Genomic DNA, 98,960 nt, shown 5'->3' with positions numbered 1-98,960 from the left:
GCTTGTAATGAGCTATTGTCATTTCACTGCAGTACAGGTTAAAGAAATTATCGAAAATAGTGTAAGCAAGCCAACCGCAAAGTTGCTGTTCCTGGTGAAGACAGTGAGGCCATGATGTCGGACATATCAGTGTATGGAGGTATTGTGAATGCTTACAAAGCCGTTCAATTAGCTGATGAAAAAACAAATCGGCTCGCAAAAAAATCCGAAATCGAAATCCAAAAAAAGAAGTAGCATACTTGCTTTTCAAATAATTAAACTACCTTAATGGTAGCTTTTTTTTTTGTGGACCAGCTATGGTGCTACTATCAGCTTCGTTGCCACGCTCGGTTTATCGTGTCCCGATTATACATCAACAAAATAGTCGCCGCTAAATCATGAAAAATACAATTCACCATTAACCATTGACTATTGACCTACTCACACATCATATTCTTATTTTCGGTGCAGGAAGATCAGCCACAGTTTTAATAAGCCATCTTATCTCCCAATCAGCAAAAAATGATTGGTTAGTAACGGTAGTAGATGCAGATATACAATTAGCTCGATCAAAATAAAAAACCACCCCAATGCAAGAGCTCTTTCCTTTAATATCAATAATAATGAGGAAAGAAAACAAGCAATACAAAGTGCTGACATTATAATTTCTATGTTGCCACCAAATCTGCATCATTTAGTAGCGTATGATTGTGTGGCTTGTAAGAAAAAATTTACTGACGGCCTCTTACCTCGATGAAAAAGTAAAAGCACTTGATAATGATATTAAGCAAAACGGGCTTTTTTTTATGCGAAATGGGGCTCGATCCGGGAATAGATCATATGAGTGCCATGCTGCTGATCGATAATATTCATGCAGAAGGTGGAGCGATCACCAGTTTTAAGTCTCATTGGTGGAGGTTTAATAGCACCTGAAAATGATGATAATCCCTGGCATTATAAAAATAACATGGAACCCCGCCAATGTTGTAAATGCAGGAAAAACAGGTGCCTCTTTTAAGCAGAATGGGAATTTTAAAAACATTGTTTACCCCGACATATTTAAAAATTGCGACGAAGTGTTGGTTCCTGGTTTAGGCCAATATGCCTTTTATCCCAATCGTGATTCTTCTGCTTACGCAACATTGTATGGACTTGAAGAAGCAGATACATTTATCAGAACAACACTCAGGCATCCTGATTTTTGCAAAAGGATGGTACAATATTGCCAAAGCAGGATTGACAGACGTTTCAATATTGCCAGATTTTGAGAATATGCGGTCTGTAGATTGGCTTATCTATTCTTTAAAGCGTTTCGCACAAGTGAACAGTTTTTCAGGTTTTCTTGCCCAAAGTGTTGAGCCAGCTGACCAGGAACTCATTAAACAGCTGTTTTCATACTTAGGCATTGACGATGAAATAATAATTCCCAAGTCCGTATCCTCGTCTTCGGCAACAATTCTTCAACATCTTTTGGAAACAAAGCTGAAGTTGAATAAGCATGATAAAGACATGATCGTAATGCTGCACGAAATTGACTATAAATTGAATAATACAAAAAAATCAATAAAAAGCTGTATGATTGTGAAAGGTGATGAAGATCAAAATACAGCCATGGCCAAAACAGTAGGATTCCCATTAGCCATTGCTACCGAATTGATAATCAAAAACAAAATAAACATTACAGGCCTTCATATACCCATAATAAAGGAGGTATATGACCCGGTTTTAACGAAATTAAAAAAAACAGAATTCAGTTCGAAGAAATATAAACATGCCAGGTTTAAGCTAAAATTAATTAAACGAAAGCCTTCTTTTTGTTACATCGAAATAAACCATAACAATTTAATTGCTTCACTTATATTTGCAACCTTGCCAAAATAGACAGGATTTATAATTATATGCAACACATCATTTATCTGGTTCCCGTGATGGCCATCATTGGCTTACTGTACACGTATTTTTAAATTTAAGTGGGTTTCGAAGCAAGATGCCGGTACACCGAGAATGAAAGAGATCAGCAACTATATTAGTGTAGGTGCTATGGCTTTTCTAAAAGCAGAATGGAAAATATTGGCATATTTCGTAATAGTAGTTGGTATATTGCTGGCGGTATTAGCACAAACAAATCCACATTCACATTGGCTTATTTCTGTAGCGTTTGTGATAGGTGCAGTTCTAAGTGCACTGGCCGGTTATATAGGAATGCGTTCTGCCACCTTAGCAAATGTGCGTACAGCGCACGCAGCACGAAGCAGCTTAAAAAAAGCATTAAATGTTTCATTTGGCGGTGGTGCTGTTATGGGCGTTGGTGTTGCGGGCATGGCAGTTTAGGCCTGGGCGGGCTGTACATCATATTCCAAACATTATTTCGCTCGGGTGCATCTTTAAACTCTGCAGAAATGATCCAGACCATTGAGGTATTGACTGGGTTTTCTCTCGGAGCAGAATCAATTGCATTATTGCTCGTGTTGGTGGAATTATTTATACCAAGGCTGCTGATGTAGAGCGCTGATTTGGTAGGAAAAGTTGAAGCCGGTATACCGGAAGATGATCCTCGCAACCCCTGCAACTATTGCTGATAATGTGGGCGACAATGTAGGAGATGTAGCAGGAATGGGTGCTGATTTATTCGGTTCTTATGTCGCTACTGTTCTCGCAACAATTGTATTAGGGCAACAGATCAATATATTAAAGCGCAAACGATGCCTTAGAAGGGTTCTCTCTATTATATTACCCATGCTGATTGCTGGTGTTGGAATATTACTTTCTATAATTGGTACATTGTTCGTTAGGATCAAGTGAGACTGCAAGTATTACAACTCAAACCGTTCAGAAGGCTTTGAACATGGGCAATTGGGGATCAATGATACTTACAGGCTTTTAGCATCTGTATAGGTCTTGTACTTTGGCTATTACCGGATCAAAATGGAACTGCGAAGGTTTTGTCTTTACAAAATATGGTGTATTAGGCGCGATTGGCGTAGGTTTACTGGTTGGTGCGCTAATAGCATCATCACTGAATACTACACTGCGATGAGCCAAGCGCCCTGTAAACAGGATCATTAAAAAATCTTCAACCGGCCACGCAACTAATGTAATTGGAGGTTTGGCTCTCGGTATGGAGTCAACTTTCTTACCCATTCTTGTTTTGGCTGGTGGTATTTGGGGCTCGTTTGCCTGTGCCGGTTTTATATGGCGTTGCCATTGCGGCGCAACGATGATAAGCTACAACAGCTATGCAATTAGCGATTGACGCTTTTTGGACCAATAGCAGATAACGCTGGCGGTATTGCAGAAATGAGCGAACTGCCAAAAAGACGTACGTGAAAAAACAGACGTACTGGATGCAGTTGGAAACACTACGGCTGCTGGAAAAAGCTTCGCCATCGCTTCGGCAGCGTTAACTACACTTGCTTTATTTGCTGCCTTTGTTGGTGTTGCGGGTATTGATGGAATTGATATTTACAAAGCTAATGTACTGGCCTGCTTATTTGTTGGCGCTATGATTCCGTTCCTGTTTTCAGCTTTGGCCATTCGTGCTGTAGGTGAAGCCGCAATGGCGATGGTGGAAGAAGTGAAGCGGCAATTCCGAACTATTCCCGGAATTATGGAAGGTACCGGAAAACCCGAATATGATAAAGTAATGTTGAAATATCTACCGAAGCATCTATTAAAAGATGATCGTTCCAGGACTATAGCTATTATTTCTCCCTTTGGTAATGGGGTTTCTTTTGAGCCTCGGCGCTGAAGCGCTTGGAGGCTTCCTGGCTGGTGCCACTGTTAGTGGTGTATTATTGGGAATGTTTCAAAATAATGCCCTGCGGTGCGTGGGATAATGCGAAAAAATCTTTCGAAAAAGGTGTCGAAATTAATGGCGTCATGTATTACAAACTCTGAACCATATAAAGCATCAGTTACAGGTGACACAGTTGGTGATCCATTAAAAGATACATCAGGCCCGTCGATAATATCCTGATCAAACTAATGTCGATCGTTTCTTTAGTTATCGCGCCTACTTTAGCTCAATTAGCCGCTCCAGAAGCATCCGAAGTAACTGTAGGCCCAAAAACCTGTTGTTAAAAACGTGGTACAAACTACTGGTGATGATCAAAAAAAGCTTATTATTTAAAACAGTAACTATTTCAGGTAATCATAATATTGTTAAAGGCTGTCAATTATGGACAGCCTTTATTTTTACAATAAAAAAAATCTCCCGCTTTGCAACGGGAGATTAAATAAGTATTTATAAAAACGATAGATTACAACGTTAAAATGCCCCAACCATCCCTGTATTCTCTCTTCACAAATTGGTTGGGGCAACATCAAAGTTGGTAACCTTCATATTCTCGGCATCCCACAGTAATTTTTTTACGACCAGTAAATGGATCTTTACCCCATCCGGACAGTTGGATCCATATACATCGCACTTTTCTAATGGCCAGATTACCCACATTAAAAGGCTGCAGTGAACGGACCCGCATATTCAAACGGAGAGCTGGTTTCACCTTTTCCATAACTTCAACTATACAGGCGTTTACCCACCTGCAAATAATGCCCTTCGGGTACGCGCTTTAAAGTTGCCTTAGGCATTGTTGTTTCCTTCATCACCTTTGTTGGTAACAACCGTGGCTTAGCACCATAACAATCCATCAACAATTTGCCTTTTTGTTCCAACAAATAAGCAACCGCCATCCCAGTTGCCCAGTTCTTCGTCTGCTAATAACTCTTCTGGCCTTTGAGGCAATAAACCTCCATCATACCAGGATATCGTTTATTTTTCCTTTTTTATCTAATCTTGGATATACCAGGTGAATGATGAAGAGAAGTTGGACAACTAAAATTATTATTGGCAAGTTGGTTCATACCTGTCCACTGATTGGCGATACTACACTCTGCAGATTCGGGATATAAAATCGGTAGAATACGATATATCGGATCCATAATATGACAAGCCATATCGCCTAATGCACCTGTTCCATAAGCCCAGAAACCGCGCCAGTTAAAGGGTACATAAGCCGGTTGTAATCATCGGCTTTCGCAGTGCCTTGCCAAAGATTCCAGTCAAGTTCTTTCGGTATAGGATGGTTGCCTGTAGGCTTTGGAACACCCTGTGGCCATATCGGGCGATTAGTCCAGGCGTGCACTTCATAAACATCTCCAATTATACCTGCTTCGCAAATTTCTTTTGATTGTCTAACTCCATCTCCAGAAGCGCCCTGGTTACCCATTTGAGTAACTACTTTATATTTTTTAGCAGCTTGTGCCAAAATACGCGCCTCATAAATATCATGCGTTAAAGGTTTTGCGTGTACACATGTTTCCCTAATTGCATGGCAGCTAAAAGTGGCTACAGCATGAGTATGATCAGGCGTACTAATGGTACATGCATCAATATTGTTTTTTTCTTTTTGTAGCATTTCTCTGAAGTCCTTGTAATAATTTGCTTTGGGAAACTTCTTACGAGAATTAACAACCTGCCTGTCGTCTACATCACACAAGGCTACAATATTTACATGGGGGCTTTTTGCCATTTCGGCTATATCGCTTTCCCCTTTGCCGCCTGCGCCAATACCGGCTATGTTCAATTTATCGCTGGGTGCCACAAAGCCACGCCTTCCAAGCACACTTCTTGGCACAATGGTTACACCGGCTCCAACTACGGCTGCATTCCTGATAAAATTTCTACGAGAATTGAAAAGATTTTTTTCATACTGCGTGTAAAGTTGATAAATAAATAAAATTCGATTTTAAAAATACCACTATTAGTTGTTATTGTCGTTGTTCATCCACTACCCTGCTTTTAAGGTCACTTACAAATGTAACTTCCACATTAAAATTTAGAGGAGCGTAATAATCCTGTATTATTTTTCTTATTTTCTCTTTCGATTGTTGTTGATAACCCGTGTTGGCTTCAAGTTGAGCTTTTAGATTGCGTATACAGCTTCTGCATCAGTTTATTGTAAGCTTCCTCGTCGCTTGTTTCAAAAAAAAAAAAAAAAAAAACCTTTGCGGGATGCGGCACTTGATCTATTCAAAAGTTCATAGCTAAGCAGCTTGGGTTGGGTAAAACGATATATACTTGCTTATTCTTTTCTTCAATATTTATTTTCTGATTATTCAGATTGATACCATATTTTGCAACGTAAGGTACTGAAATATTAAAGGTTCTTTCCATAAACAATTTCTTAAAATTGTCAGAGACACTACCATCGTCTTTTATATTACTGCTTTTAATACTCGCATTGCCCTGAACTTCCAAAGCCGAAAGTTCAGCGATCTGCTTGATCAAAACATCGTTCATTACTACATTGTCGACTGTTTTCGAGGCACTCTCCTTCTTTCCAAGAAAATAAGCAAACAAAGCAATGATAATAATCAATAAGAACACAAAAAATAACGAAGACCTGCTTGCACATTAACTCCTGATTGTTCCCCAAAGTTTAATGATTATGATCATTTTGCCAAAATTTTAAAATAGATTTTGCATTTTTATTTCATCGTTGTATCATTGTATCTTTAATTCTCGAAAAAAATAACTTTGCTAAATGGCCGATTTACAAATTAAAAAAGCAACCAAAAGTACGACGTAGTGATAGTAGGATCTGGAGCTGGAGCGGAATGGCTGCTACGTACTTGCTAATGCAGGATTGAGTGTATGTATGTTGAAGCTGGTCCCATGTAATGATCCTCAAAAAGAAATTTTCCAGTTAAAAAATCCATGGATTCGCCCGTCGCGGACGCGCGCCACGCAAATACAGGCTATTCCGGAGATTTTGATGCCTGCTATGGTGGATGGGAATCGAAGGTGAGCCCTACGCGCTTCCTGAACGGAATGGGAATGGTTTAGAGCACGAATGCTTGGTGGCCGAACAAACCACTGGGGGCGCATTTCTCCTCCGATTTGGCCCCAAAAAGATTTTAAAGGTTACAGTAATGACGGTGTGGTGCAGACTGGCCTAAGCTTTTGTAAAAACCGTTCGTGAGTTTTATAAAAAAGATTATGATACCTCAGATATAAGAACAGGAATTGTAGCCGCGATTAGTGTTCGCGTGGTGGAACCTGTTTTTGAAAGTCAGACCAAAACAAAATTGGGTTCACAAAATGTAGACATCAATGGCCCAAGTATGCGACAGTTCGTGGGTGATTTTATTTCCCGCGAATTAGATAATTACCTGCATAAAAATCCAACAATTGCTGATGCGTTGAAGAAGCGTATTGAACAAAGCGAGCGTGAAAGAAAAGATCTTGCAGGTATAAAAAAGCTGGCCAACGAGCGTGCTAAAAAAGCCAATCTTCACAATAAAAAATTGCGCGATTGCCGTTATCATTTAAACGAAGAACCTCCTGCAAAGAATAAAGAAGAGATCATTGCAAAGCAAGCGGAAACAACCATTTTTATAACGGAAGGAGACAGTGCCAGCGGTTCTATCACCAAAGCAAGAAACGTTGAAACGCAGGCTGTATTTAGCTTGCGTGGTAAACCTTTAAACTGTTTCGGTCTTACCAAAAAAGTTGTGTATGAAAATGAAGAGTTTAATTTATTGCAACATGCACTAAATATTGAAGAAGGAATGGATGGTTTGCGTTTCAATAATATTGTAATTGCAACCGATGCCGATGTGGATGGGATGCACATTCGCCTGCTCATTATGACCTTCTTTTTGCAATTTTTCCCGGATTTGGTAAAGCAGGAAAAAGTGTATGTGTTAGATACGCCTTTGTTCCGCGTGCGCGATAAAAAAGAAACAATTTATTGCTACAGCGAAACAGAAAAAAAGACGGCTATGAAAAAATTATCGGGCAAGCCGGAAGTAACGCGCTTTAAAGGTTTGGGAGAAATTAGTCCCGATGAGTTTGCCCAGTTTATTGGAGCCGACATGCGCAAGCAATTGATGCGATTGGAACACGGCGATCATATTCAGCAATTGTTGGAATATTACATGGGTAAAAACACAATGGAGCGGCAGGAATTTATTATCAATAATCTGGTTGTTGAAATTGATAAGGAAGAAGATATTGCAGCTGCTGAATCGCAGGAGGTTGCTGAACAAGCTGTGGCATAGTTGACAAGTATGCTTGTCATGGTGAGCTTGCCGAACCATCTGTTAAATAAAAAATAAATCAATTTTCTTTGAATAAATTAGACCTGATACGAAAGTCAAAATCGCTTTTTATGAAATGGAACCTGCACCATATTGCAGGTTCGTTGGAAGGAGGTTTGTTGAATTTAGCTTACATGAGCAAGCTAAGCAAGTGGCGCAATGACAATGCAGTTACTGGCTACAACGACTGGTATCAGCAAAGCTGGGATTACAGCAGGCGGATCAATTTATATAAAAGCGTATTAGAAAAACAAGGCCTGGCACAGGTTCCGATCGATTACATAGAATTTGGTGTTTCTTCCGGCTCTTCCTTTCGTTGGTGGCTGCAACATCAACAGCACGAAGCTTCCAATTTTTTTGGGTTCGACACATTTGAAGGCTTACCCGAGGCATTTGGCCCATTTGGTAAAGGGGAAATGGCCGCATCACTTGAATCGATAGGGGTTACCGACCCACGCGCCACATTTTACAAAGGATTGTTTCAGGACACTTTGATCCCTTTTCTGGATCAGTACAAAAGCGAAAACCGAAAACTGATTCACATGGATGCGGATTTATTTTCTGCAACCATATTTGCTTTATCTCAGCTGTACAGATTTTTGAACGATGGTGATATTATTATGTTCGACGAGTTTGCCGTGCCAACGCATGAATTCCGTGCATTTCAAATATTTGCGGATAGTTTTTATATAAACTATGAAGTGATTGCGGCTGCTAATAATTATTTGTTTCTGGCGGTAAAAATCAGAAAGGATTAATTTGGTGACCAACTGACGAACAAATGGCGTCGGTCTTGTGTCACTCACTTCAACTGATGAATATAACTGAGCCTATTAATTCTCGGCAAATATTAGAAATTTAAAATTTAAGATTAGAAATTTAAGGATGATACATATTGTTTTTAACGAAGCAGAAATTGAATTAATGCAAAAAGTGCAGGAGCTGGATGAAAGCCTTGCCGGTAGCGTTATACAAATTAAAGATGATTATGCAGTAGGGCCTGTTGCCGGCATTTACGAAACAGAAGGCTACCAACAGCGCAGGGATTGGTGGAATCAGTTGCTGGAAAATTCGCCTTACAAAGAGCAGTCTGATTTGGTTGATGATAAACTGACGGTTCACAATCTGATTAAAGCACTTCAGGAAAATAAAGAAGAAGAAGCGTGGATATGGATGGGGCAAAATCAGCATGATGTGTGCGGATATTATTGGCTAATGCCACAACTGCGCGAATTTCAGGGAAGGGTGCATGTGTTATACATGAACAATCTTCCGTTCATCAATGAAAAAGGACAAATATTTTATCCTTCATGGTTGAGCGAAATTCAACCATCAGAATTTTTGAAAGCAAAAAAATTAGCAAGACCTATTACGTTGAGCGAGTACGAAGTTGACCCGGATGAATGGAACAAGCTGACTCAGGAAAATGCGATGGTAAGGATATTAGAAGGTGGCAAAAAAATCGTTAGTAAGGGTAACGATTTTTATGATGCAGAAATTCTAAAAAATATAACCGGTGAATGGCAGAAAGCATCGCGGGTATTACAAAACACGTTAAACCGCATGAAGGTTAAAACCGGCGATGTGTTTTTAATGTGGCGTATAAAAATCTTAATACAGAAAGGCGAAGTCATCACAGAAGGAGACATTAATAAAGACTGGAAATCTTTTGATATAAAACTGGCTGGTGCTTTGAAGCAGTCAGGAGCAAATACTGCTGAAGTGCAAACGGAACAATAATGTGGCAAGACTTCCGAGGTTTTTAAAACCTCGGAGGTCTTGAAAAGGCAACTATATAAATGAAGCTATTATTAAAATTAGAGGAATTGGCGATGCTTTTATTAAGCATCTTTCTTTTATGGAATAGCGATGCGCCATGGTTCTGGTATTTGTTGTTATTGTTAGGGCCAGACATAAGCATGCTCGGCTACCTGATTAATAACAAAGTTGGTGCATTTTTGTATAACTTTTTTCATCATAAGGGAATTGCGATCATTATTTTTTTGACTGGCATTTATTTGAGCAATGGACTGGCCCAGCAAATCGGCGTTGTATTATTCGGTCACGCGTCATTTGACAGGATAGCTGGGTATGGATTAAAGTATGAAAAAGGTTTTGGCTTTACGCATTTGGGAGAGATTGGCAAGGGGAAAGGCAAGTAGGTTAATGGCGAGTAACTGGTAGGCAAATAGCAATAATAAGCGATAGCTTGAAAAGTTAAAGATAGTTTAATGTGGTTGTAAAGAAAGACGAATAAGACTTGGGCGCAGCCCCGAAGGGGCTGAATGTTAATGGCCGGATGCGAAGCTTCTGGTTGCGAAGAATATGTAGGATGAGTAATGTACAACAGTACAAGAGTGCGACGCAAAATCGTTGAGTTATGTTGACTGATGATTCCACAATAATAAATATAAAAGGAAATAGTCGCCAAGAGGCGACAGCATATAAATGTGAAGCGAGGACGCTTCACGTAGCATAAAAATTGATTAATCATCATAATCAAATAAATCTTATAAATCAAGGTTCAGACAAATGAAAGAAGAAATTGTAGATAATATTGAACATAGTGATGGAAGTGGTTTGCAAGGCCAGTTTAAAACCTGGTTTCTGGATTATGCATCTTATGTAATATTGGAGCGTGCGGTACCGGCTATTGAAGATGGGCTGAAACCCGTGCAGCGCCGCATTCTGCATGCGATGAAGCAAATGGATGACGGGCGTTTGCATAAGGTTGCTAATATTGTGGGACAGACAATGTCATACCATCCGCATGGTGATATGAGCATAAGGGATGCGCTGGTGAATATGGGTCAAAAAGATTTGCTGATCGACACGCAGGGTAACTGGGGAAATGTGGAAACAGGCGATGATGCTGCAGCATCAAGGTATATTGAAGCGCGTTTGAGCAAGTTCGCGCTGGAAGTGGCTTTCAACGCTAAAACTACCGAGTGGGCATTAAGTTACGATGGCCGTAATAATGAGCCGGTTACACTTCCAATGAAGTTCCCGCTATTGTTAGCACACGGTGCGGAAGGTATTGCGGTAGGGCTTTCTACCAAAATATTACCACACAATTTTTGTGAGTTGATTGATGCGTCTATCAAATATTTAAAAGGTAAAAAGTTTGAGTTGTTCCCCGATTTTCAAACGGGTGGAATGATTGATGTAGCCGATTATAATCAGGGTAAACGTGGCGGTAAAGTAAAAGTGCGTGCCCACATTGAAGAAGCCGATAAGAAAACGCTGCTAATTAAAAGCGTGCCTTATGGCGTTACTACCGACCAAATGATCGAGTCGATAGTAAAAGCCAACGATCAGGGAAAGATAAAGATCAAAAAAGTTACAGATAACACGGCGGCAAATGTTGAAATACAAGTTGACCTTGCCGCAGGAATATCTTCTGACATTACCATTGATGCTTTGTACAAGTTCACAAATTGTGAGATTTCGATATCGCCTAATGCTTGTGTTATTGTAGAGCAGAAGCCGAGGTTTTTGACAGTTCAGGATTTACTAAAAATATCGGTTGATAATACTAAAGACTTGCTACAAAAAGAGCTGGAAATAAAACTGGCCGAGCTTAACGAAAAATGGCATTACACATCTTTAGAGAAAATATTTTTTGAAGAAAAGATATATAAAGAACTTGAAAAGAAGCATGATACATGGGATAAAGTAATAGCCGCAATTGACAAGGCTTTTGATCCCTTTAAAAAGAAATTAAAACGAGATGTAACTCGTGAGGATATTTTAAAATTAACTGAAAAGCCTGTTCGCCGTATCTACCGTTTGGACATTGATGAACTGAATGAACAGATCAAAGGATTGGAAAGTGAAATCAAAGGTGTTAAACACGATTTGGCGCACCTGGTAGAATATGCGATTACTTATTTTGAAAACCTGTTGAAGAAATTTGGCAAAGGCCGCGAACGTAAAACAGAGATTAAACAATTTGAGATTATTGAGGCGAAGCATGTAACGATTGCTAATACTAAATTGTACGCTGATCGCTCGGGAGGCTTTATTGGTACGGGTTTGAAGAAAGATGAATTGCTGTTTGAATGTTCTGACCTGGATGATATTATTGTGTTTACCAAGCGTGGCATTATGAAGGTGATTAAAATCTCAGATAAAACTTTTGTGGGTAAAGATATTATTCATGTTGCGGTGTTTCTAAAAGGTGATGAACGAACTACTTACAATATGATATATGCAGATGGTAAGACGGGCGTTAGTTATGCCAAAAGATTTAATGTTACAGGTATTACCAGAGACAAAGTATATGATCTTACAAAGGGAGATGAAAAAAGTAAGGTTCATTATTTTACAGTAAATCCAAACGGTGAGGCGGAAGTTGTGAAAATTATTTTGAGTCCTAATAGTTCGGCGCGTATTAAGGAGCTGGACTTTTATTTTGAAGAGTTGGCTATTAAAGGCCGCAGCAGCATGGGGAATCAGGTTTCTAAATATGCCATTAAATCGGTGAAGTTTAAAGAAGCAGGCCGCGCCACTTTAAGCGGTAAAAAGCTTTGGTTTGATGATAAGTTCGGACGTTTAAACACAGATGAGAAAGGCGGTTATTTAGGCATGTTTGAGCCGGCCGACCAGTTGCTGGTAATTTACAGCGACGGGCATTACGAAATAACTGATCAGGAAATGACGCAGAAATTCGATCCAGAAAAAGTATTATTGATAGAACGTTACGATTCTGAAAGAATCGTTACTGCGGTTTATGCAGATATGAAGCAACTGCAATTCAATGTAAAACGTTTTAAAATAGAAACAACCACACTTCGGAATAAATTTTTGTTTATTAAAGAGGGCGATGGTAATTATTTGGAATGTGTTACAACGTCGGCTGAGCCTGTATTGCAGGTGCAAAGTGGGCGTGGGGACCAAGTGCATAGTGCGAAGTTTAAACTGGCCAAAGTAACCGATGTAATGGGCTGGAAAGCAGTAGGGGCGAAGCTTACTGATTTTACCAAAAGCGTTGTAATGGAATGGGTTGAAACAAAAGATAGCGAGTCGCCACAGCAGGAATTATTTTAAGAATTTGACAGATGAGAGATGACAGTTGACAGTATCGATGGCTAATGGTCTATCGAACATGAACCATCAACCATGAACTATCATTCAAATAAAATATCTTTATACGATGTTTGAATATTGGGAAATAACGGATTTATATAAAGCTTTGATATCACTTGGAGCAGGTATCGTTTTGGGGCTTGAAAGAGAGTTGAAGGACAAGGCTGCAGGTCTGAAGACGATCACACTAATTTGTATTGGCTCCTGCCTGTTCTCGATTTTATCAATAAAAATTGGTAATGAATATACCGATGCGGCCCGTATTGCTTCGTATATTGTAAGTGGTATTGGCTTTTTGGGTGCAGGTGTTATTTTTAAGGATGGCATTACTGTTTCGGGGCTTACAACTGCCAGCGTTATATGGGTTGCTGCTGCTGTTGGTATGGCGGTTGGTTTTGGAGAAGTGTGGTTGGCTATAACATTTTTGTGTCTGGCTTTATTGATGACCTATTTTGGGAGTTGGTTCAATAAGATCTTTCCGAGTGCTAAATTAAGCAGGCTGTTAATGATCTGCATTGATAAAGACCTTGCATCTCACAGGGATGAGATAATTCAGGGTATTGGCCGCTTTGCCAGTAAGTTTGAAGAGCGTAAGTTTAAAGTGAAGGACGAAAAAGTGTATATATTTCTGGATGTAACGATCAGAACCAAAAAACTGTTGCAGTTGGAAGATTACCTCATTGGGAAAGAGGAAATTATAGAGTTTGAATTATAAGTCAATCTAAAAATATCTTTGATAACCTACACCATATGTAAGAATCAGGTTTTCTTTTTCCGTTCGGCTGTTCTTATTATATATCAACCTTGTATTTAAATTAAGTCCTTTCCATAGCTGGTATGTAAATTCCGAATCACTGGATATGGTATGATCACTGATATATTCTAAGGAAGGTTGAAAAAGGTTTCCGGTTTTGAAAGTGAAGCGATCCCCAAGCTTAAACATAAACTGTACGCGCAAAGAGTTTCTTATTGTTTGGTAGTTGATGGTGGTTGTATCGCCTTGTATAATCCTGCTTAATTCACCAATAAATCCGTTGCTTACATTCAACCATAAATCTGGTTTATTCAAAAAATTATACGCAACACCAATGCCTGCCTGACCCTGATGTTTAATGTTCAGCGAGTAGCTGGTTGTGTAATTTAATATTCCCCAATAATAAAATTCTGGAAAATGCCTGTACAGGTTTACGTTGCTTGAAAGAGTAAAGTCGTTATTGGTAAGCCTGTCCGGCGACATGCCGTAGATCCAGGTACCGGTAGAGTTTAATTGAGTTCGCTTCTTTTTAATACTGTATTGTACATTATTATTGAAAAGATAGTTTGCACCGTCTTTTGTTTTATTGATAGAACCTCCGGATGCTAATTTCAAAAATTTTGTTGTACTGTCTGTAAACTGCGCCTGAAGCGCTGCCGGAAATAAAAGTCCTGTAAGAATAATTGTTATTAAAAACTTCATTTTATGCTGTCAGTATTGCCAGACAAAGGAAGTTGAAGTTATGCGCAACGGTGTTACTTAAGAAAGCGTTTCATTTCGCGTTCTACATCTTTTTGTTTGATGCTTTCACGTTTGTCGTAAAGTTTTTTTCCTTTGCCGAGGCCTATTTCTATTTTGATAAAATTTCGGTCGTTCATGAAGATTTTAAGAGGCACCAATGTGTAGCCCTTTTCCTTCAATTTTGCCTGGATCTTTCTGATTTCTCTTTTTTGAAGTAATAGTTTTCTATCCCTGTCCGGGTCATGGTTATTGACCGTTCCGTGAGAATAAGGAGAAATATGAAGGCTTTTCAACCAAAGCTCTCCTTTATGTATGATGCAATAGCTATCATTGAAACTGCCGCGGCCTTCACGCAGCGACTTTACTTCGGTACCCAACAATACCATACCAGCCACATAAGTATCATCTATAAAATACTCATGAAAGGCGGAACGATTTTTTATGGAGATGGTGGGAGAAGCCAATGATTAATTATAAATGTAAAATATTAAAAGGTAAAAATGCTGACGCTGGTTTTGTCCGGATATATTCAACAGCACAAGAGTGCGACGCAATACCGACGCCATCTGCACTACAGCCGGGACAATAATTAATTTCTGAATAACCTGATTACTGTGCCGATTCGTTCTTTCAGATCTTTTCTGTTAACGATGAAATCAAGAAAGCCATGCTCCAGCAAAAATTCGCTTCGCTGAAAACCGTCAGGAAGATCTTTTTAATGGTTTCTTTGATAACGCGAGGACCGGCAAAGCCAATAAGAGCGCCGGGTTCAGCAATATTCAAATCGCCCAGCATAGCGAATGAGGCGGAAACACCGCCAAAAGTTGGATCGGTAAGCAATGATATATAAGGCAACTTAGCGTCGCTTAATTGAGACAGTTTGCCGCTGGTTTTAGCCATTTGCATTAACGAAAATGCGCTTTCCATCATACGTGCACCGCCACTTTTATTGATCATCATATAGGGTAGCTTATGCTTGATGCAATAGTCTACCGCCCGTGCAAATTTCTCTCCCATCACACTTCCTAAAGAGCCGCCGATAAACTCAAAATCCATAGCGGCGATCACGATCTTCTCACCATCTACTTTGCCAACAGCCACTCTAACGGAATCATTCAAACTAGTATTAGACCAAATGTCTTCCAACCTTTTTTTATAAGGTTTAAGATCTGTAAAGCCAAGCAGGTCTTTACTTTTAATATTAGTAAATAACTCTTCGTATTCGTTATTATCAAAAAGAACCTCGTAATATTGAAAACTGTTCAGCCGGTGGTGATACTCACATTTAGGGCATACATAAAGCTGCTCTTTCAACTCTGCAAAAGTGGATATATAGTTGCACTCCGGACATTTGGTCCAAAGTCCTTCCTGCGTTTCTTTCTTTTCCGATGTCTTTGTTAATATGCCTTTTTTGATCCTGCGGAACCAACCTGTTTTCTGATCTTTCCCTTGTTCCCCGGCCAAATCGGCGTCAAAATCTTCTATCTCCTCAGCCATAAGTAGATAAATATTTTTTTAGATAAGGTACAAATATAAGGATTGTTTAGGGAAAGTTGACAGATGGCAGATGATAGATGATAGTGTTGAAAAGCGAAATTATTTACATCTATTTAAAAGCGATTATTTTGGCAATTGGTATGTTAGAAAATCCCAATTTAAATATGGCAAACGTCGAATATTCTGTCATCTGTCAACCGTCATCTGTCAACTACCAACTTTCCTACAACTACTCATACCTCAGCGCTTCTATCGGATTCAGTTTTCCTGCTTTAACGGCGGGGTATAATCCTGCCAGCAACCCAACGGCGCTGCATATTAAAATTCCATATAAAACCCAATTCCAGGGAACTACAAACCCTGTCCCCAAAACGATGGCAAAACTGTTGCCAACAAGCACACCCAATATAATTCCGAATATGGCACCCAAAACGCTGATAATAACAGCTTCCAACAAAAACTGTTTTTTTACTACCGTGCTTTTCCCGCCGATGGCTTTAATAAGTCCCACTTCTTTAGTACGTTCTGCCACGCTTACCAGCATGATATTCATCAGACCTATTGCAGCTCCAAATAAAGTTACCAAACCAATAACCATAGCAGCTAATCGTAACCTACTGGTAACGTTCATTGCCTCTTCTACTCTGCTGTCGCTTTTGTCCAGCACAAAATTGCTTTCTTCCTTAATCCCGATTTTTCTAACCCCTCTAAATAATGCTTCGGCTTCACCCATTGCCTCATTCATTTTATTAATGTCATCAACTTTTATGGCCAACACATAAGATGCATTGCTTCCTGCAAAATTTTTAGCCATATTTCGGTAACCAATAATGGCCATATTATCCCGGCTAAAACCAAAAGTAGAACCCCGGCTATCCAAAACGCCTAACACAAGATAAGGAAGGTTGTTGATGCGGATACTTTTGCCAACAGCCTTATTGGGGGCCTCATCAAAAAATTTCTTTGCCACATCATAACCCAGTATGCAAACATTTTGTCCACTTCTAACTTCTTGTAAGGTTAAATTTCTCCCGCTTAAAATGGTATAGCCGTTCAGGTCAAGGTATTTTTCGTCGCCGCCAAACATCATCACATTGGGGCTTGTCTTTTTATCTGCAAAAGAAACCGTATTGCTGCGGTTGCCAAAAACAGAAACACCGGTAACTGCCCCGGGAAAATTATAATTGCTGATAAAATATTCGGCTTCGTCTTTAGTAATAAACCTGCCCAGGTTAGATTTCTTTTCTTTTTTCCTTTTTTAGAAACTTTAAGTTCATCGCCGCCGCCGCCAAAGCGGATGTTTCTTTCCTTAAACCGGATAGTAAAAGCATTAGCGCCCATGCTGGAAAAGCTTTCTGTAAACTTCTGGTTCATCGCTTTAATAGCAGTGATAATGCCAATCAGCGCCATGATGCCAAAAGCAATAATAGCCACTGTTAGCGCCGTACGCAAAGTGTTGCCTTTTACGGTACGAAAAGCAAGAAGAAAGGTGTCGCTGAATTTCATGCTAATTAAAACCTAAAGCATAAAGCTAAAGGCATAAAATAAGATACGCAAATTTTTATTGAGCCAGCAGAGGAATAGGTGGCGTCAGTGTTGCGTCGCACAGTTTATTTGTAGTGCTTATGGCAGCCTATAAATTCATCGCGAGTTGGCGAATCTAGATTTTTTGGATTAAGGGATTAACAGGATTATATTCTTTCTTTTAAGGCCTTACTTTTGATGTGTTATCATCTGAAACATGAGCATTATAAGTTTTTGAACCAGTCGGATTTAATTTTTACTTCTTCAACAAGTTCCACATTTACTCCCAAACGTAAATCTTTTAGTTTTTCAGCAAACTCATTACCGTCTATTAAGTCAATTTGTTTAGCACCGTCACGTTGAGCTTCTTTTTTAGCTTCTCTACTAAAACTTCCAGTTGTCATTATTAAACCTTTCTCTGCTCTTCCATCCATCGCGCCTCTAAAATCTCGAATGATAGAAGGCGATACAGTTCCTTGATATCTTTTAGCTTGAAAAACAACGTGAAAAGATAAGACTTCTCCTATTCGTATAATCCCTTTTCCGTCAATTCCTCCATCATTTGATTTTCCAGTTACTTCAACATTTACAAACCCAAGTTCTCTTAAAAGTCTTTGACAAAGTCTTTCAAATTGAGCAGGTTCAATGGTTCTGATTTTTTCTAACAGTTTGTCTTGCCAAGTAAATTCTTCAATTTCTTGTGGCTTGTCTTCAATTTTCGTATTCTCTATATCAGTTGACTTTACAACCCTTTCAAGTCTTTCTTCTTTATCTTTTTTTACTACAAATCTTTTTACTTCCTCTTTTTTTACTTCTGATATTTTTTGACCTTCTTCAGTTAAAGCCCAAACACCTCTTGATGAGTTTTCCAAAAGCCCGTATCGTTTTAAATAATTTCTTGCCCAAGCAAGTCTGTATGTGAGCTTTGTAGTACTTTCTCTATGAATTTCGTTAATTGCGTCTTCTGTTAAATTTAATACTTTGATTACTTCATCTTCAATTTCTGTAACAGAGCCAGAATCACCCAAATCTTTAAGGGCTTTTATTATCGGATTGAATAAATCGTCGTATTTATATTTGAAATATTTATCCATTTCTTTTCTCATGAGCCCGAAAACTTAGCTATTGGGCAATGTACTTAATTGTTCGGGTTTGATTCTTACAATTTTGTTGTCGCGCAAAACGACGAGTTCGCTATTTTTTGATTTCTTAAATTCTAATAGTTTTTCATAAACTTTTTCAAGTCCCAAAAGTATTTTATCACGAAGTTCTATTTGTTTTTCAACTGTGGTCATAATATTTATTTAGTTGGTTAAACTTCAATTCATCAATAATTGTTAGTTGGTTGTCAACAGTTTTTTGGGCAATTAATTCATGTTTCCCGTTTGAATTGTCGAACAAAAAAGCACCGTCAATAATTGGTAAATAAAGGTCGAACAGGTTTTTTATCCCTTTAAAATATCGTCTTTCAATGATGTCATCCGGAATATTATGTCCACCTTCCCAAACTCTTATTTTTACTCTTTCTTTCGCTAATGCTACACTTTGAAGCCAAAAGAACAGTAATGTTATCGTGTAACCATTTTGTCTTGCTTCAAGAATTTTAGTTTTATAACTTTTGGTTGCTAAAGTTGTTTCAAACGCAAAACTTTCATTGTTACTCAAAAGTTCATTAATCCTTTTTAGCATTATTCGCCCGGCTTCAAATGAAACCTTTTCAGGTTGAAATGGGGATAAGCCCTTCGCAATCTCGTCTGCATTGACAAACTCTTTACAATCCAAAATTTCGGGCAAAATAGTAAATGAAGCAGTAGTTTTTCCAGCTCCATTACAACCTGCGATTATGTAAAGCTTTTTGTCCCTCATAATCGCAAATTTACAGATTAATTGGGTTGGGATTTCACGCTATAAAAATGGGTCTGTAACATCTACATAAAGAAAAATTTATGCAACCACATCACTTACCCAATCCCGCAAATCTAATTAATCCAAAAATCCAGGTCAAAAATACAACCAATTCAAAAAGATATTTGGGAACACGCCCAATAAAACAATCAGTGCGCAAACAATCATTAGCGTATATTTCTCAAAGCTTGTGGCTTTAACCGATTGCATGGGTCCGTCTTTAAAGTACATGGCTTGTATAACGCGGAAATAATAGTAAACACTTACGGCTGCCATTATCACCGCAAAAATTACCAGCCATAAATGGTGGCCTGTAGCAATGGCCGCTTTTAGCATATAGAATTTGCCTAGAAAGCCTGCAGTTAGAGGAATGCCAGCTAAAGATAAAAGACAGATTGTTGTGGTAAATGCTAACACGGGTTGATGCTTAGCTAATCCGTTAAATCCTTCAAAGCTGTAATCAGTCATTTTGCTAAGTACTGCAAAAATGCCGATAGTTGCCAAACAGTAAGCGGCTGAATAAATGAGCAAACCTTCGCGGCCTGCATCGTTCATTGCATACACCGCAAAAAGAAGAAAGCCTGCCTGCGCAATACTTGAGTAGGAAAGCATGCGTTTAACACTTTGCTGAAACACTGCGGTGATATTGCCGACAAACAGCGTAGCAGCTATCATTACCGCCACCCATATCGACCAGGTTTCTTGCAGTTTTCCAAAAGCACCACCAAATAAACGAACAAAACCTACAAACACGGCAGCTTTAACAATGGTAGCCATGAAGGAAGTAAATACGGTTGGCGCTCCGTCATACACATCTGGTGTCCAAAAGTGGAAGGGAGCTACAGATGCTTTAAAGCTCATCGCAAACAGCAATAATAGCATACCTGCAATATGAAGGTTAGGCAGTTTAGTTTCCAAAGCAAAGTTCATCTTATCAATAGTAAAAGTTCCCTGCGATCCGTAGATGAGCGCAATGCCCATTAACATAATGCCTGTAGAAAATGATCCCATTAAAAAATACTTCAGCGCGGCTTCATTACTTTTCAGGTTCTTTTTATCAGAACCTGTAAGGATGTAAAGCGGAATAGAAATGATCTCGATTCCTAAAAAAGTATCAATAATGATTTAAAACTGGTAGTTAAAGTAATACCCGCTATAATGAAAAAGATCAATGCAAAATAGTCGGCAAGGTTGCGGCCTACTTTTTCTATCTCATTTGAAGTAAGTATTAAGTAAATCAGCGTAGCAAAAATGGCGATGGAATTAAAGAAAAGTGCGTAGCCATCAAAAACCATAAAAGCGGAAACATCAAACTTAAAAAGTTTAATGTTTTTCATTTCCATGCAATTAACAATTAACAGCAAAATCATTGCGATAATGCCTGTAGTTTTAATGGGCGCGTTTCTTTTAAACACTACGCCACTAAACATCATAACAACGCCAAAAATTGCAGAGAGTACTAATGCGTTCATACTTTATTGCTTAATGCTTCAGTTTTAATAAAGGAAGCACATCTGATTTATGTAAAATTGAATTCGTTATATCTTCGAAAGAATGTAATAAATGTTGCGGATAAACACCAGCCACAATGATAGTAACTACGATGATACCCAATATTGCTTTCTCATGAAAAGCGATATCAGTTCCTTGTTCTGTCAAACTGTTTGTTTCGCCTAAGAAAACTTTACGTGCCATTTTTAATGTGTAAACTGCACCAAGGATAACACCCGTTCCGGCGCTACTGTAAATGCAATGCCATAATGTGTTATTGGAGAACTTAAAATGCCATTAAACATCAGGAACTCGCCAACAAATGCGTTGGTCAGCGGTAATGCAATATTTGCGAAAGCGATCACGAAAAAGAATATGGTAAGTGCCGGCGCTTTTTTCGCGATACCTCCTAATTCGCTCATCTTTCTTGTACCAAATTTTCTTTCAATAATTTCTACGATGATCCACATGCCTAATATGTTGATACCGTGAGAAAACATTTGTAACATCGTTCCCTGTATGCTGCTTCTTGTTTCTGCAAATACAGCAATACACATCAGCCCGATATGCGCGATAGAAGAGTAGGCTACCAAACGCTTCATGTCATCTTGCTGAAAAGCAATCAGCGAAGCGTAAATAATTCCGATTACAGCCATTGTAGATACAGTGTCGCCCCAACTGTATGAAGCAATAGGCAAGACAGGCAATAGCCAACGCAATAAACCCAGCACACCCATTTTTACCATAACACCACTTAATACCATTGTAGCAGCAGTGGGTGATTGCTCGTAAGCATCAGGTTGCCAGGTATGCAAAGGAAATATAGGCATCTTAATAGCAAAAGCCACAAAGAATAGCCAGAATACCCACATTTGCTGTTTTGAATCTAGCGCTGAATTATAAAAAGCTTCAATTGCAAAAGAATTGGTTTTTGAATAGATGTACAAAATACCAATCAGCATTAAAAGCGAACCAACAAAAGTGTAAATGAAGAATTTGAAAGTTACTTTAATGCGTCTTTCGTTACCCCACTGCGAACAGATAAAGTAAACAGGAATCAAAGCCAGTTCCCAAAAGAAATAAAACAGTAAGGCGTCCATTGCCAAAAACACGCCCATCAATCCGGCCTGGGTTAATAGCATTAAACCTAAAAAGTTCTTAGCATTTTTATAAGCCGTAGTCCATGTTGAAATAAATATCAATGGAAAAGATACTGCCGTCAACATACAAAGCATAGCGCCCATGCCATCGGCCTTAATAGCAAAGCTGCTATTTAAAATGCCCATCCAGCTTGCGTTGTAGCTCAAGGCTTCTGCATTATTGCTGTAGCAGGTAAAAGCGAGTATAGCAACAATAAAAGTAGCGATGGCTGCCAGTAATGACCAGGTTCTTGCACCAGCTTCTTTCTTTATGAAAAAGTAAGAATGCCGCTAAGTAATGGAATTAATATTAACAACAATATGATCATAAATAATACAGCCCCTAATCCCCCAAAGGGGACTTTTGGAAATGGGTTTTAAATTTTAAAAATCATTTATTTCTGTAAGTTCTAACCCCTTCCCTTTGGGAAGGGTTGGGGATGGGCCTTATTTTCTCAAAAAGAACTGCAATGCAAATACAACCAATGCACCTAATACCATCATTAAAATATATGCACCTGTTTGTCCGCTTTGCAACCAACGTAACTGGCGTCCGCCATAATTCACCAAGCGTCCCACACCATTTACAATTCCATCTACTATTTTCGTTTCAAAAATATTATTGAAGAAAACTCCTAAAGCATTCAATGGTTTTACAATGATGCTGTTGTAAATTTCATCAACATACCATTTTTCCTGTAACAATTTACCAAAGCCTTTCGCTTCTTCCATATCAGGTTTCTTGCTGTACCTCGTCCAGGCCAAAATCACCATTGTAATAATTAATAAAGAAGAAACGCCCGTTAATATCCACTCTGTGCTATGCGATACTTCATGCTTTGGTAAGATCGCATAAGATTGTTCGAAAATCGGATGAAGGAAATCTTTCAACGAATGCGCACCATGCATAATAAATTCAGGAACACCAATATAACCGGCGATTACAGAAAGTATAGCAAGTATGATCAATGGTATTGTAATAGCAGCAGGACTTTCATGCAAATGATGTTCCTGTTCGTGCGAGCCACGGAAACTTCCTTTAAATGTTGTAGCATACAAACGGAACATATAAAAAGCCGTAAGCAAGGCACCAAATAATCCTAATGCATAAAGCACCGGCGATGTGGCAAATGCTCCAGCCAGTATTTCATCTTTTGAGAAGAAGCCCGAAAAGCCTGGAATACCTGCGATAGCTAAACATCCTAATAGAAAAGTAATGTTGGTTATTTTCATGTATTTGGACAAGCCGCCCATTTTGCGCATATCCTGCTCGCCGCCCATGGCGTGAATAACACTACCGCTTCCTAAGAACAATAATGCTTTAAAGAAAGCATGCGTCATTACATGAAAAACTGCGGCTACATAAGCACCTGTTCCCAATGCTAAAAACATATAACCCAACTGGCTTACGGTAGAGTAGGCCAATACTTTTTAATATCATTTTGTTTTAGGGCAATGCTTGCAGCTAACAGAGCCGTTGCAATACCAATGATGGCAATGCAATTTAAAGTGCCTGGTGCCATGGAATACATCAGGTTGCTACGGGCAATCATATAAATACCGGCGGTAACCATTGTTGCGGCGTGGATCAAAGCAGACACAGGCGTTGGGCCAGCCATCGCATCGGGTAACCAAGTATATAAAGGTATTTGTGCGCTTTTGCCTGTGGCGCCAACAAATAATAAAGTGGTGATAATTGTGATATCGAAGCTGGAAAGTTTTGCTAACGCTTCTGTAGTAAATATTTCGCTAAAAGTTACGGTGCCAAGTTTATTAATCAGCATAAACAAGGCGATTAGAAAAGCCAAATCGCCAATGCGATTCATGATAAAAGCCTTTGATGCCGCTTTGGTATAATCTTCTTTCTTAAACCAAAAACCTATGAGCAAATAAGAACACAAGCCAACGCCTTCCCAACCAATAAACATGATCACAAAGTTGGCGCCCTACCAGCAGCAGCATCGAAAAGACGAACAGATTGAGATAAGCAAAATACCGGGCAAAATGATATGGTTTTTCATCGTGCATATACGAAGTAGAATATACATGAATTAAAAATCCAACACCTGTAATGATTAATAAAAATATCGAAGTCAACTCATCCACCTGAAAGGCAAAAGGAATGTTTAACGAGCCTACATTAATGAAATCGAAATATTCAACAACAGCGATGTTGCCCGCGCGCACTTGCATAAACGCTATTACGCTTAGTATAAACGAACCCAATATGGTTCCGCTTCCAATAATTCCTGTAACTCCTTTAGACAAATAGTTTCTTAATAACCCATTTAGCAAAAAGCCAATAAGTGGTAATAATGGTATTAAGATCAGTTCAATTTTCATTCAAATAATTTATGACCTCACCCCCAACCCTCTCCAAAGGAGAGGGGAGAAGGAAATATATTTCATTAATGTTTCAACCTGTTTAAAAAATTAATATCCACCGAGTGAATATTACGATACATCATTACAATAATGGCAAGCCCTACACTCACTTCAGCCGCGGCTACTACCATTATAAAAAATACAAACAACTGCCCATCAGCTGCGGCCACCTGCACGGCATCTTGTGCTGCCTGCATTTTAGAAAACGCCACCAGCAAAAGGTTTACCGAGTTCAACATCAATTCTATACACATAAATACAATAATGGCATTACGGCGGGTAAGTACACCCACTATACCAATACTGAATAGTGATAAAGCCAAAACGATATAATAATTTATAGGCATAATGCGGCCTCCCCAACCCTCCGGAGGAGGGGCTTAATGTTTTAAAGTTTAGTATTTCTAAAGAATAACACAATTCAAATAAGTAAAGATTTTTTATATAATCAACCTCTTCGTAAGCCTCTCCTTTTGGGAGGTTTGCAGGGCTATTTCTTCCCAATTACCACAGCACCCACCATCGCACTTAAAAATAATATACTGCTTATTTCAAATGGCACTACAAAAGTGGTGAACAACTCACGACCTAAATTTTTGATCAAACCTGCATCACCTGTACTCACTTCCACAATATTTTTTGAAACTTCAGTATTTCTTAACGCCGCTACTAATACTAATAACAAGCAGCCGCCAGATAATATTCCAATAATTTGTAACCAGCGATTTTTAACAGGTTCTGTGCTTTTGTTCAGGTTCATCAGCATTATTACAAACAGAAATAAAACCATGATGGCGCCTGCATATACAATAATATTTACAATAGCCAGAAACTGTGCGTTCAATAAAATATAATGGCCTGATATGGCAAAAAATGTTGCTACCAGCCACAACACGCTATGCACGGGGTTTTTGCTGCTCACCACCATAATGGCGCTGAACAATGCCGCCACTGTAAGAATCCAGAAAAGTATTTGTGTAATTCCCATTGCCCTTAATTAGCTTCCGCTGTTTTAGTTTCTTTATTAATTGTTCCCAACGCTTTTTGATAAGCTTCCGGCTCGGTAACCGGATTAGGGATCAGCAAATCTTCTTTTTATAAATAAAACCTTTGCGGTCGTAATTAGATGGAGTAAATGTTTGAGAAAGATAAATGGCATCTTTCGGACAAGCTTCTTCGCAATAACCGCAGAAAATACAACGCAACATATTGATCTCATATTTTGCTGCGTATTTTTCTTCTCGATATAAACTTTCTTCACCTTCTTCTCTTTCCGCCGCTTCCATTGTAATAGCTTCTGCCGGGCAGGCAACTGCGCACAAGCCGCACGCAGTACATCTTTCACGGCCTTCCTCATCACGATTCAAAATGTGCAGGCCACGAAAAACTTTACTAAAAGGCCTTGTTTCTTCGGGATATTTTATCGTTGCCTTCTTCTTAAAAAAGTGTTTCAACGTTATTCCCATTCCCTTCAAAATATTCCAAAGGTACATCCGCTCCATAAAGGTCATCGGACTGCGATCTACCGGCTTGGCCCTATTTGTATATTGAATACCCATTAGTTTTCGAGCAATATTTTAAAATTTTCGCAAATATAAGTTTAGTTGGCAGATGACAGATGAAAGTTGACAGGTTTCCTGTTCTCTGTCGTCCGTCATCTTATTTATGTTCCCAGCTTTTGTGCAACTATCATCTTCCTTGCGTCGCACTCTTCAACTGTAGTACATATATCAACTATTTTCTTTTCTCCTGTCATCAGTCAACTAACAACTATCATCTATTCAAAAGCAGTACCACCAACGCCGTTATCAACATATTGACCAACGCCAGCGGCACCAGCCTTTTCCAACCCAAATGCATTAATTGGTCAAAGCGGAAACGTGGAATGGTCCAGCGGATCCACATAAACACAAATACAAAAAGAATGCTTTAGCCAGCAATACCGCAAAGCTGATAAATGCCAATAAGTTTTGAGAAATACCCCAGTTGGCTTCATTCACAAAAGGAATATCATAACCACCAAAATATAATGTCGCCATAATTACACCGCTGATGAACATATTGATATATTCAGCAAAAAGATAAAATCCCAATTTCATACTGGAATATTCCTGGTGGTAACCAAAGTTTAATTCATTTTCTGCTTCCGGTAAATCGAATGGTGTGCGGTTACATTCAGCCAGCGCACAAATAAAGAATATAATAAACCCTAAGGGTTGGTAAACAACATTCCATCCGTTATCCAACTGGTTTTGCACAATCGTGCTCATTTGCAAAGAACCGGTAAGCATTAAAACGGCGATCAATGAAAGGCCCATTGCCAGTTCGTAAGAAATCATTTGCGACGCGCCACGAATGGCAGCTAACAAAGAAAATTTATTATTAGAAGCCCAGCCTCCAATCATAATACCATACACACCCAAGCTTACTACACCAAACACATACAGAATACCGATATTAATATCTGCAATTTGCAAAGGCACTGTTCTTCCGGCTACTAAAGCAGGCGAACCCCAGGGAATAACTGCGCTGGTAAGCAAAGCTGTAACCATGGCCAGCACTGGCCCTAGTACAAATAAAAACTTCGACGAAGCCAATGGTATAATTTCTTCTTTAAAAAAAGTTTACCACCATCGGCAAGCGGCTGCAATAAACCAAATGGCCCCGCGCGGTTAGGCCCGATCCTGTCCTGCATAAAAGCGGCCACTTTTCTTTCGCCATAGGTGGCGTACATGGCAACGATCATGGAAAGAGTAACCACCAATGCTATTAAAATCAATTTTTCGATAATAAAAAACCAATCTATTGCGAGTAAGTACATAATTAATTATTAGTCTCTTTTTCTATCAAATTCTTTTTATTAAAAACCGCACCTGTTGCCGGGCCATCTATTTTACTTAAATCAACCGACGGATCATTTACGTCACTGATATTATGAATATCCAGCAACAATTTAGGTTGACGCCCACCCATTACTTCTGCTATAGTTTCTTTCGGTTTGTCCAGCACTTCGTAATGATTGGCACCGATAACAGAATGACGTGCTACTTTTGTCGGCCCTTCAATTATCCAGTCTTTCACCTCTTTTTTATCAAAACGACATTCGTTACATATCCATCCTGTTTTGCCGTCTTCGCTATCCATTATTTCACCCCATTGATCTTTACGGGCAGTTACACGCAATACTTCATCGCCACGTTTCCATAATGTAACTTTTCCGCAGCATTTATCGCAATCACGATGTGCATCTTCTGGTTTAGTAAACCATACCCGATTTTTGAAACGAAATGTTTTGTCAGTCAAAGCGCCCACCGGACAAACATCTATAACGTTTCCAATAAAATCATTGTCTAACGATTTCTCGATATAAGTAGCAATTTCGGCATGGTCGCCACGGTCTAAAACACCGTGTTGGCGCGTGTTTGTTAGCTGATCGGCCGTAAATACACAACGATAACACAAGATGCAACGCGTCATGTGTAGTTGAATGTATTTTCCGAGATTATGTTTTTTAAAAGTTCTTCTTTTAAATTCATATCGCGTTCCTTCGCGGCCATGCTCGTAGCTCAAATCCTGCAAATGACATTCGCCAGCCTGATCGCAAATAGGGCAATCCAGCGGATGATTTAATAATAAAAATTCGACAACACCTGCACGTGCATCCAACACACGCTGGCTGGTAATGCTTTTGACTTCCATGCCATCCATTACGCCAGTACGGCAACTTGCTACCAGCTTAGGCATGGGGCGTGGGTCTTTTTCAGAGCCTTTGCTTACTTCCACAAGACAAGTGCGGCATTTACCACCACTGCCTTTCAGTGGTGTATAAAAGCACATAGCCGGAGGCGTTACATCGCCGCCAACCATTCGCGCTGCCTGTAATATAGTTGTACCGGGTGCTACTTCTACGGTAACATTGTCAATGGTTACTTTAAAGTTTGCCGGTGGTTCTTGTTTTATTTCTTCAGCCATTTAAAAAATTTCACACAAAGAATACAACGAAAGACAACGAACACAACGATTATTCTAATACGTATTTATAATTCTTTTAATTCCATCTTTAAGGTAGACCACATTAAAGTTTATCAATAATCCTAATTTCAAATTAGCTAACTTTAAATAGGTCTGCACCTGCTTATAATGAACATCAGCAACGGTTTCTACTGACTTCAATTCTACTAACAACTTATTTTCTATAATTACATCTGCTCTAAACCCTGCGTCTAATTTTATTTCCTGATGAACAAGTGGAATAGCCTTTTGCTTTTCAAAAAAGACATTTTCCTTTTGTAGTTCATAACAAAATATTTCTTCATACACACTTTCAAAGAGACCCGGCCCATAAAGTTTATGAATTCGAAAACAGACATCCAAAGCAATTTTTGCCAACTCATTTTCACGTTGTATCAACCTGTTTTCATCCATCCGTTGTTTCTTTGTTTTCTTCGTCCCGTTGCGTGAAACTACGCCAAAACAGCTTCTCTCTCATCCGCATAATGCGCCAACCCAAAATTTCTTATTATAGCTTCTTCGGGATGTGTGATATGCCATTCAAACTCATCCCGGAAATGACGAATAGCTGCGGCAACAGGCCATGCAGCTGCATCGCCAAGCGGACAGATCGTATTGCCTTCAATCTTACTTTGTATATCCCACAGTAAATCAATATCGCTCATTTTTCCCTGTCCATTTTCTAAACGGAGTAACAATTTTTCCATCCAGCCCGTTCCTTCACGGCATGGAGAACATTGTCCGCAACTTTCATGGCGGTAAAATCTTGCTAAAGTATAAGTATGTTTTACTACACACTGATCTTCATCAAATACAATAAATCCACCACTTCCCATCATCGAACCGGTCTGAAATCCGCCATCAGAAAGGCTTTCGTAGTTCATTATTCTTTGTTCGCCCTTTGCAGTCTTTAATAAAAGATTGGTAGGCAGAATAGGAACAGATGATCCTCCGGGAATACAAGCTTTTAATCGTTTGCCGTTAGAAATACCGCCACACCATTCATCACTGTATATAAATTCTTCAACTGATATGGTCATATCTATTTCATAAACACCAGGTTTATTAATATTACCACATGCAGAAATAAGTTTTGTTCCTGTTGATTTGCCTACTCCAATTTTGGCGTATTCCTCAGCACCTTCATTGATGATCGGCACTACTGCAGCAATACTTTCAACATTGTTTACCACTGTTGGCCTGTCCCAAACTCCCTTAACAGCAGGAAAGGGCGGCTTGATGCGTGGATTGCCTCTTTTTCCTTCGAGCGATTCGAGCAATGCAGTTTCTTCTCCGCAGATGTAAGCGCCTGCACCACGCTGCACATGAACATCGCAATCGAAACCGCTGCCTAAAATATTTTTACCAAGGAAACCATTATTGCGTGCTTCCTGTATCGCCTGTTCTAAAATGTCAACAATCCACGCATATTCACCGCGGATATAAATAAAAGAAACATTGCTGCCAAGCGCGTAAGATGAAACAATAACTCCTTCTATTAAAAGATGTGGCAGAAATTCCATGAGGTAGCGATCCTTGAAAGTACCAGGTTCGCTTTCATCAGCATTTACAACCAGGTGGCGGGGTACGCCTTCGGGTTTGGCCAGAAAGCTCCATTTCATACCTGTTGGGAAACCGGCACCACCACGCCCACGAAGCCCTGATTTTTTACTTCTTCAGTAACATCATCTGGCGCCATTGTTTTCAATGCCTTCTCAACGCTACGGTAGCCCCTTCACGACGATAAGTATCAAAATATCTGATACCTTCTACATGCGCTTTTTCTAATAATAGTTTTCTACCCATTTTATATTTTCCTAAAAGAAGTTTTAATTATTCTTCGCTCTGCACTCATCAATAATCGCGTCCACTTTTTCTTTGGTCAGATGTTCTTTATAAAATTTACCCAGTTGCATCATTGGCGCATAACCACAAGCACCAAGGCACTCAACAGTTTTTAAAGTAAACATACCATCTTCGGTTGTTTGGCCTGGTTTGATATTTAATTTGGCTCCGATATATGCTATAATATCATCACTACCGTTCAACATACAGGGGCCAGTCTGACAAACCTCAAACATATATTTACCTACAGGCTTCAAATTGTACATGCTGTAGAAAGAAGCCACTTCGTAAACTTCGATAGGCTCAATACTTAACAGCGATGCAACGTAGTCCATTGTTTCCACACTTAGCCAGCCAAACTGCTCCTGCGCCACATGCAATACAGGCAATAATGCACTTTTCTGTCTTCCTTCCGGATAACGTGCTATTATTTTTTGAACCCTGTCAATATTCTCTTGTGAGAGTTGTACCATTTTTAATTCTTAATTCTAAACTTTAGTTTCTAAATTTCTTTATGCGTCCATTTCGCCTGCAATCAGGTTTAAGGATGACATTACCATGATGGCATCGCTAAGCATTCCGCCTTTAACCAACTCTTCATAAGCCTGGTAATATATAAAGCATGGACGCCTGAAATGCAGTCTGTACGGGCTTCTACCGCCATCGCTGATAAAATAATAACCTAACTCACCATTGCCTGCTTCAATGCCATGATATACTTCACCTTTCGGCATATCTATCTCGCCCATGATGATTTTAAAATGCCAGATCAATGCTTCCATTTTAGTATACACATCTTTCTTTTCAGGAAGATAGTATTCAGGAACATCTGCATGATAAATAGTTGCCTCTTCGCCTTTAAGATCATTCAGCTTTTGCATTGCTTGTTTAATAATGCGAAGGCTTTGCCACATTTCGCCATTACGTACCTGAAAACGATCGTAACAATCGCCTGTCGAACCGACAGGAATATCAAAATCAAATTCTTCGTAACGGCTGTAAGGCGCTACCACACGCACATCATAATCAACACCAGCCGCGCGGAGATTAGGTCCCGTGAAACCATAATTTAAAGCTCTTTCGGCAGAGATGGCACCCACACCCATACAACGATCCATAAAGATGCGGTTGCGTGTAAACAGGTTCTCAAACTCTTCCAGAACAGCTGGATATTCGTTTAAAAATTTTTCTATTTTTTCAAAAGCCGTATTATTAAAATCTCTTTCAAAACCGCCAATGCGTCCAATATTGGTGGTTAATCTTGATCCGCAAACTTCTTCATAAATTTCATAAATCAGCTCGCGGTATTGCATCACATACAAAAAGCCTGTGTAAGCTCCTGCATCCACGCCCATAATCGAGCTACAAATTAAATGATCGGCAATACGCGCCAGTTCCATTACAATAACGCGCAAATAATCCACACGTCTCGGCGTTTTTACACCCAACAATTTTTCACAGGTAAGATGCCAGCCCATATTGTTTAATGGAGCCGAGCAATAATTCAGCCTGTCGGTAAGTGGCGTAATTTGATACAGCGGCCTGCGTTCTGCAATTTTTTCAAATGCGCGATGAATATAACCTACCGTTGCATCGGCAGCTACAATTTTCTCCCCATCCAGCTCAATAATATTTTGAAACACACCATGCGTAGCCGGGTGCGTAGGCCCCATATTGAGCGTGGTGGTTTGCTTTTCAATGCTACCCGCCGGAAGGTTTATGTTTTGTTGTAAATCTGACATTTGAATATCTTCTTCGTCTTTTTTTATTTGTTTACCAACAACACTGCTACTATCAACTATGTTGCGTCGCACTCTTCAACACCTGTAATTCTATTGAGCTTTCTCGTCTTCCGCAATGGTTCCGTGCATTGTTTTTTCAGTGCCAAAGCCCAACATGCCACCACGGCCAAACATTTCATCATCCTTATCAGTACGGCTTTGATCTTCTAATGGATATTCTTTACGCATAGGAAAGTAATCCATTTCATCAACGTTCAAAATTCTGATCAAATTCGGATGACCGATAAAATTGATACCGTAAAAATCAAAAGTTTCGCGCTCCATCCAATTGGCCGCAGAAAAAATACCTGTTGCGGTATAAACATCGGGTTTTGCTATATCTGTAAATACTTTAAACCTAAGGCGTATATTTTCCCTGATATTATGCAAATGATAAACAACAGCCAATTCCTTTCCTTTTTGATCGGGGTAGTGAACCCCGCAAAGATCTGTAAGGAAATTAAATGCGAGTTCCTCATCTTCCTTCAAAAAGTTAAGCACTTTAAGGTTGATCTCTTTATCAGCATGAAAATTCAGGATGTCATACTGCATTTCGAAATCAGAAACCTGATCTCCAAATTTTTCAGTAAGTTTTTGCTGTATCAGCTCTGTAGTCAATGCCATTTTATATAGACTATGAGTATTTAGATTTTAGTACTTAGATTTTAGTATTTAGATTTTTAGTAAAAATTGATCTTTGTACTAAATACTGAAATCTAAATTTCTATTGTATTCCATAACTTTCAAGTAAAGCGCTGTATTGTTCACTGTTTCTTCTGCGTAAGCTTTCTTTACCTATCAGATCCTGTATGCGCATCACGCCGTCTAAAATCGCCTCCGGTCTTGGCGGACATCCAGGTACATAAACATCAACAGGCACTACCTGATCAATTCCCTGTAATACGCTGTATGTATCGAAAATGCCGCCACTGCTGGCGCAGGCGCCAACTGCAATTACCCAGCGAGGTTCCGCCATTTGTAGATATACCTGTTTGACTACCGGCCCCATTTTCTTCGCAATCGTTCCCATAACCATTAAAAGATCACACTGGCGGGGCGAGAATCCTACGCGCTCACTTCCAAAGCGAGCTAAATCGTAGGTTGCGCCCATCGTTGCCATAAATTCAATACCACAGCAGGATGTAGCAAAAGGAAGTGGCCATATCGAGTTTTTTCTTGCCAGGCCAATTACGCTATCGAGCGTAGTTGCAAAAAAACCCTGCCCTTCATGCCCCGCAGGCATTTCAGCCATGCTAATATCAGCTTCAAGGGGTTTTTGCTTTATATTATAAGAAACAGGTCTTGACATAATTTAGAATTTAGAATTTTGAATGTATCATAATAAATGAGGAATCGGGTTCGATTCGATATTTATCATTTACTATTTTACATTTCTAATCTTCCCATTTTAAAGCTCCTTTCTTTATGATGTAAGTAAAACCACAGAGAAAGAAACCAACAAACATCAACACAGCATAGAACCCGCTCCAGCCAAGCTCTTTAAAATTAACAGCATAAGGATAGAAGAAAATAACCTCCACATCAAACAGCACAAATAAAATAGCTGTTAAAAAATACTTGATAGCCATGGGTTGGCGCGCGTCGCCATGAGACTCAATACCGCTTGCAAAGTTTTCGAGTTTGTCCTTTGTTTTGCGTTTAGGACCTAAAAGGTGCGTAACAATTACCAATGTGATGATGAGGCCCCCAGCAAAAATCAATTGCAATCCGATCGGTAAAAAAGACTGCGCTGTATTATTAGTAACAACGGTTTCGAGTAAATAAACCATATCTTTTGTTAATGAGCAAAAATAAGGCAGGTGAGTCAATTATCCTTAAAGATTAGAACATTTTAATGATAATCTTATGACAATTAGATCAAAGTCAAAAAAAGCACCTCACATACATGAGGTGCTTTTGATAAAAAGTTATTTTTTCATTTATTCTTTTGCGCCTGCTGCCGGAGCATTCTTGGTCGAATCGGAAGCCGGAGCTTTCGTGGAATCAGAGGCCGGAGCTTTTTTGTTGAATCAGAAGCAGCAGGAGCTGTAGTCGAAGTGCTATCAGTTGTAGCACCAGATTTTGCTACACCAGGCGTACCGCCCATGGCTTTAATGTATCCTGCCACCTGCTCTTTTGCTGTTGGATCATCAGCGTTGTTATATGCAATTTGTAGAAATTTTAACCCATTAGGGGTATCTTTCTGCTTGTTGATATAGAAAATGGCCAATGCTAAAGCTGTTTTGAAGATTTCTCCTCTTTTTGGTGTCACAGCAGAGGTGTCGTCCGGAGACTGTAAATAAGCGATATATTTTTCTCCGTCCGGAACCATTATATTCTGAGCATTGGTAGAGTCGAAAACGGAACTGCTACCATAAGCCAGCATATAGCCATAATTCCATTTAGGGAATTTTGTACGGGCTGCATCAAATACTTTCCATGCTTTTTCGTATTGACCAGATTTATAATAACCAGTATAACCGGCATTAAAGAAATCATTGATCGTTAACCTGTCTGCAGGTTTAATTTCTAATATTTTAGCATACAAATCTCCTGCAAGTGCGCCTTTACCAGCAAACATTTTAGCGCCCTGCTCCAGGATGTCTACTTTTCCGGCTACTGTAGTATCTGCTACTGCTGCATCCATAAGGGTTTTTACCACATCGGCTTCTTTACCAGGGGTTGTAGAATAAGCTGTAGCCTTAAGTAGGTAATCTTTTGGAACTAGATTTTCTTCAGCTTGATTTTTGAAATAGTCTTCTACAAACGGGATAGCCGCTGCTGTATCTTTATTTCCGATCAAACTATAGGCAACTAATTTATAGGTTTCAGGTTTTGTTTTTTCACCTGCCTGTGAAATGATATTTTTACCAATATTAATTGCCTCAGTGTAATTTTTAGTTTGGTACAAACCTACTGCCTTAAAATATTCATTGTTAGGACTTGGAGGTAATAACGCGACTATTTTATCTCCGTATGGTTTTGCTTTTGCTGCATCTTGTGCTGTAAAAATATAATAGTCGTATAATTTCTCGAGCGCTGATACGTTTGCAGGATTCGCTGCAATAGCTTTTTCTAGAGTCTGCAAATAAAGCTCAGCATTATTCTGAGATTTAAAAATCATAGCTTTCCTATATTCTGCTTTTGCAAAAGTAGGGTCAGCAGCAATGGCTTCTTGGTAAAAAACGAATGCTGGGCTGCCTTCACCAGGATTTGCTTTCAAAGTTGCATCAGCCAAATTGGTAAAAATATCAGCTACCAACAATGGGTCTCTTTTCTTTTCCTTCATGGCCATCACCAGATTTTTAGCTTCTGTCAATTTTGCAACCGCAAAATTGATATCACCTACTTTATCTATGTTATTATAAGCCCTTGTAATACCATGACCCACAGCATTGAATACTTTAGCCTTATCTTCTTCATCCTTACCCGCGGCAGCAATAGCAGCATCAAAGCTTTGCTTAGCTTCAGCTGCTTTTTTCTCGAACAGCTGCATTTGTCCTTTTGCCGCTAATAAATAGGGGTCATTCGCATTTGCACCAAGAGCCTTTGTAATAGCAGCATTTGCCAATTGATATTTACCGTCTTCAAAATAAGATTGCGCAAGCCAATACGCAGCTTCCGGTTTATCCGCACTTTTTTCTAATATACTTACAGCAGAAGCATAGTTGCCATTGTAGTAAGCTTTCACACCATCCTCTACGGACTGTGCATACATTACGGTGTTCAACAATACTCCAAGTGCAAGTAGATGGATTGTTTTCTTCATCATCATTTTTGTTTGTAGTTGTTTAATTAAGTATTTGTAAATATAATTTTTTCTAACTAAATCGAATCTTCCTTAAGCTGAATCGGACGCATAATAAAATATCGTCGTCCTGGCATCAAATAAGCCCGTTTAAAAATCAGCTGGCCAATTTCTCCATGCAGGAACTCTGCAAAACCTGTGCCCAAACCTCTATACTTTTCTTTTAAGATATACGTTAAATCGCGTGTGATTGGATACCTTTTCCCATATAAATTTGCCTGTACCGGCAATATATACTTTCCTTCCTTATCTGTACCTTTTAAATGAGAAATTTTAACTTTTTTTAAAAAGCTTAATTGCTGGTCATCGTCTGGGTTGCCAATCCAGCTTACTCCAATAAATCCAATGGCATTTGGATTTTTAGCTACATAATTAATTACAGAATCACTGGTTCTTGCGGCCACAGCGCTATTGGTAAGTTTGGCGCCTTTCATTACAGAATCGACGATATACCTAACCGTACTGGTTGCTTTAACGCCATCAAACACCGGAATTAATGGTCTTTTATAAGTTCCTGCTAGGATCGATCTGATATCATTCATATCAAAAGAGAATCTGGCGATGCCGGATTTACAATGACAGCTATAGCATCTCGCGCCACAGCAAGCTGATTTACAGTAACCTTTAATGAATCAGTAATCGCAGCTTTTTCGGGATTAGTTAATACTATTGTTGAAATCACCATTCTGATACTATCATTCCAAAGATCTTTTACACAATCTGCTTCAGGTTTGTACTGCACATTTATTTTAGTACCATAATTATTTGATTCATAAACCCGGATAAGCTCATCAACAATAGGTTTGAAAGTTTCGTCTGCACTAATGGTTATCGTTCCACGCATAGGCGTGTCAGGCAACTCTTTAGTTCTGTCTTTGTCTGATTTACAGGCAAAAAGGATGTCAACAAAATAAAAATAAGTATATAAATCCTACGCATCTGAATGAAAATCTATTTAAAATAATTCTTCTTATAACCCCTGTATAATCTCCACGATCCATAAAGTATGGCAAGTATGCCATAAATTTTATCAAAAATATCAGGAGGATATAACTTATTTAGCCTGATATCCAGCATAAATCTAAAAAGCAGAAATAATCCTATAAATATTATAAGAGTACCCATTACGTAGTCGAACATAGATCTCATTTTAGAGACTTGTTTGTTACGCTGCTGCTCGTATTCTTCGTTCGATTTAATGCTCATTATGTTATATGAATGTGGCAAGATAAAAAACTTTTCTTTTTAGATGCAAAATGTTTCAAAGTCCATATATCAAACGCTTTGGTAAATGTTAATCTTCAATAAAACAAACGTTAACTTTGTGTTTTATGTATTTTGTTAAAACACCCGCCTGGTTAAAAGTTATTTTCAACGCCTATACATGGCACATACGTACAAAAGAGCGGGAACTTTATCTTACGTTCGACGATGGTCCGCATCCTGCCGCTACGCCATTTGTGCTGGAGCAGTTAGAGAAATTTAATGCTAAGGCCACGTTTTTTTGTTTGGGTAAAAATGTGCTGGAGTACAATGCTATTTATGAACAGATTATAAAAAAGGGTCATTCTATTGGTAACCATACTAATAATCATTTAAACGGATGGAATGTAACTCATGATGAATATATAAATAATATTGATCTTGCATCGACATACATCAAATCGGATTTATTCAGGCCACCTTACGGTAGAATATCGCGAAAAGCAGGAAGAACATTATTACAGAAGAACTATAAGATTGTTATGTGGGATGTACTTAGCGGAGATTTTGATGCTAAAATATCTCCGGAAAAATGTAGTGCAAATGTTGTGAATAAGGCTAAAAACGGCTCCATTATTGTTTTTCATGATAGTCAGAAGGCATTTAAAAACATGAGTTACGCCTTACCTTTAGTTTTAGAATATTTTTCCTCAAAAGGGTTTGTTTTTAAAAGCTTAAAACGCAATTGATTGAATAAAAAAGGGCCTGGGTAAATACCCGAGCCCGATTTTTAATCCGTACCCTATGAAAACTTGAGATGAAGTTACCTTTTTTAATACATATATTCAAAAAGAAAAATATATTTTAGAGATTATCTAAATAATTGACAATAAATATAGAAAATGTTCATTGATACCCACGCTCATATCTATTCGGAGCAGTTCATTGATGATAAAGGTGGATTTTTGAAAAGAGCGTCCGCTGCACAGGTTTTCAAAATTTTAATGCCCGCAATTGATTCTCAAAGTCACAAATCGATGCTCGAATTAGAGACCGAAAACCCTGACAAATGCATAAGTATGATGGGTTTGCACCCCTGTTCAGTTACTGAAAGTTTTGAGAAGGAGTTAGACATTATTGATAGCTATCTACAAAACCGCCGCTTTATCGCAATTGGCGAAACCGGGCTTGATTTTTATTGGGATCTTACATTTAAAGAACAACAATTGGCTGCATTTAATCAACAAATGGATTGGGCCATCGATTATAATATTCCAATTGTTATACATAGCAGAAACTCAACAAAAGAGTGTATTGATGCGGTTGAGAAAAAAAGGACAAAGGATTGAAAGGCGTCTTTCATTGTTTTGGCGGAACGGTTGAAGAAGCAAAGAGAATAATGGAACTTGGATTTTACATGGGAATTGGTGGTGTTCTGACTTTTAAAAAATCAGGGCTTGATGAGGTTTTAAGGCAAATAGGATTAGAGAAGGTTGTACTGGAAACTGACGCTCCTTATTTAGCGCCGGTTCCATACCGAGGAAAGCGAAATGAGCCTTCTTACATACCCATCATTGCCGACAAACTGGCTGAAGTGATGCAAATTTCAGTTGAAGAAATAGCAAATATCACAACAAGAAATGCTAAAAATTTATTCGGGTTGTAGCAGAAGAAAGTCCTATTTTTGCACCCCATTTTAAGGAGACGTGTCCGAGTGGTTTAAGGAGCACGCCTGGAAAGTGTGTATACGGGCAACTGTATCGCGAGTTCGAATCTCGCCGTCTCCGCATTTAATAAAAGTGGTATAAAACTAAGCAATTGGCGTTTATACCACTTTTTCATTTTTGCTTTTTTCGTTATGGATAACGACAACCTGTTTTCCGATATTGAGCTTGCTCAGCACTATAAGAGACGATTTAAAGCACGTGGTGCATTAATTATTATTTATTCCCTGGTTTCTTTTGTATTAGGCATGTTGGTGATGCTTGTCATTTTGTTTTTTTCGTAGAAAAGCAGACTGCCACGCACAATTAGTTACATTTGCCTCTATGCAAATGAACCCATTATTATCTTCCGCAGGGTTTCGGTTTCGAGAAGCCATGAAGAAAGAAACTCCGCTTCAAATCGTTGGAGCTATCAATGCCAATCATGCATTGCTAGCTACGCAAGCTGGCTTCAATGCCATATATCTTTCCGGTGGGGGCGTGGCGGCAGGCTCGCTCGGTATTCCGGATTTGGGCATTACTAATTTGGATGATGTATTAATCGATATTAACAGAATTACAAACGTAACCGATACACCTTTAATGGTGGATGTAGATACAGGCTTTGGTGCATCCGCTTTTAATATTGAACGTACGGTAAAGTCTTTAATAAAGGCGGGTGCTGCGGCTTTGCATATAGAAGATCAGGTTGGCGCTAAACGTTGCGGCCACCGACCGGGCAAGGAAATTGTTTCAAAAAAGAAATGGTTGACAGGCTGAAAGCCGCTGTGGATGCACGTTTTGACGAGCATTTTGTAATTGGTGCACGAACCGATGCGTTTGCAAACGAAGGTCTTGAAAAAACATTGGAGCGTGCTGTTGCTTATAAAGACGCCGGCGCCGATTTTATTTTTGCAGAAGCAGTGCCTGATATTTCTGTTTATCAAAAGTTTGTTGATGCCACCGGAATTCCGGTACTGGCAAATATTACGGAGTTCGGGATGATACCGATGTACACAATTGATGAACTTCGCGAAGCTGGCGTGGGACTTGCGTTGTACCCGCTTTCGGCTTTTAGGGCGGCCAACAAAGCGGCCGAAAATGTATATCAGCATATACGCAAAGACGGTACGCAAAAAATGTGATTGATACCATGCAGACCAGGCAAGAGTTGTACGAAAGCATTAATTATTATGCGTATGAAAAAAGATAGACGAACTTTTTAAAAATAAATAACGATGACAGCCAATAAAGAAACAATAACTTTCAAACCCAAAAAAGTGTAGCGTTGTCGGGTGTTGCAGCAGGTAACACAGCCTTATGTACTGTTGGCAAAAGTGGAAATGATCTGCATTATAGAGGTTATGATATTAATGACCTTGCAGAAAAAGCCACATTTGAAGAAGTTGCTCATTTGTTGATACATGAAAAACTTCCTACCGCCTCTCAATTGAAAGCTTATCAAACCAAGCTAAAATCTTTAAGAGGATTGCCCGACGTAGCTAAGAAAGTATTGATGCAGATTCCGGCGGCGGCGCATCCAATGGATGTTTTGAGAACTTATACATCTGTGCTTGGTACTATTCTCCCCGAAAAAGAAGATCGTAATATGGCCGGCGCTCGCGATATTGCCGACAAGTTGTTGGCTTCTTATTCATCGGCTCTGCTGTTTTGGTATCATTATTCACATAACGGAAAAGAGATAGAAGTTGAAACAGATGATGATACGATTGGCGGGCATTTTCTGCATTTGCTACATGGTGCAAAACCTTCAGAAAGTTGGGTTAATGCCATGCAGGTGTCATTAAATCTGTATGCAGAACATGAGTTCAATGCTTCTACCTTTACGGGCCGTGTAATTGCTGGTACGGGTTCAGATATGTATTCGGCTGTAACCGGCGCCATTGGTGCATTACGCGGACCAAAGCATGGCGGCGCAAACGAAGTGGCTTTTGATATTCAAAGTCGTTATGCCAATGCAGATGTTGCCGAATCTGATATAAAAGCAAGGCTTGAAAAGAAAGAAGTAATCATTGGTTTTGGGCATCCCGTATATACCATTGCCGATCCCCGAAATGCGATCATAAAACAAGTAGCGCATGATCTTTCAAAAGAAGCAGGCAATATGCAATTATACACGATCGCCGAAAGATTAGAAAAAGTGATGTGGAGCGAAAAGAAAATGTTCCCCAACCTCGACTGGTTCTCGGCTGCGGCTTATCATATCATGGGCATACCAACAGCAATGTTCACGCCGCTGTTTGTAGTTTCGCGCGTAACCGGTTGGAGCGCGCACGTTATTGAACAAAGGCATGACGGAAAAATAATAAGGCCAAGCGCTAATTATACAGGGCCTGAGAATTTGAAGTTTGTGCCGATAGGACGCAGACGATAGTTAATATGTGCAAACTGGTCTGACGGTCTCCGTGGACCATATAAAATTGATTTTTATTTTTTGTCCCAGCAGTAGAATATATGGCATCTTCGTTGCCACGCTCGGTTTATCGTCCCGATTATAAATCATCAAAATCGTGGCAGTTTATCTTGAGCTTGTCGAAAGATCGCACTCTTCAACTACACAATATAATTGAACAACCTTTTAATATTCTAAATTCTTTATTTTAAATTTTTCATTTTAATGTCATCTCATATTTCCAACGAAAGACCGCAGCCAGACAGTGTTTTAGCCGATATTGCTGATTATGTTTTAAACTACAAAATAGCAAGCGACCTGGCGTTAAAAACGGCTCATTATTGTTTGCTGGATACTTTAGGCTGCGGATTTGAAGCCCTTACTTATCCGGCTTGTACCAAATTATTAGGGCCTATTGTGCCGGGAACTGTTGTTTCAAACGGAGCAAAAGTGCCGGGAACCAATTACCAATTAGATCCTGTGCAGGCTGCTTTTAATATCGGCGCTATCATTCGCTGGCTCGATTTTAACGATACCTGGCTCGCGGCAGAGTGGGGGCATCCTTCTGATAATTTAGGCGGAATTTTATCAACCGCTGATTGGTTATCACGTACCAATATCGCCGAAGGCAAAGAACCCTTAACCATGTTACAGGTGTTGCATGCAATGGTAATGGCCCACGAAATTCAGGGTGTGTTGGCTTTGGAAAACTCTTTCAACAGAGTTGGTTTAGATCATGTGATATTGGTGAAAGTAGCGTCCACGGCTGTTGTTGGCAAATTGCTGGGACTGAATCGTGATGAATTGATCAATGCTATTTCATTAGCTTTTGTAGATGGACAATCTTTACGAACTTATCGTCATGCACCCAATACAGGCAGCCGTAAATCATGGGCGGCGGGCGATGCCACTTCCAGGGCTGTTCGTTTGGCATTGATAGCGCAAACCGGAGAAATGGGCTATCCATCTGTACTTACCGCCAAAACATGGGGTTTTTATGATGTGTCTTTCAAGGGAAATCCTTTTTCTTTTCAAAGAGATTATGGTTCTTATGTAATGGAACATATTTTATTTAAGATTTCTTTTCCGGCAGAGTTTCATTCGCAAACCGCTGTGGAAGCGGCCATGGCCTTGCACGAACAATTGAAAAGGTCTGGTAAATCGAGCGATGATGTAAAGCGAATTATTATACGCACGCATGAGGCTGCCGTCCGTATAATTGATAAACGTGGTCCGTTAAATAATCCGGCAGACAGAGATCATTGTATTCAATATATGGTTGCGGTGCCGCTGATATTCGGGCGTTTAACCGCTGCCGATTATGAAGATGCCATTGCCGCCGACTCAAGAATAGATGCGCTTCGCGACAAAATATTTTGTGTAGAAGATGCTAAGTTTACTGCCGATTATCACGATCCTGAAAAGCGATCGATCGCCAATGCTTTAACTGTTGAACTGAATGATGGAACGGTGTTAGATGAAGTAGTGGTAGAATATCCTATTGGTCACAAACGCAGGCGGGAAGAAGGTATTCCAAAACTCATCGAAAAATTCAAAATTAATATAGCACGTATTTTTGAGGAAGAGCAACAACAAGCAATTTTAGATGCGTCATTAAGTTACGAATCATTGGTGAAAATGACGGTGAATGAGTTTGTGGATTTAATGATGAAAAATATGAACTAATATCAAAAGAATTGTGTTTGTGCAGTGTATTCTTGCTAGTGGTATGTTTGCTTACAATTATGTACTGTAGTATTTTGAGACCTATCAATTATGAATATTAAAGATTTAGAAACTGTTTTTTTATTTTTCTACGATAACAGAGCTAATTATCATCACTTCAAGGATGTCAAACAAAATTTAAGAGAACATTCCTTAACTGATTTAGAATTACTAGCAGGTCTTGAAAAACTCGTTAAGGACGGTTACATTATTGAAGAGGAAAAACTTCGTAGAATTATATCCGAGAGAGACAATACCGTTAAAGACGAATACAAAACTTGGGCTTGGTTTATTTCATATGACGGAATATTTTTTTAGACACTTTACCAACCGAATTTTCAAGACAACCTTATTTTTATTTACATAAAATTGAAAAGAAAAAGAAACGAAATAATGCTATTCAAAACATTCCCAAACAGTATTGGTGGCTTTACAATCCGATTGCTTTTATTTTAGCATTATTAATTGGATATTTTATGGGTGGATCAAAAAGCTGTCAATCAAATAAAGCAAATTCGATTAAAACACAAACCCTTCAAAACACACCGAAAAGAAGCAAAGTTGTTAATATGCACATTCAAAACATAGATAGTCAAAAAGTAGTGATGGACACTCTTTAATAAAAGAAAAAGAGATTCATATATTCTATTGCTAAAGGTGAGCAAATTGCAAATAATTAATTTGGATAAGTGATCATCAAACACACCATTGTGGACAATTGCTTGTCTATCTTAGGCTTTGTGGCGTTACACCTCCAAGTATGTTGGCTGGTAAATTTTAAACTGATTTGCGAATTAATATTTGAATTGGCAAATTGATAATACATATAATCGGGTTTTATGGCTTTCGTTTATGTGGCCATAATATCCGATTTTTGCTAACATTGAATGGTATTGTATATTTTCCGTATCATATTTTTAGCTGCTTTTAGTTTGTTTTTATTTTCAAAAGCTTACACGCAGCATCCTGCGCAGAGTAATCTGAGGCAGAAAACAATTGCTGTAAATCCAGGCGCCGGATATCAACTAGATACATTAAGTATTATCCCCGGCAGTTTTAAAGTAGCAGGAATTGACAGCCTTCAATATACTATCGACTATACCAATGCTGCTTTGTATTGGAAGTTCCCTCCAACAGATTCTACTGTATTTATCACTTACCGGGTTTTTCCTTTTAAAATGAATAGCTCGCTTCAGCGAATGAATTTTGATAGCCTGGTATTATATTCTACTGCGCCTATTCGTGCTCCGGCAGCACAAAATAATCAGAGAGAATTATTCAATTTTGGAAACATCAATGCTCAGGGAAGTTTTGGGCGCCAAATTGGTTTTGGTAATAACCAGGATGTGGTGCTTAATTCAAATCTGAATATACAGCTTAGCGGTATGCTGGCCGATAGCATTGAACTACAAGCCGCCATTACTGATAATAATGTTCCTATTCAACCTGATGGAAATACACAGCAGTTAAATGAGTTTGATGAAGTATACATCCGCTTTAAAAAGAAGAACTGGCAATTGAATGTGGGTGATATGGATATGCGGGAAGATCGAAATTATTTTTTAAAATTTTATAAACGATTACAGGGAATTTCTTTTCAAACTATTAATAATATTTCTAAAAAAACGGAGTCGAATACATTGGTCAGCGGCTCTATTGCGAAAGGTAAATTTACCAGGAATGTTTTTCAGGGATTGGAAGGTAACCAGGGTCCATACAGGCTTTCAGGTGCTAATGATGAAACTTTTTTTATTGTACTGGCCAATACAGAAAGGGTTTTTATTGACGGTGAATTATTAAAACGTGGAGAGGATCAGGATTATGTGATAAATTACAATACTGCAGAAATCACTTTTACGCCTCGACGTATGATCACAAAGGATAGTCGTATACAGGTTGAATTTGAATATGCCGATCGGAACTTTTTAAATACAAATGTATATGCAAGCCAGGAATTTGATTTCAATAAAAAAGTAAAATTACGTGTTGGGTATTTTAGTAATAGCGACGCGAAGAATTCTTCTATAAACCAGGTTTTGGACTCGCGGCAAAAGCAATTTTTGTTTGATATAGGAGATAGTATTCAAAACGCTTTTTATCCATCTGCGGTGTTGGATACGCTTACTGCCGGAAAGGTTTTATATGAAAGAGTATATGATACAATCGATAATGTTGTCGATTCTTTTTACCGATATTCTACTGATCCGGAAACCGCAAAGTACAACCTGGCGTTTACCGAAGTGGGGTTTGGGCTTGGCGACTATATTTCTGATAACAACAATGCTAATGGAAAAGTATTTGTATATGTAGCACCGCTTAATGGTGTGCGCCAGGGGAATTTCGATCCGGTTGTATTACTGGTGGCACCCAGAAAACAGCAATTGCTTACATTGGGCGTTGACTACAATATCACACCCAACACAGTACTAAAAACCGAGGTGGCAGCCAGTAAGTATGATGTTAATACATTGTCTTCCGCAAATGATAATGATGATAATGGATATGCCGCGAAAATAAATTTGAGCAATACAAAATTGCTGAAAGAAAAGAATAAACTGAGTCTTATCAGTTCTTTAGATTATGAATATGTACAGCAGCGGTTTCAACCTTTGGAGCGCTTGCGTGATGTGGAATTTTCGAGAGACTGGGGATTGCCATTAGTTGCTCAAAGAGCAGATGAAAATATTATAAAAGCCGCAGTGGGCCTACGCGGAGAAAATGGCAACAATCTGCAATATCAGTTTACGAATTATAACCGAAGCGACAACTATAGCGGTTTCCAAAATGCTTTAACCCAATTTACTAATTGGAAAAATTGGGGCTTCAATAATCAGGTTGTTTTAACTAATTATGAAACGGATACTTACAAGGGATATTTCTTCAGGCCCGTTATCGACATCAGCAAAAAAATGTCGTGGCTCGACAATTGGGTAATTGGAGGGAAGTACACATTGGAAGAAAATTATAATAAGAATAAAGCCAACGACTCTTTAAATTTCACATCGTTTTCGTTCGACACATATACCGCTTATTTAAAATCTGATCCTCAAAAAAGAAATCGATATGGTATTAATTTTTATACAAGAAGTGATAAGTATCCTTTAGGAAAACAACTTGTTCGGGGCGACCGTAGTTATAATCTTAACCTACAGGCAGAACTGTTGTCCAACGCAAACAGACAATTTTATCTGAATACTACTTTTAGAAAATTGAAAGTATATAACAATGAAGTAAGCCCGCAAACCGAGGATAATACTGTATTGGCACGGGCTGAATACCAGATGAACGAATGGAATGGTTTTTTAAATGGAAACATTTTATACGAAGTTGGTTCAGGGCAAGAGCAAAAACGGGAGTATGCTTATCTCGAAGTTCCTGCGGGAACCGGGCAATATACCTGGATAGATTACAATGAAGATGGTGTGCAGCAGCTGAATGAATTTGAGTTGGCCGCATTTATTGATCAGGCAACATTTATACGGGTATTTACACCAACTAATGAATATATAAAAGCCAATTACACAACGCTTAATTACAGTCTTAATATTACGCCCAAGCAACTTTGGGGTAATAAGGAATTAGCGGGGGGAGAAATTTTTATCAAGATTTATATTAACGAGTTCATTGCAAATATCAAAGAAGTCTCTGGCAGAAGGCTTATTCGAATTTAATCCTTTTGAGTATGGCTTGGCAGATACCAATCTGATTACATTAAATACAGTACTTGCCAACACCATTTCCTTTAACAGGCAAAGTACAAAATGGGGCATAGACATAAGCAACCTTCGTAATAATGGTAAGGCTTTTCTAACTTATGGATATGAAACAAGACAATTAAATGATTGGCAGCTAAAGTACCGTCATTTTCTTTCCAGTTCGTTTACACTTAACATAAATACACTTAAAGGCATCAATGCTTTGTTTACGGACGATGTTATGTTTGATAATCGAAATTACCGTATCAATCGAAATAACGGTGAGGCGTTATTATCCTTTATCCGTGGCACATCTTTTAGAATTACAACCGGGTATAAATATGAAGTAAAAAATAATGCGGCTACATATGGCGGAGAAAAATCTATATCCAACTCACTTACAGCCGAAACTAAATACAATATTCTGCAAAGCGCATCGCTAACGGGAAAGTTTACTTACAATGGCCTTACATATAGTGCGGTTGCTAACACTGCGCAAAGTACGATTGGTTATATTATGCTGGATGGTTTGCTGCCCGGTACTAATTTGTTGTGGAATCTTCAACTTACCAAACGCCTGCTCAATAATTTGGAATTGAATTTTCAGTATGATGGCCGCAAGCCTGGTAATACCAGAACAATACATACTGGAAGAGCAAGTTTAACAGCGATATTTTAGTCAGTCGCTTCGGTTCGTGCCCTCACGAACCATTGGTAAGAATAAGCTGACAACCTAAAGCAGTGTAACACGAACTACGCAAACGTCTTACGGTACGTTAGGACACGAACCGAAGCAATGTATAAAACAAGAATATTTTTATTAGGAGTAATGAACATCTGAAACTTGATTTAAAGTAGCTTAGCTTTTTGTCCAAATTGAATCACCGCCCCCGCATAATAATTCCTGCGTAGGGCGGCATTGTAAAATCTGCCACCTACAGCATTGATATCATTACCTAAACTATAATTCTCATTCAGCAGGTTGTCCGCTCCGACGTAAAGATTCAGTCCAATTTTCTTAATACAAAAGTCATAGCCTAATTTAGCTGTGATTAAATGATACGGTTTTGCTGACACAGTATTAGCGTCGTTTAAAAAAATGGATGAGGCTCCGTAGTAAGTGCTGTTTATGTAAATGCCCCTTTTAAAGTGCATATCCGTCGCCAATGCTAAAGTACTTCGCGGAACGCCTGGCAGCCTATTTCCTGAGAAATCACCATTCACACCTGAAAAATATTTGTACATAAAATTATTATATGAGTATCCCCCTTTTACCGACCCGTATTTAATAAAGCTCTGTTCTGTTGGTAAAAAAATGTACGATGCACTTAGCTCTAATCCTTTCTGCCGGTTACGGCCTGCATTCACAAAATAATCTGCACCAGTTTCATCTCTTAACTGTACCAACGCATTTTCCAGATCAAAATAAAAACCAGTAGCTTCCATATATAGTTTGCTGCTCAGTAAATATTTCCTTATAGTTAATTCATAATTCCAGCCCCGTTCTGCGTTCAGGTTTGTATTGATGACTCCGGTAGATGGCAATAATTCGGCAACAGTTGGTGGAGAGAATCCTTTAGCAACCGAAGCAAGCAACGAAAGATCATTACTGAACTTTCTCATTACCGTAAAACGTGGAGCCAACTCACTACTAAAAGCAAAAGGTTGTTGCAAGCCAGGTGTATCGCTCAACCGGTTGAATTTTAATCTGCTTTTGTTATAACCAATGCCAGCGGTGTAAAACCATTTCGAAGACTGCGATAGTGTGGCTTGCGTAAATAAATTATAAAGTAAAGTGTTCACATCATCGTTAGTTTGCAAAGTGTCAGGTTGTCCATTTCGATTGCCTCGCACGGCGATATTAAAATTTCCTTGTTGTACTTCCGCACCTGTATTCCAATCTATACTAAAGGTTTCATTTAGCTTTTTATTGAATCGGAATGCCGTTCGTCCACCAAAATGAGGCTCGTTGCGGGTTTCGTAATTTCTTACGGCGCTATTTTTTAAACTGGTATAGGCGCCATAAATGGATGTAACATTTGAAAAGACGGAAGAAATATTGTTTGTATATGTAATTCCAGCCAAGAAGTTTTTCTGAAAAATAGCAGCCCTGGCATCCATTGCAGAAGGGAATGTTCCGGCAGCAGGACGAGCCGCACGGGGATTAGCTTCAAACTCCTTTAAAGTAAGCGCTCCCGGCGTTTGATAATACATATCCGTGGAAAGCAAAGATGCTGAAAGCTTTTGCTTCTTATTGATATTGAAAACGGATGTCCAGGATACATTATCGCGGCGCAGCTTTGACTGTTCTCTAAAGCCATCTGATCCATTATGCGCATAGGTCACTTTGCTGCTAAGCCTCCCAACGTTCCAATTGGCGGAAGCCAGCACCGTTTGAAGATTATAGCTTCCTCCAATATATTCTAATGAAGCACTACTGTTTTGTTTGATATCATTGTTAATCAGAATAAGGCCGCCCGTCCCGGCTCCATACATACTGGCTACAGGCCCTTTGAACAATTCTATTGATGAAAAATTATTAAACGCCAGCTGGTTAAAATAGGTGTTGCCACCCGGATCCGTAAAAGGAAGATTGTTCCAATAGACTTTCACATTTCTGACGCCAAAAGGCGAACGCAACGAACTGCCGCGCATATTAATACGATAGCTTCCCGGCGAGCGCTCTTCCATTCTGACGCCGGGAACGGCATTTAAGTCGTTAACCAAAGACATTTTATTGCTGCGGGAGGTATAATCAATTGTTGTTACAATTGCTGTGGCTTGGGTTCTATGTTGGCCAAAAGCCTGTACCGTCACTTCTGATAAAGCTTTTACTGTATCTTGCGGCATTTGCTGCGAGAGAGCAAAAGCCGGTATTATTAATAAACATAATGCAGCAACTAACCTGATGAGATTTGTACAGAACGATGAAGGGAGTGATCCGCCACGGCGGACAGGCACAATATCGCTGAGATATATTCTAAAGCTGGTAAACAAAAAATATTTTTTATAAAATTAAAAATAGACAAGCCGGTTGTAATTTTGAGGACTTGTGCCGCCAAATTACTGAACTTAGAATTATGGCATGAAATTTTATGTGAGAAATAGCGGTTTAGACAACCACCAAACCTTATAATATGAACAACCGAATATTTGCTTTGGCAATTTTACTGCTGACCTTCGCTGCCTGTAAAAATGAAGACAAAAAATCTGCTAATGCTGATACAGCGGTAAATGATAGCACAAGCACTATACATCAAAGTTTAACCGATGCCTATGTTTTTAAAACTTTAGAAGGCACAATTGCAGGCAAACCTGTTGTTTTGAACATGATGAAAGCTGGTAGCAGGGTTGATGCCAATTATTATTATGTAGACCAAGGGCAGACTATTTTCCTGTCGAGAAATTGGGAGAAAACCAGTAAAGACAGCATTTACCTCATTGAAGTAACAAATCCTGTATCGGATAAATCAGCGCAGTTATCAATGGCCGTCTCTAACGAAGGCCTTAAAGGTACCTGGACCAGCGGTGATGGCAAAGTTTCTTATCCTATAGAACTGAAAGAAGCAACCCGTAATGACTCCGTTAAACTGATAGCCGTTGGTTTGATCGATTCGGCCAATTACACAAAATTTAAAACTGATACACCAACACTTAAAACCGCTGTTACAGTGGTTGCAGCTGTTGATAAAAACGAGAATGCGGATTGGCTAAATAGTAGGATCAAAAGCATTATTGATAATGATAATAAAAAGCTACAAGGCCTTTCTTTGCAACAAACAGTAACTGCTTTGGTGAAAAATGATGTAAACGGTTATGCGGCTGAAGTGGACAGCAGTATTGTTGGGGTGGGTGATGACGGGCCACATTATTTCTTAAATAGAGAGTACGAAACACTCGGCAATGTTATTTATAATCAAAATGGTTACCTTGTATTAAGCATGTTCAATTATGCTTATACGGGCGGCGCGCATGGCAATTATGGAACGTCTATGTATTGTTTTGATATTAAAGGCCATAAACAACTTTCCCTCAAAGATGTGGTAAACGCCGATTCTGTAATACTGCAACAATTGCTGGAGCAGAATTATAGGAAACAGTATAATGTACCAGCGTCCACACCACTTGATAAAAGGCTTTTTGTGAAAACGCTCAAGCCCAATGATAATTTCTATATATCACCGAGTGGATTAGGCTTTTTCTATTCACCATACGAAATTGCATCTTATGCGGATGGCGAAATAAATGTTTGGGTGCCTTTTTCTGAATTAAAGCCTTACTTGAATCCCGAGTTTGCACAACGTATGACGCTGTAGGAACTGCATCAAGATAATTTATTTCGCAAGAAATATAACCACATTAGGTACTAGCATTTACTTCGCCGTATAAGGGATGTATAGACTCCGCCAAAGGTGGAACATAGTCTTCAGTCAAAGAAAACTTATGTGTTTTTATGTTTGCTCCTTTATCAAGATATATCTATGAATCTATGTGGTTTAAAATTTTTATTGATCTTCCTTAGAAATTTTTTATTGCTTTAACAATTTTTGATTGATAGCAATTGTATTTATACTTTATCTTTAACCGCAAATGTTACGGCTGCTGTTGATTTGTTGCTTTCTTGTATCCTCCCTGTTGGCTTCGGCCCAGGTACCTGATTTTATTTCAGTAAAAAGCGCAATGGCGTTTCCGTAAAAAACTATTACGCAGGTATCAACATATCGTTTATGGCCACAGACGGAAGACGTTATGATGCATTAATAGACCGGATTGCCAACGACAGCATTTATTTAAGATATTTTACAACCTCTGCCTACACCAACGTTTTCGGCACAGTTAGCTACGATACAGTCACCACTTACATTTTACAACTTCATTATAAAGCGATCAGATACGTATATACGCCCAAGGTTTCCTATCGAAACAACTACCTGGGAACACTTGGTAGATATGCGGCAATTGGCGGGCTTGGCTATACCGCTTTAAACCTTATTAACGGGCTTATTCAAAAAGCCGATCCGTTACTTGACAAGCGCAATACCCGCAATGTAGCTATTGCTACAGGAATTGGAGGCGCCGGCATATTTTTAAACAGAAAATTCAGAGGTGGCAAACGCAATAAATATAATGTGGTTTATGTAGACATGAAGGAAGATAAACCGCAATGATTTTGAAGCCAGCTGATGAATATAATTCATCAGTATTGCGTCGCACACTTGTACATAAGTACATGCTTCAGCTTTATTTTAGCGTCCATCTCCATCTAACAAATTTCCAAGTCCACCTAAAATACTACCTTCTTCTTTTCGGTTTGTTGTTGCGAAGGAAAGTATGCGCGATGCAAGACGGCTAACGGGTAATGTTTGTATCCACACTCTGCCTGGGCCGGTAAGGGTTGCAAAGAAAAAACCTTCGCCTCCGAATATTTTATTTCTGATACCGCGCACCATTTCTATATCATACCGAATACTTTGCGTGAAGCCTACAAGACAGCCGGTATCTACCCTAAGCCGCTCGCCGGTTTGAAGGTCTTTGTGAAAAACATGTCCGCCCGCATGTACGAAAGACATTCCATCGCCTTCCAGTTTTTGCATAATAAAACCTTCGCCGCCAAATAGGCCGGTACCCAGCCTGCGCTGAAACTCAATTCCCACAGAAACACCTTTAGCTGCGCATAGGAAAGCGTCTTTCTGGCAAATTACTTTTCCTCCAAATGTTGAAAGATCGAGCGGAATAATTTTACCCGGATAAGGAGATGCAAAGGAAACTTTTTTCTTACCATGGCTCATGTTAGTGTAAGCCGTCATAAACAGGCTTTCACCTGTAAGTATGCGCTTTCCGGCGCTCATTAATTTTCCTAAGAAGCCGCCTTGTCCACTCTGGCTTCCATCGCCAAAAATGGTAGCCATTTCCACACCTTCATCCATCATCATAAAGCTTCCGGCCTCTGCAATGGCAGTTTCCTGAGGGTCAAGTTCAAGGCTTACATATTGCATTTCTTCACCAAAAATTTCATAATCTATTTCGTGACTTGATTTCATTCTTGTGTTTTTTACTTATTGTAATTTAAAACTTTATTTAATTGCTCTTTGTCGAGTTGATTTTCCCATCTGGCTACAACTACTGTAGCTACTGCGTTGCCTACCATATTAGTAAGGGCGCGGCATTCACTCATAAACCGGTCAATGCCTAATATCAGTGTCATTCCCGCTATAGGTACATCGGGTACAACAGCTAATGTTGCCGCTAATGTAATGAAACCTGCGCCACTAACACCTGCTGCACCCTTGGAGCTTAACATGGCTACCAGCAATAAAACAATCTGGCTTTGTAATGACAGATCAATATTACAAGCCTGCGCAATGAACAAAGCCGCTAATGTCATATAAATATTTGTTCCGTCCAGGTTAAATGAATAACCTGTAGGCACCACAAGTCCAACTATAGGTTTGGCACAACCTGCATGTTCCATCTTTTGCATAAGTGTTGGTAATGCTGCTTCTGATGAACTGGTTCCTAATACCAATAATAATTCATCTTTTATATACTTTAAAAATTTGAAAATGTTGAAACGTTATATCTGGCAACGGCTCCTAATACAACGATTACGAAGAATAGGGACGTAGCATAAAAAGTAACAACCAGCGCAACGAGGTTACCCATAGATTCGATGCCGTATTTACCGATGGTATATGCAATAGCGCCAAAAGCTCCGATTGGAGCGAGTTTCATTAAAATAGAAACTATTTTAAAAACCGGATGAGCTAAAGCTTCAAAGAAGTCAAGTACCAGCTTGCTTTTGGGCATCGTTTGTGAAATGGCTATTCCAAGTAAAATAGCGATTACAAGTATTTGTAAAATATTGTCGCCACTAAGCGGGCTTACCAACGTTTTGGGAATGATTTCCAGAATGAAATTGATCAGTGAACTGTCATGCGCTTTGCTTACGTATTGTGAAATGCTTGATGCCTGTAATGTGGCAGGATCAATATTTAAACCTTTTCCGGGCTGAACTATGTTGCTTACAATAAGCCCGATAATCAGGGCTAAAGTAGAAAAACTGAGAAAATAAATAAAAGCCTTTCCGGCGACGCGACCAACAGTTTTCATATCATTCATGGATGCGATGCCAACCGTGATGGTAATAAAAATAACCGGCGCTATGATCATTTTTACGAGGGCAATAAATCCATCACCAACGGTTTCATTCTTTCACCCAACGATGGATAAAAATATCCAAGTAGCGATCCGATTATAATAGCAATCAACACCTGTATATACAATACCTGGTAAAACTTTTTCTTTTTAGCGGGAGTATCGTTTGTCTGGCTTGCTACAATCATTAATATTTCTTTTCCGAAATATCGGAAAAATTATTCAAGCATTTCTTGTGGAACCATCTTTTTTAAGAATGGCTTTTTGTCTTCATCCATTACAATGAACTTCCATTTCTTCAAATCGGGTGATTTAGCGATGACATCTTTTTCAGCATAAATGTCGTAATAGCCGGTTGCCCGGTTAAACTTTACCTTATCTTCTCCAAATTTTGATTGCAGCGTCAGCGTAAGTATTTCGTTTTCGGTCATTGAAGAATCGTTTGCTATAGAATCCTGATCTATATTAAACTTCATGCGAAGGATATTCGAATATTTCAATTTTAGAAAGTGAGCGGTATCAACTTTTTTGAATTGCTAATTTGAAGTACTTGCGGCGAATCAATCTTAAATTCAAATTCTGGCATGTTGAATATTTTTTCCATTGCCAGTATCATTTGTTCTTTAGATATCATTTCAAACATATCTTCAATAATAAATTCAGAAGCAGATCTGAAGTCTTTTTTTATAATAAGATCAGTGTACTGTAAGAATTGTTGCTCAGCAGCTTTTTTGTAGTCTTGAGCGTAGCCGGAAGTAATAATATTCAAAAAGAAGAGAAGATAAAGAATGCGATGTTTCATATTATTAATTTTATAGCTTATGAAATTCGCAAGGACGCTACTCATTTCATGATGCTTTCATTCGGTTTGGAATAATGATGCCAAGTTAGCTAAAACTTCAAATCCTTAAAATAATATTGTTTGTCTTCCTCAGTAATGGTGCGTAACACGCTGCATGGGTTACCCACTGCTATCACGTTTGAAGGAATATTTTTATTTACCACACTTCCGGAGCCGATAACACTATTATCTCCAATGATGATGCCGGGATTGATAACCGTATTGCCGCCGATCCAAACACTATTGCCAATGGTTATCGGAAATGCGTATTCAAAAGCCTCATCTCTTGGTTCTTGGTGTATAGGATGACCTGCAGTATATAATGCTACATTTGGGCCTAATAATACATTGTTTCCTATCGTAACAAGTGCGCAATCAAGTATTGTGCAGTTGTAATTTGAGTAAAAATTTTCACCAACCAAAATATTATATCCATAATCACAATAGAAGGGTGGTTCTATATGGAAATTATTGCCTGTAATACCTAAGAGTGTGCGCAATATTTTATTACGTTCATCAACCTTATGAGGATGAAGTGTATTGATCTGGAAAATAAGATCCTTGGCGTGTTGCCTTTCGTTGAAAAGTTCATCTTCAAAAGATTTATAGGGTTTCCCGGCTAACATCTTTTCCTTTTCGCTCATAGATTAGACTTGATTTATTTCAAAACAAAAGGTTTCTTTTAATCTTGTGTGTATTCGGGGTGTTGTGGGGGTAGTTCGCCAACATTTTTCTCTTCTACAACAATTTCCATATGAACAGCATATTTGGATGGTTTAATGCCAACGCTGTATTTTTCTGCATACACTTGTGTGAACTCTGCTCCAAAGTATAAGATAAATGCTGTATAGTACACCCAAAGCAATACAATAATTATTGTACCTGCTGCGCCGAAAATAGCGCCAGGACTGGCTTTTGTTATATATAGATCAATAAGAAATTTTCCTATGCCAAATAATACAGTGGTAAATGCTGCTCCAACAAATGCAGGTTTCCATTTAATGACGACATCCGGCAATACTTTGAAAATAACAGCAAACAAAAAAGTGATCACGGAAAACGTAAGAACGTTGTTAAGAATAAAAAACAACCAAGTTGATTCAACGGGAACTAAATCCTGAAAACGTGTTTGAACACTTCCAAGTATGCTGTTCAATATGAGTGAAACTAATAATAAAAAGCCTAATGAAATAATGAGCGAAAAAGATTTGAGCCTGTTGGATAATAAACCCATGATGCCTTTTCTGGGCTTTGCCTTTACTTTCCAGATGGTGTTTAAGCTATCTTGTATTTCTAAGAAAACTGCAGTAGCACCGACTATTAAGGAAATAATACCAATGATAAGCGCAACCGTTGTTTTACCGCTAAGGCTTGCCTGCGATACCATGCTCTGAATTTGATTAGCAGTTTGTTCGTCTGTAAACTTAATAACTTCATCAAATATTTTGCCTTCTATAATTTCCTTTTTATAGATCAAACTGGCAGATGCAATAACAATGGTCAGCAAGGGCGCCATTGAGAATACAGTACAATAAGCGAGCGAAGAACTTAACTTAGGTACTTTATCTGCTGAAAAGCCTTTTGCAGATGCGATCAGCAGATCTTTGGTTTGCCTGAAAATGTTTTTTGATTTGTTAAATGCGTATTTCATGAAGTTTCAAATATTTGTTGATAACCCGATAATTACATTCAAGAATAACGCCATAATAATCTGTCGATAGAAAAATTATTTCTCTATTATATGGAATCAACAGATTCGAAAAATTAGAAAGGATATCCGATACCGATATTCAGAATTAAATTTTGTTTGCGCCAGGTTGGATCGCCGAAATTTATTTTATCAAACACCCATCTTTCGCCTTTTGGTAACCAGGGTTTTCTAAAAGGAGTTGCCAGGTCAAAACGTATCACAAATATTGTTGCATCAACTCTTAAACCAACACCGCCGCCAACTGCAAATTCACTAAAGGAGCGGCCAAAGTTAAACTTGCTTCCGAGTCTGGATGAGTCTGTTTTTGCAGTCCATATATTACCGGCATCAATAAATGCGGCACCGTGGATAACGCTGAATAGTTTAGCGCGTAGTTCGCCATTTAGCATCATTTTTATATCGCCACCCTGGTCAGCGAAGTATCTGCTTTCTTCAGGATTGATTTCATAATTATAAGTGCCTGGGCCAAGCGAGCGTGCCCTGAATGCTCTGATATCATTGCTTCCTCCTGCGAAAAATTGTCTTACATAAGGTAACACTGAACTGTTGCCATAAGGAATACCATAACCGATATTGGCGCGGCCAGCCAAAACCAGCTGTGGCTTTATTTTGTAATAATCTCTGAAATCTGCTTCCAGTCTTACAAACTGATTTACCGTTGTATTGAAAAGCGTTTTTTGGCCCTGGTCATTTTTTTCAGGAAGGCGTTGACAAGATTTCCGGCTGTTTCAACCGAACCTAAGAAATAAATATTGTTTCTTTTACCTTCTTTAAACTGATCGCTGTAAGTAAAATTATAATTGGTGCTGAAGATGAACTGGTTTTCATAGTTGCCTCTTAAGCTAGGCACCTCCGTTAATAATTTTTCGAGACTATCGGTGGTACTAAGTGTACGTACATACGATATTGAAAATGGATTAAAATTGTGTTCAATATAGGGACTTCCTTTAAAAGTGTAACCATATTCCAGGTTGCCTGAGACCATTGTAAAATATAATGCCCTGCTTAATAATTCACCACTAAGTGAGATATGTGTTTTAGGAACTGAGTTTTGTTCGTTCTGGAAATCGATAGGAGAGACCAGCCTGGGAAACACAAGACGGGCACTGGCTCCGAGTGAGTAGGAATTAGTTTTAGCGCCACTTACCTGCGTTTCAAAACCACCGCTTAAGGTTGTTATTAATTGTTCTGCACCACGAAAAGTATTTCTATTAGTGTTGCTGATCTTTAATTCCGAGCCTACAAAATTGTTGGATTTACTTGTGCCGGTCACCTGGAACGACAGTGATCTTTTCTTTTGCGGTGTCAAATAGAAGTTAGCATTCATCAAGCTACTTTCTAAAGTATCAAGCGGAGCAAATTCAGCTTTTACATAGCGAAAAGTACCAATATTTACCAGCCTGTTAAGGCTCAGGCTATGATCGTGGCGGTTGTAAACCTCATCTTTTTCAAAGAACACCAGCCTGTCAAATAGTTGCGGTTTATAAGTGTTTCTTGGATCATATATATTGAAGTCGTTATGAACGATCGGGGCTGATTGCCTGATACTTGAATCTCTTCTAAGGCTGTAGTTAGGATAAATATTAATATCGTTGATGCGATAAGGTTTTAATGCTTCAATCGGAGTAAGATCTTTAACTCTTACATACGCATTCACTTTGTTGTCTCCGATGGTACTATCAACTTTAATAATAATATAATCAGGATTAAAAAAGAAGTAGCCTTTTTCTTTCAGTTCATTGTCTATGCGGTCCCGTTCGTTAGAGAAGGCGTCTATATCATAATAGTCATCCTTCTTTAATACCGTTTTATCTGAACTTCTTCTTATAATATTTTCCAGCGCGGTTGGTTCTGTAGGGAATTTGACTTCATTCAATTTGTAACGTTCGTTCGTAATAGCAGTGTACTTTGCACGTCCTTTTTTCCTTCAATCTCAGTATCACCGCTCACGCTGGCTTGAAGATATCCTTTGCTGATCAGATAACTTTGTAATACATTGATGTTATTCTGTATTTTAACATCGCTCATTAATACTGGCGGTTCACCAAGTTTGGTACGCATCCAATACTTTAATCCTTTTTGTTTTTTAGGTTCGCCGGCCAGGTTGTAGAAGAAAAGTTTGTATCTAAGTCCGAGTATTTTTTATTGGGTTCTGGCCTGGTCTTATCTTCAAGCGTACTGCGCAGGTCTTTTTGTCCTGATACTTGTATCGCACTATCAGGATTAACCGTTACGTCGGCACCAGTATATAGTACTTCTCCTTCTTTTAGATGTTTTGTAGTGCTGCAAGAGCTCAGGAAAGCTACCGCCGCTGAAAAGAATAATATGCCGTAAATATTTCGCATCATTTTTTTGAATCTTATAAACTATAATAGTATCATCCTACTATTTACTTATCATCGTCGTTATCTCTTTCTTCACGCCTGGCTTGCCTTTCTTCGCGTCGCTGTCTCTTTTTCAGGCTGTTAAATATTTCTTTGAATTCGTTGTAATCAACTACCAATGCAAAGCCCAGGCCTGTTTCAATAATCTGGCCTTCGAGAATTACATCTGATTGATTGCGGCGATAAGCTCTTAATCTGTAGCGTCCATCCCGCGATAATAAATATTCTATATTCACATTGCCGGCAATATTCGATCCCGATCTGTTGTCTCTTTTTCCACCTTCTAATGCAAAGTCGCTGCCAACAGTTATTGTAAGCCTGTCATTCAGCAATCGCTTGAAACAGCCACTTCCAACTCTGTCCTTGTTTCCTGCGATCCGGAGCTGTAATCTTCCTCAGAATTAAGGCCAAAGGAAAGGTCAACACCTTTGATCAGATCTGACGCAAGATTGTTCAGTTGTTGTGTTAGCAAACGGCTTACACTTTGCCGTGCCAGCATTTCCGGAGAAGTGCCGCCAGAAAGGCTTTCAAATGGATTGTCAGACACAAACCTACCCAAAGCCAATAATGCAAACACCTGTTTATTTAGTTCGCTTTCATTGCTGTTTACTTGTTGAAGACGTGTATATACAATTCCATTAAATGCATTTTTTTCGTTTTCAGGCATTGTTATTTCAAATGCAATCTTTGGTTTTAATAACTGTTCCGTCATTTTTAAATACACAATAAACGGAAGCTTTTGCCTGTATGTTGTTTGCGTGGATTGTGGTTGATCTTGTATCTGATTTGCCACCAGGTCAATTGGAGCAGTATTGATATTGTACACCGCTGTAATATTAATATTAGCCTCTGTCGGCGAGCCCGTCCATGTTATATAACTTCCTTGTTGAAGTGTGAATTTTCTTTTTGCTAAACCACCAATCGAAAGATTATAATTACCATCAGAAATCAGGTAGCGCCCCGTCATGGATAATTTACCGCTTGGATCCATAGTGACATTAAGTTCCGCTTCACCCTTAACTAATAAAGCATCTCCATTAGCAGGATCAACCACAACGGTAATTTCAGCTTCTTTCTCGGTTTGCAAATTCATAGAAAGATTGATGCCTTTTAGTGGTGATCGTGTAAGACTATCTACATTTATGGCTTCGCGGCCGTTATTAGGCGGTGCATCCATATCTACAAATTCTACAATACCATCCTGTTCCACTACACCCGGGTCGTCATCAGGTATTGCAAAGAAGAAACGAGTATCTTTATTTATACGAACTGAACCGGTTACTTCCGGTTTATTCATATCTCCGCCAATATTCGCATTTACTGTCAGGAATACTTTTCCATAAAACAATTCGTTATCAGCAGAAGTAGAATTCAGCGCTCTGAAATTATTGGCCCGTAGCTTCAGATCAAAACCAAAGTTGGAGTAATCTGTGGTTTTCACAAGTCCACTCAATGTTAATGCCTGATTGGAAGAGTCTCGCAAAGTGAAGTCATTAAAACGGATGCCCTCTTCAACAAAAGAGATGGATTCATTATTCAGCCTGAAATAAGAATTAAGTGTTGCAATGTTTAAGCCTGCGTTTTTAAAGCTTAATCCTCCCAATACCCTGGGCGCTGTTAAAGGACCTTTTGCCGTTAATTGTCCGGAAAGTATACCGGTTCCGTCTTTGATCTGACCACCCGATAAGCTTTCTATATATTTCAGATCAAACTTATTAATATTAACTGCCATGTCAAGCGAGCCTTTGTCAGTTGTATAATAGAATCCATTTACCCTAACATCATGTAATCCAGTTAGCGCTACGTCAACTTTAAAGGCATCGGGCGTGTAATTATCAGAAAGTATTTTAAGATCCCCTAATTCATCTTTCTGATAACGCAATTTATTAACAGTAAGGTTGGCCTCAAATTGTGGAGAGGTAGCTATATTTTTTACGTCTACAGTTCCGTTAAGTGTGCCACCAACCAGGGACGTGTCCTGCTCTGCATATCGTGTAAGCGTTTCAAGCATGAAGTTCTTAAACTCAATTTTTACAGGTGAGTTGGGCGCTTCGGAAATACTATTGATAGCAAGCGATTGGCCGCTGTTGTTAATAACAAAATCGCGGACATAAATACCAGCTTTTCCGTATTGAAGCAAGTTGTTTTCGGCTACCTGCCATTTATCATAATTCAATAATAGCTTTTGTGGGTCTAAAGAAAACTGGTAGGTTTCGTCGTTAACTTTGAAATTTCCGCCGATAACGTATTTGTCCTGATTCTTGCTATCACGAAGAAAAACATTTACGCCAAGCATATTATTTGCTGCGTTACCGTTTATGGATGAATTGTAAAGCTTTATTGACGGGCTTTCCAGGCTCGCAATATTCAGCGCATAATTCAATTGTGTCGTATCTGCATTGTTTATATTTAACGTAACATTTTTTACATCAAAGCTGTCATAAATAACATGTGGGAAGTTGGCATTTACAACCAGACTGTCCATTTCCGTATCAATCACACCATTCAAATAAGAAGGAGAAAATGTGTACAGGGATGGCACGAATTCTTTCAATAATTTGGAATCATGCACAACAACATTGAAGCGCATCTTTTGTGGAGCGATTTTTTCAACGGGCGCAAAAGCATAGTATTTATTGATCTCATTAATAAATGCCTGTCCCAATTTTGTTAATTGGTATTTGCCGTCAAGAGTCGCATCAATAATATCTGAATGAAGTTGTAGGTTATTTGCTGAGTCGCTGGCAAAAGCATTTAAACTAATAGTATCTATATTAATAACTCTTCCTCCTGTTGCTACCTGCAAACTTGAAATATGAGCGTTTCCGTTCAGGTAATCCGGGCTCGCAGTTGGGAAATCAAGTGTAGTAACGCCAGCAATTTTAAATTCAGAGGTGGCAAAATTTAATTTCTCTAAATCAATTCTTTTTAAGTCAATAGTTCCTTTTATCGCAGGATATTTACCAGCTATATTAACGTTGGCGGCAATATCAAAATTTGCGTTGGAGTCGGTACTGCTGGTTTGCAATTGTAATGCCTGCTTCGCATACTTTCCATCCAATTTTATATTCTGATAATTATATTTATTATAGTAGGCGCTATATATTGTTCCTTTCACTGTTGCATTAGCCGTTTGGGCCGAAGTGCCCGATCCTGCAACGTCCATGAATAAGCTAACGGTTCCTACGTCCGTTCTTTTCAATAATCTTCCTACGTTGAATTTACTTACATCGAGGCGCGCTTTGTAAGATGGATTTTTAGAAGAGCCTCCCATTGCTGCTACTATTTTTGCTGAGCCCATATCTGTTTTGACATTCAGATTGGTTGCAAATTTTTTAATAGTGCCTGTAAACTTTCCATTTGCTGCTATTTGATTGGGCAGCTCAATGCTATTCGGCAATGTGCCTTTTGGTAACAGCGCATTCAGATCAGTTTTAGAACTAGTGAACTTGCCTATATTAATATTGAAAAAACTATTGTCAATTTTAGGAAGACCTTTTATACTTCCTGTTATATCGATGTTTGTGTTTTTAAGTCCTTTTAGTTGTAGTTTACTGATATTAATGTCGCTTAATTTGCCTTTAACTTTAGCGGCCATATTTAGCTTCTCATCCTGGTAATGCGATGGTACGGAAGAAGAAAAATAAGCCGCGTCAGCAAGGCCTAATACAGAATTATCGAAAGTGATTTCCATCTCCACTCTTTCCGGATGTTTCGTCAAATCTTCCTGCGATGTATAAGTAATTAAAGTATTGTTATCAATTAATGTGTTAGGTGTTTTGATCAAAAGGTCTTCTACACTAATTTGCTTATCGTCATAAATCACTTTGCCGCGTAGCTCATTCAAAACAAATCCACTGGTATCAGCCAATTTACCACCATTGATCGTTGCTTTTATACCGGCGCTATCGATGGCTATATCTTCTCCTGTTATGCCAAGGTTTTTAATATTAAGATGATTAAAATCCATCACACCTTTTTCGCGTGGTGCAGAAAGATTACTGTATTTGATCGTATTATTAGCCAGTATGATCTTGTTCAGATAAAGACTAAAAGGGGATTCCTGCGTGCTGTCAGCTGCTTTTTCAATGGCTTCTTCATTTGCTGGTGTGGGGCGATAAGCGAAATCTATTATAGAATTACTTAGTTCGCCTTCACTTGTTTGATATTTGCCGTTGGTAAGATCAATCAAAAGATCTTTAAAGTTGAAGGTTTTAAGAAATACAAATGCCCGCGTATCCGACAGTCTATCGTCATATTTCAGGTCTATATCGCCAAATGCAAAGTTTTTTACTTCGATGAGTGGAAGCCTGCCGCCCGATTCTTTTTCAGTACTGTCGATAGCTGCATCTGCTTTTTCTTGAAGAACGGTTAACGGCTTGGTTTGAAAATAATGTAATTGTGTGTTGTTGAGTTCCAGTTTGTCCAATACATAGTGCATTTGTTCGAGATCGAACTTGTCCACTTTTGCGCTTAGTTTACCAAGTGAAACACCGGCATCATTCCCGGCTACATCATCTTTAAATTTTAGCCTGATATCATTAAAAGCGATTTTATCAAGGCGGAGTTGCAAGGGCGCTGTAGAATCGTCAGGCGTTTTTTCAGGTTCCTTGTCTGCTGAAACAAAAGCGTCTACAAGGAACTGATAGTTAAAAACCGTGTCAGGATTATTACGATAAACATTGGCGTACACTTTATCCAGTTCAATATTGTTAATGGCGATGCGACTTCTGATGAGGCCAATCATATCAAGCTGAACAGCAAGTTTACCCGCATATAATAAAGTATCATTCTTTTTGTCTGCGATGTAAAATTTATCAAGCTGCAAGCCTGTCGGAAAACTGATCCTTATACGTTCAAGGCTAATCTCCGTATCAGTTTTCTTTTTTAAATAGGATACAACTTTGTTTTTGACAAAGTTTTGAACGGATGGAATGGTGAGGGATACGGCAGCGAGAATTACAAGCATAATAATACTTGCTATAACCCAAAGTACAATTTTTAAAATCTTACGTGCCACGCTACTCAAGTACAAATGTTTTTCTAAGTGAGAAATTACTGTCAGTCTGTAGAACTAAAAAGTTATCACAAAAGGGTTAAGATAACGCTTTAGGCAAAAATATAGCTTATGCAAATTGCGTGCTACTTTTATATTGGCTGGAATTTACAGGAATAAAGGCTTTTAAAAAAATTTAGATTAGCTATCAGACAGTTGGCGTGGTTTTGGTATTTAAGGAAAAGATAACGGAGGACAGATGAAATATGACGGAAAGAGAGATTTGGCTTTGTTATTTTAATATTTATCATTTAAAATTTTGTATTAATATGCCTTATATCAAAAATGCCAGGGGTTCAAAAGAAGTGAAGATATTTTATGAAGATCATGGAGCGGGTAAACCCGTGGTGCTGATACACGGTTGGCCATTAAGCCATACTTCCTGGGACCTTCAGGTTACAGCATTGGTAAATGCAGGATATCGTGTTATTGCTTATGATAGACGTGGATTTGGAAAATCGGAAACAGAGTGGAATAAATATGATTATGATACGCTTGCTTCTGATTTGGATGCACTAATAAATGAGTTGCAACTTAGCGGTATTACTTTGGTAGGCTTTTCTATGGGCGGGGAGAAGTGGTTCGCTATCTTACCAAATATGGTGCTGATAAAATCTCAAAAGCTGCGTTGATCGCTTCAATCATACCCCTTGTTCCCCAAAAGCCTGACAATCCCGACGGTGTTCCACAGGAAGAATTGGATAAAATAACTGAAGCGCTGAATACAGATCGCGTTGGATTCTTAAAAGATTTTCATAAGAATTTTTACAATTACAGCCTGCTAAAGAAAGGTGTTAGCGAGGGACGTTTGGATGCAGATTTTATTATCGCTTCAGGGGCATCTGAAAATGCGACACAGAAAGCGGCAGAAGCCTGGGCCACAACGGATTTCAGGCCGGAACTTAAAAATGTTACAGTTCCCACTTTGATCGTTCATGGCGATTCAGATAATATTGTTCCTATTAAAACATCAGCAGAGCAAGCCGCAAAGAGCATCGCTAATAATGAATATCATACTATTGAAGGAGCGCCACACGGTTTAAATGTTACGCATGCTAATGAGTTGAATAGCCTGTTGCTAGGCTTTCTTGGTAAATAATTAACGATAATATAAAAAATTAAAGACATGGAACATAATAACGGACGAGAGTTTTCAGTGCAGGCTGTGGTAAATGGTCAATCTCAGGAAGTGCTTGTATTAACATCGGAAACAACAGATGGAGTGACTTTTTATAATTGCCGTATACATGGAAACGAAATAACACAAATCAGAAAAGATGATCAAGAGTGGAAGCAGATCTGGGGTCAAATTCCTGAAGAGGATGTGAAAGCGATAGGTGAGGCTATTGAGGGATCACTACTTGAAGAATAACAGATTGTACTTACATTTTCAATTTTATAAATTATGGATACGCTTAATATTAATAAACAGGTAGAGATTTTAAACGATTTGGTTCAGATCAATAACGACAGGATCGCGGGTTATGAAAAGGCGCTGGAGGGTTTAAATGATGAAGAAGGAGAAGACCTGAAACCGCTGTTTCAACGAATGATCAACAACAGCGTTGATTACAATGAAGGATTGGAAAAACTCATCGGATTGTTTAATGGCGAGCCCGCATTGGGTACTTCGGGCGCTGGAAAATTATACCGGGCATGGATGGATTTTAAAGCCTTAGTTACAGGTGGAGATCGTAAAGCGATCCTTGAAAGTTGTGAAACTGGCGAAGAAACTGCCCTTCGGGCATATGACGAGGCATTAGCTGAAGAAGAATTGAACGAGGAGTCAAAAAAATTAATATTGTCTCAGCGGGCCGATATTTTACAGGCCCATCAGGAAGTACAAGCGTTAAAACAAGTCTTAAAATAAAAATATTATTCAATCCTCTAAATCCATCCAATGAAAAACTTAACCTTATTCTTTCTCGTTGTATTTCTTTCTTTTACGCTTCAAAGTTGTGAAGTTGTAGAAGGTATTTTTAAAGCCGGCATGTGGTGGGCGTTCTTCCTCATTGCGCTGGTTGCAGTAGGATTATTTTTACTGTTTCGAAAAAAATAATTTTCAAACGCCTGCTTTTTTCTTCAAAATGGCAGGCGTTTTGTTATACAACAAATGACGATGATGAGAGTTGATGAAAGGCTGGATCAAATTATTCCTTTGAACTTTATATCTAAATCTACAACTGTTTTTGGGATTGTAAATGTGGAAAGTAAATAACAGTTAAATTTTAAATATATGCGAAACGCTCTAACCAACAACCCAAGGAACTTAAGCGGTGGCGATTTGCCAAGTGAGTTCCCCATTAGATTTACAGGTGATGCCATTCAGTACTTATCAGGATCTGTATTGATCAATCTTAATGATTGGCAATGGCATGAGGAAGTGATCAACGGACAAAAGCATTGCATTATCACAGATCGTTTATCTTCTGAAATGCAATATCCTATGGGCTAGCCGATCAGATGACATCTGAAAAAGAATTGAAGCGGTTACAATAATATTGTAGCCGCTTTCTTATTAACCATTAATAATTTCTCCACCATTCGGATGTAACACCTGGCCACTGATATAACTTGAGTCCTCGCTGGCCAAAAACAAAAAGGCCGGTGCTACTTCATTAGGCATGCCGGCGCGTTTAATGGGAGCGTCGCTGCCAAATTCCGAAACTTTCTTTTTACTAAAAGATGATGCGATCAATGGCGTCCATATTGGTCCGGGTGCTACCGCATTCACTCGAATACCTTTTTCTATAAGATTTGTCGCAAGGCTTCGTGTAAAAGAAATGATTGCGCCTTTCGTAGCGGAATAGTCAATCAGTTTCGGGCTTCCACGATAAGCTGTTACAGATGCCGTGTTGATAATACAAGATCCTTTTTTTAAATGCTTCATGGCATATTTTGTAACCCAGAAATAAGAAAAGAAGTCTGAGTGAAAAGTTTTCATCAACTGATCTGTTGTAATATCTTCAATGGAATCCGCTTCCCAATGCAGCCCTGCATTGTTCACTATAATATCGATTTTGCCTAATTGTTTTACAGTTTTTTCAATAACCTTTTTGCAATGGGCTTCTTTGCCGAGGTCTCCTTTTATAACAACACAAGCGCCACCAAATATTTCTGCCTCAGCCTTTGTTTCGTTAGCGTCCTTGTCTTCATTTAAGTAAGCTATACAAATATCCGCGCCTTCTTTGGCAAAAAGTAAAGCTACTGCTTTTCCAATGCCACTGTCGCCACCAGTAATAAGCACCGATTTGCCTGCAAGCTTTCCTCGTGGGGAATACGACTTTGGCTTGGTTTCGGCTACAGGAGCAAGGCTGCTTTCTTTACCGGGTCTTTGTTGAGACTGTTTAGGCCTTATCTTTTTTTACTATCTTTTTTCATCAGTTTATTTTTTATCTTTTAAATCGATAATAATAGGATATGTCATTTGGTTTTTCGCACAACATATCTGTAATAATTTTTCGGCCCTGCACTGAAAACGTAATACCGTTGCCACCAAAACCAAGAACAAAAAGCGCATTTTTAAAATCGGGGTGAGGGCCAATATAAGGCAGTCCATCTTTTGTGGAGCCGAAAACCCCAGCCCAGCTTATATCTTCTACAAAATGAATACCAGGCATAAGCGCCTCTAATTGCTTCGTCAAATCCTTCGATTTTTTTTCTTTGCTATTTTGCAAATAGTTTGCTGATGTGTATTTACTGTCTGCGCCACCAACTAAAAGTCTGCCATCATCAGTTGTCCGCAAATACAGGTAAGGGTCTCTGGTGTTCCATACCAGTAACGTATTCAATTTTTTATTGATCCTTATTCCTTCTTCGCTTACGCATGCAAAAAGTGCTGTGCAAATCTGCAATAGGTTCTTTAAACATTTTTACTGTTTCATAGCCTGTGCAGTAAATTATTTTTTTGGCGTTTATCTGGCATCCACTTTTTAAGTTTATTACAATGCCACTGTTATTGTGTTTTACGTTTTTTATTTCCACCTGATCATATACCTCCAGTCCTTTTTTGGTATTTCTATGTATAAGTTCGTGTGCAAGTTTATAGGCATCCACGCTAGCCGCTGTTTTAGAAAGTATGCCGCCATAACTATTCAGTCCATATTCTGTTTTGATAGCAGAAGGGCTTAACCATTTTACACCAAGCCTGTGTTGTTGCCTCGCTTCAAATTCCTGATATAACCACTTGGAAGCAATCTCAGTATGTGCGAGATAAAGTGATGTTTTTTTCTGAAAGCCGCAATCAATGTTTCCATCTTTTATTAGCTGTTCTAATTCCCTAATCGCTTTTATGCCTGATCGATAGCAGAGGGCAGCGGCCTCCTCGCCAATTTTTTTAGAAAGCTGATACAGCGGTACATCAATTTCGTATTGAAGCATTGAGGTTGTTGCGGCTGTGCTGCCCCAAGCAATATCTCTTTTGTCGAGCAACATCGTTTTATAACCTTCACTTACCAGCGCGTCGCTGATAAGTGCGCCTGTAATACCGCCACCCATAACAACAATATCTGTTGACATATTTTTTGTGCCGATGGATAACTATAAAGAAGACCGTTTTTTAAAAGCCAGAAAGACTCATAAGTTCTTAACCGCATACATACTCAATTGTATGTTAACAAAACAATTATCAATCCAACTTTTTTGGGTTTTACACAAGTTGTTTTCGGGAACGATATTTGAAACAGATTAAACACAATTCAATCATTTGAGCCTGTTACGTTTTACAAAAGAAGGAATTTATTGTCCGCAAGGCGATTTTTACATTGATCCTTGGAAGCCGGTGAAGTATGCTGTGATAACGCATGGCCATGGCGATCATGCCCGATGGGGAAGCGATCATTATTTGGCACATGAGGCGTCGAAGCCCATTATGCAATCGAGATTGGGCGCAGATATCAGCATTGAAACAATGCCTTATGGCGAAAGTAAAATCATCAATGGAGTAAAATTGAGCCTCCATCCTGCAGGCCATATTATTGGTTCCGCTCAAATAAGATTAGAATATAATGGCTTCGTAAGCGTTGTGTCTGGAGATTATAAGATCGAGTATGACGGAATATCAACTCCATTTGAACTAGTGAAATGCAATGAATTTGTTACGGAAAGCACATTTGGTTTACCGATTTACAATTGGCTGAGCCAGCAACAAATTTTCGATAATATTAAGAATTGGATTGCTGGGAACCAAAGGCAACAGCGAACCAGCATATTTATTGCATACAGTTTAGGCAAAGCACAAAGATTGATGAAAGGGTTGGAAGGCAGCGGAAGCTTATTGGTGCACAGTTCTATTGATCGTTTGAACAATGCGATTAAAACTGCGGGTATTGTTTTGCCAGACACAAAGGTTTGGAATGTAGATACACCAAAAGTAGACGTTCAGGGCAATATTGTAATACTGCCACCTTCATTACTGGGAACTAATATGATCAAAAAGATTCCGAACGGTGCCGTAGCTATATGTTCCGGATGGATGCAGATAAGAGGTAACCGGCGCTGGCAGAGTGTAGACGCAGGTTTCGCGGTAAGCGACCACGCAGACTGGCAAGGCCTGTTAAGTACGATTAAAGCAACCGGCGCTGAACAGGTATTTGTTACACATGGGTACACAGCAACCTTTGCCAAGTATCTGAATGAGATCGGTATTAATGCAAAAGAAGTTAACACGCAATATGGTAATGATGAAGAGGCGGACGAATCAGCTAATAGAGAAAAGGAGGGAGGAATATGAAAAATTTTGCCACCTTGATACAAGCGCTTGAGATCAGCAACAAAACAAATGATAAAATCGACGCGATCGTAGCATATTTGCAAGTTGCACCTGACGATGATAAATTATGGCTGATTGCTTTATTTACAGGGCGAAGACCCAAAAGGCCGGTTAAAACTACATTGATCAGAAGCTGGGCGTTAGAGTTGTCGGGATTGCCGGAATGGTTATTTTTAGAGTGTTACAGTAATGTAGGTGATCTAGGAGAAACCATCAGTTTGATTTTGCCAAAACCAGAGTATCATGTTGAGAAAACCATTTCACAATGGATGAAAGAATTGATCGAGTTATATCAAAAAACAGACGAGGAAAAAAGTCTTATGTTCTAAAAGCGTGGAATGGCCTGGATTATAGCCAACGTTTCATTTTTAATAAATTGATCGGTGGCGGTTTTAGAATAGGGGTTTCGTATAAGTTGTTAGTAAATGCATTGTCTAAGTATTCGGGTGTTGAAGAAAGCAGGATGATGCACAGCATTATGGGTAAGTGGGATCCGGCAGCAACAAATTATACAGATTTAATTGGCGGAGAGCACATTAATGCGGATAATTCAAAACCGTATCCCTTCTGCTTAGCCTATCCGTTAGATAAACCTGTTGAAGAATTGGGTACACCAGATGAATGGCAGGCAGAATGGAAGTGGGACGGCATTCGTGGACAGATCATTAAGCGAAATAATGATTTCTTCATCTGGAGCCGTGGCGAAGAACTGGTGACGGAGCAATTTCCGGAATTGCGTTTACTGGCGGATCATTTGCCTGATGGAATAGTAATAGACGGCGAGATATTGGCAGTAAAGGATGGCCAGGTCTTAAACTTTAACCAGCTGCAAAAACGACTCAATCGAAAAACGATCTCCAAAAAGTTGTTAGATGAAACACCAGCAGGGTTCTACGTTTATGATCTTTTGGAATACAATGCCAACGATATAAGAGGGATGCTTTTTCAGGAGCGCCGACAACTTCTCGAAGAAATAGTTGAAAAAATTCCGTTCGGTTATGTATTGCTTTCACCCCTTGTTGATTTTGATAAATGGGAGCAGTTAGCTGTCTTACGCGAAGAAGCAAGGGATGTGAATAGCGAAGGCATTATGCTGAAAGCCAAAAATTCGATATATCATTCTGGCCGCAAAAAAGGAGACTGGTGGAAATGGAAGATCAATCCACTTTCGATAGATGCGGTTTTAATTTATGCACAGAAAGGAAGTGGGCGACGTAGCGGATTTTATACCGATTACACTTTTGCAATCAAAGCCGGTGATAAACTGGTAACCATTGCCAAAGCTTATTCAGGGCTTACGGATATGGAAATTAAAGAAGTGGATAAATTCATTAAAAATAATTCTCTTGAAAAATTCGGACCCGTACGCACTGTAAAACCCGAACTGGTTTTTGAAATAGGTTTTGAAGGTATTGCAGAAAGTAACAGGCATAAGTCAGGTGTGGCTTTGCGATTTCCCCGGATCCTCCGTTGGCGAAAAGATAAAAAAGCCGATGAAATAAATACGATTGAGGATTTAAAAGAAATGCTACAGAAATATGGATAAATCAGTGCTTGTGTACGATCTAAGGATTCATTCAAATTGTTATCTTTGGTGTATGACCGATTTGAAATCAATAAAAGAAATACTTGGCGGCATGAAGCCGGAATTAACACGAAGATTTCATGTGGATTCTATCGGCTTGTTTGGTTCGATTGTGAGAGAAGATTTTTCAAATGATAGCGATATTGATATAATAGTAGATTTTTCAAAGCCCATAGGAATAGAATTTATTGACTTAGCAGATTACATAGAAAGGCGGCTACAAAAGAAGGTGGATCTTGTTTCAAGGAACGGATTAAAAGCGAAATACTTTCTTCAAATCAAACCTGAAATCGTGTATGTCTAAAAGGTCTCCATTGCTTTTAGTAGAGGATATTATTGATAGTGCAAATAAAATCCTGAGCTATACAGACGGATATTTGTTTGAGGATTTCATAAATGATGATAAAACGGTTGATGCCGTAATAAGAAATTTTGAAATAATTGGTGAGGCAGCCAACAGACTTTCTGAAGAATATAAAGATGCTCATCCGCAGATTGACTGGCACAGGATTCGTGGTTTTCGAAATCGCATTGTACATCACTATTTTGGAATCGATTATTCTATTGTCTGGGAAATTAAAGAGAACTTCTTAAACAAATTAATTTCATCATTGCATTCATTATAATGCGCATTACCAAGTCTTGTCTTTTATCCAATCCACATCCGGCTACTCCATCGTTAAAGATTGGTTTCAATCTTTAGGCAACCGTCCATTTAATTTTCAAAAGGAAAGCTGGCAACACTTTCATGATGGTTATTCAGGATTGGTAATAGCGCCTACCGGATTTGGTAAAACTTTTTCAGTTTTCTTTTCTGTAGTTATTCATTATCTGAATCATCCAAAAGAATATGGTGATGGTTTAAAGCTTATCTGGATTACACCGTTACGCTCGCTGGCTAAAGATCTGGGACGTGCGATGACAGAGGCTTTGGAGCAAATCGGCCTTGATTGGGAAGTGGGTGTGAGAAATGGCGATACACCAGTTGCAGAACGCCAGCGACAAACTAAAAGAATGCCAGATGTATTGATCATAACTCCTGAAAGTTTGCATCTTTTATTTGCACAAAAAAACAACACAGCCTACTTTAAATATTTGAAATGTGTTGCAGTAGATGAATGGCATGAACTGTTGGGAAGTAAGCGTGGTGTGCTTACAGAGCTGGCTATTTCAAGATTGAGATATATTGTTCCTGATCTTCGCATATGGGGCATTAGCGCTACAATTGGTAATATAGATGAGGCTTTGAATGTACTGATTCCTTATGCTGATGCGAGTAAAACCATTGTGCGTTCGAAAGAAAAAAAGAAAACAGAGATTATTTCGATCATTCCTGATGAAATCGAAGTGCTGCCATGGGCAGGACATTTAGGAACTAAGATGGCTGCACAGTTGATACCCATTATCAATGAAAGCCGCACAACGTTGATATTTACAAACACACGTGGGCAAAGCGAATTATGGTACCAGGTGATGTTAACCGTTGCGCCGGATCTGGCAGGACAACTAGCTATCCATCACGGATCGATTGATATGGAATTGCGCAATTGGATTGAAGACATGTTGCACACCGGACAACTCAAAGCTGTCATTTGCACTTCATCTTTAGATCTTGGTGTGGATTTTAAACCTGTTGATACTGTTATCCAAATTGGCTCGCCTAAAGGCGTGGCGCGGTTTTTACAACGTGCGGGACGAAGTGGGCATTCGCCTTTTGAAACTTCCAAAATTTATTTTCTTCCAACACATTCTTTAGAATTAGTAGAGGCCGCGGCCCTTAAAGATGCAGCGCAAAAAGGTGTGATCGAAAGCCGTGTGCCGCTGGTGCAAACTTTTGACGTGTTGGTACAATATCTTGTTACATTGGCAGTGGGAGAGGGTTTTATTGAAAATAGCGTGTATCAGCAGGTGAAACAAACGCATGCCTTCAGTTATATTGAAAGAGAAGAGTGGTTATGGGTGTTGCGTTTCATTACACAAGGAGGCGATGTGTTGACAGCGTATGAAGATTTTCAGAAGGTAATTGTTGAAGATGGTATATACAAAGTAAAGAACCGCCGCATAGCAATGATGCATCGAATGAACCTTGGTGTTATTGTGAGCGATCCTATGCTGAAAGTAAAATTTCTCAGTGGTGGTTATATTGGCATGGTTGAGGAATATTTTGTATCGAAATTAAACCCTGGTGATAAGTTTGGGTTAGCAGGGAAAATATTGGAATTCGTGATGATAAAGGACATGACGGTATTGGTTAAAAAGAGCAATGCCAAGCGCGCCATTACACCAAGCTGGCTGGGAGGCCGGCTTCCGTTGAGTTCTAATCTTAGCGCTTTTTTGAGACATAAGTTTAATGAAGCTATGCATCCTGGTACAAAGGAATTGGAATTGAAAAAACTTCATCCGCTTTTTAAACAACAAGAAAAGTTTTCACATATTCCTAAAGATGATGAATTTTTGGTGGAGTTGATTCAGACACGCGACGGGCATCATTTGTTCATGTATCCTTTTGAAGGCAGGTTGGTGCACGAAGTGATGAGTGCGCTTGTAGCTTACCGGATCAGTAAAGTTCAACCCATCAGTTTTTCTATGGCGATGAATGATTATGGGTTTGAGTTGCTTAGCGATCAGCCGATACCGATGGATAAAGTTGATCTGAACAAAATATTATCTGCTGAAAATTTAACGGAAGATATTACACGAAGTATTAATGCAGCAGAAATGGCTGGCCGCAAGTTCAGGGATATTTCAGTTATTGCAGGCCTGGTAATAAAAAATTATGCTGGCAAATACAAAACAGATAAAAACCTTCAATCTTCATCAGGGCTTATATTCAGAATATTTGAACAGTATGATGCTCAGAATCTTTTGATGCGGCAGGCTTATGAAGAAGTGTTTTATCAGCAATTAGAAGAGCCGCGCCTCGCGGCAGCATTGCAACGCATTCAACAAAGCAAAATTGTTGTTGTAAATGCCAAAGCGTTTACGCCACTTAGTTTTCCAATAAAGGTTGATAGCCTGCGGCAGGATTTAAGCAGTGAAGAACTGGATGCAAAAGTGAGGAAGATGCAGGAGGAAACCATGAAAAGGTCGAAAGGCTGATTACTAAGAGTAGGCACTTATTTTTGCAGACATTCATGGAGATTATTTTTAACAATGAGCAAATAGTTTTATCGCCTCATCGCGCTGCATTCTGGCCCAGAAAAAAGATTTTGTTTTTGGCTGATATGCATTTAGGCAAAACAAGTTATTTCAGATCGAAGGGAATTCAGATTCCATCATCTGTAATGTCAGATGATTTGGCACGTCTAACGTTTCTTATTGATAAATATAAGGCAGAATCTATTGTTGTTGCCGGCGATATGTTTCATCATAATTACAATTCCGATATCAATATTTTTAAGCAATGGCGTGAAACAAAAACGGATGTTCGTTTTGTTTTGGTCCCCGGTAATCATGATAAGTTACTTGGTATAGATTATGATAATCTTGGAATAATGGTGACTGAAGAAGAGTATATACTTGATCCTTTTACAATTATACATCAGCCGCCAAAAAGTGTAGAACAGTTTTCTATTAGCGGCCATATTCATCCGGGTTACCTGATGGAAGGCCGGGCAAGACAGTCTTTACGGTTGCCTTGTTTTATCATAAATGAACGGCAAATGATTTTGCCAGCTTTTAGTGGGTTTACGGGTTTATATACAAAGTTTCAAACAAGTGGGCCTTGTGTAAATTATGTAATCGGACGCGATACCATTTTTAAGATATAAGGAATATTATTTCGGCATGGTTTTTTGACCAGTTCTGTAAATTACTACTATGGCAAAATCAAATAAAAAGAAAAATGATCCGATCAATTCTGGCAAAGAAGTGAAGGAAAGTAATGATCCGCATATTGATCAGGATGTTCCCGGTTTTCCCGATCCGCCTTCTGGAAAAGAAGACCTTAAGAAAAAAGAGCCAATAAAAAAGGCATATAAAAAATAGCATTTCATATACCGCAGAAACAAAAAAGAAAAGAAGTAAGTCTATTTGCTGTCTTTGCTTTTTTATGACTTTAGTTGTGAGCTAACTTACATTTAACCAAAAAGTTCTTGCTCATCCCGGTCTTCTACTTTTATATTTTTGATAAAGTCGTCAAACTCAGGTCCTTCATGGTTACTATATGTGCCGTAGGCGTCCAATATATATCCAATATTTCCTTCCTTATCTTCTGCTATATATAAAACCGCATTATCAGCAGGATCAGAATCTCCCTCAAAGCGAAATGTTTTGAAGATAAGCAGATCTTCAGCTTTATAAGTTTTGTTCAGGTTTTCAGACACCACCTCTTTGTCGTCGTTCATTTTTATTTCGTTATCAACGCCTTTCAATCTTAGTTTTTCAAGTATCTGACTAAGTGTTGTCATTTCTGTAGGTTGTTCCATATAAATAGTTTTAGAATGTTAGTAAGTTCTACTTATAGTTATACATAAATTAAGCCAAAGTATTCAGTTATAATTTATTAAAAGCCAGTTAGATTACGGTTGTCGAAAACGGTTTTTTGCCCAAACAGTAAATATGTGGCAACGAAATTGCGTCGCACATTTCAACTGTGGAATATGTGGCAACCTATATAAACGCCTCAATCCATCGACTATTGATCATTCACTATTCACTACTCTCACCCTTTCAGCTTACATTTGCGCATCAAATTTTATTTGAGTTCACCCGAAACCTTTAAAGCTTTTATGAAGCATAAGAATTATTATATTATTGATTTTGACAGCACATTTACGCAAGTTGAAGCCCTGGATGAACTTGTAAGAATATCTTTAAAAGACAATCCTGATAAAGAAGCCATCTTTAAGAAAATAGAAGATTATACCAATATGGCAATGGAAGGTAAGCTATCGTTTTCAGAAAGCCTTGCCGAGCGTGTAAAGCTATTAGGCGCCAATAAAGAACATCTTAAAAAATTGGTAACACATCTTAAAAAGAAAGTTTCAAAATCCTTTTCAAGAAATGCACCTTTCTTCAAAAAAATGCGGATGATGTATTGATCGTATCAGGAGGTTTCAAAGAATTTATAACACCTGTTGTAAAGAAACTCCACATCAAGAAAGAAAACATTTATGCGAATACTTTTTTATTTGATAACGAAGGCACAATAATCGGTTACGACGATAAGAACCCCTTAAGCCAGGAAGGCGGAAAAGTGAAGCTGATGAAAGAGTTGAATCTCCAGGGAAATTTATATGGAATCGGCGACGGGTATTCGGATTTTCAATTAAGAGAAAGCGGACTTATAAAAAAGTTTTTTGCTTATACAGAAAATATTTCGCGCAAAAGCGTTACCGCAAAAGCAGATCACATTACGCCCAGCTTTGACGAGTTTTTATACATCAATAAATTACCCGGCGCTATATCGTATCCGAAAAACCGGATCATTTGTATTGTTTCAGGAAAAGTACCTGCCGAATCTGTTGAGCTTTTGAAACAGGAAGGTTTTACAATTATTACAGAAGAGGAAGCTGATGAAAAATCGGTTCAAAAGGCTGGTGTAATGCTTATTGGGGCTGGCGCAAAGATTGATGAAAAGATGATCAAAAAAGCTTCGCGCTTAAAAGTGATCGGCTATTTGGGTTCTTCCAAAGAAGACCTGTCGCCGGACTCCTATACTGAAAAAGGAATCGTAGTTTTTGATAACATAAAAAGTACTGAGAAAGGTGAAGTTGCCATTATTAAAAGAATCATTGATTTTATAAACAGAGGCTCTATCAATAAAAGCAGCAATTTCCCTGCGCTTCAATTAGCTGCTGTAAATAAAACACACCGTATCATTCATATACACAAAAATGTACCGGGTGTAATGGCGCAGATCAATACTGTTTTGGCCAAACATTCTATCAATATTAGTTCACAATATTTAATGACCAATAATAAAATTGGATACGTTATCATCGACATTAATAAAGATTACGATAAACAATTATTGAAGGAGCTGAAAGGAATTGAACACACTATTCAGTTTAGAATATTGTATTGATAATGTTCGACATAAACAGCGATTCATAAAATTGGCTAGCGCATACTTCGATTATTTTAACAGATATTAACAGGATATTGACCTTTGCAATAAAAACCCTGGGCTTTCAATTATATTGCATTATCATTCAAGTGACTAATTTATAATAACCAGGTATGCGTATTAAATTGCTATCGATTTGTATTTTGCTACAGTTACTGTCGCTATTTTCTTCAGCTCAAAAGCGGGTAATAATTATCGGCCTTGACGGTTACAGCAGCGAAGGATTTAAAGGAATCAAACATCCTAATCTTGACAAGTTATTAGCCGAAGGCACTTATACATTAACCAACCGCCCGGTTATGCCTTCTGTAACACTGCCCAACTGGACCAGCCATTTAACGGGTTCGGGGCCTGAAGAGCACGGTGTTACCGGTAATGACTGGAAGTTGGAAAAACATTCACTTGAGCCTATTGATAAAGATGCTGAAGGATATTATCCCTCTATTTTTAAAGTATTGAAAGAACAGGTTTCTGGCGTTAAAACGGCATATTATTACAATTGGGCGGATCTGATTAATTCAATCAATAAAAAATACATCGACGAGCTTTCCTTTGAACAGAAAGATGGTTACGACAGTAACTATCAAAAAGCGATCAATTTTGTTGAGAGAAATAAAAAAGTCCCACACTTGTTTTTTTGTATAGTGTTCATACCGATCATGCAGGTCATGGATATGGGTGGATGTCGCCCGAATATGTAAAGGCGGTTGAAGCTGCTGATGTAGCATTAGGAAATTTTATAGAACAACTTAAAACAAAAGATCTTTATAAGGATACTCATTTTCTTTTCATCACCGATCATGGCGGTGTTAACAAAGGGCATGGCGGCATAAGCATGCGGGAAATGCAAATTCCCTGGGGCATCGTAGGTCCAAAAATTAAGAAGCAGGGTCTGAAAGATTTTTACAGCAGTAATAAAAATACTTCTTTGGCTATCGCAAAAATATTCGGTATCAAAAAACTGCCTAAAAGCTGGACTGGCCAACTTCCTGACGGGGTGTTTAAGTAAGCAAGGTTGCTGTTTTTGTGATTTAATTGTATCGTTCGTCGTTCCGACCGAGCAGCTGAAAGCTGTGAGTGGAGGAATCTCCATAGAGAAGATATGATCAATAATGAGATTGCCCGGCTTCGCTGTGTTTCGCTCGCAATGACAAGACCATGAGCGAGTACCTTTTAAAAAGGCAAAATAGCTTTTACATTGATGCTCCTTCCCATGTCGTACATACCCAGCCTGCCGTTGGGTGACTGGTTATAATATTCGAAATATTTCAACCTGTTTAAGTGCGATTGGTAAGATTTATCAAACAAGTTTGCTGCCTGTAGTTGAATGCTAAAAGTTTTCTGTGAACCATATCTGATTTGTGTTTGAATGCCGCAACTGACCAAAGTGTATGCAGGTGTTTCGGTTTCAGAATTGTTGTAACCAAAATATCTTATCTGCTTAAAGGTTGTTTCCATTTCAATTATTGGTGTAATTGAAGCAATCTTTCCTGATTTAAAAATTGTTTTTTTTGACAAGCTGCTCAACAGTCTTGCCGGTGGTATAAGTGGTAAATAGGCGCCGTTTATTCCTGTTCCTTTAAAATCAGGGTTTCGATTAAATCCATAAACTAAAGCAAGGCTGTTATCAAATTGAAAGCCGTTCAGCGTACCAGGGTGTAGAGAGAACCACAATTCCCCCATATAATTGAGCTTTTGCTTGTTGATATTTGTAGGTTCTGTTGCCGTGTGCATCAACAAGAGGATCGCCATTTGCATCTACTTCCAGATTTTGGTAAATATAATTCTGGATATTGTTATTAAAGATGCTGATGTCAGCAGAGAAATCAGTATATCTTGCACTAACTCCAATATCTTCCTGTAATGAAAATTCAGGATCAAAATTACGGTTTCCTAAATAGATGATATGAGCGCCGGGGTCTAACCCGTTGGATGCTATCTCCGTAATATTAGGAGCTCTGTAAGCCCTGCCAATATTAGCTTTCAGACTTATCTTGTCTGTAGCCTGATAAGTAATGCCCATGCTGGCAGAAAAACCTTTGAAACGTTTTGTGTAAGCTGGAAATTGTAAAACAGCATCCGGCGCTTCTCCTGTAAAACTATGTTGATCGAACCCTGTTTCCGGATTATGCTGAATATAAAAATCTTTCCACTTCACCTGTCTCAAATCGTAACGTATGCCTCCTCCCAATGTCCAGCTTTGTTGCTTCCATTTTGCATAAACAAAGACCCCTCCATCTATAAGATCGTAATCAGGTATTGGAAAATCTGTAGCATCCATATTCTTATTGTGTTGTATCATTCCATTGAAACCAATAGAAGGTTCAATATTTTTTAATGAGGGAAGATTATAGCGCACGCTATAGTTCAGTGTGTTGAGTTTAACAAACATACCTGGTTGCTCAGACACGGTAGGATGATTATATTCCTTTCGAAGGTTTTGTTGCACGGCAATATTTAAATCGATGTCGCCGCTGCCAAGTTTATAATAATTATGGGTATAAATTCTGTAATGCTGAATGTGTTGGTGAAGCGGAGATAGTGTGTATGAGTTTAATTCTTTTTCATCAACAACAGGCCTGGTTTTAATAATGTCATCTTCACCTTCGAAGATTTGTTTGGTGAACTTTCTACTAATGGAATCGCGGCTTCCATCCGGAATGCCTTGTTTATTATCATATACATTAGCGCCAAAATGTGAAAAGCCATTTGCTTTATTAAAGCCACTAATAATTGAAAGTGTTTTTTCGTGAAATCCTGTATTGTAAACACGGCCATCAATATTGTTTCTGTAATTTTTTGCAAGTCGATAGGATGCCGCCAGGGAAATAAAGAATGAGTTATTATTATAATCCACTCTCAGGCCATTGCCCAATAAATTATTATTCGATTGATATTCGCTTGTGAAATTACCGTGTAGTTTTCCGTCGGTCGAGCGAGGAATATAAGAGAACATGCTAACTACTCCTGCTAATGCATCCGATCCGTACATCAGGCTCGCGGGGCCTTTTATCACTTCGGCTCTGTTAATGTTATACGCGTCTACTTCAATACCATGTTCATCGCCCCATTGCTGTCCTTCCTGGCGTATACCATTATAAAGGGTAAGTACTCTATTATATCCAAGTCCGCGAATAAAAGGTTTAGATACATTAGGTCCGGTTTTTACTACGCTCACGCCAGGTGCATGTTTTACCAGAACATCCATGATATTGGGAGCCATGGTTTGTTGAATTTGACCAGACGAAACAGAAACTATAGCGATTGGGTTTTCTCTGATCAGCGTTGCTTTTGATACGCCTGTTACAACAACTTCGGTTAACGTGTCGTTAGGGTGCAGCGTTACATTAAGCGATGAACTTTTTCCAGAATTTACCGAAACGGATTTTTCAAAATTCCTATAGCCAGCATGACTTATCTGGATCCGGTAATTACCTGAAGTAAGATTTTGAATAGCAAAATATCCAAGACTGTTTGTCACGGCTTTGCTCCCCTCTCCATTTGGAGAGGGGCCGGGGTGAGGTGCAATTTAATGGTAGCCAGTTGTAGCGGTTTGTTATCTGCATATACATGACCGGTAATATTTCCCGTTTGCGCGATTAGTGTAAGCGCTGTTAGATTTAGTAAAGTGAGGGCGAGAATACTTTTCATGTGTATTTTTTACTGCTTTTATTTGTCACATGGAATTCCGCATAAGAAAATATTCATTCCTTTCGGATATGAAAATGAATATTTTCTTATGCTACATTTCATTTTTATAAATGTTATATATACAAAAGTATAAAGTTAGACTAATCTAACAAAATTATTTCGAGTAATCTTTTTATCTTTATCGCATGTTATCTCAGACTGAAGAAAATTATTTGAAAACGCTGTTTTATATAACAGAAGAAACGCAGCATAAGACAGGAGCAGGTACAAATGAATTGGCCGCTAATCTGGACGTAAAACCTGCAACAGCGAATGATATGCTCAAAAAGCTAAAAGAGAAAAAACTGATCGTTTATGAAAAGTATAAGAAGATTACTTTAACAGAACTGGGTAAGAGGCAAGCGATTGAGATTATACGTAAGCACCGGTTATGGGAAACTTTTTTGTATGAAAAGCTGCAATTTACCTGGGACGAAGTGCATGAAGTGGCAGAGCAATTGGAACATATTCATTCGCCAAAGCTGATTGCGCAGTTAGAAAAATTTTTAGGTTATCCCGAGTTTGATCCACACGGCGATGCAATACCCAATGCGCAAGGCGTATTGAAAAAAGTGTTCGACATACGCTTTCCCAGATCGAAGTTGGAAAAGTATGCAAGCTTGTTGCTGTTAAAGACAACAGTGCTTCTTTTTGCAGTTCGTAGTAAAAGTGGGCCTGGGCCTGAGTAGTAAAATTAAAGTCATCAATCGTCAGGAGTTTGACGGATCCATGGAAATAGATGTTCGTGGAAAAAAATCAATCGTTAGCCAAAAATTTGCCGAAAATATTTTTGTATCGATTGTGTAATTCATATCCCATGATTTAAATCGTGGGATATGAATTACATCGTGAGCTATGGTTTCACAGTCAACACTTCTTTCAATCTTATATCTTTAGAAGAAGCGCCAATCATGATCCTGAACGTTCCGGGTTCAATAACGGTTTTAAGATTCTTATCTAACATAGATAATAACTCTGGTGTGATTTTGAAATGAATGGTTTTACTTTCACCAGCTTTTAGATGAATGCGTTGAAAACCTTTTAGCTCCATTACGGGGCGCACCACACTTGCCAGTTCGTCGTGAATATATAACTGCACAACCTCGTCTCCATCGCGGTTTCCGATATTTTTGATTGTAAAACTTAGCGTTGTACTATCAGTTGTTGCAATTGCTTTTTTGTCAAGATGCAAATTGCTGTATTCAAAGTTGGTGTAGCTTAAACCATATCCAAAAGGGAACAGCGGTTGTCCCGAAAGATTATTATAATCATCTCCGCGACCGGTTGGTTTGTGATTATACACTAAAGGTAGCTGCGCCTCATGAACCGGAAAAGTAATAGGCAGTCGCCCGGCTGGGTTATAATCTCCAAATAAAATATCAGCAACCGCTCTGCCTGATTCCTCGCCACCGTACCAGGTATGGCCAATAGCGGCTACTTTATCTTTCCAGTTATTCATGGTGATAGCACTTCCTCCAACAAATAATACAATAACAGGTTTGCCTGTTGCTGCAATGGCATTGATCAGGGCTTCCTGGTGACCGGGTAAACTTAACATCGCCCGGTCGAGAAATTCGCCTTCAGTAATTCCTGCTACAACTATTGCTGCATCTGCTTTTCGAGCCAATGCTGCAGCTGCTTCGATCTTTTGTTGTGTGCGATCAGGCTTGCCTTCATTCCACACAAATTTTATCGTTCCATTGCCGTTTGTTTCATAAAATTCAATTTTGATGTTGTATTTTTTATTGGCTTCAAAACGATAGTCTTTTAAGAGGGTTTGGTAAGAAAGCTTTTGCCAGTTACCAATAACAAGTTTATCATTAATGTATAAGCGATAGCCATCATTCCCTTCCAGCCCGATCTTGTAGATTCCGCTTGTTGCTGGCGTCAATACGCCTGTCCATCTGGCGCTGTAAAAATCTCGGTCAAGTTTGGCGTCTGGTGCATATAGCGTCCAGGAAAAATCAATTGTTTTGTCTGTTCTTGTTACAGCTGGAGATTTAGTCATATCCCGACCTGTAAAATATTCAGCTTTTAAACCTTGTTTACTATCCGCAGACAAATATTTTGATTCGATGATCTTATAGCTGCTGTCATATCTACCCGCGCCTTCTGCATAATGAACTCTTTTTTCACCCAGCTTTTCTTTTAAGCCATCCAGTATGCTTCTCTTTTTATTTCCCTGGCCAGAGTAGCCGCCCAGCCTGGCTTCTACTGCATCACTGCCAAATACTGCAATACTTTTTATATTTTTCGATAGAGGCAATGTATTATTGGTATTCTTCAGAAGAACAAATGATGCCTTTGCGGCTTCTAATGCAGTAGCTTTACCTTGTTGTAATAATTTATCTTCTTCTGAAGTTTCCGGAATATATGGGTTTTCAAAAAGGCCCAATTCAAACTTAGCGCGTAGCACGCGCGATACTGCATCGTCAATTCTTTCTTTATCTATTTGACCATTTAAAAACGCAGGCATAAATAATTTGTGATGTTCATAATCTGTTTGAAAAATCACATCTAATCCGCCGTTGATGGCGTGAGCTCCGCTTTCCTGGTAGTCTTTTGCAGTATGATGCAGCACTGTTTCTCCGCCTACAGCATTAGCATCAGAAATTACAAAACCATCAAATCCCCATTTCTTTTTTAGCTGATCGATCAATAACCATTTATTGGAGGAGGCAGCGGTTCCATCAACAGAATTGTAAGCGGTCATAATAGATCTTGCTCCCGCTTTTTTGATAGCATCAATAAATGGAGGGAAATGTATTTCGTTTAAAAAACGTTCATTAAGATGAATCGGATAACTGTCGCGACCGCCGTCGCCAACATTTGCTACAAAATGTTTAGGTGTTGTAATGATCCCTTTCTTTTCAAATGCGCTTATAAAAGCTACACCCATTGCGCTTACCAGAAAAGGGTCTTCACCATAGGTTTCTTCTGTTCTTCCCCAACGAACATCAGAAGCGATGTTTACAACAGGCGATAATATTTGCCTGATGCCGCGCGCTTTTACCTGATTGGCTATATCCGATGCTACGCGATGCACCAACTTTGCGTCCCACGTAGCCGCAAGGCCAATAGCTTGCGGAAATGCAGTTGCCTGACTTCTTACAAGTCCATGAAGTGCTTCATCAAAGGCAATAATAGGAATGCCAAGGCGGGTTTCTTCTACAAAATATTTTTGAATGTTGTTGATCTTTTTGATAACAAGCAATGCATCTTCGTTAGTATTATAACTAAGCAATTGTCCTGCTGCATCCCCCTTGGCTTTGGCACTTACCTGAAACCCAAAAATCCCGTTTTTATATTGGCCAGGCTTTGTACCGTCCAGATCGCCGGGAATCATGAACAGTTGCCAGAATTTTTCTTCGGGTGTCATTTGTTGTAGCAAATCTGCTACACGTTTTTCAATAGGTTGCGTTTTGTCTTTATATAATGGCTGCTGGGCTGTAGCAGTAAACGATAATAAAATAATGGGGAGAAAGAAATAGGACCAAAAATAAATGACGCGCATAATTGTAAGCTTATGCCGCAATGTAGAAAGTATATTTCAGAATAAGAGAACTGTGTAGATGTTTTAAAAAGTAAACCCACGGTTTTAAGCCGTGGGTTACGAATATCATCCCATCAATAATTATTTGTTTTGCAATGCAATTTGCAACACTTCTTCCATTTTATCTACATAATGGAACTTCAATCCTTTAATGAACGAAGGCTCAACTTCTGTTACATCTTTTTCATTTTGAGTACAAAGAATGATCTCTTTAAGGCCTGCACGTCTCGCAGCTAATATTTTTTCTTTGATACCGCCAACAGGCAACACTTGTCCACGTAATGTAATTTCTCCTGTCATTGCAAGGAATGGCTTTACTTTTTTACCAGTTAAAGCGGAGGCAATGGATGTCATCATGGTAATACCAGCACTTGGCCCGTCTTTAGGTGTAGCTCCTTCAGGAACGTGTATATGAATACTTTTCTTTGCAAACAAAGTAGAGTCGATATTATATTTTGCCGCATGAGATTTAAGATAACTAAGCGCTGTAGTAGCACTTTCTTTCATCACATTTCCCAAATTTCCTGTCAGGCTCAGGTCTCCTTTTCCATCGCTCAGGCTGGCTTCAATAAATAAAATATCGCCACCAACATAAGTCCATGCAAGCCCTACAGCAACTCCAGGAACATTAACCGCTTTATACAGATCGTTATTGAATTTGGGTTTGCCCAAAATTTGTTGCAACTCTTCAACTGCAAGTGATGGATTCAGCGCTTCTTCCATGGCTATTTTTTAGCCCTGTTGCGCATAATGCTGGCTAATAACCTGTCCAGTTCCCGAACACCGCTTTCGCGCGTGTAGTCTGCAATTAGTCGCTCCAGCACTTTGTCTCCAATTTTTAAACTGCTTTTCGGAATGCCGTGCATTTCTTTTTGCTTAGGCAACAGGTGGCGCTTTGCTATTTCTATTTTTTCTTCAATAGCATAACCGCTAAGGTTGATTATTTCGAGCCTGTCTCTTAAAGCGGGCTGAAGATTTTGAAGATTATTTGCAGTAGCTATAAATAAAACTTTGCTAAGATCATATTCAAGTTCCAAATAATTATCGTAGAACGTATTGTTTTGCTCAGGATCCAACACTTCCAATAGTGCGCTGCTGGGGTCGCCTCGAAAATCATTTCCTACTTTATCTATTTCATCTAAAACAATAACCGGATTGCTGCTTTTGGCTTTTCTTAAGGATTGTAAAATACGACCAGGCATAGCGCCAATGTATGTTTTACGATGCCCGCGAATTTCGCTTTCATCATGCAGGCCGCCTAAGCTTAGCCGAATATATTTGCGGCCCAGCGCACTTGCAATGCTTTTGCCTAGTGAAGTTTTACCGATTCCTGGAGGGCCAAAAAAGCAAAGAATCGGACTTTTCATATCCCCTTTCAACTTTAAAACAGCCAGATATTCCAAAATTCTTTCTTTGATCTTTGCCATTCCATAATGGTCGTTATCCAAAGTTTTTTGGGCATTTTTTAAATCGTAATGATCTTCTGTATATTCTTCCCACGGCAGGTCTAACATCAGGTCAACGTGATTATAAACAACTGAAAAGTCGGGCGTGCTGGGATGCATGCGTTCCAGTTTTTCAATTCCTTTCAGAAATGCTTCTTTTGCTGCTAAAGGCCATTTTTTTCCTTCGGCTTTTTTCAGCATTTCTTTTATTTCCTGCGAATTGGAATCGCCGCCAAGTTCTTCTTTAATGCTTTTTAGTTGTTGTTGCAGGAAATATTCGCGCTGTTGTTTATCAAGCTCTGTTCTTGTTTTGTTGGTTACTTTATTTTTAAGTTCCACAAACTGCAATTCTTTTTGCAGCAACTCCATAAGATTTGATGCGCGTAACTTAATATCTGTAAGCTCAAGTAGCTTTTGCTTTTCCAGTATTGTTGTATTCAAATTACTGCTTACAAAATGTATCAGAAAAACCGGGCTTTCAATATTTTTTAAGATAAGCGTTGCCTCCGATGGTAAATTAGGCGATTGCTGTATGATATTGGCTGCTATATCTTTTATATTGGAAATATATGCTTCAAAATCTCCATCTTTAGGAATTTCTTCTTCAATAAGTTTACTCGTTTTGGCTTTAAAGTAAGGATCTTCGGCAGTTATCTCATCAATTGAAAATTTACTGCGGCCTTGTATGATGACGGTTGTTCCGCCATCAGGCATTTTAATCAGCTTAATAATTTTTGCAATAGTACCAATTCGTTCCAAATCGCTCACTTTTGGTTCCTCTACATTAGAATCTTTTTGGCAACTACACCAATAAGCTTTTCGCCCTTATTAGCATCATTAACAGCCTGGATGCTTTTATCGCGGCCAACGGTTATGGGAAGTACTACACCCGGAAACAAAACCGTATTTCTCAAAGGAAGAATGGCTATTTCATCAGGTATAATATCCTGGCTGTCATCTGAATCATTTTCGTTAAGCGGAAGTATCGGCATAAAATCCATATCATCTTCGGGCTTCATAAACACTTTACTAAAATCCATAATTATATTTTTTGAGACAAACTGTCATAATCACGGTTCAAAGCTATGGGTATGAACCGGATTTATGAAGGGGAATATTCAGGGACAATATTAATGCCATGCATATCAATGCGAAAACTTGTCGTATAAGTTCTTTTGATTGTCAGCATTATCAAAATAAAAAAATCCCGAAAATTTTCGGGATTTCTCTAAATGCTAAAGAAAATTGGTCTAAAGTTATTTATTGAAGAAGTACTAAAGTATGGTCAAATACAGACTAAAAAGCCACCCCAACACTAAATTGTAAAGCCTGGTTTTTCCATTTATCTTGCTCCGGAATCTCACTTATGTTGCTCAATCCAAGAACATATCTTGCCGAAAAGCGAAACATACTTATGTTTAAGCCTGCACCCCCAACCATTGAGAAATCACCTCTTTTAAAGGCTTCTTCACCATTTTCAATTAATCTTTTTCCTTGTTCATAATAATGCCAAACCTTGGTCCTGCCTCAATATGTAAAGGGCCAAAAAGGCGCAGGTTTAACAGAATTGGAATGGATAAATAGTTGAGTTTAACCTTAAGTTGATCATTATTTAAATTACTGTAGTATTGGTGAACGACGTGTCGGTCGTTGCGGTAGTTTGAGAAAACAGGACTTCCGGATTGATACTCCATTTTTCATTAAGACCAATTTCGGCAAATCCGCCAGCGAGATAACTGTAGTTAAATTCTTCCTTGAAGCTTTTGCCATCTATTTTAGCAGCATTAACGCCAGCTTTTATACCAACATGAAATTGTGCATTTGATGAAAGTGTAAAAAAAGTGCAACAGCGGCAACGATAAGTAATTTTTTGTTCATTATTTTAGTTTAAAGGATGAGGGTTCTAAAAACAAAAGTAAGTTTTTTCGCAATTGCTTATGCCAGCTCGATCACTGTTATTTCGGGAAGAATTCCTACACGTCCCGGATACCCTATAAATCCAAATCCACGGTTTACATAAAGTTTTTGATGCGCCTGCTCATACAACCCCGCCCAATGTTTATATACGTATTGTACAGGACTCCATTTGAAGCCAGGAATTTCTACCCCAAACTGCATGCCATGTGTGTCCGCTAAGCGTTAAATCAATATCAGTATATTTTGAGTTCACTTCATTATCCCAATGCGAAGGGTCGTGGCTCATTAGTATTTTGAAAGGATAATTTTCGGTTCCCTCCATCGCTTTGGCAAGGCTGCCATAACTGTGGAACCGCCCACGTCCACTGATGTTTTGAACGCCAACCAATCCAATTGTAGATTCGCCTTTTTGCAGTGGCAGATGTTCATCAAGCAAAAGCCGCCAACCCATAGCTGTGTGAATTTTTTTGAGTTTATCCAGGTTTTCTGTTTTGGCGGTTGGGCTTTGCCATTCCACATAATCGCCATAATCGTGATTGCCAAGAACGGAGTATACGCCCATCGGCGCCTTTAAGCGGCTGAATATTTTCTGATATTCACCTACTTCTTCGCTTTTATTGTTTACAAGATCACCGGTAAAAAGGATCAGATCAGGATTTTGTTCCAATATCATATCAATACCTTTATTTACAGCTTTATAATTCGTAAAACTTCCGGTATGGATGTCGGAGATATGGACAACCTTAAGGCCTTTGAAAGCGGCAGGTAAATTAGCAAATGGTATTTTTATATTCTTTACCTGATAGTTGTACTTGTTACTAAGGCCATAAATGAAAGAGGAAAATACACTGGCGCCGGAAATTATTCCCAGCCAGGTTAAAAAGGACGAACGAGAAATGCGGTCACCCGTTTCGCCGGCTATTTCACTTATTTCATTATTAGCAGAAAAAATTTTCCCGGCGATCCATTGCACAGAACGTCTCAGGTCATCAATAAAAAAGAATAAAGCGGCAATTAATTTGCCCATGAAGAAAGCAAATATTAACACGAAAACAACACTTCTCAAAATTTTGCTTTGCTCGCTAAACTGAAAATAGGGGAGTAGTAGCAGCAACCCGAGCGCAATTGCAGAGAAAGACCAATACACAATAGTATATAGGCTACGGCTTCTTGCACCGCTTACAAACAGCGACCTGACTGAAAAGAATACATATAAGTCAATCAAGATCATGATTGCGATTAAAATCCACCAGAATGGTCCGCTGCGCATAGTTTAAAATTTGTAACCAACAAAGCTAAGGAAGAATGGTTAATCATAGCCCACGGTTTAAACCTTGAGCTATGGTCATGGTTCTATCGACTTGTGTTCAATCATGCCTCAAAAACTTTACATTTGCGTTTCACCATGATTTATTATTTCTTTAATCTTATTAATCCTTAAATCGTGGTATAGAAATATGGCAAAAATAATTGGAGTAGCAAACCAAAAAGGTGGCGTAGGAAAAACTACAACAGCAATAAATCTGGCTGCAAGCTTTGCTGTGCTGGAATACAGGACTTTGCTTGTAGATGCAGATCCGCAGGCTAATAGCACCACGGGTATTGGATTTGATTTACAGAACATTACGCAAAGCCTTTACGATTGCATGGCTAATCAAACGCCGGCCCAGAATGTAATATTGAAGAGTGATATTCCCTATCTTGATTTGATACCTTCACATATTGACCTTGTGGGAGCTGAAATAGAAATGATCAACTATCCGAATCGGGAAAATGTGTTGAAAGAAATTTTAGCTCCGGTGCAGGATCAGTACGATTTTATAGTGATTGATTGCTCTCCTTCACTAGGTTTGATAACAGTAAATGCGCTTACCGCAGCCCAGTCTGTTGCGGTTCCTGTGCAATGCGAGTTTTTTGCATTAGAAGGATTAGGCAAATTGCTGAATACGATTAAAATCGTTCAAAGCAGGCTCAATACAGATTTAAAAATAGAAGGCATTTTGATGACCATGTACGACGCTCGTCTTCGCCTTTGTAACCAGGTGGTAAACGAAGTGCGCCGGCATTTTGAAGAATTGGTATTTAATACGATCATACACAGAAACTCTAAACTAAGTGAGGCCCCGAGTTTCGGGAAACCAGTTATTTTATATGATGGTAACAGTAAGGGTTCTGTAAATTATCTTAATCTGGCGAAAGAAATCTAAAAGAACAATATGACTAAGATTTCGAATGAGGAAAGAATATTAGAATAAGTTGACAGATGACAGTTGATAGATGACAGGAGGAAACTATCAACTGTCTGTCAGCTGTCAACTATCAACTATCAACTAAAAAAAATGGCTACACAAAAATCAAATAAAGATGCGTTGGGAAAAGGTATCCGCTCGCTTTTAGGCAGTATTGATGCTGAACTAAAGAGCGGAACCGGTGATCTGAAAAAAACGGTTGTTGAAGCAGCTACCAACATATCAAAAATTTCGCTGGCGGATATTGAGACCAATCCTAAGCAACCACGTACCGATTTTGACGAACAGGCGTTGCAGGAACTGGCACAATCCATAAAAACACATGATATTATTCAGCCACTTACCGTTTCTAAAATGGCGAATGGTAAGTATCGGCTTATTGCGGGTGAGCGCAGGTTGCGCGCCTCCAAAATTGCCGGGCTTAAAGAAGTGCCGGCCTATATACGCCAGGCAAATGATGCGGAGTTGCTGGAGTTAGCGCTGTTAGAGAATTTGCAGCGTGAAGATCTGAATGCAATGGAAGTGGCGCTAAGCTATAAGCGTATGATGGATGAACTGGACTACACACAGGATCATGTAGCGGAACGTATGGGAAAAGACCGTAGCACGGTAGCCAATTTTATACGATTGCTAAAGTTGCCGCCAGATATACAATTAGCAGTTAGGAATGGCACCATTTCCATGGGACATGCACGGGCATTGATAAATGTGGACACCGTTGATAAGCAGCTTTTTATTTTTAAGGAAATAAAAGATAAAGGCCTTTCTGTAAGGCAAACCGAAGCGCTCGTTCGCAACCTCTATAAAGAAGGTGGTGCAAAGAAGCCGGCCAAAAGTAGTTTGTCGTCCCCGTTTCAGCGTATTGAAGACAAGCTGGCAACACAATTTGATACAAGAGTAAAGCTAAAGCACAGCTCTAAAGGGAATGGACAAATAACTTTCGATTATTATTCGGTAGAAGAGTTGAATAAGCTATTGCAAAACTTTAACGTGTCAATAGATTAATCTGTATTTTATTTGCATAATGCATCCTATTACAAAACTTATTCTTTCTGCTTTTTTGGCAAACTTGCTGAACATTGGTTTGGCAAATGCGCAAACTGTTGATACCGCTGTAGCCAGACAATTGCAGGAAGCAAAGGATACAGTTGTAAAGCCCACGATAGAGAATCCTGCTTTTAAAGAAACAGATAGCACTAAACTGCGGGATCCAAATGCGCGTAGACCAGGAAAAGCGGCATTGCGTTCAGCTATCCTGCCAGGTTGGGGACAGGTATATAATAAAAAATATGGAAAGTGCCTATTGTATATGCGGCACTTGGCGCTACGGGCGGTATTTTTGTAAACAATCTTACATGGTATAACCGGACAAAATATGCTTATAAGATAGCAATTGCTATACAAAATAATCAAGATAGTGTAAGCGCCTCTAGCGGAACATATATGAAAGTTGATGAGCAGTTACGCAGAGTGTTTTTTGAAAATGGTGTTGAAGCTGAAGGGATTCGAACAAACAGAGATTATTATCGAAAAAATGTTGATTACGCAGCTATCTACTTCATTATTGCCTGGGCATTGAATGTGGTGGATGCTACTGTGGATGCACATTTAAGCAGTTTTGATATCTCTCCGGATTTATCTTTTAAAATACAGCCGGGTTATAGCGAAATGGCGAGAACAGCAGGATTGAGTTTTGTAGTACGTGTTAAATGACGTAAGCGTCGGAAAAATAAATAATAATTTGAAATGAAGATCGCACTGATAGGTTATGGCAAAATGGGGAAAGCTATTGAGCAAATAGCTTTAGATAGGGGCCACGAAATTGTATTGAAAATTGATGAAACAAATTTGTCAGACTTTACTAAGGAAAATATTGCGAAGGCAGGTGTAGCTATTGAATTTACAGGCCCCCACACAGCTTATGAAAATATTTTAAAGTTGCTTGATCTTGGCGTACCAACTATAAGTGGTTCAACTGGCTGGTTAGATAAAATGGACACGGTACAAGCGCTTTGTAATAACAACAATGGTTCGTTTATCTATGCAAGTAATTTTAGTGTTGGCGTAAATTTATTTTTTGAGTTGAATAAAAAGCTGGCGGCATTGATGCATCCTCACAAAGAATATGATGTAGCGCTGGAGGAAATCCATCACACGCAAAAGCGCGACGCGCCGAGCGGTACAGCCATTACACTTGCCGAAGGAGTAATGGAAACATATTCTGAAAAGAAAACCTGGGTGAATGATGTACAGTTAGATAGCTTGTTACCTCAGGCTGATGAATTACTAATTGTTAGTAAACGTATTGATCCCGATCCGGGTACGCATACCATTCGTTATTCTTCAGAAATTGATGATATTACTATAACTCACTCTGCGCATAGCCGCCAGGGCTTTGCCTTGGGCGCTGTTATAGCCGCTGAATTTTTAAAAGATAAAAAAGGGATTTTTACAATGAAAGAAGTATTGGGGTTGTAAGGGTAAATTTTTGATATTTTATATGAAATATAGAAGGTCTTTGTATGCGGTCCTATTGTTACTTAGCTTTAGCTATGGATGTGTAACCCGTAACAGCAGTGAAGCCAAAACTATCGTTACTGAAATTAATGGAGATCTTTTTATTAGAGTAGAAAAAAAGACAAATTGGTTTAATACAGTTGAGTACGAAAAATTATTTCCTTCAAAAGGACTTTCTAAATCACAAAAAGACTCTATTGTAAAAAAAATCACAGATTCCTTAAGGGTGAAAATTTAAAAAGTTCGTAACTGATAGTTATTAGATTATGGGAAAGTTACTGTTCATGAAATTCTGTTTTCCACTTCTTGTGCCAAATGCATAAATGCTTTTTTGCTTGACTTGTCGCAGCTCATCATTACCGGTAAGCTAATATCGCCGCCTTTCTTGCTGTAAGCTTGGCTATCAAATTGTTAAATAATTAAAATCGATACTAGTTTAACAAAGTAAAAAGGTATTCTATATTTTATTTGCGATATGAATACTTTCATCAAACCTCTTCTAACGTTAGCGACTATTTTTATTTTCCAAGCAACAGAGACGCACGCACAAAATTTTGACACGGCTACTCTTAAATTAGCGAATGCGGATGCTTCGAAAAATAAAGATCCTAATCATACAAAAACAAAGGAAAGAATACCTCGTAAAGCTGCAACCTTATCTGCTATTTTGCCAGGCCTGGGTCAGATCTATAATAGGAAAATATGGAAAGTGCCGATTGTTTATGCGGCTTTAGGGACAACAGGTGGATTATTTTTATACAATCTGAAATGGTATCAAAAATATAGACAAGGCGTGCTGGTAATAGATATTTTAAATAAATCAAAAACTAAACCTGGTGACTCGACCGCCTATTTCAAACTGGATCGAGTAGTGAAAATTACGTATGAAAATAGTGGGATTGAAGCTGTTAGGTTTTCTAGAAACGACCTAAGAAAAAATGTTGATTATGCAGCAATATACTTTGCAGTTGCCTGGGCATTAAATGTTATTGATGCTACTGTAGATGCGCATTTAAGTGGCTTTGATGTATCGCCAGATCTTTCACTTAAAATCCAACCTGACTATAATATTTTAAATAGAACCGCAGGACTTAGTTTAGCATTGAAAATTAAATAAGGAACAACTGGCAATAAGAAATGGAATAGCAATGAATAATATAAAAGATCTAAATCTTGAAAATGAAATTTTACCATTATTCGATTTTACCATCAATAAGCTTGCGAAAGAAAAGCTTTATAAAATCTTTCAAGAGCCGCTTTCTGCAATTGAGGACATACGAAGTAGACAAAATATTATTAAAGGTTTTATAACAAATGAAGAAGTATTAAGGAATTATTCTTACTCGAAACAGGATTTCTACGAGGTGTACAAATTTTTAGAAGAAGCTCCTTTTAAAGATTACAGTAAAGTTTCGAAATTCAAATATCTCTTTTTTAAAAAAGAAAAGGAACAGCTGGAATCTAAACTTATCCAGCTAATCTTGCTATTTCGGGCGCTGGATCTATATTACATCAGAAGAAATGAAACCCGGTTTTTCCCAGATGATTACAAACGCGAACTAATTTTACTAAGTGATTTTTTCAGGTCTTTGAATCTTGATTTTTATAGTAAGTTGGAGAATGAGGGTAGTTTCAACACCGGACATTTGGTAGATTTTTTGAACATTATTTCAGAGAAACAAAGTAGCGGGGAGTTTAAAATTTTTTATAACCGTTTTTTGCTTTTTGAAGTTTATGTTTCAATAAGTAAAGGTGTTTTAAAACATCAGTTTTGTTTTCCTTCCTTTTGTGAGGAAGCTTTGTTATTAGAAGATGTTTATCATCCTGTATTAAAAAATCCCGTAAAAAATACTTTTTCAAGTGAAAAGAATGTACTGTTATTAACTGGCCCCAACATGTCAGGGAAATCAACCTTTTTAAAAGCAGTAGGGATTTGTGTTTATCTGGCTCATCTTGGAATTGCCATACCAGCATCGAAGGCGGAAATTCCGTTTTTTGATTTGATCTCGGTTTCTATTAATCATCAGGACGATTTATTGAACGGGTATAGTCATTTTATGAATGAAATAGTCAGACTGAGAGAAGTAGTTGAAGCGGCAGCCAACAAACGCTGCTTTGCTGTTTTTGACGAGCTTTTCAAAGGAACAAATGTGGAAGATGCTGTTCAAATAAGTGCTACAACTATTAATGGACTCGTTCAGTTTAAAACTTCTTTCTTCTTTATTTCAACACACTTACATCAATTGAAAGAAATTGAGGCCATAAAGCAGAACCATGTTGACACCTATTTTGTGAACTGTAACATTTATAATGAAACACCTGTATTTAGTTATGAAATAAAAAAAGGATGGTCTGATTTGAAAATAGGACAAATACTTTTTGAGAAAGAAGGTCTAAATGATTTGTTGCGTATAAAATAGCGAGACGAAACTGTGTTACATAGCTCTTACACCTTAACTCTGCTTTCCACTTCTCGTGCTAAATCCATAAATGCTTTTTTACTTGCCTCGTCATCACTCATCATCATAGGTACGCCCATATCGCCGCCTTCCCTGATGCTTTGTACTAATGGTATTTCGCCCAAAAAAGGAAGATCATATTCCGACGCCAGTTTTTGAGCACCATGTTTACCAAAAATATAATACTTGTTATCAGGCAATTCGGCAGGAGTGAAATAACTCATGTTTTCAACCAGGCCAAGTATTGGGGCATTTAATTGTGCCTGGCCAAACATGGCAATACCTTTTTAGCGTCGGCCAATGCTACATCCTGCGGGGTGCTTACGATCACAACGCCAGACACTTTTATCATTTGCAATAAGGTAAGATGTATATCGCCGGTTCCCGGAGGCATATCAACAATTAGATAATCCAAGTCTCCCCAATCTACATCTGTTACAAACTGCCTGATGGCGCTACTCGCCATTGGACCGCGCCACACAACAGCTTTGCTTTCATCCACCAATAATCCGATACTTAATAACCTGATCCCAAAGCGTTCCAACGGCACAATCACCCCTTTCCCATTCATATCTTTCATCATCGGTCTTTCCCCGCGTACGCCAAACATAATAGGTACGCTGGGCCCGTATATATCGGCATCCATTAGTCCTACTTTTGCTCCGTTTTGAGCCAGCGCCAATGCGAGGTTGGCAGCTACAGTACTTTTGCCAACACCGCCCTTACCGCTAATTACAGCGATTATTTTTTTACGCCGGATAAAGGCGCTTTTTGTTCTTGTTCATATGCCGTTTCTGCAACAGGTTTGTTTTGAAAGGCTACTTTGATAATAGCATCCTTATTTACGTTCTCTTTAATAGCTTTAATAGATTCGCTTTTAAGTTTTAATCTAATATCAGCATCATTAGTATCAACAATCAAACTAAAAGAGATATAATATTTTTCAATAGAAAGATCCTGCACAATACCAGCAGTCACAATATCCTTTTCATTCCCAGCGTAATGCACCTTTTTTAACGCAACCAATACTTTTTCCTTCGTCATTATTAAAGCTTATGTTAAATTCAAATATAAATGTCAAAGTTAAACACCTATAAATTTAAATTGTTGTCTTAATTAAAATTCAGGTACTTAATTTTGACAAAGTGAAGAAAATTGTATTGTTTTTAGTTACGCTGTTGTTTATTGGAATTGCAGCAAATGCCCAGTTTGAAAAAGCACGTGATTCGGTAGTTCAGCTCTTCGGGATTATTATGACGGCGGATAGCCTTGAAGCTATTCCATCTGTTAGTGTGTCCGTTAGAGGAACCAGGCGAGGTACCATCACTAACAATGACGGTGTGTTTTCAATAGCAGTGTTGAAAGGTGATGTGATTGAATTTTCGCATGTAAGCTATCAGCCCGGAATTATAAAAGTACCTGATACTTTAAAAGGAACACAATATAGCATAGTAAAAACCCTTGTTCAGGATACTACCTATCTTCCTGTCGCTATCATAAGGCCGCGGCCTACGCCCGAGCAATTCGCCCGGGATTTTATCAATACACCCGTTGCAGAGGATGAGTTAGAAATTCTTCGCAAAAGTAATACGCCCGAAGCGCGCAGGGCTTACCTGGCAAAGTTGCCTCATGACGGCCGGGAAATGACCAATCGCCAGTTAAATCAGGTATTCCAAAAAGCACGTTACCAGGGGCAGGTGCCTCCAATGAATATATTTAGCCCGGCTGCCTGGGCAGAGTTTATTAATGCCTGGAAGCGGGGAGATTTTAAGAGGAAATAGGAGGGAGGGTGGTTTCAGGTTGGAGGTTACTGGTCACAGGTTCAGTAAACAGCGAATGCTGTGTCTTGAAACCAAAAACCTGAAACTTGAAACTTGCAACCTTCCTCACAATCCCTTCAATACTTTCTTTATCAAATCTTCCAATTGTAATTCGGGATCAGACTGCAATAATTTTGATACCTGTTGATCTGCCTGTTGACGGTTGATGCCTAGTGCGATTAGTGCCTCCAGCGCATCCTGCTTTATAGTTCTGATCGAGTTTACGCCTGTTGCAATAGCTGCGTCAGTAGGTTGTTTGCCAATTTTATCTTTTAGTTCCAGCACCGCACGTTCCGCGGTTTTCTTACCAATTCCTTTAATGCGTTCCAGCGATCGCGCATCACCATGAAGAATGGCCGTTGTTATTTCTTCAGGTTTCATGGAAGAAAGCATCAACCTTGCTGTATTGGCACCGATACCAGAAACACTCAACAACAAAAGAAAAATATCTTTCTCTTTAGTGTCGGCAAAGCCGTATAATAAATGCGCATCTTCTCTGATCAATAAATGTGTGTACAAAAGCCCGCTTCCTTTTTCCTGAATTTCAGAAAAGGTGTTTAGGCTTATGTTTACTTCATATCCCACACCATTCACATCAATGACTACTGTTGAAGGACTAACGCTTGCAAACGTTCCTTTTAAATACGTTATCATTTTGCGAATTTCATACAATAAATCTCAAATCTCAAATTATAAATTCCTTTAACTTTGGCATCTCTGAGAAAATACCTCAGCTTAAACCTTTTAGAAATCAATGAGTAACAAAATTACAGCGGCAATTACGGCAGTTAGTGGCTATGTTCCTGAAGACAAGCTTACAAATTTCGATCTGGAAAAAATGGTAGAAACCAACGATGAGTGGATAAGAACACGTACGGGGATTGAAGAGCGAAGAATATTAAAAGGAGAGGGGAAAGGTATTAGTGAAATGGTAGTACCAGTGATAAAAGGCCTAATTGAGAAAAGAGGCATCAACGCTACTGAAATAGATTGTATCATTGTGGCTACTGTTACACCAGATATGGTTTTCCCGGCTACCGCTAATATTGCTGCAAGTAAAGTTGGAGCTGTAAATGCGTTTGGTTATGATATTTCTGCGGCATGTTCTGGATTTTTATTTGCACTTACTCAAGGCACCGCATTTATTGAAAGCGGGCGATACAAGAAAGTTATTGTTATTGGTGCCGATAAAATGAGCGCCATTGTAGATTATACAGACAGGACGACCTGCATCATTTTTGGAGATGGTGCGGGTGGAGTACTTTTAGAGCCAAATGAAGAAGGTCTTGGTATAAAAGATAGTATATTGAAAAGTGATGGAAACGGTGCTCAGTATTTAAGGATGAAAGCAGGAGGCAGCGCTTATCCGGCTACTGCTGAAACGGTTGCCAATCGCGAGCATTACGCTTATCAGGAGGGGCAAACCGTATTTAAGTTTGCAGTAAAAGGTATGGCCGACGTGAGCGCCGAACTTTTAGAAAAAACAATCTTACTGGTGATGACATTGCCTGGCTGGTGCCGCATCAGGCTAATTTACGCATTATAGATGCAACAGCTAACCGTATTGGCTTACCCAAAGAGAAAGTAATGGTCAATATTCAGAAATACGGAAATACAACGGCAGCTACTATCCCGCTTTGTTTGTGGGAGTGGGAAGATAAACTGAAGAAAGGCGACAAGCTGGTTCTGGCTGCTTTTGGCGGCGGATTTACCTGGGGCGCAACGCTTATAGATTGGGCGTATTAGGAAGGTTTCAAGTTTGAGGTTTCAGATTCCAGGTTTACGCAAGCGGTCAACCGTGGCGGACAAGCGTACGCTGTAATTCTTACACCGTACATTTCCTGCCAATCTCATAATCCAATAAATCATGGTTCAGACAAAAGAAGATATAAAAATCCGTCGCGCTACTGCGGCTGATTGTCCCCGTATTTTAGAATTAGTTCAAGAG

The 98,960-nt window shown here is 38.8% G+C and carries 108 protein-coding genes, 1 tRNA gene and 14 pseudogenes (1 of these 123 running past the window's edge); 59 read left to right on the top strand and 64 right to left on the bottom strand.

Annotated features, from left to right (window positions below; genetic code table 11):
* The first annotated feature begins 756 nt into the window (after positions 1-756).
* From MKP09_RS26485 to MKP09_RS16920, 6 genes are all read left to right on the top strand, one after another.
* Positions 757-912, top strand: a complete 156-nt coding sequence (locus MKP09_RS26485; RefSeq protein ID WP_262915451.1) for a saccharopine dehydrogenase C-terminal domain-containing protein — start codon at positions 757-759, stop codon at positions 910-912.
* A gap of 2 nt (positions 913-914) precedes the next feature.
* Positions 915-1,247, top strand: a complete 333-nt coding sequence (locus tag MKP09_RS16940; RefSeq protein WP_262915450.1) for a saccharopine dehydrogenase C-terminal domain-containing protein — start codon at positions 915-917, stop codon at positions 1,245-1,247.
* Entirely contained in the window at positions 1,216-1,860 is a 645-nt protein-coding gene (locus MKP09_RS16935; protein WP_240831527.1) for a saccharopine dehydrogenase C-terminal domain-containing protein, read from the top strand. The genes MKP09_RS16940 and MKP09_RS16935 overlap by 32 nt, the downstream gene beginning before the upstream one ends.
* 123 nt (positions 1,861-1,983) lie before the next feature.
* Complete coding sequence (locus MKP09_RS16930; RefSeq protein ID WP_240831493.1) at positions 1,984-2,310, top strand: sodium/proton-translocating pyrophosphatase; 327 nt, start codon at positions 1,984-1,986, stop codon at positions 2,308-2,310.
* Positions 2,311-2,492: 182 nt separating this feature from the next.
* Positions 2,493-2,558: a sodium/proton-translocating pyrophosphatase gene (locus tag MKP09_RS28300; protein WP_240831526.1), complete on the top strand. Its 66-nt coding sequence runs from the start codon at positions 2,493-2,495 to the stop codon at positions 2,556-2,558.
* Positions 2,530-2,781 (top strand): sodium/proton-translocating pyrophosphatase, encoded by a 252-nt coding sequence (locus MKP09_RS16920; RefSeq protein ID WP_240831525.1) that lies wholly within the window; start codon positions 2,530-2,532, stop codon positions 2,779-2,781. The genes MKP09_RS28300 and MKP09_RS16920 overlap by 29 nt, the downstream gene beginning before the upstream one ends.
* A 78-nt stretch (positions 2,782-2,859) precedes the next feature.
* On the opposite strand, the gene MKP09_RS16915 is transcribed toward MKP09_RS16920, so the two are convergent.
* Positions 2,860-3,120, bottom strand: a complete 261-nt coding sequence (locus MKP09_RS16915) for a hypothetical protein (protein WP_240831492.1) — start codon at positions 3,118-3,120, stop codon at positions 2,860-2,862.
* Between MKP09_RS16915 and MKP09_RS16910 the strand changes: the two are divergent.
* Together MKP09_RS16910 and MKP09_RS16905 are read left to right on the top strand one after the other, a co-directional pair.
* Positions 3,038-3,727: pseudogene (locus tag MKP09_RS16910) on the top strand (sodium/proton-translocating pyrophosphatase). The gene MKP09_RS16915 and the pseudogene MKP09_RS16910 overlap by 83 nt on opposite strands.
* An 87-nt stretch (positions 3,728-3,814) precedes the next feature.
* The gene (locus MKP09_RS16905) at positions 3,815-3,955 is read left to right on the top strand and encodes a sodium/proton-translocating pyrophosphatase (protein ID WP_317235394.1); all 141 of its coding nucleotides are present in this window, start codon (positions 3,815-3,817) and stop codon (positions 3,953-3,955) included.
* Positions 3,956-4,497: 542 nt separating this feature from the next.
* Here MKP09_RS16905 and MKP09_RS16900 read toward each other — a convergent pair.
* The 4 genes and pseudogenes from MKP09_RS16900 to MKP09_RS16885 form a co-directional block, all read right to left on the bottom strand.
* Complete coding sequence (locus MKP09_RS16900) at positions 4,498-4,671, bottom strand: hypothetical protein (RefSeq protein ID WP_240831491.1); 174 nt, start codon at positions 4,669-4,671, stop codon at positions 4,498-4,500.
* Positions 4,672-4,764: 93 nt separating this feature from the next.
* Positions 4,765-4,941: pseudogene (locus MKP09_RS16895) on the bottom strand (hypothetical protein); the annotation flags it as partial.
* Positions 4,941-5,615, bottom strand: a complete 675-nt coding sequence (locus MKP09_RS16890; protein ID WP_240831490.1) for a Gfo/Idh/MocA family protein — start codon at positions 5,613-5,615, stop codon at positions 4,941-4,943. The gene MKP09_RS16890 and the pseudogene MKP09_RS16895, both read right to left, overlap by 1 nt.
* A gap of 395 nt (positions 5,616-6,010) precedes the next feature.
* Positions 6,011-6,280: a DUF4230 domain-containing protein gene (locus MKP09_RS16885; RefSeq protein ID WP_240831489.1), complete on the bottom strand. Its 270-nt coding sequence runs from the start codon at positions 6,278-6,280 to the stop codon at positions 6,011-6,013.
* Between the two features lie 417 nt (positions 6,281-6,697).
* On the opposite strand from MKP09_RS16885, the gene MKP09_RS26480 reads away from it, so the two are divergent.
* The 8 genes and pseudogenes from MKP09_RS26480 to MKP09_RS16855 all read left to right on the top strand — a co-directional run bounded on the left by MKP09_RS26480 (position 6,698) and on the right by MKP09_RS16855 (position 13,885).
* On the top strand, positions 6,698-6,826 hold the full coding sequence (locus MKP09_RS26480) for a hypothetical protein (protein WP_262915448.1): 129 nt from the start codon (positions 6,698-6,700) through the stop codon (positions 6,824-6,826).
* A 155-nt stretch (positions 6,827-6,981) separates the two neighbouring features.
* Positions 6,982-7,668, top strand: a pseudogene (locus MKP09_RS28295) (toprim domain-containing protein); the annotation flags it as partial.
* Between the two features lie 96 nt (positions 7,669-7,764).
* The gene (locus MKP09_RS28290) at positions 7,765-8,043 is read left to right on the top strand and encodes a hypothetical protein (RefSeq protein ID WP_262915486.1); all 279 of its coding nucleotides are present in this window, start codon (positions 7,765-7,767) and stop codon (positions 8,041-8,043) included.
* Between the two features lie 68 nt (positions 8,044-8,111).
* Positions 8,112-8,840: a TylF/MycF/NovP-related O-methyltransferase gene (locus MKP09_RS16875; protein ID WP_240831488.1), complete on the top strand. Its 729-nt coding sequence runs from the start codon at positions 8,112-8,114 to the stop codon at positions 8,838-8,840.
* Positions 8,841-8,967: 127 nt separating this feature from the next.
* A complete protein-coding gene (locus tag MKP09_RS16870; RefSeq protein ID WP_240831487.1) occupies positions 8,968-9,822 on the top strand; it encodes a DUF1835 domain-containing protein in 855 nt (284 codons plus the stop codon).
* A 59-nt stretch (positions 9,823-9,881) separates the two neighbouring features.
* On the top strand, positions 9,882-10,244 hold the full coding sequence (locus MKP09_RS16865; protein WP_240831486.1) for a DUF4260 domain-containing protein: 363 nt from the start codon (positions 9,882-9,884) through the stop codon (positions 10,242-10,244).
* A 370-nt stretch (positions 10,245-10,614) separates the two neighbouring features.
* A complete protein-coding gene (locus tag MKP09_RS16860; RefSeq protein WP_240831485.1) occupies positions 10,615-13,131 on the top strand; it encodes a DNA gyrase/topoisomerase IV subunit A in 2,517 nt (838 codons plus the stop codon).
* 106 nt (positions 13,132-13,237) lie between these two features.
* Positions 13,238-13,885, top strand: a complete 648-nt coding sequence (locus MKP09_RS16855; RefSeq protein WP_240831484.1) for an MgtC/SapB family protein — start codon at positions 13,238-13,240, stop codon at positions 13,883-13,885.
* Positions 13,886-13,891: 6 nt separating this feature from the next.
* Here the strand turns inward: MKP09_RS16855 and MKP09_RS16850 are convergent, their stop codons facing one another.
* From MKP09_RS16850 to MKP09_RS16710, 29 genes and pseudogenes are all read right to left on the bottom strand, one after another.
* Entirely contained in the window at positions 13,892-14,626 is a 735-nt protein-coding gene (locus MKP09_RS16850) for a DUF481 domain-containing protein (RefSeq protein ID WP_240831483.1), read from the bottom strand.
* Positions 14,627-14,679: 53 nt separating this feature from the next.
* Complete coding sequence (gene smpB / locus MKP09_RS16845) at positions 14,680-15,129, bottom strand: SsrA-binding protein SmpB (protein ID WP_240831460.1); 450 nt, start codon at positions 15,127-15,129, stop codon at positions 14,680-14,682.
* A gap of 166 nt (positions 15,130-15,295) precedes the next feature.
* Positions 15,296-16,162 (bottom strand): acetyl-CoA carboxylase carboxyltransferase subunit beta, encoded by an 867-nt coding sequence (locus MKP09_RS16840; RefSeq protein WP_240831448.1) that lies wholly within the window; start codon positions 16,160-16,162, stop codon positions 15,296-15,298.
* Between the two features lie 229 nt (positions 16,163-16,391).
* Positions 16,392-17,354 (bottom strand): ABC transporter permease, encoded by a 963-nt coding sequence (locus MKP09_RS27505; RefSeq protein ID WP_317235393.1) that lies wholly within the window; start codon positions 17,352-17,354, stop codon positions 16,392-16,394.
* Positions 17,252-17,668, bottom strand: a complete 417-nt coding sequence (locus tag MKP09_RS26460) for an ABC transporter permease (RefSeq protein ID WP_317235376.1) — start codon at positions 17,666-17,668, stop codon at positions 17,252-17,254. Before MKP09_RS26460 ends, MKP09_RS27505 begins: the two co-directional genes overlap by 103 nt.
* Before the next feature lie 242 nt (positions 17,669-17,910).
* Positions 17,911-18,792 carry a restriction endonuclease gene (locus MKP09_RS16825; RefSeq protein WP_240831445.1) on the bottom strand — a complete coding sequence of 294 codons (882 nt, stop codon included), beginning with the start codon at positions 18,790-18,792 and terminating at the stop codon, positions 17,911-17,913.
* A 12-nt stretch (positions 18,793-18,804) separates the two neighbouring features.
* Complete coding sequence (locus MKP09_RS16820) at positions 18,805-18,981, bottom strand: hypothetical protein (RefSeq protein WP_240831437.1); 177 nt, start codon at positions 18,979-18,981, stop codon at positions 18,805-18,807.
* Entirely contained in the window at positions 18,968-19,552 is a 585-nt protein-coding gene (locus tag MKP09_RS16815) for an ATPase (protein ID WP_240831434.1), read from the bottom strand. Before MKP09_RS16815 ends, MKP09_RS16820 begins: the two co-directional genes overlap by 14 nt.
* Positions 19,553-19,687: 135 nt before the next feature.
* Positions 19,688-20,665, bottom strand: a complete 978-nt coding sequence (locus tag MKP09_RS16810) for an NADH-quinone oxidoreductase subunit N (RefSeq protein ID WP_240831522.1) — start codon at positions 20,663-20,665, stop codon at positions 19,688-19,690.
* Positions 20,666-20,694: 29 nt separating this feature from the next.
* Complete coding sequence (locus MKP09_RS16805; RefSeq protein WP_240831415.1) at positions 20,695-21,063, bottom strand: hypothetical protein; 369 nt, start codon at positions 21,061-21,063, stop codon at positions 20,695-20,697.
* Positions 21,064-21,073: 10 nt separating this feature from the next.
* On the bottom strand, positions 21,074-21,286 hold the full coding sequence (locus tag MKP09_RS16800; protein ID WP_240831405.1) for a hypothetical protein: 213 nt from the start codon (positions 21,284-21,286) through the stop codon (positions 21,074-21,076).
* A 2-nt stretch (positions 21,287-21,288) separates the two neighbouring features.
* Positions 21,289-22,428, bottom strand: a complete 1,140-nt coding sequence (locus MKP09_RS16795) for a complex I subunit 4 family protein (protein WP_240831521.1) — start codon at positions 22,426-22,428, stop codon at positions 21,289-21,291.
* A 240-nt stretch (positions 22,429-22,668) separates the two neighbouring features.
* Positions 22,669-24,149: pseudogene (gene nuoL, locus MKP09_RS16790) on the bottom strand (NADH-quinone oxidoreductase subunit L).
* On the bottom strand, positions 24,088-24,564 hold the full coding sequence (locus tag MKP09_RS16785) for a hypothetical protein (RefSeq protein WP_240831402.1): 477 nt from the start codon (positions 24,562-24,564) through the stop codon (positions 24,088-24,090). Before MKP09_RS16785 ends, nuoL begins: the two are co-directional and overlap by 62 nt.
* 65 nt (positions 24,565-24,629) lie before the next feature.
* Entirely contained in the window at positions 24,630-24,953 is a 324-nt protein-coding gene (nuoK, locus tag MKP09_RS16780) for an NADH-quinone oxidoreductase subunit NuoK (protein ID WP_240831399.1), read from the bottom strand.
* A gap of 143 nt (positions 24,954-25,096) precedes the next feature.
* Positions 25,097-25,594 (bottom strand): NADH-quinone oxidoreductase subunit J family protein, encoded by a 498-nt coding sequence (locus MKP09_RS16775; protein WP_240831396.1) that lies wholly within the window; start codon positions 25,592-25,594, stop codon positions 25,097-25,099.
* A 91-nt stretch (positions 25,595-25,685) separates the two neighbouring features.
* The gene (gene nuoI / locus MKP09_RS16770) at positions 25,686-26,165 is read right to left on the bottom strand and encodes an NADH-quinone oxidoreductase subunit NuoI (RefSeq protein ID WP_240831393.1); all 480 of its coding nucleotides are present in this window, start codon (positions 26,163-26,165) and stop codon (positions 25,686-25,688) included.
* Positions 26,166-26,379: 214 nt separating this feature from the next.
* A pseudogene (gene nuoH / locus MKP09_RS16765) lies at positions 26,380-27,340 on the bottom strand (NADH-quinone oxidoreductase subunit NuoH).
* An 89-nt stretch (positions 27,341-27,429) separates the two neighbouring features.
* Positions 27,430-28,578 carry an NADH-quinone oxidoreductase subunit G gene (locus MKP09_RS16760; protein WP_240831389.1) on the bottom strand — a complete coding sequence of 383 codons (1,149 nt, stop codon included), beginning with the start codon at positions 28,576-28,578 and terminating at the stop codon, positions 27,430-27,432.
* A gap of 54 nt (positions 28,579-28,632) precedes the next feature.
* The gene (locus MKP09_RS16755) at positions 28,633-29,031 is read right to left on the bottom strand and encodes a GxxExxY protein (RefSeq protein ID WP_240831385.1); all 399 of its coding nucleotides are present in this window, start codon (positions 29,029-29,031) and stop codon (positions 28,633-28,635) included.
* Positions 29,032-29,069: 38 nt separating this feature from the next.
* A complete protein-coding gene (nuoF, locus tag MKP09_RS16750) occupies positions 29,070-30,239 on the bottom strand; it encodes an NADH-quinone oxidoreductase subunit NuoF (RefSeq protein ID WP_240831383.1) in 1,170 nt (389 codons plus the stop codon).
* A gap of 207 nt (positions 30,240-30,446) precedes the next feature.
* Positions 30,447-30,935: an NADH-quinone oxidoreductase subunit NuoE family protein gene (locus MKP09_RS16745; protein WP_240831380.1), complete on the bottom strand. Its 489-nt coding sequence runs from the start codon at positions 30,933-30,935 to the stop codon at positions 30,447-30,449.
* Positions 30,936-30,974: 39 nt separating this feature from the next.
* The gene (locus MKP09_RS16740; protein WP_240831377.1) at positions 30,975-32,276 is read right to left on the bottom strand and encodes an NADH-quinone oxidoreductase subunit D; all 1,302 of its coding nucleotides are present in this window, start codon (positions 32,274-32,276) and stop codon (positions 30,975-30,977) included.
* Positions 32,277-32,294: 18 nt separating this feature from the next.
* Complete coding sequence (locus MKP09_RS16735) at positions 32,295-32,867, bottom strand: NADH-quinone oxidoreductase subunit C (RefSeq protein ID WP_240831376.1); 573 nt, start codon at positions 32,865-32,867, stop codon at positions 32,295-32,297.
* A 100-nt stretch (positions 32,868-32,967) separates the two neighbouring features.
* Positions 32,968-33,552, bottom strand: coding sequence for an NADH-quinone oxidoreductase subunit B (locus MKP09_RS16730; RefSeq protein ID WP_317235374.1), 585 nt, complete (start codon positions 33,550-33,552; stop codon positions 32,968-32,970).
* Positions 33,553-33,637: 85 nt separating this feature from the next.
* On the bottom strand, positions 33,638-34,033 hold the full coding sequence (locus tag MKP09_RS16725) for an NADH-quinone oxidoreductase subunit A (protein ID WP_240831372.1): 396 nt from the start codon (positions 34,031-34,033) through the stop codon (positions 33,638-33,640).
* A gap of 146 nt (positions 34,034-34,179) precedes the next feature.
* Positions 34,180-36,012 (bottom strand): CDC27 family protein, encoded by a 1,833-nt coding sequence (locus MKP09_RS16720; RefSeq protein ID WP_240831370.1) that lies wholly within the window; start codon positions 36,010-36,012, stop codon positions 34,180-34,182.
* A gap of 56 nt (positions 36,013-36,068) precedes the next feature.
* Positions 36,069-36,895 (bottom strand): annotated as a pseudogene (locus tag MKP09_RS28285) (PstS family phosphate ABC transporter substrate-binding protein).
* A gap of 107 nt (positions 36,896-37,002) precedes the next feature.
* Positions 37,003-37,257 (bottom strand): hypothetical protein, encoded by a 255-nt coding sequence (locus MKP09_RS16710; protein ID WP_240831368.1) that lies wholly within the window; start codon positions 37,255-37,257, stop codon positions 37,003-37,005.
* 125 nt (positions 37,258-37,382) lie between these two features.
* On the opposite strand from MKP09_RS16710, the gene MKP09_RS16705 reads away from it, so the two are divergent.
* The 11 genes and pseudogenes from MKP09_RS16705 (at position 37,383) to MKP09_RS16665 (ending at position 47,469) form a co-directional block, all read left to right on the top strand.
* Positions 37,383-38,003, top strand: coding sequence for a polysaccharide deacetylase family protein (locus MKP09_RS16705; RefSeq protein WP_240831366.1), 621 nt, complete (start codon positions 37,383-37,385; stop codon positions 38,001-38,003).
* 153 nt (positions 38,004-38,156) lie between these two features.
* Positions 38,157-38,920 (top strand): annotated as a pseudogene (locus MKP09_RS28280) (TatD family hydrolase).
* Between the two features lie 34 nt (positions 38,921-38,954).
* Positions 38,955-39,041, top strand: a tRNA-Ser gene (locus tag MKP09_RS16695).
* Between the two features lie 267 nt (positions 39,042-39,308).
* Positions 39,309-39,737, top strand: a complete 429-nt coding sequence (locus MKP09_RS26445; RefSeq protein ID WP_262915445.1) for an isocitrate lyase/phosphoenolpyruvate mutase family protein — start codon at positions 39,309-39,311, stop codon at positions 39,735-39,737.
* Complete coding sequence (locus tag MKP09_RS26440; protein WP_262915444.1) at positions 39,722-40,102, top strand: isocitrate lyase/phosphoenolpyruvate mutase family protein; 381 nt, start codon at positions 39,722-39,724, stop codon at positions 40,100-40,102. Before MKP09_RS26445 ends, MKP09_RS26440 begins: the two co-directional genes overlap by 16 nt.
* 131 nt (positions 40,103-40,233) lie before the next feature.
* Positions 40,234-41,352 (top strand): annotated as a pseudogene (gene prpC / locus MKP09_RS16685) (bifunctional 2-methylcitrate synthase/citrate synthase); the annotation flags it as partial.
* Between the two features lie 243 nt (positions 41,353-41,595).
* Positions 41,596-43,056, top strand: coding sequence for a bifunctional 2-methylcitrate dehydratase/aconitate hydratase (locus MKP09_RS16680; protein ID WP_240831357.1), 1,461 nt, complete (start codon positions 41,596-41,598; stop codon positions 43,054-43,056).
* Between the two features lie 90 nt (positions 43,057-43,146).
* Positions 43,147-43,413 (top strand): hypothetical protein, encoded by a 267-nt coding sequence (locus tag MKP09_RS16675; RefSeq protein WP_240831347.1) that lies wholly within the window; start codon positions 43,147-43,149, stop codon positions 43,411-43,413.
* Positions 43,414-43,774: 361 nt separating this feature from the next.
* Complete coding sequence (locus tag MKP09_RS28275) at positions 43,775-43,876, top strand: DinB family protein (protein ID WP_394801093.1); 102 nt, start codon at positions 43,775-43,777, stop codon at positions 43,874-43,876.
* A 106-nt stretch (positions 43,877-43,982) separates the two neighbouring features.
* A complete protein-coding gene (locus MKP09_RS16670) occupies positions 43,983-46,766 on the top strand; it encodes a DUF8818 domain-containing protein (protein WP_240831345.1) in 2,784 nt (927 codons plus the stop codon).
* On the top strand, positions 46,720-47,469 hold the full coding sequence (locus MKP09_RS16665; protein WP_240831342.1) for a hypothetical protein: 750 nt from the start codon (positions 46,720-46,722) through the stop codon (positions 47,467-47,469). Before MKP09_RS16670 ends, MKP09_RS16665 begins: the two co-directional genes overlap by 47 nt.
* A 170-nt stretch (positions 47,470-47,639) precedes the next feature.
* Here the strand turns inward: MKP09_RS16665 and MKP09_RS16660 are convergent, their stop codons facing one another.
* Positions 47,640-49,787, bottom strand: coding sequence for a TonB-dependent receptor (locus MKP09_RS16660; RefSeq protein WP_240831340.1), 2,148 nt, complete (start codon positions 49,785-49,787; stop codon positions 47,640-47,642).
* A 140-nt stretch (positions 49,788-49,927) separates the two neighbouring features.
* Between MKP09_RS16660 and MKP09_RS16655 the strand changes: the two genes are divergently transcribed.
* Entirely contained in the window at positions 49,928-51,106 is a 1,179-nt protein-coding gene (locus MKP09_RS16655) for a DUF3298 and DUF4163 domain-containing protein (protein WP_240831338.1), read from the top strand.
* 411 nt (positions 51,107-51,517) lie between these two features.
* On the top strand, positions 51,518-51,958 hold the full coding sequence (locus tag MKP09_RS16650; protein WP_240831335.1) for a hypothetical protein: 441 nt from the start codon (positions 51,518-51,520) through the stop codon (positions 51,956-51,958).
* A 78-nt stretch (positions 51,959-52,036) separates the two neighbouring features.
* Here MKP09_RS16650 and MKP09_RS16645 read toward each other — a convergent pair whose 3' ends face one another.
* The 13 genes and pseudogenes from MKP09_RS16645 to MKP09_RS28675 form a co-directional block, all read right to left on the bottom strand.
* Positions 52,037-52,831 carry a TIGR00266 family protein gene (locus MKP09_RS16645; protein ID WP_240831333.1) on the bottom strand — a complete coding sequence of 265 codons (795 nt, stop codon included), beginning with the start codon at positions 52,829-52,831 and terminating at the stop codon, positions 52,037-52,039.
* 11 nt (positions 52,832-52,842) lie between these two features.
* Positions 52,843-53,316 carry a cation:dicarboxylate symporter family transporter gene (locus MKP09_RS27490; RefSeq protein WP_317235371.1) on the bottom strand — a complete coding sequence of 158 codons (474 nt, stop codon included), beginning with the start codon at positions 53,314-53,316 and terminating at the stop codon, positions 52,843-52,845.
* 23 nt (positions 53,317-53,339) lie between these two features.
* Entirely contained in the window at positions 53,340-53,960 is a 621-nt protein-coding gene (locus tag MKP09_RS27485) for a cation:dicarboxylate symporter family transporter (protein WP_317235370.1), read from the bottom strand.
* Positions 53,961-53,962: 2 nt separating this feature from the next.
* Complete coding sequence (locus MKP09_RS27480) at positions 53,963-54,133, bottom strand: hypothetical protein (protein ID WP_317235369.1); 171 nt, start codon at positions 54,131-54,133, stop codon at positions 53,963-53,965.
* A 30-nt stretch (positions 54,134-54,163) separates the two neighbouring features.
* On the bottom strand, positions 54,164-54,421 hold the full coding sequence (locus tag MKP09_RS16635; protein ID WP_240831329.1) for a hypothetical protein: 258 nt from the start codon (positions 54,419-54,421) through the stop codon (positions 54,164-54,166).
* A 26-nt stretch (positions 54,422-54,447) separates the two neighbouring features.
* Positions 54,448-54,747, bottom strand: coding sequence for a hypothetical protein (locus MKP09_RS16630; protein WP_240831327.1), 300 nt, complete (start codon positions 54,745-54,747; stop codon positions 54,448-54,450).
* 89 nt (positions 54,748-54,836) lie between these two features.
* Positions 54,837-55,430, bottom strand: a complete 594-nt coding sequence (locus tag MKP09_RS16625) for a sugar O-acetyltransferase (RefSeq protein ID WP_240831324.1) — start codon at positions 55,428-55,430, stop codon at positions 54,837-54,839.
* Positions 55,431-55,468: 38 nt separating this feature from the next.
* Positions 55,469-56,437, bottom strand: a complete 969-nt coding sequence (locus tag MKP09_RS16620; protein ID WP_240831322.1) for a YihY/virulence factor BrkB family protein — start codon at positions 56,435-56,437, stop codon at positions 55,469-55,471.
* Between the two features lie 113 nt (positions 56,438-56,550).
* Positions 56,551-57,138, bottom strand: a pseudogene (locus MKP09_RS16615) (BamA/TamA family outer membrane protein); the annotation flags it as partial.
* A gap of 11 nt (positions 57,139-57,149) precedes the next feature.
* Positions 57,150-58,373 carry a BamA/TamA family outer membrane protein gene (locus MKP09_RS16610; protein WP_240831319.1) on the bottom strand — a complete coding sequence of 408 codons (1,224 nt, stop codon included), beginning with the start codon at positions 58,371-58,373 and terminating at the stop codon, positions 57,150-57,152.
* A complete protein-coding gene (locus tag MKP09_RS16605) occupies positions 58,370-58,558 on the bottom strand; it encodes a hypothetical protein (RefSeq protein ID WP_240831317.1) in 189 nt (62 codons plus the stop codon). Before MKP09_RS16605 ends, MKP09_RS16610 begins: the two co-directional genes overlap by 4 nt.
* An 8-nt stretch (positions 58,559-58,566) precedes the next feature.
* On the bottom strand, positions 58,567-58,845 hold the full coding sequence (locus tag MKP09_RS16600) for a hypothetical protein (RefSeq protein WP_240831314.1): 279 nt from the start codon (positions 58,843-58,845) through the stop codon (positions 58,567-58,569).
* A 41-nt stretch (positions 58,846-58,886) separates the two neighbouring features.
* Positions 58,887-63,850: pseudogene (locus MKP09_RS28675) on the bottom strand (translocation/assembly module TamB domain-containing protein).
* Between the two features lie 356 nt (positions 63,851-64,206).
* Here MKP09_RS28675 and MKP09_RS16590 point away from each other — a divergent pair.
* The 6 genes from MKP09_RS16590 (at position 64,207) to MKP09_RS16565 (ending at position 66,392) form a co-directional block, all read left to right on the top strand.
* Positions 64,207-64,569 carry an alpha/beta fold hydrolase gene (locus MKP09_RS16590; protein ID WP_240831312.1) on the top strand — a complete coding sequence of 121 codons (363 nt, stop codon included), beginning with the start codon at positions 64,207-64,209 and terminating at the stop codon, positions 64,567-64,569.
* Positions 64,566-65,036 carry an alpha/beta fold hydrolase gene (locus tag MKP09_RS16585; protein ID WP_240831310.1) on the top strand — a complete coding sequence of 157 codons (471 nt, stop codon included), beginning with the start codon at positions 64,566-64,568 and terminating at the stop codon, positions 65,034-65,036. Before MKP09_RS16590 ends, MKP09_RS16585 begins: the two co-directional genes overlap by 4 nt.
* A gap of 27 nt (positions 65,037-65,063) precedes the next feature.
* Entirely contained in the window at positions 65,064-65,309 is a 246-nt protein-coding gene (locus MKP09_RS16580; protein WP_240831306.1) for a hypothetical protein, read from the top strand.
* A gap of 33 nt (positions 65,310-65,342) precedes the next feature.
* Complete coding sequence (locus MKP09_RS16575; protein WP_240831303.1) at positions 65,343-65,807, top strand: ferritin-like domain-containing protein; 465 nt, start codon at positions 65,343-65,345, stop codon at positions 65,805-65,807.
* 30 nt (positions 65,808-65,837) lie between these two features.
* Positions 65,838-65,996 (top strand): hypothetical protein, encoded by a 159-nt coding sequence (locus MKP09_RS16570; RefSeq protein WP_240831302.1) that lies wholly within the window; start codon positions 65,838-65,840, stop codon positions 65,994-65,996.
* A gap of 177 nt (positions 65,997-66,173) precedes the next feature.
* Entirely contained in the window at positions 66,174-66,392 is a 219-nt protein-coding gene (locus tag MKP09_RS16565) for a hypothetical protein (protein ID WP_240831300.1), read from the top strand.
* A 63-nt stretch (positions 66,393-66,455) separates the two neighbouring features.
* Here the strand turns inward: MKP09_RS16565 and MKP09_RS16560 are convergent, their stop codons facing one another.
* From MKP09_RS16560 to MKP09_RS26430, 3 genes are read right to left on the bottom strand one after another with little or no spacing between them, the layout of a single operon-like run.
* Positions 66,456-67,295: an SDR family oxidoreductase gene (locus MKP09_RS16560; RefSeq protein ID WP_449587069.1), complete on the bottom strand. Its 840-nt coding sequence runs from the start codon at positions 67,293-67,295 to the stop codon at positions 66,456-66,458.
* Between the two features lie 34 nt (positions 67,296-67,329).
* Positions 67,330-67,728, bottom strand: coding sequence for an NAD(P)/FAD-dependent oxidoreductase (locus MKP09_RS26435; RefSeq protein ID WP_262915443.1), 399 nt, complete (start codon positions 67,726-67,728; stop codon positions 67,330-67,332).
* 4 nt (positions 67,729-67,732) lie between these two features.
* The gene (locus MKP09_RS26430; RefSeq protein WP_262915442.1) at positions 67,733-68,455 is read right to left on the bottom strand and encodes an NAD(P)/FAD-dependent oxidoreductase; all 723 of its coding nucleotides are present in this window, start codon (positions 68,453-68,455) and stop codon (positions 67,733-67,735) included.
* Between the two features lie 187 nt (positions 68,456-68,642).
* On the opposite strand from MKP09_RS26430, the gene MKP09_RS16550 reads away from it, so the two are divergent.
* The 8 genes from MKP09_RS16550 to MKP09_RS16515 are packed head-to-tail and all read left to right on the top strand — an operon-like array spanning position 68,643 to position 75,279.
* Entirely contained in the window at positions 68,643-69,668 is a 1,026-nt protein-coding gene (locus tag MKP09_RS16550; protein ID WP_240831296.1) for a ligase-associated DNA damage response exonuclease, read from the top strand.
* A gap of 14 nt (positions 69,669-69,682) precedes the next feature.
* Complete coding sequence (locus MKP09_RS16545) at positions 69,683-70,036, top strand: DNA ligase-like domain-containing protein (protein ID WP_240831294.1); 354 nt, start codon at positions 69,683-69,685, stop codon at positions 70,034-70,036.
* The gene (locus MKP09_RS16540; RefSeq protein WP_240831292.1) at positions 69,973-71,253 is read left to right on the top strand and encodes an ATP-dependent DNA ligase; all 1,281 of its coding nucleotides are present in this window, start codon (positions 69,973-69,975) and stop codon (positions 71,251-71,253) included. Before MKP09_RS16545 ends, MKP09_RS16540 begins: the two co-directional genes overlap by 64 nt.
* Positions 71,254-71,305: 52 nt before the next feature.
* Positions 71,306-71,596 carry a nucleotidyltransferase family protein gene (locus MKP09_RS16535; RefSeq protein WP_240831284.1) on the top strand — a complete coding sequence of 97 codons (291 nt, stop codon included), beginning with the start codon at positions 71,306-71,308 and terminating at the stop codon, positions 71,594-71,596.
* Between the two features lie 10 nt (positions 71,597-71,606).
* A complete protein-coding gene (locus MKP09_RS16530) occupies positions 71,607-71,918 on the top strand; it encodes a HepT-like ribonuclease domain-containing protein (protein ID WP_240831283.1) in 312 nt (103 codons plus the stop codon).
* A 16-nt stretch (positions 71,919-71,934) separates the two neighbouring features.
* Positions 71,935-74,391, top strand: a complete 2,457-nt coding sequence (locus MKP09_RS16525; RefSeq protein WP_240831281.1) for a ligase-associated DNA damage response DEXH box helicase — start codon at positions 71,935-71,937, stop codon at positions 74,389-74,391.
* A gap of 35 nt (positions 74,392-74,426) precedes the next feature.
* Positions 74,427-75,062, top strand: coding sequence for a ligase-associated DNA damage response endonuclease PdeM (gene pdeM, locus MKP09_RS16520; protein WP_240831279.1), 636 nt, complete (start codon positions 74,427-74,429; stop codon positions 75,060-75,062).
* A gap of 49 nt (positions 75,063-75,111) precedes the next feature.
* On the top strand, positions 75,112-75,279 hold the full coding sequence (locus MKP09_RS16515; protein ID WP_240831273.1) for a hypothetical protein: 168 nt from the start codon (positions 75,112-75,114) through the stop codon (positions 75,277-75,279).
* A gap of 92 nt (positions 75,280-75,371) precedes the next feature.
* Here the strand turns inward: MKP09_RS16515 and MKP09_RS16510 are convergent, their stop codons facing one another.
* Complete coding sequence (locus MKP09_RS16510) at positions 75,372-75,719, bottom strand: hypothetical protein (RefSeq protein WP_240831270.1); 348 nt, start codon at positions 75,717-75,719, stop codon at positions 75,372-75,374.
* Between the two features lie 303 nt (positions 75,720-76,022).
* Here MKP09_RS16510 and MKP09_RS16505 point away from each other — a divergent pair, with 303 nt between their 5' ends.
* From MKP09_RS16505 to MKP09_RS16495, 3 genes and pseudogenes are all read left to right on the top strand, one after another.
* On the top strand, positions 76,023-76,334 hold the full coding sequence (locus tag MKP09_RS16505; RefSeq protein WP_240831269.1) for an HAD family hydrolase: 312 nt from the start codon (positions 76,023-76,025) through the stop codon (positions 76,332-76,334).
* Positions 76,331-77,320: a phosphoserine phosphatase gene (locus MKP09_RS16500; RefSeq protein ID WP_240831268.1), complete on the top strand. Its 990-nt coding sequence runs from the start codon at positions 76,331-76,333 to the stop codon at positions 77,318-77,320. The genes MKP09_RS16505 and MKP09_RS16500 overlap by 4 nt, the downstream gene beginning before the upstream one ends.
* 155 nt (positions 77,321-77,475) lie before the next feature.
* Positions 77,476-78,371: pseudogene (locus tag MKP09_RS16495) on the top strand (alkaline phosphatase family protein).
* A gap of 164 nt (positions 78,372-78,535) precedes the next feature.
* On the opposite strand, the gene MKP09_RS26425 reads toward MKP09_RS16495, so the two are convergent.
* The 3 genes from MKP09_RS26425 to MKP09_RS16480 are packed head-to-tail and all read right to left on the bottom strand — an operon-like array spanning position 78,536 to position 81,013.
* Entirely contained in the window at positions 78,536-79,045 is a 510-nt protein-coding gene (locus MKP09_RS26425) for a TonB-dependent receptor (protein ID WP_262915439.1), read from the bottom strand.
* The gene (locus tag MKP09_RS26420) at positions 78,990-80,843 is read right to left on the bottom strand and encodes a TonB-dependent receptor (RefSeq protein WP_317235367.1); all 1,854 of its coding nucleotides are present in this window, start codon (positions 80,841-80,843) and stop codon (positions 78,990-78,992) included. The genes MKP09_RS26425 and MKP09_RS26420 overlap by 56 nt, the downstream gene beginning before the upstream one ends.
* On the bottom strand, positions 80,840-81,013 hold the full coding sequence (locus tag MKP09_RS16480; RefSeq protein WP_240831267.1) for a hypothetical protein: 174 nt from the start codon (positions 81,011-81,013) through the stop codon (positions 80,840-80,842). Before MKP09_RS16480 ends, MKP09_RS26420 begins: the two co-directional genes overlap by 4 nt.
* Positions 81,014-81,225: 212 nt before the next feature.
* On the opposite strand from MKP09_RS16480, the gene MKP09_RS16475 reads away from it, so the two are divergent.
* Both MKP09_RS16475 and MKP09_RS16470 read left to right on the top strand, forming a co-directional pair.
* Positions 81,226-81,741 carry a metal-dependent transcriptional regulator gene (locus tag MKP09_RS16475; protein WP_240831266.1) on the top strand — a complete coding sequence of 172 codons (516 nt, stop codon included), beginning with the start codon at positions 81,226-81,228 and terminating at the stop codon, positions 81,739-81,741.
* Positions 81,722-81,859: a FeoA family protein gene (locus tag MKP09_RS16470; protein ID WP_240831517.1), complete on the top strand. Its 138-nt coding sequence runs from the start codon at positions 81,722-81,724 to the stop codon at positions 81,857-81,859. The genes MKP09_RS16475 and MKP09_RS16470 overlap by 20 nt, the downstream gene beginning before the upstream one ends.
* 46 nt (positions 81,860-81,905) lie before the next feature.
* Here the strand turns inward: MKP09_RS16470 and MKP09_RS16465 are convergent, their stop codons facing one another.
* The 6 genes and pseudogenes from MKP09_RS16465 to MKP09_RS16440 form a co-directional block, all read right to left on the bottom strand.
* Positions 81,906-84,566, bottom strand: coding sequence for a glycoside hydrolase family 3 protein (locus tag MKP09_RS16465; protein WP_240831264.1), 2,661 nt, complete (start codon positions 84,564-84,566; stop codon positions 81,906-81,908).
* A gap of 120 nt (positions 84,567-84,686) precedes the next feature.
* Positions 84,687-85,328 carry a S16 family serine protease gene (locus MKP09_RS16460; RefSeq protein WP_240831252.1) on the bottom strand — a complete coding sequence of 214 codons (642 nt, stop codon included), beginning with the start codon at positions 85,326-85,328 and terminating at the stop codon, positions 84,687-84,689.
* A 2-nt stretch (positions 85,329-85,330) separates the two neighbouring features.
* Complete coding sequence (locus MKP09_RS28270) at positions 85,331-85,471, bottom strand: hypothetical protein (protein ID WP_394801092.1); 141 nt, start codon at positions 85,469-85,471, stop codon at positions 85,331-85,333.
* Between the two features lie 129 nt (positions 85,472-85,600).
* Positions 85,601-87,042: pseudogene (locus MKP09_RS28265) on the bottom strand (LON peptidase substrate-binding domain-containing protein); the annotation flags it as partial.
* Between the two features lie 620 nt (positions 87,043-87,662).
* Positions 87,663-87,824 (bottom strand): hypothetical protein, encoded by a 162-nt coding sequence (locus MKP09_RS16445; RefSeq protein WP_240831515.1) that lies wholly within the window; start codon positions 87,822-87,824, stop codon positions 87,663-87,665.
* Between the two features lie 285 nt (positions 87,825-88,109).
* Complete coding sequence (locus tag MKP09_RS16440; protein WP_240831243.1) at positions 88,110-89,198, bottom strand: metallophosphoesterase; 1,089 nt, start codon at positions 89,196-89,198, stop codon at positions 88,110-88,112.
* A gap of 226 nt (positions 89,199-89,424) precedes the next feature.
* Here MKP09_RS16440 and MKP09_RS16435 point away from each other — a divergent pair, with 226 nt between their 5' ends.
* The 7 genes and pseudogenes from MKP09_RS16435 (at position 89,425) to MKP09_RS16400 (ending at position 95,153) form a co-directional block, all read left to right on the top strand.
* Entirely contained in the window at positions 89,425-90,174 is a 750-nt protein-coding gene (locus tag MKP09_RS16435) for a ParA family protein (RefSeq protein ID WP_240831241.1), read from the top strand.
* 132 nt (positions 90,175-90,306) lie between these two features.
* Entirely contained in the window at positions 90,307-91,221 is a 915-nt protein-coding gene (locus tag MKP09_RS16430) for a ParB/RepB/Spo0J family partition protein (protein WP_240831239.1), read from the top strand.
* A 19-nt stretch (positions 91,222-91,240) separates the two neighbouring features.
* Positions 91,241-91,929 (top strand): annotated as a pseudogene (locus tag MKP09_RS28260) (DUF5683 domain-containing protein).
* Positions 91,930-91,962: 33 nt separating this feature from the next.
* Positions 91,963-92,694 carry a 4-hydroxy-tetrahydrodipicolinate reductase gene (gene dapB / locus MKP09_RS16415; RefSeq protein ID WP_240831233.1) on the top strand — a complete coding sequence of 244 codons (732 nt, stop codon included), beginning with the start codon at positions 91,963-91,965 and terminating at the stop codon, positions 92,692-92,694.
* A gap of 22 nt (positions 92,695-92,716) precedes the next feature.
* Positions 92,717-92,971: a hypothetical protein gene (locus MKP09_RS16410; RefSeq protein ID WP_240831222.1), complete on the top strand. Its 255-nt coding sequence runs from the start codon at positions 92,717-92,719 to the stop codon at positions 92,969-92,971.
* Between the two features lie 237 nt (positions 92,972-93,208).
* Positions 93,209-93,850: a DUF5683 domain-containing protein gene (locus MKP09_RS16405; protein WP_240831221.1), complete on the top strand. Its 642-nt coding sequence runs from the start codon at positions 93,209-93,211 to the stop codon at positions 93,848-93,850.
* Positions 93,851-93,881: 31 nt separating this feature from the next.
* Positions 93,882-95,153, top strand: coding sequence for a MutS-related protein (locus MKP09_RS16400; protein ID WP_240831220.1), 1,272 nt, complete (start codon positions 93,882-93,884; stop codon positions 95,151-95,153).
* Between the two features lie 26 nt (positions 95,154-95,179).
* On the opposite strand, the pseudogene MKP09_RS27475 reads toward MKP09_RS16400, so the two are convergent.
* Positions 95,180-95,925, bottom strand: a pseudogene (locus MKP09_RS27475) (Mrp/NBP35 family ATP-binding protein).
* 8 nt (positions 95,926-95,933) lie between these two features.
* A complete protein-coding gene (locus tag MKP09_RS16390; RefSeq protein ID WP_240831219.1) occupies positions 95,934-96,236 on the bottom strand; it encodes a hypothetical protein in 303 nt (100 codons plus the stop codon).
* 101 nt (positions 96,237-96,337) lie between these two features.
* Between MKP09_RS16390 and MKP09_RS16385 the strand changes: the two genes are divergently transcribed.
* A complete protein-coding gene (locus tag MKP09_RS16385) occupies positions 96,338-96,973 on the top strand; it encodes a carboxypeptidase-like regulatory domain-containing protein (protein ID WP_240831218.1) in 636 nt (211 codons plus the stop codon).
* A 105-nt stretch (positions 96,974-97,078) separates the two neighbouring features.
* On the opposite strand, the gene ruvA is transcribed toward MKP09_RS16385, so the two are convergent.
* On the bottom strand, positions 97,079-97,666 hold the full coding sequence (gene ruvA, locus MKP09_RS16380; protein WP_240831216.1) for a Holliday junction branch migration protein RuvA: 588 nt from the start codon (positions 97,664-97,666) through the stop codon (positions 97,079-97,081).
* Positions 97,667-97,766: 100 nt separating this feature from the next.
* Here ruvA and MKP09_RS16375 point away from each other — a divergent pair, with 100 nt between their 5' ends.
* From MKP09_RS16375 to MKP09_RS16365, 3 genes are all read left to right on the top strand, one after another.
* On the top strand, positions 97,767-98,558 hold the full coding sequence (locus MKP09_RS16375) for a beta-ketoacyl-ACP synthase 3 (protein WP_240831214.1): 792 nt from the start codon (positions 97,767-97,769) through the stop codon (positions 98,556-98,558).
* Complete coding sequence (locus MKP09_RS16370) at positions 98,528-98,758, top strand: 3-oxoacyl-[acyl-carrier-protein] synthase III C-terminal domain-containing protein (RefSeq protein WP_240831212.1); 231 nt, start codon at positions 98,528-98,530, stop codon at positions 98,756-98,758. The genes MKP09_RS16375 and MKP09_RS16370 overlap by 31 nt, the downstream gene beginning before the upstream one ends.
* A gap of 121 nt (positions 98,759-98,879) precedes the next feature.
* Positions 98,880-98,960: the beginning of a GNAT family N-acetyltransferase gene (locus tag MKP09_RS16365; RefSeq protein WP_240831211.1), read on the top strand. The gene runs 384 nt beyond the window's last position; only the first 81 of its 465 coding nucleotides appear in the window; it begins with the start codon at positions 98,880-98,882; the stop codon falls past the right edge of the window.

Source organism: Paraniabella ginsengisoli, from assembly GCF_022513635.1.
Lineage (GTDB): Bacteria > Bacteroidota > Bacteroidia > Chitinophagales > Chitinophagaceae > Niabella > Niabella ginsengisoli.
Note: the sequence above shows the minus strand (reverse complement) of the source record. Positions and strands in the feature narration are given on the sequence as shown.

Excerpts from the sequence above, each read along its gene's own strand:
- MKP09_RS26485 (WP_262915451.1), top strand. The coding sequence starts at position 757 with ATGATATTAAGCAAAACGGGCTTTTTTTTATGCGAAATGGGGCTCGAT.
- MKP09_RS16940 (WP_262915450.1), top strand. The coding sequence starts at position 915 with ATGATGATAATCCCTGGCATTATAAAAATAACATGGAACCCCGCCAAT.
- MKP09_RS16930 (WP_240831493.1), top strand. The coding sequence starts at position 1,984 with ATGAAAGAGATCAGCAACTATATTAGTGTAGGTGCTATGGCTTTTCTA.
- MKP09_RS16915 (WP_240831492.1), bottom strand. The coding sequence starts at position 3,120 with ATGGGTAAGAAAGTTGACTCCATACCGAGAGCCAAACCTCCAATTACA.
- MKP09_RS16905 (WP_317235394.1), top strand. The coding sequence starts at position 3,815 with ATGCGAAAAAATCTTTCGAAAAAGGTGTCGAAATTAATGGCGTCATGT.
- MKP09_RS16900 (WP_240831491.1), bottom strand. The coding sequence starts at position 4,671 with ATGGCGGTTGCTTATTTGTTGGAACAAAAAGGCAAATTGTTGATGGAT.
- MKP09_RS16885 (WP_240831489.1), bottom strand. The coding sequence starts at position 6,280 with ATGAACGATGTTTTGATCAAGCAGATCGCTGAACTTTCGGCTTTGGAA.
- MKP09_RS26480 (WP_262915448.1), top strand. The coding sequence starts at position 6,698 with ATGGATTCGCCCGTCGCGGACGCGCGCCACGCAAATACAGGCTATTCC.
- MKP09_RS28290 (WP_262915486.1), top strand. The coding sequence starts at position 7,765 with ATGAAAAAATTATCGGGCAAGCCGGAAGTAACGCGCTTTAAAGGTTTG.
- MKP09_RS16870 (WP_240831487.1), top strand. The coding sequence starts at position 8,968 with ATGATACATATTGTTTTTAACGAAGCAGAAATTGAATTAATGCAAAAA.
- MKP09_RS16865 (WP_240831486.1), top strand. The coding sequence starts at position 9,882 with ATGAAGCTATTATTAAAATTAGAGGAATTGGCGATGCTTTTATTAAGC.
- MKP09_RS16860 (WP_240831485.1), top strand. The coding sequence starts at position 10,615 with ATGAAAGAAGAAATTGTAGATAATATTGAACATAGTGATGGAAGTGGT.
- MKP09_RS16855 (WP_240831484.1), top strand. The coding sequence starts at position 13,238 with ATGTTTGAATATTGGGAAATAACGGATTTATATAAAGCTTTGATATCA.
- MKP09_RS16850 (WP_240831483.1), bottom strand. The coding sequence starts at position 14,626 with ATGAAGTTTTTAATAACAATTATTCTTACAGGACTTTTATTTCCGGCA.
- MKP09_RS16840 (WP_240831448.1), bottom strand. The coding sequence starts at position 16,162 with ATGGCTGAGGAGATAGAAGATTTTGACGCCGATTTGGCCGGGGAACAA.
- MKP09_RS26460 (WP_317235376.1), bottom strand. The coding sequence starts at position 17,668 with ATGAAATTCAGCGACACCTTTCTTCTTGCTTTTCGTACCGTAAAAGGC.
- MKP09_RS16825 (WP_240831445.1), bottom strand. The coding sequence starts at position 18,792 with ATGAGAAAAGAAATGGATAAATATTTCAAATATAAATACGACGATTTA.
- MKP09_RS16820 (WP_240831437.1), bottom strand. The coding sequence starts at position 18,981 with ATGACCACAGTTGAAAAACAAATAGAACTTCGTGATAAAATACTTTTG.
- MKP09_RS16815 (WP_240831434.1), bottom strand. The coding sequence starts at position 19,552 with ATGAGGGACAAAAAGCTTTACATAATCGCAGGTTGTAATGGAGCTGGA.
- MKP09_RS16805 (WP_240831415.1), bottom strand. The coding sequence starts at position 21,063 with ATGAACGCATTAGTACTCTCTGCAATTTTTGGCGTTGTTATGATGTTT.
- MKP09_RS16800 (WP_240831405.1), bottom strand. The coding sequence starts at position 21,286 with ATGGCACGTAAAGTTTTCTTAGGCGAAACAAACAGTTTGACAGAACAA.
- MKP09_RS16785 (WP_240831402.1), bottom strand. The coding sequence starts at position 24,564 with ATGAAAATTGAACTGATCTTAATACCATTATTACCACTTATTGGCTTT.
- nuoK (WP_240831399.1), bottom strand. The coding sequence starts at position 24,953 with ATGCCTATAAATTATTATATCGTTTTGGCTTTATCACTATTCAGTATT.
- MKP09_RS16775 (WP_240831396.1), bottom strand. The coding sequence starts at position 25,594 with ATGGGAATTACACAAATACTTTTCTGGATTCTTACAGTGGCGGCATTG.
- nuoI (WP_240831393.1), bottom strand. The coding sequence starts at position 26,165 with ATGGGTATTCAATATACAAATAGGGCCAAGCCGGTAGATCGCAGTCCG.
- MKP09_RS16760 (WP_240831389.1), bottom strand. The coding sequence starts at position 28,578 with ATGGCTGAAGAAATAAAACAAGAACCACCGGCAAACTTTAAAGTAACC.
- MKP09_RS16755 (WP_240831385.1), bottom strand. The coding sequence starts at position 29,031 with ATGGATGAAAACAGGTTGATACAACGTGAAAATGAGTTGGCAAAAATT.
- nuoF (WP_240831383.1), bottom strand. The coding sequence starts at position 30,239 with ATGAAATGGAGCTTTCTGGCCAAACCCGAAGGCGTACCCCGCCACCTG.
- MKP09_RS16745 (WP_240831380.1), bottom strand. The coding sequence starts at position 30,935 with ATGGTACAACTCTCACAAGAGAATATTGACAGGGTTCAAAAAATAATA.
- MKP09_RS16735 (WP_240831376.1), bottom strand. The coding sequence starts at position 32,867 with ATGGCATTGACTACAGAGCTGATACAGCAAAAACTTACTGAAAAATTT.
- MKP09_RS16730 (WP_317235374.1), bottom strand. The coding sequence starts at position 33,552 with ATGTCAAGACCTGTTTCTTATAATATAAAGCAAAAACCCCTTGAAGCT.
- MKP09_RS16725 (WP_240831372.1), bottom strand. The coding sequence starts at position 34,033 with ATGGTTTATTTACTCGAAACCGTTGTTACTAATAATACAGCGCAGTCT.
- MKP09_RS16720 (WP_240831370.1), bottom strand. The coding sequence starts at position 36,012 with ATGAAGAAAACAATCCATCTACTTGCACTTGGAGTATTGTTGAACACC.
- MKP09_RS16710 (WP_240831368.1), bottom strand. The coding sequence starts at position 37,257 with ATGAGCATTAAATCGAACGAAGAATACGAGCAGCAGCGTAACAAACAA.
- MKP09_RS16705 (WP_240831366.1), top strand. The coding sequence starts at position 37,383 with ATGTATTTTGTTAAAACACCCGCCTGGTTAAAAGTTATTTTCAACGCC.
- MKP09_RS26445 (WP_262915445.1), top strand. The coding sequence starts at position 39,309 with ATGAACCCATTATTATCTTCCGCAGGGTTTCGGTTTCGAGAAGCCATG.
- MKP09_RS26440 (WP_262915444.1), top strand. The coding sequence starts at position 39,722 with ATGGTTGACAGGCTGAAAGCCGCTGTGGATGCACGTTTTGACGAGCAT.
- MKP09_RS16680 (WP_240831357.1), top strand. The coding sequence starts at position 41,596 with ATGTCATCTCATATTTCCAACGAAAGACCGCAGCCAGACAGTGTTTTA.
- MKP09_RS16675 (WP_240831347.1), top strand. The coding sequence starts at position 43,147 with ATGAATATTAAAGATTTAGAAACTGTTTTTTTATTTTTCTACGATAAC.
- MKP09_RS16670 (WP_240831345.1), top strand. The coding sequence starts at position 43,983 with ATGGTATTGTATATTTTCCGTATCATATTTTTAGCTGCTTTTAGTTTG.
- MKP09_RS16655 (WP_240831338.1), top strand. The coding sequence starts at position 49,928 with ATGAACAACCGAATATTTGCTTTGGCAATTTTACTGCTGACCTTCGCT.
- MKP09_RS16650 (WP_240831335.1), top strand. The coding sequence starts at position 51,518 with ATGGCCACAGACGGAAGACGTTATGATGCATTAATAGACCGGATTGCC.
- MKP09_RS16645 (WP_240831333.1), bottom strand. The coding sequence starts at position 52,831 with ATGAAATCAAGTCACGAAATAGATTATGAAATTTTTGGTGAAGAAATG.
- MKP09_RS27485 (WP_317235370.1), bottom strand. The coding sequence starts at position 53,960 with ATGATCATAGCGCCGGTTATTTTTATTACCATCACGGTTGGCATCGCA.
- MKP09_RS27480 (WP_317235369.1), bottom strand. The coding sequence starts at position 54,133 with ATGATTGTAGCAAGCCAGACAAACGATACTCCCGCTAAAAAGAAAAAG.
- MKP09_RS16635 (WP_240831329.1), bottom strand. The coding sequence starts at position 54,421 with ATGAAGTTTAATATAGATCAGGATTCTATAGCAAACGATTCTTCAATG.
- MKP09_RS16630 (WP_240831327.1), bottom strand. The coding sequence starts at position 54,747 with ATGAAACATCGCATTCTTTATCTTCTCTTCTTTTTGAATATTATTACT.
- MKP09_RS16625 (WP_240831324.1), bottom strand. The coding sequence starts at position 55,430 with ATGAGCGAAAAGGAAAAGATGTTAGCCGGGAAACCCTATAAATCTTTT.
- MKP09_RS16620 (WP_240831322.1), bottom strand. The coding sequence starts at position 56,437 with ATGAAATACGCATTTAACAAATCAAAAAACATTTTCAGGCAAACCAAA.
- MKP09_RS16605 (WP_240831317.1), bottom strand. The coding sequence starts at position 58,558 with ATGCGTACCAAACTTGGTGAACCGCCAGTATTAATGAGCGATGTTAAA.
- MKP09_RS16600 (WP_240831314.1), bottom strand. The coding sequence starts at position 58,845 with ATGATGCGAAATATTTACGGCATATTATTCTTTTCAGCGGCGGTAGCT.
- MKP09_RS16590 (WP_240831312.1), top strand. The coding sequence starts at position 64,207 with ATGCCTTATATCAAAAATGCCAGGGGTTCAAAAGAAGTGAAGATATTT.
- MKP09_RS16580 (WP_240831306.1), top strand. The coding sequence starts at position 65,064 with ATGGAACATAATAACGGACGAGAGTTTTCAGTGCAGGCTGTGGTAAAT.
- MKP09_RS16575 (WP_240831303.1), top strand. The coding sequence starts at position 65,343 with ATGGATACGCTTAATATTAATAAACAGGTAGAGATTTTAAACGATTTG.
- MKP09_RS16570 (WP_240831302.1), top strand. The coding sequence starts at position 65,838 with ATGAAAAACTTAACCTTATTCTTTCTCGTTGTATTTCTTTCTTTTACG.
- MKP09_RS16565 (WP_240831300.1), top strand. The coding sequence starts at position 66,174 with ATGCGAAACGCTCTAACCAACAACCCAAGGAACTTAAGCGGTGGCGAT.
- MKP09_RS26430 (WP_262915442.1), bottom strand. The coding sequence starts at position 68,455 with ATGTCAACAGATATTGTTGTTATGGGTGGCGGTATTACAGGCGCACTT.
- MKP09_RS16540 (WP_240831292.1), top strand. The coding sequence starts at position 69,973 with ATGGATGAAAGAATTGATCGAGTTATATCAAAAAACAGACGAGGAAAA.
- MKP09_RS16535 (WP_240831284.1), top strand. The coding sequence starts at position 71,306 with ATGACCGATTTGAAATCAATAAAAGAAATACTTGGCGGCATGAAGCCG.
- pdeM (WP_240831279.1), top strand. The coding sequence starts at position 74,427 with ATGGAGATTATTTTTAACAATGAGCAAATAGTTTTATCGCCTCATCGC.
- MKP09_RS16515 (WP_240831273.1), top strand. The coding sequence starts at position 75,112 with ATGGCAAAATCAAATAAAAAGAAAAATGATCCGATCAATTCTGGCAAA.
- MKP09_RS16510 (WP_240831270.1), bottom strand. The coding sequence starts at position 75,719 with ATGGAACAACCTACAGAAATGACAACACTTAGTCAGATACTTGAAAAA.
- MKP09_RS16505 (WP_240831269.1), top strand. The coding sequence starts at position 76,023 with ATGAAGCATAAGAATTATTATATTATTGATTTTGACAGCACATTTACG.
- MKP09_RS26425 (WP_262915439.1), bottom strand. The coding sequence starts at position 79,045 with ATGGGGGAATTGTGGTTCTCTCTACACCCTGGTACGCTGAACGGCTTT.
- MKP09_RS16480 (WP_240831267.1), bottom strand. The coding sequence starts at position 81,013 with ATGAAAAGTATTCTCGCCCTCACTTTACTAAATCTAACAGCGCTTACA.
- MKP09_RS16465 (WP_240831264.1), bottom strand. The coding sequence starts at position 84,566 with ATGCGCGTCATTTATTTTTGGTCCTATTTCTTTCTCCCCATTATTTTA.
- MKP09_RS16460 (WP_240831252.1), bottom strand. The coding sequence starts at position 85,328 with ATGGAAGAAGCGCTGAATCCATCACTTGCAGTTGAAGAGTTGCAACAA.
- MKP09_RS28270 (WP_394801092.1), bottom strand. The coding sequence starts at position 85,471 with ATGCACGGCATTCCGAAAAGCAGTTTAAAAATTGGAGACAAAGTGCTG.
- MKP09_RS16440 (WP_240831243.1), bottom strand. The coding sequence starts at position 89,198 with ATGATCTTGATTGACTTATATGTATTCTTTTCAGTCAGGTCGCTGTTT.
- MKP09_RS16435 (WP_240831241.1), top strand. The coding sequence starts at position 89,425 with ATGGCAAAAATAATTGGAGTAGCAAACCAAAAAGGTGGCGTAGGAAAA.
- MKP09_RS16430 (WP_240831239.1), top strand. The coding sequence starts at position 90,307 with ATGGCTACACAAAAATCAAATAAAGATGCGTTGGGAAAAGGTATCCGC.
- dapB (WP_240831233.1), top strand. The coding sequence starts at position 91,963 with ATGAAGATCGCACTGATAGGTTATGGCAAAATGGGGAAAGCTATTGAG.
- MKP09_RS16410 (WP_240831222.1), top strand. The coding sequence starts at position 92,717 with ATGAAATATAGAAGGTCTTTGTATGCGGTCCTATTGTTACTTAGCTTT.
- MKP09_RS16405 (WP_240831221.1), top strand. The coding sequence starts at position 93,209 with ATGAATACTTTCATCAAACCTCTTCTAACGTTAGCGACTATTTTTATT.
- MKP09_RS16400 (WP_240831220.1), top strand. The coding sequence starts at position 93,882 with ATGAATAATATAAAAGATCTAAATCTTGAAAATGAAATTTTACCATTA.
- MKP09_RS16390 (WP_240831219.1), bottom strand. The coding sequence starts at position 96,236 with ATGACGAAGGAAAAAGTATTGGTTGCGTTAAAAAAGGTGCATTACGCT.
- ruvA (WP_240831216.1), bottom strand. The coding sequence starts at position 97,666 with ATGATAACGTATTTAAAAGGAACGTTTGCAAGCGTTAGTCCTTCAACA.
- MKP09_RS16375 (WP_240831214.1), top strand. The coding sequence starts at position 97,767 with ATGAGTAACAAAATTACAGCGGCAATTACGGCAGTTAGTGGCTATGTT.